Annotated in this window: 122 protein-coding genes, 1 pseudogene and 1 riboswitch (2 of these 124 only partly in view); of the genes and pseudogenes, 38 read left to right on the forward strand and 85 right to left on the reverse strand. The window is 41.7% G+C overall.

What is annotated here, in order from left to right; genetic code table 11:
* A pseudogene (locus M1E09_RS16125) lies at positions 1-984 on the forward strand (MFS transporter) (it extends 162 nt beyond the left edge of the window).
* A 74-nt stretch (positions 985-1,058) separates the two neighbouring features.
* Here the strand turns inward: M1E09_RS16125 and M1E09_RS16130 are convergent.
* Together M1E09_RS16130 and fabG are read right to left on the reverse strand one after the other, a co-directional pair.
* On the reverse strand, positions 1,059-2,234 hold the full coding sequence (locus M1E09_RS16130) for a thiolase family protein (protein WP_456271861.1): 1,176 nt from the start codon (positions 2,232-2,234) through the stop codon (positions 1,059-1,061).
* Between the two features lie 20 nt (positions 2,235-2,254).
* Complete coding sequence (gene fabG / locus M1E09_RS16135) at positions 2,255-2,995, reverse strand: 3-oxoacyl-ACP reductase FabG (protein ID WP_456271862.1); 741 nt, start codon at positions 2,993-2,995, stop codon at positions 2,255-2,257.
* A 273-nt stretch (positions 2,996-3,268) separates the two neighbouring features.
* Between fabG and M1E09_RS16140 the strand changes: the two genes are divergently transcribed.
* Positions 3,269-3,403 carry a hypothetical protein gene (locus M1E09_RS16140; RefSeq protein ID WP_456271863.1) on the forward strand — a complete coding sequence of 45 codons (135 nt, stop codon included), beginning with the start codon at positions 3,269-3,271 and terminating at the stop codon, positions 3,401-3,403.
* A 469-nt stretch (positions 3,404-3,872) separates the two neighbouring features.
* Here the strand turns inward: M1E09_RS16140 and lepB are convergent, their stop codons facing one another.
* The 3 genes from lepB to M1E09_RS16155 all read right to left on the reverse strand — a co-directional run bounded on the left by lepB (position 3,873) and on the right by M1E09_RS16155 (position 7,317).
* Complete coding sequence (gene lepB, locus M1E09_RS16145; protein WP_456271864.1) at positions 3,873-4,433, reverse strand: signal peptidase I; 561 nt, start codon at positions 4,431-4,433, stop codon at positions 3,873-3,875.
* A gap of 20 nt (positions 4,434-4,453) precedes the next feature.
* Entirely contained in the window at positions 4,454-5,071 is a 618-nt protein-coding gene (locus M1E09_RS16150) for a TVP38/TMEM64 family protein (RefSeq protein WP_456271865.1), read from the reverse strand.
* 272 nt (positions 5,072-5,343) lie between these two features.
* A complete protein-coding gene (locus tag M1E09_RS16155) occupies positions 5,344-7,317 on the reverse strand; it encodes a S9 family peptidase (protein WP_456271866.1) in 1,974 nt (657 codons plus the stop codon).
* Positions 7,318-7,583: 266 nt separating this feature from the next.
* On the opposite strand from M1E09_RS16155, the gene M1E09_RS16160 reads away from it, so the two are divergent.
* Positions 7,584-7,973 (forward strand): hypothetical protein, encoded by a 390-nt coding sequence (locus M1E09_RS16160; RefSeq protein ID WP_456271867.1) that lies wholly within the window; start codon positions 7,584-7,586, stop codon positions 7,971-7,973.
* Positions 7,974-8,071: 98 nt separating this feature from the next.
* Here M1E09_RS16160 and M1E09_RS16165 read toward each other — a convergent pair whose 3' ends face one another.
* Complete coding sequence (locus M1E09_RS16165) at positions 8,072-8,656, reverse strand: competence protein ComK (protein WP_456271868.1); 585 nt, start codon at positions 8,654-8,656, stop codon at positions 8,072-8,074.
* 447 nt (positions 8,657-9,103) lie between these two features.
* On the opposite strand from M1E09_RS16165, the gene M1E09_RS16170 reads away from it, so the two are divergent.
* Positions 9,104-9,343, forward strand: coding sequence for an IDEAL domain-containing protein (locus M1E09_RS16170; RefSeq protein ID WP_456271869.1), 240 nt, complete (start codon positions 9,104-9,106; stop codon positions 9,341-9,343).
* A 36-nt stretch (positions 9,344-9,379) separates the two neighbouring features.
* Here the strand turns inward: M1E09_RS16170 and M1E09_RS16175 are convergent, their stop codons facing one another.
* The 9 genes from M1E09_RS16175 to M1E09_RS16215 form a co-directional block, all read right to left on the reverse strand.
* Positions 9,380-10,318, reverse strand: a complete 939-nt coding sequence (locus tag M1E09_RS16175) for a hypothetical protein (RefSeq protein WP_456271870.1) — start codon at positions 10,316-10,318, stop codon at positions 9,380-9,382.
* A 59-nt stretch (positions 10,319-10,377) separates the two neighbouring features.
* Positions 10,378-11,640: a M48 family metallopeptidase gene (locus M1E09_RS16180; protein ID WP_456271871.1), complete on the reverse strand. Its 1,263-nt coding sequence runs from the start codon at positions 11,638-11,640 to the stop codon at positions 10,378-10,380.
* 149 nt (positions 11,641-11,789) lie between these two features.
* The gene (locus M1E09_RS16185; RefSeq protein WP_456275019.1) at positions 11,790-12,080 is read right to left on the reverse strand and encodes an AzlD domain-containing protein; all 291 of its coding nucleotides are present in this window, start codon (positions 12,078-12,080) and stop codon (positions 11,790-11,792) included.
* Positions 12,081-12,097: 17 nt separating this feature from the next.
* Entirely contained in the window at positions 12,098-12,820 is a 723-nt protein-coding gene (locus tag M1E09_RS16190) for an AzlC family ABC transporter permease (protein ID WP_456271872.1), read from the reverse strand.
* 65 nt (positions 12,821-12,885) lie between these two features.
* Complete coding sequence (locus M1E09_RS16195; RefSeq protein WP_456271873.1) at positions 12,886-13,032, reverse strand: hypothetical protein; 147 nt, start codon at positions 13,030-13,032, stop codon at positions 12,886-12,888.
* Complete coding sequence (locus tag M1E09_RS16200; protein ID WP_456271874.1) at positions 13,025-13,789, reverse strand: YdcF family protein; 765 nt, start codon at positions 13,787-13,789, stop codon at positions 13,025-13,027. The genes M1E09_RS16195 and M1E09_RS16200 overlap by 8 nt, the downstream gene beginning before the upstream one ends.
* Positions 13,790-14,263: 474 nt before the next feature.
* Positions 14,264-15,484 (reverse strand): ISL3 family transposase, encoded by a 1,221-nt coding sequence (locus M1E09_RS16205; protein WP_456271875.1) that lies wholly within the window; start codon positions 15,482-15,484, stop codon positions 14,264-14,266.
* Between the two features lie 149 nt (positions 15,485-15,633).
* Positions 15,634-16,410, reverse strand: coding sequence for an enoyl-CoA hydratase-related protein (locus M1E09_RS16210; RefSeq protein WP_456271876.1), 777 nt, complete (start codon positions 16,408-16,410; stop codon positions 15,634-15,636).
* Between the two features lie 259 nt (positions 16,411-16,669).
* A complete protein-coding gene (locus M1E09_RS16215) occupies positions 16,670-18,223 on the reverse strand; it encodes a fatty acid--CoA ligase family protein (RefSeq protein ID WP_456271877.1) in 1,554 nt (517 codons plus the stop codon).
* Between the two features lie 204 nt (positions 18,224-18,427).
* On the opposite strand from M1E09_RS16215, the gene M1E09_RS16220 reads away from it, so the two are divergent.
* Together M1E09_RS16220 and M1E09_RS16225 are read left to right on the forward strand one after the other, a co-directional pair.
* The gene (locus M1E09_RS16220) at positions 18,428-19,261 is read left to right on the forward strand and encodes an ABC transporter permease subunit (RefSeq protein ID WP_456271878.1); all 834 of its coding nucleotides are present in this window, start codon (positions 18,428-18,430) and stop codon (positions 19,259-19,261) included.
* A complete protein-coding gene (locus tag M1E09_RS16225) occupies positions 19,258-20,301 on the forward strand; it encodes an ABC transporter permease (RefSeq protein ID WP_456271879.1) in 1,044 nt (347 codons plus the stop codon). The genes M1E09_RS16220 and M1E09_RS16225 overlap by 4 nt, the downstream gene beginning before the upstream one ends.
* A gap of 88 nt (positions 20,302-20,389) precedes the next feature.
* Here M1E09_RS16225 and M1E09_RS16230 read toward each other — a convergent pair whose 3' ends face one another.
* The 3 genes from M1E09_RS16230 to M1E09_RS16240 all read right to left on the reverse strand — a co-directional run bounded on the left by M1E09_RS16230 (position 20,390) and on the right by M1E09_RS16240 (position 22,380).
* Positions 20,390-20,530, reverse strand: coding sequence for a hypothetical protein (locus M1E09_RS16230; protein ID WP_456271880.1), 141 nt, complete (start codon positions 20,528-20,530; stop codon positions 20,390-20,392).
* Positions 20,531-20,633: 103 nt separating this feature from the next.
* Positions 20,634-21,620 (reverse strand): lipoate--protein ligase, encoded by a 987-nt coding sequence (locus M1E09_RS16235; RefSeq protein WP_456271881.1) that lies wholly within the window; start codon positions 21,618-21,620, stop codon positions 20,634-20,636.
* 25 nt (positions 21,621-21,645) lie between these two features.
* Complete coding sequence (locus tag M1E09_RS16240; protein ID WP_456271882.1) at positions 21,646-22,380, reverse strand: MBL fold metallo-hydrolase; 735 nt, start codon at positions 22,378-22,380, stop codon at positions 21,646-21,648.
* Positions 22,381-22,589: 209 nt separating this feature from the next.
* Between M1E09_RS16240 and yhfH the strand changes: the two genes are divergently transcribed.
* Positions 22,590-22,724 carry a protein YhfH gene (gene yhfH / locus M1E09_RS16245; protein ID WP_456271883.1) on the forward strand — a complete coding sequence of 45 codons (135 nt, stop codon included), beginning with the start codon at positions 22,590-22,592 and terminating at the stop codon, positions 22,722-22,724.
* Positions 22,725-22,761: 37 nt separating this feature from the next.
* Here the strand turns inward: yhfH and M1E09_RS16250 are convergent, their stop codons facing one another.
* Positions 22,762-23,523 (reverse strand): FixH family protein, encoded by a 762-nt coding sequence (locus M1E09_RS16250; RefSeq protein ID WP_456271884.1) that lies wholly within the window; start codon positions 23,521-23,523, stop codon positions 22,762-22,764.
* 744 nt (positions 23,524-24,267) lie between these two features.
* Between M1E09_RS16250 and M1E09_RS16255 the strand changes: the two genes are divergently transcribed.
* The gene (locus tag M1E09_RS16255; RefSeq protein ID WP_456271885.1) at positions 24,268-24,762 is read left to right on the forward strand and encodes a hypothetical protein; all 495 of its coding nucleotides are present in this window, start codon (positions 24,268-24,270) and stop codon (positions 24,760-24,762) included.
* Between the two features lie 212 nt (positions 24,763-24,974).
* On the opposite strand, the gene M1E09_RS16260 is transcribed toward M1E09_RS16255, so the two are convergent.
* From M1E09_RS16260 to M1E09_RS16280, 5 genes are all read right to left on the reverse strand, one after another.
* Positions 24,975-25,835, reverse strand: a complete 861-nt coding sequence (locus tag M1E09_RS16260) for a phosphotransferase (protein ID WP_456271886.1) — start codon at positions 25,833-25,835, stop codon at positions 24,975-24,977.
* Between the two features lie 32 nt (positions 25,836-25,867).
* On the reverse strand, positions 25,868-26,092 hold the full coding sequence (locus M1E09_RS16265) for a hypothetical protein (protein WP_456271887.1): 225 nt from the start codon (positions 26,090-26,092) through the stop codon (positions 25,868-25,870).
* A gap of 329 nt (positions 26,093-26,421) precedes the next feature.
* Entirely contained in the window at positions 26,422-27,432 is a 1,011-nt protein-coding gene (locus M1E09_RS16270; protein WP_456271888.1) for a DUF3231 family protein, read from the reverse strand.
* 127 nt (positions 27,433-27,559) lie between these two features.
* The gene (locus tag M1E09_RS16275) at positions 27,560-29,764 is read right to left on the reverse strand and encodes a YhgE/Pip family protein (RefSeq protein WP_456271889.1); all 2,205 of its coding nucleotides are present in this window, start codon (positions 29,762-29,764) and stop codon (positions 27,560-27,562) included.
* A gap of 67 nt (positions 29,765-29,831) precedes the next feature.
* Positions 29,832-30,407, reverse strand: a complete 576-nt coding sequence (locus M1E09_RS16280) for a TetR/AcrR family transcriptional regulator (RefSeq protein ID WP_456275020.1) — start codon at positions 30,405-30,407, stop codon at positions 29,832-29,834.
* Between the two features lie 465 nt (positions 30,408-30,872).
* On the opposite strand from M1E09_RS16280, the gene qoxA reads away from it, so the two are divergent.
* The 4 genes from qoxA to qoxD are packed head-to-tail and all read left to right on the forward strand — an operon-like array spanning position 30,873 to position 34,758.
* Complete coding sequence (gene qoxA, locus M1E09_RS16285; protein WP_456271890.1) at positions 30,873-31,895, forward strand: cytochrome aa3 quinol oxidase subunit II; 1,023 nt, start codon at positions 30,873-30,875, stop codon at positions 31,893-31,895.
* On the forward strand, positions 31,885-33,861 hold the full coding sequence (gene qoxB, locus M1E09_RS16290) for a cytochrome aa3 quinol oxidase subunit I (RefSeq protein ID WP_456271891.1): 1,977 nt from the start codon (positions 31,885-31,887) through the stop codon (positions 33,859-33,861). The genes qoxA and qoxB overlap by 11 nt, the downstream gene beginning before the upstream one ends.
* The gene (qoxC, locus tag M1E09_RS16295; RefSeq protein WP_456271892.1) at positions 33,851-34,456 is read left to right on the forward strand and encodes a cytochrome aa3 quinol oxidase subunit III; all 606 of its coding nucleotides are present in this window, start codon (positions 33,851-33,853) and stop codon (positions 34,454-34,456) included. The genes qoxB and qoxC overlap by 11 nt, the downstream gene beginning before the upstream one ends.
* Positions 34,456-34,758 carry a cytochrome aa3 quinol oxidase subunit IV gene (gene qoxD, locus M1E09_RS16300; RefSeq protein WP_456271893.1) on the forward strand — a complete coding sequence of 101 codons (303 nt, stop codon included), beginning with the start codon at positions 34,456-34,458 and terminating at the stop codon, positions 34,756-34,758. The genes qoxC and qoxD overlap by 1 nt, the downstream gene beginning before the upstream one ends.
* Before the next feature lie 205 nt (positions 34,759-34,963).
* Here the strand turns inward: qoxD and M1E09_RS16305 are convergent, their stop codons facing one another.
* From M1E09_RS16305 to hemE, 4 genes are all read right to left on the reverse strand, one after another.
* Positions 34,964-35,215, reverse strand: a complete 252-nt coding sequence (locus tag M1E09_RS16305; protein WP_456271894.1) for a hypothetical protein — start codon at positions 35,213-35,215, stop codon at positions 34,964-34,966.
* A 271-nt stretch (positions 35,216-35,486) separates the two neighbouring features.
* On the reverse strand, positions 35,487-36,887 hold the full coding sequence (gene hemY, locus M1E09_RS16310) for a protoporphyrinogen oxidase (RefSeq protein WP_456271895.1): 1,401 nt from the start codon (positions 36,885-36,887) through the stop codon (positions 35,487-35,489).
* A 44-nt stretch (positions 36,888-36,931) separates the two neighbouring features.
* Positions 36,932-37,864 (reverse strand): ferrochelatase, encoded by a 933-nt coding sequence (hemH, locus tag M1E09_RS16315; RefSeq protein ID WP_456271896.1) that lies wholly within the window; start codon positions 37,862-37,864, stop codon positions 36,932-36,934.
* Between the two features lie 36 nt (positions 37,865-37,900).
* The gene (hemE, locus tag M1E09_RS16320; RefSeq protein ID WP_456271897.1) at positions 37,901-38,944 is read right to left on the reverse strand and encodes a uroporphyrinogen decarboxylase; all 1,044 of its coding nucleotides are present in this window, start codon (positions 38,942-38,944) and stop codon (positions 37,901-37,903) included.
* A gap of 365 nt (positions 38,945-39,309) precedes the next feature.
* On the opposite strand from hemE, the gene M1E09_RS16325 reads away from it, so the two are divergent.
* Positions 39,310-39,822, forward strand: coding sequence for an antibiotic biosynthesis monooxygenase family protein (locus M1E09_RS16325; protein ID WP_456271898.1), 513 nt, complete (start codon positions 39,310-39,312; stop codon positions 39,820-39,822).
* Positions 39,823-40,001: 179 nt separating this feature from the next.
* Here the strand turns inward: M1E09_RS16325 and M1E09_RS16330 are convergent, their stop codons facing one another.
* The 3 genes from M1E09_RS16330 to liaF are packed head-to-tail and all read right to left on the reverse strand — an operon-like array spanning position 40,002 to position 42,532.
* Positions 40,002-40,652 carry a response regulator transcription factor gene (locus tag M1E09_RS16330; RefSeq protein WP_456271899.1) on the reverse strand — a complete coding sequence of 217 codons (651 nt, stop codon included), beginning with the start codon at positions 40,650-40,652 and terminating at the stop codon, positions 40,002-40,004.
* Positions 40,645-41,700, reverse strand: a complete 1,056-nt coding sequence (locus M1E09_RS16335; protein ID WP_456271900.1) for a sensor histidine kinase — start codon at positions 41,698-41,700, stop codon at positions 40,645-40,647. Before M1E09_RS16335 ends, M1E09_RS16330 begins: the two co-directional genes overlap by 8 nt.
* Before the next feature lie 13 nt (positions 41,701-41,713).
* Entirely contained in the window at positions 41,714-42,532 is an 819-nt protein-coding gene (gene liaF, locus M1E09_RS16340) for a cell wall-active antibiotics response protein LiaF (RefSeq protein ID WP_456271901.1), read from the reverse strand.
* A 246-nt stretch (positions 42,533-42,778) separates the two neighbouring features.
* Here liaF and M1E09_RS16345 point away from each other — a divergent pair, with 246 nt between their 5' ends.
* A complete protein-coding gene (locus tag M1E09_RS16345) occupies positions 42,779-44,173 on the forward strand; it encodes a hypothetical protein (RefSeq protein WP_456271902.1) in 1,395 nt (464 codons plus the stop codon).
* 54 nt (positions 44,174-44,227) lie between these two features.
* On the opposite strand, the gene M1E09_RS16350 is transcribed toward M1E09_RS16345, so the two are convergent.
* Entirely contained in the window at positions 44,228-44,824 is a 597-nt protein-coding gene (locus M1E09_RS16350) for a phosphatase PAP2 family protein (RefSeq protein WP_456271903.1), read from the reverse strand.
* Between the two features lie 151 nt (positions 44,825-44,975).
* Here M1E09_RS16350 and M1E09_RS16355 point away from each other — a divergent pair, with 151 nt between their 5' ends.
* Positions 44,976-46,151, forward strand: coding sequence for a M20 family metallopeptidase (locus M1E09_RS16355; protein WP_456271904.1), 1,176 nt, complete (start codon positions 44,976-44,978; stop codon positions 46,149-46,151).
* A 113-nt stretch (positions 46,152-46,264) separates the two neighbouring features.
* Here M1E09_RS16355 and M1E09_RS16360 read toward each other — a convergent pair whose 3' ends face one another.
* The 3 genes from M1E09_RS16360 to M1E09_RS16370 all read right to left on the reverse strand — a co-directional run bounded on the left by M1E09_RS16360 (position 46,265) and on the right by M1E09_RS16370 (position 49,016).
* A complete protein-coding gene (locus M1E09_RS16360; protein WP_456271905.1) occupies positions 46,265-46,981 on the reverse strand; it encodes an EcsC family protein in 717 nt (238 codons plus the stop codon).
* Positions 46,982-47,058: 77 nt separating this feature from the next.
* Positions 47,059-48,279, reverse strand: a complete 1,221-nt coding sequence (locus tag M1E09_RS16365) for an ABC transporter permease (protein WP_456271906.1) — start codon at positions 48,277-48,279, stop codon at positions 47,059-47,061.
* Positions 48,276-49,016, reverse strand: coding sequence for an ABC transporter ATP-binding protein (locus tag M1E09_RS16370; protein ID WP_456271907.1), 741 nt, complete (start codon positions 49,014-49,016; stop codon positions 48,276-48,278). The genes M1E09_RS16365 and M1E09_RS16370 overlap by 4 nt, the downstream gene beginning before the upstream one ends.
* Positions 49,017-49,646: 630 nt before the next feature.
* Here M1E09_RS16370 and M1E09_RS16375 point away from each other — a divergent pair.
* Positions 49,647-50,066, forward strand: a complete 420-nt coding sequence (locus M1E09_RS16375) for an HIT family protein (protein ID WP_456271908.1) — start codon at positions 49,647-49,649, stop codon at positions 50,064-50,066.
* Between the two features lie 201 nt (positions 50,067-50,267).
* Entirely contained in the window at positions 50,268-50,801 is a 534-nt protein-coding gene (locus M1E09_RS16380) for a tryptophan transporter (RefSeq protein WP_456271909.1), read from the forward strand.
* A 133-nt stretch (positions 50,802-50,934) separates the two neighbouring features.
* On the opposite strand, the gene M1E09_RS16385 is transcribed toward M1E09_RS16380, so the two are convergent.
* Positions 50,935-51,129 carry a hypothetical protein gene (locus M1E09_RS16385; RefSeq protein ID WP_456271910.1) on the reverse strand — a complete coding sequence of 65 codons (195 nt, stop codon included), beginning with the start codon at positions 51,127-51,129 and terminating at the stop codon, positions 50,935-50,937.
* 341 nt (positions 51,130-51,470) lie between these two features.
* On the opposite strand from M1E09_RS16385, the gene M1E09_RS16390 reads away from it, so the two are divergent.
* Together M1E09_RS16390 and M1E09_RS16395 are read left to right on the forward strand one after the other, a co-directional pair.
* Positions 51,471-51,827, forward strand: a complete 357-nt coding sequence (locus M1E09_RS16390) for a YtxH domain-containing protein (protein WP_456271911.1) — start codon at positions 51,471-51,473, stop codon at positions 51,825-51,827.
* A 236-nt stretch (positions 51,828-52,063) separates the two neighbouring features.
* Entirely contained in the window at positions 52,064-52,636 is a 573-nt protein-coding gene (locus M1E09_RS16395; protein WP_456271912.1) for an HTH-type transcriptional regulator Hpr, read from the forward strand.
* Here M1E09_RS16395 and M1E09_RS16400 read toward each other — a convergent pair.
* On the reverse strand, positions 52,633-52,962 hold the full coding sequence (locus M1E09_RS16400) for a DUF1878 family protein (protein ID WP_456271913.1): 330 nt from the start codon (positions 52,960-52,962) through the stop codon (positions 52,633-52,635). The genes M1E09_RS16395 and M1E09_RS16400 overlap by 4 nt on opposite strands.
* A gap of 285 nt (positions 52,963-53,247) precedes the next feature.
* Between M1E09_RS16400 and M1E09_RS16405 the strand changes: the two genes are divergently transcribed.
* Positions 53,248-53,796 (forward strand): DUF3267 domain-containing protein, encoded by a 549-nt coding sequence (locus M1E09_RS16405; protein WP_456271914.1) that lies wholly within the window; start codon positions 53,248-53,250, stop codon positions 53,794-53,796.
* A gap of 144 nt (positions 53,797-53,940) precedes the next feature.
* The gene (locus M1E09_RS16410) at positions 53,941-54,120 is read left to right on the forward strand and encodes a hypothetical protein (RefSeq protein WP_113928232.1); all 180 of its coding nucleotides are present in this window, start codon (positions 53,941-53,943) and stop codon (positions 54,118-54,120) included.
* 358 nt (positions 54,121-54,478) lie between these two features.
* Here the strand turns inward: M1E09_RS16410 and M1E09_RS16415 are convergent, their stop codons facing one another.
* The 3 genes from M1E09_RS16415 to M1E09_RS16425 all read right to left on the reverse strand — a co-directional run bounded on the left by M1E09_RS16415 (position 54,479) and on the right by M1E09_RS16425 (position 54,903).
* Complete coding sequence (locus tag M1E09_RS16415; protein WP_456271915.1) at positions 54,479-54,568, reverse strand: YjcZ family sporulation protein; 90 nt, start codon at positions 54,566-54,568, stop codon at positions 54,479-54,481.
* 66 nt (positions 54,569-54,634) lie between these two features.
* A complete protein-coding gene (locus M1E09_RS16420; RefSeq protein WP_044022974.1) occupies positions 54,635-54,724 on the reverse strand; it encodes a YjcZ family sporulation protein in 90 nt (29 codons plus the stop codon).
* Positions 54,725-54,816: 92 nt separating this feature from the next.
* Positions 54,817-54,903, reverse strand: coding sequence for a YjcZ family sporulation protein (locus tag M1E09_RS16425; RefSeq protein WP_119548379.1), 87 nt, complete (start codon positions 54,901-54,903; stop codon positions 54,817-54,819).
* Between the two features lie 190 nt (positions 54,904-55,093).
* Between M1E09_RS16425 and M1E09_RS16430 the strand changes: the two genes are divergently transcribed.
* Entirely contained in the window at positions 55,094-56,062 is a 969-nt protein-coding gene (locus tag M1E09_RS16430) for a peptidylprolyl isomerase (RefSeq protein WP_456271916.1), read from the forward strand.
* A 50-nt stretch (positions 56,063-56,112) separates the two neighbouring features.
* On the opposite strand, the gene M1E09_RS16435 is transcribed toward M1E09_RS16430, so the two are convergent.
* The 14 genes from M1E09_RS16435 to M1E09_RS16500 all read right to left on the reverse strand — a co-directional run bounded on the left by M1E09_RS16435 (position 56,113) and on the right by M1E09_RS16500 (position 70,551).
* A complete protein-coding gene (locus M1E09_RS16435; protein WP_456271917.1) occupies positions 56,113-56,292 on the reverse strand; it encodes a sporulation YhaL family protein in 180 nt (59 codons plus the stop codon).
* A gap of 92 nt (positions 56,293-56,384) precedes the next feature.
* Entirely contained in the window at positions 56,385-57,326 is a 942-nt protein-coding gene (yhaM, locus tag M1E09_RS16440) for a 3'-5' exoribonuclease YhaM (protein WP_456271918.1), read from the reverse strand.
* A gap of 218 nt (positions 57,327-57,544) precedes the next feature.
* A complete protein-coding gene (locus M1E09_RS16445) occupies positions 57,545-58,750 on the reverse strand; it encodes an MFS transporter (protein ID WP_456271919.1) in 1,206 nt (401 codons plus the stop codon).
* Between the two features lie 84 nt (positions 58,751-58,834).
* Complete coding sequence (locus M1E09_RS16450) at positions 58,835-61,825, reverse strand: AAA family ATPase (protein ID WP_456271920.1); 2,991 nt, start codon at positions 61,823-61,825, stop codon at positions 58,835-58,837.
* Positions 61,826-61,844: 19 nt separating this feature from the next.
* Positions 61,845-63,080, reverse strand: a complete 1,236-nt coding sequence (locus M1E09_RS16455) for a metallophosphoesterase family protein (protein ID WP_456271921.1) — start codon at positions 63,078-63,080, stop codon at positions 61,845-61,847.
* Between the two features lie 130 nt (positions 63,081-63,210).
* Complete coding sequence (locus M1E09_RS16460; protein ID WP_456271922.1) at positions 63,211-63,678, reverse strand: hypothetical protein; 468 nt, start codon at positions 63,676-63,678, stop codon at positions 63,211-63,213.
* A 13-nt stretch (positions 63,679-63,691) separates the two neighbouring features.
* Positions 63,692-64,459, reverse strand: a complete 768-nt coding sequence (locus M1E09_RS16465; protein ID WP_456271923.1) for a hypothetical protein — start codon at positions 64,457-64,459, stop codon at positions 63,692-63,694.
* 300 nt (positions 64,460-64,759) lie between these two features.
* Positions 64,760-66,121, reverse strand: a complete 1,362-nt coding sequence (locus tag M1E09_RS16470) for an NAD(FAD)-utilizing dehydrogenase (RefSeq protein ID WP_456271924.1) — start codon at positions 66,119-66,121, stop codon at positions 64,760-64,762.
* 38 nt (positions 66,122-66,159) lie between these two features.
* A complete protein-coding gene (locus M1E09_RS16475; RefSeq protein WP_456271925.1) occupies positions 66,160-66,345 on the reverse strand; it encodes a hypothetical protein in 186 nt (61 codons plus the stop codon).
* Between the two features lie 11 nt (positions 66,346-66,356).
* The gene (locus M1E09_RS16480; protein ID WP_456271926.1) at positions 66,357-66,869 is read right to left on the reverse strand and encodes a GNAT family N-acetyltransferase; all 513 of its coding nucleotides are present in this window, start codon (positions 66,867-66,869) and stop codon (positions 66,357-66,359) included.
* Positions 66,853-67,407 carry a topology modulation protein gene (locus M1E09_RS16485; protein ID WP_456271927.1) on the reverse strand — a complete coding sequence of 185 codons (555 nt, stop codon included), beginning with the start codon at positions 67,405-67,407 and terminating at the stop codon, positions 66,853-66,855. The genes M1E09_RS16480 and M1E09_RS16485 overlap by 17 nt, the downstream gene beginning before the upstream one ends.
* A 29-nt stretch (positions 67,408-67,436) precedes the next feature.
* A complete protein-coding gene (locus M1E09_RS16490; protein ID WP_456271928.1) occupies positions 67,437-67,976 on the reverse strand; it encodes a GNAT family N-acetyltransferase in 540 nt (179 codons plus the stop codon).
* Positions 67,977-68,408: 432 nt separating this feature from the next.
* Complete coding sequence (locus tag M1E09_RS16495; RefSeq protein ID WP_456271929.1) at positions 68,409-69,659, reverse strand: ABC transporter permease; 1,251 nt, start codon at positions 69,657-69,659, stop codon at positions 68,409-68,411.
* Complete coding sequence (locus tag M1E09_RS16500; RefSeq protein WP_456271930.1) at positions 69,652-70,551, reverse strand: ABC transporter ATP-binding protein; 900 nt, start codon at positions 70,549-70,551, stop codon at positions 69,652-69,654. Before M1E09_RS16500 ends, M1E09_RS16495 begins: the two co-directional genes overlap by 8 nt.
* A 198-nt stretch (positions 70,552-70,749) precedes the next feature.
* Between M1E09_RS16500 and M1E09_RS16505 the strand changes: the two genes are divergently transcribed.
* Positions 70,750-70,935: a YhzD family protein gene (locus tag M1E09_RS16505; protein ID WP_456271931.1), complete on the forward strand. Its 186-nt coding sequence runs from the start codon at positions 70,750-70,752 to the stop codon at positions 70,933-70,935.
* Positions 70,936-71,032: 97 nt separating this feature from the next.
* On the opposite strand, the gene M1E09_RS16510 is transcribed toward M1E09_RS16505, so the two are convergent.
* The 6 genes from M1E09_RS16510 to M1E09_RS16535 all read right to left on the reverse strand — a co-directional run bounded on the left by M1E09_RS16510 (position 71,033) and on the right by M1E09_RS16535 (position 79,059).
* Positions 71,033-71,827 carry an enoyl-CoA hydratase gene (locus M1E09_RS16510; protein WP_456271932.1) on the reverse strand — a complete coding sequence of 265 codons (795 nt, stop codon included), beginning with the start codon at positions 71,825-71,827 and terminating at the stop codon, positions 71,033-71,035.
* Positions 71,828-71,985: 158 nt separating this feature from the next.
* Positions 71,986-73,599: a long-chain fatty acid--CoA ligase gene (locus tag M1E09_RS16515; protein WP_456271933.1), complete on the reverse strand. Its 1,614-nt coding sequence runs from the start codon at positions 73,597-73,599 to the stop codon at positions 71,986-71,988.
* Between the two features lie 349 nt (positions 73,600-73,948).
* Positions 73,949-75,442: a coproporphyrinogen III oxidase gene (locus M1E09_RS16520; RefSeq protein ID WP_456271934.1), complete on the reverse strand. Its 1,494-nt coding sequence runs from the start codon at positions 75,440-75,442 to the stop codon at positions 73,949-73,951.
* Between the two features lie 798 nt (positions 75,443-76,240).
* Positions 76,241-77,107, reverse strand: coding sequence for an HAD-IIB family hydrolase (locus M1E09_RS16525; RefSeq protein ID WP_456271935.1), 867 nt, complete (start codon positions 77,105-77,107; stop codon positions 76,241-76,243).
* Positions 77,108-77,474: 367 nt separating this feature from the next.
* A complete protein-coding gene (locus M1E09_RS16530; protein WP_456271936.1) occupies positions 77,475-77,828 on the reverse strand; it encodes a YlbF family regulator in 354 nt (117 codons plus the stop codon).
* A gap of 94 nt (positions 77,829-77,922) precedes the next feature.
* Positions 77,923-79,059, reverse strand: coding sequence for a DUF445 domain-containing protein (locus M1E09_RS16535; protein ID WP_456271937.1), 1,137 nt, complete (start codon positions 79,057-79,059; stop codon positions 77,923-77,925).
* Between the two features lie 225 nt (positions 79,060-79,284).
* On the opposite strand from M1E09_RS16535, the gene M1E09_RS16540 reads away from it, so the two are divergent.
* Genes M1E09_RS16540 through M1E09_RS16555 form a run of 4 tightly spaced genes read left to right on the forward strand, consistent with a single transcriptional unit; the run spans position 79,285 to position 84,269 of the window.
* On the forward strand, positions 79,285-80,637 hold the full coding sequence (locus M1E09_RS16540) for a YheC/YheD family endospore coat-associated protein (protein ID WP_456271938.1): 1,353 nt from the start codon (positions 79,285-79,287) through the stop codon (positions 80,635-80,637).
* Complete coding sequence (locus tag M1E09_RS16545) at positions 80,630-81,715, forward strand: YheC/YheD family endospore coat-associated protein (RefSeq protein ID WP_456271939.1); 1,086 nt, start codon at positions 80,630-80,632, stop codon at positions 81,713-81,715. The genes M1E09_RS16540 and M1E09_RS16545 overlap by 8 nt, the downstream gene beginning before the upstream one ends.
* Positions 81,712-83,079: a YheC/YheD family endospore coat-associated protein gene (locus tag M1E09_RS16550; protein WP_456271940.1), complete on the forward strand. Its 1,368-nt coding sequence runs from the start codon at positions 81,712-81,714 to the stop codon at positions 83,077-83,079. The genes M1E09_RS16545 and M1E09_RS16550 overlap by 4 nt, the downstream gene beginning before the upstream one ends.
* Positions 83,076-84,269 carry a YheC/YheD family endospore coat-associated protein gene (locus M1E09_RS16555; protein ID WP_456271941.1) on the forward strand — a complete coding sequence of 398 codons (1,194 nt, stop codon included), beginning with the start codon at positions 83,076-83,078 and terminating at the stop codon, positions 84,267-84,269. Before M1E09_RS16550 ends, M1E09_RS16555 begins: the two co-directional genes overlap by 4 nt.
* On the opposite strand, the gene M1E09_RS16560 is transcribed toward M1E09_RS16555, so the two are convergent.
* Positions 84,262-84,657 (reverse strand): hypothetical protein, encoded by a 396-nt coding sequence (locus tag M1E09_RS16560; RefSeq protein ID WP_456271942.1) that lies wholly within the window; start codon positions 84,655-84,657, stop codon positions 84,262-84,264. The two genes, M1E09_RS16555 and M1E09_RS16560, sit on opposite strands and share 8 nt — an antisense overlap.
* A 194-nt stretch (positions 84,658-84,851) precedes the next feature.
* On the opposite strand from M1E09_RS16560, the gene M1E09_RS16565 reads away from it, so the two are divergent.
* The 4 genes from M1E09_RS16565 to M1E09_RS16580 all read left to right on the forward strand — a co-directional run bounded on the left by M1E09_RS16565 (position 84,852) and on the right by M1E09_RS16580 (position 87,679).
* The gene (locus M1E09_RS16565; RefSeq protein ID WP_456271943.1) at positions 84,852-85,061 is read left to right on the forward strand and encodes a YheE family protein; all 210 of its coding nucleotides are present in this window, start codon (positions 84,852-84,854) and stop codon (positions 85,059-85,061) included.
* 138 nt (positions 85,062-85,199) lie between these two features.
* Complete coding sequence (locus M1E09_RS16570) at positions 85,200-85,394, forward strand: hypothetical protein (RefSeq protein WP_456271944.1); 195 nt, start codon at positions 85,200-85,202, stop codon at positions 85,392-85,394.
* A 157-nt stretch (positions 85,395-85,551) separates the two neighbouring features.
* On the forward strand, positions 85,552-86,472 hold the full coding sequence (locus M1E09_RS16575; RefSeq protein WP_456271945.1) for a PucR family transcriptional regulator: 921 nt from the start codon (positions 85,552-85,554) through the stop codon (positions 86,470-86,472).
* A gap of 109 nt (positions 86,473-86,581) precedes the next feature.
* Complete coding sequence (locus M1E09_RS16580; protein WP_456271946.1) at positions 86,582-87,679, forward strand: ABC transporter ATP-binding protein; 1,098 nt, start codon at positions 86,582-86,584, stop codon at positions 87,677-87,679.
* A gap of 126 nt (positions 87,680-87,805) precedes the next feature.
* On the opposite strand, the gene M1E09_RS16585 is transcribed toward M1E09_RS16580, so the two are convergent.
* Positions 87,806-88,018 (reverse strand): hypothetical protein, encoded by a 213-nt coding sequence (locus tag M1E09_RS16585; protein WP_456271947.1) that lies wholly within the window; start codon positions 88,016-88,018, stop codon positions 87,806-87,808.
* Between the two features lie 310 nt (positions 88,019-88,328).
* Between M1E09_RS16585 and M1E09_RS16590 the strand changes: the two genes are divergently transcribed.
* Positions 88,329-88,550: a small, acid-soluble spore protein, alpha/beta type gene (locus M1E09_RS16590; protein ID WP_456271948.1), complete on the forward strand. Its 222-nt coding sequence runs from the start codon at positions 88,329-88,331 to the stop codon at positions 88,548-88,550.
* Positions 88,551-88,623: 73 nt separating this feature from the next.
* Here M1E09_RS16590 and fumC read toward each other — a convergent pair whose 3' ends face one another.
* From fumC to M1E09_RS16610, 4 genes are all read right to left on the reverse strand, one after another.
* Positions 88,624-90,009, reverse strand: a complete 1,386-nt coding sequence (fumC, locus tag M1E09_RS16595) for a class II fumarate hydratase (protein WP_456271949.1) — start codon at positions 90,007-90,009, stop codon at positions 88,624-88,626.
* 248 nt (positions 90,010-90,257) lie between these two features.
* A complete protein-coding gene (locus M1E09_RS16600) occupies positions 90,258-90,992 on the reverse strand; it encodes an amino acid ABC transporter ATP-binding protein (RefSeq protein ID WP_456271950.1) in 735 nt (244 codons plus the stop codon).
* A 16-nt stretch (positions 90,993-91,008) separates the two neighbouring features.
* Positions 91,009-91,713: an amino acid ABC transporter permease gene (locus M1E09_RS16605; protein ID WP_456275021.1), complete on the reverse strand. Its 705-nt coding sequence runs from the start codon at positions 91,711-91,713 to the stop codon at positions 91,009-91,011.
* Positions 91,697-92,527 carry an amino acid ABC transporter substrate-binding protein gene (locus tag M1E09_RS16610; RefSeq protein WP_456271951.1) on the reverse strand — a complete coding sequence of 277 codons (831 nt, stop codon included), beginning with the start codon at positions 92,525-92,527 and terminating at the stop codon, positions 91,697-91,699. Before M1E09_RS16610 ends, M1E09_RS16605 begins: the two co-directional genes overlap by 17 nt.
* A gap of 170 nt (positions 92,528-92,697) precedes the next feature.
* Between M1E09_RS16610 and M1E09_RS16615 the strand changes: the two genes are divergently transcribed.
* Positions 92,698-93,312 (forward strand): NAD(P)-dependent oxidoreductase, encoded by a 615-nt coding sequence (locus M1E09_RS16615; RefSeq protein WP_456271952.1) that lies wholly within the window; start codon positions 92,698-92,700, stop codon positions 93,310-93,312.
* 70 nt (positions 93,313-93,382) lie between these two features.
* Here the strand turns inward: M1E09_RS16615 and M1E09_RS16620 are convergent, their stop codons facing one another.
* From M1E09_RS16620 to M1E09_RS16650, 7 genes are all read right to left on the reverse strand, one after another.
* Positions 93,383-95,401 (reverse strand): ABC transporter ATP-binding protein, encoded by a 2,019-nt coding sequence (locus M1E09_RS16620; RefSeq protein ID WP_456271953.1) that lies wholly within the window; start codon positions 95,399-95,401, stop codon positions 93,383-93,385.
* Positions 95,398-97,155, reverse strand: coding sequence for an ABC transporter ATP-binding protein (locus M1E09_RS16625; RefSeq protein WP_456271954.1), 1,758 nt, complete (start codon positions 97,153-97,155; stop codon positions 95,398-95,400). The genes M1E09_RS16620 and M1E09_RS16625 overlap by 4 nt, the downstream gene beginning before the upstream one ends.
* Before the next feature lie 511 nt (positions 97,156-97,666).
* Complete coding sequence (locus M1E09_RS16630; RefSeq protein WP_456271955.1) at positions 97,667-97,981, reverse strand: YbjQ family protein; 315 nt, start codon at positions 97,979-97,981, stop codon at positions 97,667-97,669.
* A gap of 208 nt (positions 97,982-98,189) precedes the next feature.
* Positions 98,190-98,522: a YxlC family protein gene (locus tag M1E09_RS16635; protein WP_456271956.1), complete on the reverse strand. Its 333-nt coding sequence runs from the start codon at positions 98,520-98,522 to the stop codon at positions 98,190-98,192.
* The gene (gene sigY / locus M1E09_RS16640) at positions 98,491-99,039 is read right to left on the reverse strand and encodes an RNA polymerase sigma factor SigY (protein ID WP_456271957.1); all 549 of its coding nucleotides are present in this window, start codon (positions 99,037-99,039) and stop codon (positions 98,491-98,493) included. The genes M1E09_RS16635 and sigY overlap by 32 nt, the downstream gene beginning before the upstream one ends.
* Before the next feature lie 208 nt (positions 99,040-99,247).
* Entirely contained in the window at positions 99,248-100,516 is a 1,269-nt protein-coding gene (locus M1E09_RS16645; RefSeq protein WP_456271958.1) for an MFS transporter, read from the reverse strand.
* A 210-nt stretch (positions 100,517-100,726) separates the two neighbouring features.
* Positions 100,727-101,569 carry a hypothetical protein gene (locus M1E09_RS16650; protein WP_456271959.1) on the reverse strand — a complete coding sequence of 281 codons (843 nt, stop codon included), beginning with the start codon at positions 101,567-101,569 and terminating at the stop codon, positions 100,727-100,729.
* A 454-nt stretch (positions 101,570-102,023) separates the two neighbouring features.
* Between M1E09_RS16650 and M1E09_RS16655 the strand changes: the two genes are divergently transcribed.
* A complete protein-coding gene (locus M1E09_RS16655) occupies positions 102,024-102,533 on the forward strand; it encodes a universal stress protein (protein ID WP_456271960.1) in 510 nt (169 codons plus the stop codon).
* A 60-nt stretch (positions 102,534-102,593) separates the two neighbouring features.
* On the opposite strand, the gene M1E09_RS16660 is transcribed toward M1E09_RS16655, so the two are convergent.
* A complete protein-coding gene (locus M1E09_RS16660; RefSeq protein ID WP_456271961.1) occupies positions 102,594-103,052 on the reverse strand; it encodes a helix-turn-helix transcriptional regulator in 459 nt (152 codons plus the stop codon).
* Between the two features lie 518 nt (positions 103,053-103,570).
* Here M1E09_RS16660 and M1E09_RS16665 point away from each other — a divergent pair.
* Together M1E09_RS16665 and M1E09_RS16670 are read left to right on the forward strand one after the other, a co-directional pair.
* Positions 103,571-104,050, forward strand: coding sequence for a histidine kinase N-terminal domain-containing protein (locus tag M1E09_RS16665; RefSeq protein ID WP_456271962.1), 480 nt, complete (start codon positions 103,571-103,573; stop codon positions 104,048-104,050).
* Positions 104,051-104,055: 5 nt separating this feature from the next.
* Positions 104,056-104,685 carry an ATP-binding protein gene (locus tag M1E09_RS16670; protein WP_456271963.1) on the forward strand — a complete coding sequence of 210 codons (630 nt, stop codon included), beginning with the start codon at positions 104,056-104,058 and terminating at the stop codon, positions 104,683-104,685.
* 55 nt (positions 104,686-104,740) lie between these two features.
* On the opposite strand, the gene M1E09_RS16675 is transcribed toward M1E09_RS16670, so the two are convergent.
* Positions 104,741-105,418: a GNAT family N-acetyltransferase gene (locus M1E09_RS16675; protein ID WP_456271964.1), complete on the reverse strand. Its 678-nt coding sequence runs from the start codon at positions 105,416-105,418 to the stop codon at positions 104,741-104,743.
* A 199-nt stretch (positions 105,419-105,617) separates the two neighbouring features.
* On the opposite strand from M1E09_RS16675, the gene M1E09_RS16680 reads away from it, so the two are divergent.
* A complete protein-coding gene (locus tag M1E09_RS16680; RefSeq protein ID WP_456271965.1) occupies positions 105,618-105,998 on the forward strand; it encodes a hypothetical protein in 381 nt (126 codons plus the stop codon).
* Positions 105,999-106,090: 92 nt separating this feature from the next.
* Here the strand turns inward: M1E09_RS16680 and splB are convergent, their stop codons facing one another.
* From splB to M1E09_RS16710, 6 genes are all read right to left on the reverse strand, one after another.
* Positions 106,091-107,119, reverse strand: coding sequence for a spore photoproduct lyase (gene splB, locus M1E09_RS16685; protein WP_456271966.1), 1,029 nt, complete (start codon positions 107,117-107,119; stop codon positions 106,091-106,093).
* Between the two features lie 11 nt (positions 107,120-107,130).
* Positions 107,131-107,376: a transcriptional regulator SplA domain-containing protein gene (locus tag M1E09_RS16690; RefSeq protein WP_456271967.1), complete on the reverse strand. Its 246-nt coding sequence runs from the start codon at positions 107,374-107,376 to the stop codon at positions 107,131-107,133.
* 191 nt (positions 107,377-107,567) lie between these two features.
* A complete protein-coding gene (locus M1E09_RS16695; RefSeq protein WP_456271968.1) occupies positions 107,568-108,311 on the reverse strand; it encodes an ABC transporter ATP-binding protein in 744 nt (247 codons plus the stop codon).
* Positions 108,289-109,077, reverse strand: a complete 789-nt coding sequence (locus tag M1E09_RS16700) for an ABC transporter permease (protein WP_456271969.1) — start codon at positions 109,075-109,077, stop codon at positions 108,289-108,291. The genes M1E09_RS16695 and M1E09_RS16700 overlap by 23 nt, the downstream gene beginning before the upstream one ends.
* Entirely contained in the window at positions 109,074-109,364 is a 291-nt protein-coding gene (locus M1E09_RS16705) for a thiamine-binding protein (RefSeq protein ID WP_456271970.1), read from the reverse strand. The genes M1E09_RS16700 and M1E09_RS16705 overlap by 4 nt, the downstream gene beginning before the upstream one ends.
* A gap of 14 nt (positions 109,365-109,378) precedes the next feature.
* Positions 109,379-110,389 (reverse strand): ABC transporter substrate-binding protein, encoded by a 1,011-nt coding sequence (locus M1E09_RS16710; RefSeq protein WP_456271971.1) that lies wholly within the window; start codon positions 110,387-110,389, stop codon positions 109,379-109,381.
* Between the two features lie 128 nt (positions 110,390-110,517).
* A riboswitch (TPP riboswitch) is annotated at positions 110,518-110,629 on the reverse strand.
* Positions 110,630-110,826: 197 nt separating this feature from the next.
* On the opposite strand from M1E09_RS16710, the gene M1E09_RS16715 reads away from it, so the two are divergent.
* Positions 110,827-111,729, forward strand: a complete 903-nt coding sequence (locus M1E09_RS16715; RefSeq protein ID WP_456271972.1) for an aldo/keto reductase — start codon at positions 110,827-110,829, stop codon at positions 111,727-111,729.
* Between the two features lie 60 nt (positions 111,730-111,789).
* On the opposite strand, the gene M1E09_RS16720 is transcribed toward M1E09_RS16715, so the two are convergent.
* From M1E09_RS16720 to M1E09_RS16735, 4 genes are all read right to left on the reverse strand, one after another.
* On the reverse strand, positions 111,790-111,978 hold the full coding sequence (locus M1E09_RS16720) for a Fur-regulated basic protein FbpA (RefSeq protein WP_456271973.1): 189 nt from the start codon (positions 111,976-111,978) through the stop codon (positions 111,790-111,792).
* A gap of 62 nt (positions 111,979-112,040) precedes the next feature.
* Positions 112,041-113,294: an ATP-binding protein gene (locus tag M1E09_RS16725; RefSeq protein WP_456271974.1), complete on the reverse strand. Its 1,254-nt coding sequence runs from the start codon at positions 113,292-113,294 to the stop codon at positions 112,041-112,043.
* Positions 113,295-113,401: 107 nt separating this feature from the next.
* Positions 113,402-114,592: a hypothetical protein gene (locus tag M1E09_RS16730; RefSeq protein WP_456271975.1), complete on the reverse strand. Its 1,191-nt coding sequence runs from the start codon at positions 114,590-114,592 to the stop codon at positions 113,402-113,404.
* Positions 114,593-114,751: 159 nt separating this feature from the next.
* Positions 114,752-115,343, reverse strand: the end of a protein-coding gene (locus tag M1E09_RS16735) for an HD domain-containing phosphohydrolase (protein ID WP_456271976.1). Its footprint extends 617 nt past the window's final position; only the last 592 of its 1,209 coding nucleotides appear in the window; its start codon lies off the right edge, out of view — the gene reads right to left on this strand; the stop codon is at positions 114,752-114,754.

The following is a 115,343-nucleotide window of genomic DNA, read 5'->3' on the forward strand; positions in this document are numbered from 1 at the left end:
GTTGGAAGGAAATCGATCATTGTATTCGGTATGGGGATTTCAGCACTCGCCACGGCATTCGTTGCGTTTTCGACAAATGAATGGAGCTTATATATCACCAGGGGAGTACAAGGATTTTTCCTTGGAAGCTTTGCGCCAGTTGCTTTTGCCTATAGCTATGAACTGTTTGAAACCAATTAGCGGACACTGCTGCTGGCTCTAATAAACTCTGGATTTCTCGCAGCTGGTATACTGGGACAAATTATCAGCAGCTCTCTTTCAAATTGGTTTGGCTGGCAAACGGTCTTTTATTTCTTTGCAGCTATCTATGGAAGCCTGTTTCTGTTTGGGTTCAGTGAACTCCCCGCGACTAAGCAGCCTAACACTAAAGGCTTGTCCATTTCCGGTTACATTTCCATTTTGAAGCGGCCGCCGCTCTTAATATGTTATGCAGTTGTTTTTCTCCTTCTCTTCACCTTTGTAGGCTATTATGAAAGCTTGTCCCGCTATTACCCTGGAACGTCCGGTGAATTGCTGGCCATCCGTTCTGTTGGGTTATTGGGAGCTTCATTGTCCTTATTTACAGGTTTCTTCATTAAACAGCTCGGGGAGACCAAAACACTTTTCTTGGGTCTCGTGCTGGGAAGCCTGAGTATCCTGGCGCTCCTATTTTTCTCACAGCTCTTCATTTATCTTTTATCCTCAATAACATTTGTGTCTGCAATTTCACTGCTGATCCCCACAATTATTACATTTATCGGCAACTCGGCTGAAGCTGACAGGGGGAAGGCTTTAAGCTTATACTCATTTATCCTCCTGACCGGCGCAAGTTTATCTCCGTTATTGTTGATGCAGCTCTCGTATAAGCAGTCATTGGTCCTTCTGATCAGTGCTTTTGCCATCCAGGGGATTCCCGGTTTTTACATCCGGAAGTTCAGTTTAGCCACAAGACCACATGAAGGAATAAAGGAAAGTAAAATTGCTGAAAGTTCCATCGATAATTGAACCAAAGGAGCCCCTTCTGAATGTAGAGTGAACACCAAGAGCCCGGAATAATCCGGGCTCTCCTTAACGTAAATTTATAACGATTCAATAAAAACGGTGGCTCCCATGCCTCCACCGACACATAAGGATGCAATCCCTTTTTTCAGGTCCCTTCTTTTCAATTCATGAACCAGGGAAACCACAAGCCTTGCACCTGTGCAGCCTACAGGATGACCGATACTAATTCCGCTTCCATTCACATTGGTCTTGTTCCGGTCAAGACCCAGTTCTTTTTCCACAGCAATATATTGTGCAGCAAAAGCCTCATTTATTTCAATGAGGTCAGCTTCTTCGAGAGACCAGCCCGTTTGAGCCAGGCCTTTTTCCACTGCTGGCACAGGGCCCCTGCCCATCAACTTCGGATCAACTCCTGCAACTGAACAGCCTGAAATTCTGGCAAGTGGTTTGAGTCCCCGCTTTTCCGCTTCTTCTTCTGACATTAGAATCAGGGCAGCCCCTCCGTCATTGAGGCTTGAGGAATTCCCGGCAGTAACGGTCCCTCCTTGACGGAAAGCAGGTTTCAAACCTGACAGCTTTTCCATCGTCAATTCTGCACGTGGTCCTTCGTCTTTAGTAATTGTTTTCGTTTCTCTTCTTGACTTAACGCTTATAGGAACAATCTGGCTGTCGAAGCGGCCTTCTTCAGCAGCCTTGACGGCTCTCTCGTGACTGAGCTTTGCCAGTTCATCCTGTTCCTCTCTCGATATATTATGGATCTCAGCAAGGTTTTCGGCCGTTTCCCCCATCATGATTCCGTGAATCGGATCCTCAAGAACTTCCCATACGGAATCGCGGATTTCCCCGTGCTGAAGACGCTGTCCCCAGCGATGCCCTTTCATGACATATGGGCTGGAACTCATCGCCTCCACGCCGCCCGCAAGAACAATGTTCGACATGCCCGTTTGAATCTGCATATAGGCAGAAATGACCGCCTGCATTCCGCTTGCACATTGTCTTTGAATGGTGTAACCGGTAGTCGTGTCAGAAAAGCCTGCCAAAAGGGCTGCCGTCCTGGCTGTATTGGGCTGATCGGTCCTTTGGATACAATGGCCAAGAATGACCTCATCGATATCCCCTGTCCCCAAATTGCTGTCTTCTGCTGCTGCCTTCATTACAGGTACAACCAAATCTGTCGGCAGCAAGTCCTTGAATGCCCCTCCAAACGCTCCTACTGGAGTCCTGAAAGCAGATGTTATCACTACATTTTTCATTTTTTCTTCATCTCCTCAATTTACATCATTATTCCGCCATCAACTTGAATAACCACTCCATTTATATAATCAGACTCATCTGAAGCCAGGAATAAATAGGCATTGGCTGCATCTTCCGGTTTTCCGAACTTCCCTAAGGGAATCAAAGCATTCATCTGTGCTTTCACCTTATCCGGTATCCTGGCAGTCATCTCCGTTTCAATTACTCCAGGTGCCACGGCATTGACATTGATGCCCTTTGGACCAAATTCCTTTGCCCACGTTTTTGTCATCCCGATGACTGCTGCTTTGGAAGCAGCATAATTGGTCTGGCCAACATTACCGAAAAGTCCGCTGGCAGAAGCCGTATTGATGATCTTCCCCTTTCCGCTGTCTATCAGAGCCGGCAGAAATGCTTGAGTACAATGGAAGACTCCTGTGAGATTAACATCGAGAACTTGCTTGAAGTCCTCTTCACTCATTTTTGCCATCATGCCATCCCTTGTGATTCCGGCATTATTAATCAGGATATCAATCCCTCCGAATTCCTGGATAACGCTTTCAGCCAATCTGTTAACACTTTCTCGGCTGGCAACATCTACTTGATAAAAGACTGCATCAGCGCCTTGCTCCCTTAACTTTTGGGCTTCAGCATTTCCCTTTTTGCCGTCGTAATCTGCCATAACCACCTTACAGCCTTCCTGGGCAAACTTCCTGGCTGCAGCCAGACCGATTCCATTGGCACTTCCAGTTATGACGGCAGTTTTATTACTCAATCTCATTATGTATCCTCCTAACAATTAAACACCCTTATGGTTGAATATTTCGACAATAACCCTCATTTTCCCTCCTTTTTTATACTGTCAACCTCTGCCAATGTGCAATTCGGATATTCTCCTTGTTTTGGTGCACTCTATGAGTAGAATTTTATAAAAACACCTTATGGATTGGAGGGATAGCAATGAAGAAAAAACTGCTTTATATGCTGCTAGCTGCTATGCTTGCAACAACCATGACAGCATGTGACGACGCCCCTGGCGAAGATGAAATTGGCGATGGCGAAATCAATGATGAGGAATAACCAAAAACGGAAGCGGTCCGTTAGGCGCTGGCCGCTGGAGCTGGATGATACAAAAGCGGAAGCGGCCGTTCAGCGCCGTACAGATTTGGAGGGCTCTCGCATGAGATAAAGGAATCACGAAGAGCGTTAGCGATTCGATGATGACTTATCGCAAGGAGAGAGACCGAAATCTGCTAGGCGCTGGCCGCCGGAGCTGGATGATACAAAACCGAAAGCGGCCCTCAGCTGATTATAGTGAACAAAAAAACACGGCATTTCTCCTGTTCAGGGGTTAATGACGTGTTTTACTTTTCTGCCGGCTATTTTCAGATGTTTAGTACACGAATCGTACCATAATAAATTCATCCTACTTTTATAATGGTACGTTTTTGCACTAATCATATCATTATAAACTCTCTCGCCTTCTATAATGGTACGTTTCTGCGCTATTCATACTATTACAAACTCTCTCACCTTCTATAATGATACGTTTCTCCACTAACCACCGAAAATCCCCAGACCCATCCCCGCTTTAGCAAAAAACAAACAAAAAAACGCTCAATCCATCTCTGAATCAAGCGTTTTTAATTAATCATTTATCAATCGCCAAACTGGACATCAAATTCATTGAGCGGCCAGTAACGCATATTAACTTTTCCTACAATTTGTTCCTGGTCGACAAAACCGAAGTATCTGCTGTCCATACTGCTGCGTCGGTTGTCACCCAAGACAAAGGCTTTGCCCTCAGGCACGGTTTGTTTTCCGGTGATTTCTTCTAATGTGAAATCTCCCGTCAATTTGGTGCCGACCATTTCTTCTTTAAATTTATCAAGATAAGGCTCTTCTTGGTATTCTCCGTTAATATATAACTTATCATCTTTATATTCAACAGTATCACCAGGCAGTCCGATGATCCGCTTGACATAATCTTCGTCTTCATTCGCATGGAATACAACGACATCCATTCTGTGGAGCTCGCCAACCTGATAGCCGATCTTATTGACAACCAGCTTGTTTCCGTCTTCGAGCGTAGGCATCATCGACTCTCCTTCAACAACATAGTTGGAAAACAGAAAAGTTCTGATGACGACGAATATAATCAATCCTATGCCTAAAGCTTTGATCCATTCTACACTCTCTTTTTTTATGCTGTCTCTCAACCTAATTCCTCCTACCCTTGTTAACCGCGGGAGTGATCTTTTTCTACCTTTTTATTGATTCGGGCCTCCACCCGCTTTCCTCCAAGCCAAAGAACAAAGATACCTGCCAAAACCAAAGCGGTGCGCAATGGCTGTTGAAATAATGATACAATATCGTGTCCGATAAAGCTAATTGTAAAAATCATGACAATCTTTCCGGCCACAACGGCCAGCATATATTGGAAAACATTGATTCCCGACAATCCCGCAACGATATTGACCAGCGCTGAAGGAGTGAAAGGGAAACATAAAAGTAAAAACAGCGGACCAAATCCATGGCGGTCCACCCAGTCTGTCAGACGGTGAACCTGTTTGTTATTTTTCAAGAATTGAAAAAAACGCGTATGTCCATATCTTCTGACAAGAAGAAACACAATCAGGGCCCCTAAAGATGCGCCCATCCAGGAGAATAAAAACCCGAACCATAAGCCAAATGCGTTAACATTCGCCAGAACGAAGACGACCAGCGGAAGAAACGGCAGAAACGCCTCCAGCATCGGAAGCAATATTCCCGGCAATGGACCAAAAGAACGGTATTCATCTATTAAATTCATTATATTTTCTAATGTGAACCATGCTTTTATCATCTCAATATCCATACTATATCTTTCCCCTAAATATCCGCAGAACAAAACCCGTTTTAATTATTTTTTTCTTTCAAACTCTTTCTTCCGGGAAAGAACAGCCTTGTTAATAATCCGTGGCAACGCATGAAATCGAGCTTGACGATTTCATTGGCTCCAAAATCAAAAAAGCTTGTCAAACCTTAACTGAAGTATATCATACAGAATTATCACACTACATATTGTCACGAAAATGAAATATGCTTTACCTTGCGATTATTGCTAAGCTTTCGTTCTATCCGGGTATATCAAAGGTATTTCATAAACCAATCTTTAATATAGTTCAGCCTCGCTGTTCTGAGATTGGGCTTTCCATTTCTGGAAAGGTTGTGGTTGGATTCCGGGAACCTTACCATTTCAGTTTCCTTTCCTTGTCTTTTTACAGTAATAAATAGCTGCTCTGCCTGCTCAATCGGACAGCGGTAATCCTTTTCACTATGAAGGATTAATAAGGGCGTATTAATGTTCGCTGCATAGGCCAGCGGCGAGTGCTTCCAAAGCTTTTCAACATCGTTCATGCCGGCATCAATCTGCCATTCAGAAAAGTAATATCCTATATCACTGACTCCATAAAAACTTACCCAGTTCGAAATCGACCTTTGGGTAACCGCTGCCTTGAATAAGTCCGTGTGTCCGACAATCCAGTTGGTCATGAAACCGCCGTAACTGCCGCCCGTTACCCCCAGCCGTTCCCTATCAACAAAGTCATATTGGCCGATGGCATGATGGACTGCTGCCATTACATCCTCATAATCACCACCGCCGTAATCCCCTCTGACTGCATCGACAAATGTCTGTCCATAGCCGTGGCTTCCACGCGGGTTGATAAACAGGACCGCGTACCCTTCTGCCGTAAGCATCTGAAACTCCTGATAGTACGTATTTCCGTACATCATATGGGGACCTCCGTGAATTTCCACGATTAAGCCGCACTTTTCTCCTTCCTTCAGCCCCGCTGGTTTCATGATCCAGCCATTGATCTCCCAGCCATCTTTGCTTCTAAACTGGACCGATTCAGGTTTAGACAGGCTTACTTTGGATAGAAATTCCTCATTGACTGCAGTGAGCCTATTCAATTCTCCGCTTGGGATATCGAGCATATACAAATCTCCCGGCTCTGTCGGATTGCTTATAGCAAGGATTGCTTTTTGGTTGTGCGGATCCAGGTCGAACCCGTATATATGCTGATCGTCGAGCAATGCAGGGTAAATGGCGCCCTCTCTGCTGCCATAATAAAGTACAGTATTTCCATTATCAGAGGTTAAAAAGTAGAAACTTTCATTATCAGAAGCCCATTGAACCCCCGGATTCGATACACCTTGCTGGAAGTCAATGACCATGAAATCACCGATTGGGCTGTCCAGTTCACTCGTCAGGCAGTTAAAGGATTCTGTCACTAAATCATACAGCCAAACCTTTGTCAGTGTAGCATTCTGATATTCCCTTTCATGCCCAAGAAGAGCTATGGTCCGGCTGTCAGGCGACCAGGCTGCTCCGCCAAAATAACCGCTCCCTTTTGTTATCCTCTTCTCAACGCCCTTCTCAACATCATATAAAAAAACATCTGTCTGGAATGATGTATCAAGGTCCATGCTCTTATCCGCTCCATAAGCTATGTATCTGCCATCCGGAGACCACGTCTGCAATGAATAATCAATATCCCCTTCTGTTATCAAATTCATTTCAAGAGTCTCCAGGTCAACCACCGCAATGTGATTTCTCTTGCCGCTGAAAAATCCGCTGTCATCTGACTTATATTTCATTTTCTTCACTTCAAGCGGTTGGGGAAACTCAGCTTCTTCCTTTCCTTCCGTCAATGTTTCCCCTTCTTTCATGGATGTGGAAAAAGCAATTTTCTTTCCGCAAGGAGACCACACAGGCTGTGAAGCACCATTTGGACAAAAGGTCAGCTGTTTGGCCTCTCCTCCCGTTTTGGAAAGGACATACACTTGGCTCTTTTCAGAGCGGCTTGAAACAAAGGCAATATTTTGTCCGTCGGAAGACCATTTGGGTGATGTGTTACGATCCTTACCGAATGTCCACTTTCTGCTTTTGCCCGTTTCAATATCAAGATGATACAAGTTTGATATGTACTCATTTTCTTCTATGTCCATTTCAGTCATGACATAAACCGCTTCCTTGCCATCAGGGGAAAGGACAGGGGAGGAAACAGACCTTAACTCATACAAATCTTCTGCAGTGATTCCTCTTTTGTTTTCCAAAATGCCAGCTCCTTTTTTAAAAAATCTCTTCGATACTATTTTAAAAATTCGACGGCGTGGACTCAAATCCTTTGTTTTGCCAGAATATGCAGCTGCTGGAATACAGTCGTGATGATTAATGCAAGGGGCTTTCACCCATACTATAGAAAAAAGAATGGCAATTCGACCCGATTCTTCAATATTGGATATTGAAAAATAATGAAAAAGTACGTAAAATTAAAATCGAACATATGTTCTTAAATTTCCTTATACAAAGGAGCATAATTATGACCAGGATATCTGAGGAAGACCGCAACATCTTAGAGCAGGCTATATACCTGCCAATGGTCCTGACTGTGCTGGACAGGGATTTCACTGTGGTGGAAAAAAGCCCATTCAAACTGAAAAGGCCCTACCTCGAACTGATCGAGGAAACGATGAAGGCTATTCAAAGCGAACTTGCAAGTGTTAAAAAGCACATGAAATTGAACGGAATGAAAGTGGAAAGAATCAAAACGGATGATGCCTTCACTATGTACCTGTTTCTTTATAAAGGGTATGAAGAGCATCATAATTACTTTAACCCGCGGCTGCGCAACCGGGTCGAGGAATTGTTGAGGCATTATCTCTATCAGCGTTTTGTGAAATTCGAGACACACGAAAGCAAAAAAGCGTAAGTCAAGCTCACGCTTTTTTGCGCTGACACACGGTTAAATACAGAGAATAATTAAGAACGTTATTCAATGGCAGATTACTGAGATTAATATTCTTACAGTTAAAATTCTTCTCTTGTCCTTTTCTGCTTCCAGCCATAGGCAGGAATCGGTTCGGAAGCACTCCCCTGATACATCATGAAGCTTCGGTTGGCCGATTGTATGTCCGCATTAGCGATACGGTGCTGAAAGTTGATTCTGAGCATAGCTGTTCTCATCATTTGAGATTCAAAACTGGCGTAAGATATCGGCAGGTCAAAGCTGCTTCGATTACGGAACATAACACTTATTTCTTTGCTGTTTTTCTTAGTATGGGAAAGTACATGATCATGGGATACCCAGATGCATTCTGATTTAGCTGGAGAAGTAGTTGGAAACAAGTAAATGGATGAGTGAGGATCTACAATGATGGGGGCTTTATGGGTGATGCCTGTCAAACGCTTCGTGCCATCTTTCCGTCCCTGATAAGAGGAACCAAAGTATTCACAGCTTTTCTTGATAATATCAAAAGGCTTGAACGGTGATAACAATGTTTCATTCACCTCTTGTATTTCTGTATACGTTCTTGTTCCATATTCCACTGGCATGATAAGCATCGTATAAGGATTTATTTCATATTCTTCTATTATACGAGATTTTTCGACCATATCTTCGCCTCCTCTTCATATTCTGATAATATAATAGCATAATATCCCATAAATAGCACATTTTTTCCAAATTTCTGCCTTCTAATAATTTTTCAGAAAATTTAATTATTTTCGTTGTTTTTCCCTGGCTTTTTTCATATAATATAAAAAAGTTCTTCTCACCGGATAACGGGGGGCGCCCAAAGGAGCTTGTTTATAAACACAGCAAGGATTAAGTTCCATTGCTATTTACTACAACCCAAAATTCAAGGGCAAGGAAAACCACTGTCCAGTGCAAATGCCCAGTCCAAAAACCCTTACAATTAATCCCAATCAGCAATCGATCACTTGTTCACGCATAAACCGAAACCCTAATGACCCTAATGCAAATTTGTATGCAGCTGCCATGGTAAAGTAACGGTTTTTATGTAATGTGCTTTATAAAAAAGACTTCAGGGGTGAGCTATAGTGGATAAAAAGAAGACTTATTCAGAGTTAATGAAGGCAAGTGCCATGACAAGAAAGACAGCCACCGAAATGACTTTAACAGAGATTTATGTTGATATGGTATTGAATGAACTGCATCTCTTAAACCAGAAAAGAAAACTGAAAGAAGAAGTCGATACGGCTCTGGACCAGCGTGATCAAAAGAAATTCATGTCACTATCACTTCAGTTAAAAAAACTGTCAGAGGAATATGGAATATAACTGTGGACTGACTTGCTGTCAGTCCATTTATGTTTCTCAGGCATCTTCTAAATGCCTCTTTTTCTTATCTTCCGTTTCATTGATATCCTGAACAAGTCCGATGGATGTTTGATCCAACCTTGAAGACAGGCCGCGGAGTTTGTTCCTCGTTTCAGAAACCTGGTGGATTGTACGATTGATTTTGTCTTGAACCATTAAGTCGGAGAAGATATTATCGAAAAACATATCCGTCACATTAAGGAAGACGGAGACCTGGAGAGTTTGGGCAGATTCAATGTTAAGGTCTGCCAATTCTTTCTCCAGCCTTCTTAAGTATCTCTGTGCTGCATGCAAGGTTCGCTGTGCATCATCCATTTTGGATCGTTTTGCATAAGTGGATAGGAGATCCCCTCCAGCAAGGTCAAGCATTCCCCAATTCTTTGCACTTCCGAGCAGGTCATGAGCTTCCTCCAGCTTTAAAAGGGCCATTTCCGCTGCATCCTTTGCTTCCTTGACTTCCTTAAGCTGAGCTTTATATTCGGAAGACTGTTGGGCTAGATTGAAGAGCAGCTCGCTTAGAGGTGAGGATGAATCGTGAATCATTTGTTCTTTTTCACGAAGAAGCTGCTCATATCTTTGCTCCGGGTTTTTCAATTCCAAAAGTTTTTCCGTTATCTCCCTGTGATCTTGTTCGAGTTCTTCTATATTCAGCTTCCACTCATCAAATTTCAGCTTTGCTTTTACTGCCTCCTCTTTTTCACGCTGAAGACGTTCTTCTTTTTTGCCTGTCATCGAAAGCAGCAGCCCGGTCACCGTCCAGCCCTCCAGTTTTTCAACATCCCGGTTTTCCTTATGAAATTTTGCCTTCAAGTCATTCAGCTTTGTAGTGGCGTCTTCGATTTCAGTACCCAGGCTTTTCTGTTGTTTAGTCCATTTATTATGCAGCCTCAGTTCTTCTTTGATTTGATCAAGACGTTCATTCATTTCATTCAACAAAAAAAACTCCTCCCATTGTCTGTTATTCTACATACGAATGGAAGGAGCCATAGGTTTCATTATTCTGTTTCGTATTCCTGGAGCATAAGCAGTCTTTCAAGCATGGTAGGATGGCCGTAACGGAATACTTTCACGAGCACTGGCGGGTTCACCTGGCTCAACCCCACTCTTGACAGCTCCTGAAATGAGGAGATGGCCGCTTCCTTATCACCAGTTAATTCAATGGCATAGCGATCAGCTCTGGTTTCCTCATAACGAGAGATCATGTTGGAAAAAGGACTAATTGTAAACATCATCATCGACGTAATCAGCAGAAACAGCGGCAGGGAACTCAAGCTGGATACCCTCTTCACTTTTATATCATCTCCATGCTTCTTCACCAAATGATTCATCACCCTGGCGGCAAGCCACAACCCGACAAATGAAAACGCCAAATAAAGGGCAATGCCGATATAAATATGCTTTTCTACATAGTGGGCCATCTCATGCGCCATGACAAACAGTATTTCCTTTTCTGTCAGTGTTTTCAGTGTGGTATCCCAGAGGACAATCCGCGAATTTGAACCTACACCCGTGACATATGCATTCAAGGCATTCGTCTTTGATGACATATCAACCTCATATACATGTTCAGCCGGAATCTCCGCCTGGTCTGCAATCGCCAGAATTTTTTCTTCCAGAGCTTTATCTTGTAACGTTGTGAAATCATTATACAGCGGATCGATCAAGACTGGCTGGATAAACATCATAAAAATCGTAAACGGCACGGACAATGACCACGCAGCCAGCCACCAGCGTTTCGGAAACTTCCTGATGAGCCAATAAAGAACAGAAATAATGATGAACATGGTCAAATAATTCACCCAAAAATCGGTTAATTCATCTTTCATCCATTGTGAAAAATCCTGGGTGGAAATATCGTATGCTTTCGAAATCCTGTAAGAAATATATTGAAAAGGAAAAATAACAATGTTGGACAACAGCGATAACCAGAATAAATAAATCGCTGTCTGAAGAATCCTGAACGTTGATGTCGATTGTGACCAGCGTTCAAATGTTCTTGAAACACCAAGTATTAAAATCAAGAAGTAAAACAGCCATTCATACGGAGTGGACAGAAAAAACAGCAAATTTTTAATCTTGGAATACTCTTCACTCAGCATCAATTCCCGGCCATTCATAAATGTTTCTGGATCGGCACTGCTGCCTTTATAGGCATCAGGCAAAGTTGAATCCGCCATAAAGTAAAGATACATATAAAAGAATATCCCCAGCAGCAAATATAGCAAAACAGCTCTGAGAGCCCATTTCTTCATCTTCATTCTTCCTCCCTTCATTTCCTCTTTACTATATGTAATGACATGTCCCATTAATTAGAACATCCAGTTTTGTCAAAAGGGCAGTCTTCTTCTATATTACCATTCCTCTCAAGGTGAACAAAAAAAAGAGAAGAACCGATGACGGCACTTCTCTACATGAATAGTAATGAATAAACGGATAGAACGGCAATGGCGCCCAAAACAACCACAATAACATTGGCTCCTAAATAAGCAATCAGGAATGCGGAAGCTGCACCGGCAACACCAAACCAGATATCCCCTTCGCTTATCAGTAAAATCTTAGGGAAAATCAACGCTCCCAATACGGCAAACGGCACATTCTTCAATACGCCTTGAAGAAAAGCCGGAAGTTCTTTTCCCTGAAACATAATAAGAGGGACAAGCCGTGGAATGTATGTAACAACCGCCATACCGATAATCATAATTACAATTGTCTCATTCACACCTTGTTCTCCCCTTTCCGTTTCTGCACTGCAACAAATTCAACAAGAACAGCAGAAATAATTGTCGCAGCCATAATCGCCCAGCCTTCTGAAAGGTCAGTGGTAAAAAGGAAGACACTGTTAAAAGCTGCAGCCGTGGCTGCAAGAAAGACCACCTTGATGCTTTTCTTCATAGAGGGGACGAGCAGTCCGACAAACATCGCATATAAGGCGACACCCATGCTCACTTGAAGAAATTGAGGCAATATCTGGCCAATCATATATCCCAAGCCGGAATTCAATACCCAGCTGCCATAAGAAATAAGTATAACCCCGAATGCAAAAGATGTTTTTACTTTTCCATCTTTCACCGAGATGACTGTGAACGTTTCATCTGTAATGCCAAATGAATAGATCGCCTTGATCCATCCCTTTTCTTTTTCAAGCTTCTCGTTCAAAGAAGCAGACATAAGAAAGTGCCGGATATTGACTATGAATGTGGTCAATATGATTTCAAATACACCGGTTCCAATAGCAATCAGGCTTAAGCTGATATACTGAGCGGCACCTGCGAAAACAAGTAAGCTCATCATCACAGTTTCATAGAAAGTCAGACCGGTTGTCCGGGCAAGAAGACCGAACGTTAGCGCGACCGGAAAGTATCCGACTGCGATACTGATTCCCGCCTGGAGACCGACACGGAAGTCGCTCTGCTTCCTTGTATTCATTAAGGCTTCCACAGCTTCACCTCATTTGTATCAGATTTCGAAATAAATAATTTCATTATATTATAGCTGTGATTATTTTAGTATACAAGAATAACTGTAAAAAACTTCAAGCCAATCATTTGAGAGCAAGCTGCCGCGCAGAGGGTACAAAAGAATGCATTCATCAGCAAGACAGTTTTCACTTGATAGAATGGGATATCATCATAATGCGTATGCTTAAGCACCCTCTCTCCCCCCAAACACCATCATTTTCAATACTGCAAAATATTCTCTGATCATGTAGTTCACCTTAATGAAAAAATCTGAATCAGCGGCAACTCCAGTACTTTCAAAACCTAGCTTTTCACCTATCTGCCTGGCCCTGAATAGATGGTAATCGCTCGTAATTATGACTACCCCTTCCAAACCGGTTCCTTTGTTCAAAAGAATCTTTTTTGAGTTATGGAGATTTTCCCAGGTAGTAGTCGATTTGCTTTCTTCTGTAATCCTGTTATTCGATATACCATGGGAGACCAGGTACCTCGACATCGCGGTCGATTCGGGAATATCCTCGCCTTCCCCCTGGCCTCCTGATACTATAACGGGGACATCGGGATTATCCTGCAGGAATTTCAATCCTGCCTCCAATCTTGATTCCAGAGTTCTGGAGATTTCCTCCCCTTTAAGTCCTGCACCTAGAATAATGGCATGACCAGCATTCCCGGATGGATCAGCATTATTGATTTCCGCCAGCAGCATTAGCTGCACTGCTGCAAATGATAAAAGAAAAAGTGCATAAATGGTTAAAGCTGCTCTATGTATAACTTTCATCACTTTGTTACCTTTTTTAAGAGACTGATAGGATAAATACAGAAAAATGCACGCCAGAAAATTTGCCGCTATGAACATGATTCCAAACGTCACTCCGAAAAACAGGACAAAAAAGCAAAGGATGACGGCTAAAAATAGTGCAGAAATTGATAAAGGATTCGTTCTCATCATATACTCCTTGAGTTTTAGTGTTACCTTAATCTTACCATTATCAACTTGGATGGAGCATTCCAACTTCTCTTCATAACCGAAAAAATTATATAACTATAGGAATATCAGTAGATTGTCCAAAGAGGCAGATGATAAAATTGAGCAAGTATATCAACTTTACATAAACTGGATGGTGTTTTATGAAAGAAATTTCAAGTATCTATAATTGTGATAACTGCCGGCGGATCCTTCCCTGGATATACCCTCTTTCTCCTCTTGTGGATTCACCCAGCTTTGCAGTATTCAGTTTAAGCAATGGTCCCCAGATAGTCGATCTGGTCGAAAAGATAGATGACCATACATATACGTTCCGTTTGTTTTGCAATTTATGTGGATTTACAAATATTTTCACATTCAATACTAGTATACAAGAGGACTAGAAGAAGCATAAAAAAGAGGTTCTACGTCAAATGTTGGGGTAGGAGCACATGCTCCTTATCCCACATTAATTCCTTTAGATTTATATTGGTGATGCAGTAATACCCTAAGTCTAAAGCGATCGTATCGTCTAAACCCGAATGCATTCCTTTTGATAACCTTAGTTTGATTGTTTAACCCCTCGACGAAACCGTTATTATAGTTGAAGGCAAAACTATTTAAGATTTCGATTTGCCAATTCTTAAAGGTCTGGATAGCTTGATGAAATTCCTTCAAGCTTGAACTTTCAACCTGTCGGTAAAAGTTGTACAAACCCTCTTTTACCTTATTAGGAGCTGAAGTTCCAATTTCCTTTGCCTCTTGAAACCATAAACTGTATGCTTCCTTAAATGCATAGGCTGTGCGCAGCTCTTCAGATAAACCAAGATACCTTTCTAAATACCAGCGCTGTCTATCGTTTAATTGATTATATGCTTTATGGAAAATGTGCTTCATTCTCTTACATTTTTTGCGATCATACGGATGAAAATCGTTTTGAACACGCCTTCTCACCCGTTCTAAAGCCCAATGAATATAACGAGAAAAGTGAAAACGGTCAGCCACAATAATAGGCGAATCCAATGCTTTTTGTACCGCAGATTTAAAAGCATGGCTCATATCCATGACGACCACTTTAACTTCTGAACCCTTTTCCCGAAGGTATTTCTTAATCGTCGTTACTGCCCGGTTTGGAAGTATATCCAAGGGCTCCCTAGTCTCCCCATTAGCTATGATTAATTGGTACTTACCTGCATTGGTATCTCCTTTATATTCATCGATCGCAATTACAGGCGGGAGTTTATGGACCTCTTTTAACTGGGAGGCAGAAATATGATCAAACCGCCTAATAACGGTAGCTTGAGACGTACGAAACTGGTCGGCTGTATCTTTAAAGTTCTTCCCTTGAATAACTCTAAGCCCTAAAGCTTGGTTCCATTCAATGGTATGTCTTTGATACCGTTGTACAAACTTATTATCTTCGGCGAATCGTTTCCCACAGTCGCACCTGTACCTTCGTCTACGGTAGAACAAGTAGGAAGTCCGTTCAAATAGCTTCAGGTGTTGAATCTTTTGAAGGCGATAATCATGAACCCTGGATGTCCAATTCCCGCAAGCTGGCCACTTGTGTTTCCGCTTTAATACTTCAATATGAAGGTGATACGCCTCTCCCATTTCCTCAGCTTTCAAAACCCTAACCTCTTCTAAACCAGGCAAAACCATGTTAAAATGCATGTACACGCAACTCCTCTTTTTTCTTGTTTCTAGTCAACTCAAGTGTAAAAGATTAAGGAGCTTGCGTGTATTTTTTTGCCTTAAAACCTACCCCAACAAATATAATAGAGCCAAAAAAGAAGCATACCGGTATCGGTATGCTTCTTCTATCATGTTTATTCCCCTTTGAATTGGGGCTTGCGTTTCTCACTGAAAGCAATCAAAGCCTCTACTCTGTCTTCAGTAGGGATGGTGATCTCATAGGCTTTTCTCTCAATTTGCAAACCAGTCTGCAGGTCGGTGTTCATGCCGTTCTTAATGGCAAATTTCGCTTGCTGCAAGGCTACCGGCCCATTCGCCAGCATGCTTTCAGCGAATGCGAAGACTTCCTCCATGAAAGTTTCTACAGGTGCCACTTTTGTCAGCATTCCGATATCCAGCGCTTCCTCCGATTGTAACCTTTTTGCTGTCAGTATCAGTTCCATTGCTTTTGTTTCTCCGATTAAACGCGGCAGGCGCTGAGTCCCGCCTGCTCCTGGAATGATAGCCAGGCTCGTTTCTGTGAGTCCCATTACCGTACCGCTGACAGCAATCCTGAAATCGCAGGCAAGGGCGAGCTCCATTCCGCCGCCGAATGCGTAGCCATTCATTGCTGCAATTGTAGGCTGCGGCAGAGTAGAGACTGAATTGAATACGTCACCGATTTTTATTACATTTCTTCTCACTTGCTGTTCTGTTAACGATTTCCGTTCTTTCAAGTCCGCTCCGACACTAAAGGCTTTCTCCCCTGCCCCAGTGAATACCACCGCACGAATATCAGGATTTATGCGGATCGATTCAACAACCTTCTCAAGCTCGACGAGAGTATCATAGTTGAATGCGTTCATTGCACCAGGCCTGTTAATCGTCACGATCCCAAGATGTTCCCTCTGCTCTAATAAAATTGATTCCATATATGTATCCCCCTTTTGTTCAACTGCATAAGCCGTCTCATTATTCCATTCGACAAGATCTCTTAAAATCCTTTTCGTTCGTAACGCTCTTTTTCACAAAGATTTTGCCTGGGTAAAAGTAATGGATTTCCGCTCCAACCAAATCATAATAAGAAGCATCCAATTAGTGCAAATACTGCAACTTCATAGAAAAAAGACAAAGACTCATTTCCGAAAAGACGGAAATAAGCCTTTAGCCAGCTTTGTTATCGATACTTACTTAAGAACGTACTGCCTGCTGCTTCAATGCCCTTCGCAGGATTTTCCCTGTTGTGTTTTTAGGGAGCTCTTCCAAAAATTCAATCGAACCCGGAAGTTTATATTTTGCGAGATGCTCACTGCAGTATGCAGTCAATTCCTGTTCTGTAAGCTCACTGTTTTTGCTTACGACAAAACACTTTACAGCTTCACCCATTTCAGGATCAGGCACTCCTATGACCGCCACTTCCACTACCTCAGGGTGGCTGTACAGTACTTCCTCGACCTCACGAGGATAGACATTGTATCCCCCGACAATGATCATGTCTTTCTTTCGGTCGACAATAAAGAAGTATCCTTCTTCATCCATTTTGCCTAAATCACCGGTATAAAGCCAGCCGCCACGGATTGCAGCATCCGTTTCTTCAGGCATCTTATAATAGCCTTTCATTACATTAGGGCCTTTTACGATCAATTCCCCTACTTCCCCGACAGGAACATCTTCTCCGAGTTCATTTACAATCCTGTTTTCCACATTAACAATGGACGTACCGATGGAACCTGCTTTTCGAGGGCGGTCCAGAGGGTTGAAACAAGTAACCGGTGATGCCTCAGATAACCCATATCCCTCAGAAATCAGGACATTGAACTTTTGTTCAAAGTTTTTCAAAAGTGCAACCGGAAGTGAGGCGCCTCCTGATATACAAAGCCTTAAGGAAGAAAGGTCTTCAGGATTCCCTTCCTCATACTGATACAGGAAATTGTACATCGTTGGCACTCCTGCAAATACTGTCGGCTTGTAATCCTTTGCAAGCTTGAAAATATCCTGAGGACTGAATTTTGGCGTAATTAACAGTGTTGCTCCTGTCATCAACGGTGCGTTCAATACAACCGTCAGACAGAATACGTGGAACATCGGAAGAGTCGTAATCACTCTGTCATCCTCATTCATTTTGAGGTATTCTCCGGTATCTCTGGCATTGGAATAAAGATTTTTGTGCGACAGCATGGCACCTTTTGGCTTTCCAGTCGTTCCGGAAGTATACAGGATCACAGCAGTATCCTCTTCATCCAGCACCGGGCCTTTAAAATCAAGTGCTCCTGTACCGACGACTTGTGAAAACGATTTCAATTTTGCAGATGCCGAAAGCTGTTCCGGCTGAATCCCCTTAGCCCGCTCATCCCCTGTCTCACAATAGATGAAGTGCTCAACTTCAGGAAGATGATGATGCATTTTTTCTACAAGCGGCAGCAGGATATCTAACGTCACCACTGCCTTCACATCACCATTTTTCATGATGTACCCGATCTCATCAGGCGTATAGATCGGATTGATTGGGATGACAGTAGCTCCAAGCCTCATTGCCCCATATAAGGCGATAATAAAATGAGGTGAGTTCCCCAACACCAGGGCGATATGATCCCCTTTTCCTATACCTAGCTTCCCAAGACCGTCTGCAAACTTATTGACCGCCCCATTCAATTCACCATATGTACTGGATTGCCCCATAAAATAGTATGCAGGCTTCATTGCATGGATTTTTGCCGTCTCTTCTAATCGTGCTGAAAGATTCACGTTCTCCCTCCCCTTTTCAAAAAGATGAATGAATGAATGGTCATTCATCTAAAAATTATAAGTTTTCAAAATATATTTTATATAAAGAAAAGTATTAATTCAAGCTCTCATTCTTCTAGCTAGTAAAATTTTCAATTCTAGAGGGAATTTTAACTATGATTATGTTACTATTTTAAATAATCCAACTATTAAATGAGGTATTTTATGAAAAAGGTTCAATCCTCCGTTCTGCAGGTCGTCATGATCCTGACCGGCATCATTGCTCTTAGTATCCTGCCCTCTATTATCAATGAGGTATGGGAGGTCGTAGCAGGCTTTTTCTCATTGAACAGCCTGGTCTATGTAAACCCCATATCCGGAATTGAAAGAGAGTTATTTCCGTTTTTCTGGAAAGCGTATGAATATACGTTAATCATTTTTTTCTCTGCGCTATTTCTTTCACTTTCAATTTCAATCCTTGTCATGTTTTTTTATTTCCTGCTCGGAAAACCGGTGCAGCTAGTGATAGATTCAATAACATTCTTCATTAGCTCCCTGCCGGATATTTTCATCATTGTAGGAAGCCAGCTGCTTATTGTGTGGTTCTTTAAAGAGACAGGTATATACCTTTTTGATTTTGTGTCACTTGGTGAAGACCGGGCCTACTTGCTTCCAATCCTCTGCTTGTCAGTACTTCCAACGATGTACTTCATTAAAACGTTAACTGTACTGATGAAAGAAGAATACGAAAAGCAGTATGTTGAGCTGGCCAAGAGCAAAGGAATAGGCTACTTTAAGATTCTCTTTGTCCATATGTTCAGAAATACAATCATCAGCCTTTCTTATCACGGGAAAAATGTAATGTGGCTGATGTTGTCTAACCTATTGATATTAGAGTACCTTTTTAACATGCTTGGTGTAACGACTTTCTTATTTTCCTATAACACTCCTGCACTATTTGCCGTTTCATCCATCCTGCTGTTTATGCCCGTCTATCTGTTCTTGAAGTTCATTCAGAAGCTTGCGGGTAACATGACTGGAAATGAGGTGGAATTATGATGCGGGTAATCAGGCAGCCTTTATTCATAATAGGCTTTATCGTCATCGCCTCCCTGCTTGCGGCGAGCATCATCCATTCCATTAGGTTTGATTCATTCATTCCACAGACTGAATGGGTTAAAGACAGCAGCGGAAAATTGATTGCAGGCCCGCCATTGGAGCCTGATTCTGAGTATCTATTTGGAACGGACAGATTCGGCTACCATATGGCTTTTAAACTGCTCCAAGGAGCAAAGTTCACGATAGGAGCTGCTTTTCTCACGTCTCTCCTTGGATTCGGCCTTTCCTTTATCTTTGGAGTGCTGCTGGCATTCTGGAAGAAAAATCAATCAAGAAAAGTCGTTACCGGTCTGGCATCTTCTTTTTATTTCGTTCCACAGTCCATCATTGCCTATAATATTCTGCATCCGATTCTGTGGGAACCGCCCGAAGGCTTTGCATACTCCCTTACCGAACGGATAATATATGAAATTGTAATGCTTGCACTCATTCTCATTCCGACGACCGCTTTACTGATTGCTGAGGAAACGAGAGAAATATTAAAAAAGGAATTTATTGAGAGTTCCATCACACTCGGCGGTTCAGCATTTTTCATTTTCAGGAAACATGTGTTGGTCCATTTACGCCCAAGGCTTTTCATCATTTTTCCGAGGATCGTCGTACAAGTACTGTTAATCATCGCACATCTTGGAATATTCCAGATTTATTTTGGTGGAACTTCTGTCTGCTACGATGTATTCTGCGATCCGCCAATGCCGATTGCCAATGAATGGTCCGGACTCCTTGGCATGTATATTAAACAGATCAATTACCAATGGTGGCTTGCACTGGGACCTCTTCTCTGCTTCACAGCAGCCATCCTTGCAACCAACATGATGGGCGCCGGAATTGAAAAGGGACTGACACCAAAAACAACCTACAAAACCGGCCTGTTCGGAAAAAGAAAGAAACAGCAAATCCAACCAAATCCGGGATCTGCTCATACTGTCAAGACAGAGGATTTTCAGTTAGTTAAACATGGCCGCTCGACTTATCGTTGAGTGGAAGCACCGCAACATTTACAAAAACAGCCAACAAAAAAACGTATGGACCCCCTTAGGTCCATACGTTTTTTGTTGGGGGATTTCTTTAGAAAAAGTTCTTCACAATCTGTTCCTCACGGCCGCAAACGGTACACTTATACTGTATTTCAAGTGCATCCTCAACCGCGTCATGAAGGGTTTCTTTCTTGTCATTTTCACAATACCTTTTCACTTGAGCTTTTTCCATTTGAATTCACCGCTTTCTTCAAATCTGCTCTTATCTTTGTTTTATCCATTAAGAGGCAGATTTAACCTTTTTCAGTGAAAATTCTAATGGGGTGATTTCACCATCAATAAAGTAAATTGACGATGTCTTCCTTCGTCACATTTCCGAAGTAGTGCTGGATTTCCACCCCTTCAAGTGCGTGTTCCACTTCGGCTTTTTCATATTTCAAGCCAGTCAGTTTGTTTTCAATCTCACTTACATCCCCGACCCCAAAGAAGTCGCCGAAAATTTTGCATTGTTCAATGATCCCTTTATTAACATCAAGCCGGATATCGATTTGTCCGACTGGGAAACGGTGAGAGTGCTGAAGATTGAACTTTGGAGATTTTCCATAGTTCCATTTCCAGTTTTGATAACGCTCACGGGATAATTCGTGAATGTTCTTCCAGTCTTCTTCTGTCAGTTCATACTCCTCAACTTCATTTTCATCAAAGATATAACTCAGCAGCATGGAGCGAAACTCAATGATAGAGATTTTCTCTTCCAAAAATTCAGAGATGTTTGCGACCCTGCTGCGGATTGACTTGATGCCTTTTGATTCAATTTTGTCTTTGCGGACTTTCAAAGCAGATACGACATTCTCTATTTCAGAATCAAACAGAAGGGTTCCATGGCTGAACATTCTTCCCTTCGTAGAAAACTGAGCATTACCGGAAATTTTGCGGCCTTCCGCTTCTATATCGTTCCTGCCGCTTAATTCAGCATTGACACCCAGTTTTTTCAACGCCTTGATCACTGGTTCAGTAAACTTCTTGAAGTTGTGAAAGCTTTCACCATCATCCTTTGTGATAAAGCTGAAGTTAAGGTTTCCAAGGTCATGGTAAACAGCTCCGCCTCCAGACAGACGGCGCACTACATGAAGCTTCTGGGACTCTACATAATCAGTATTGATTTCTTCAATCGTGTTTTGGTTTTTCCCGATGATAATAGACGGTTCATTAATATAGAAAAGCAAATAATCCTCATCAATGTCGAGGTTCTTCAAGGCGTACTCCTCGATTGCCAAGTTAATTCGCGGATCTGTAATTCCTTTATTATCAATAAATTTCATTGTGTATGTCCTCCTTATGATTGTCCTATAAATGAATTTGAAGATTCTTTCTTGCCAGCATAATTTCTCCCTTGTAGATGCTTGCCGCTTCCCGGATTAATTTATCCAATTCTCCATAATGGGGAAGGTGGGTCAGTATAAGCTTTTTCACCCCTGCTCCATGAGAGACCTTCCCAGCGTCAAGGCTGTTCATATGGCCTGCTCCAGTTCCATCCATGTCTCCATAAAAATTGCATTCACAAAGAAGAACATCAGCATCTTTGGCAAATGATATGAAGGAATCCTGGTAGGCAGAATCTGCGGTAAAGACGACTGTTTTCCCGCCTGCTTCAATCCTCATTGCATAGCATGGCACAGGGTGTTTTGTCCGCAGGAAAGTAATCGCAAACGGGCCAACCTGTAAAACTTCCATCGGATTAAACGCAATACCTTTCATCAAATCCTTATATGTAAGTGATTGGAAGCCATTCTGATCTTCGGAATGGCCATAGAACGGCAAAGTCTTGCTATGCTTGCCAAGATACTTCTGAATGAGCAGAGCGTGCTGGAGCACACCGATATCTGCCGTATGGTCAGGGTGGTAGTGCGACAGCACAGCTGCATCCAATTCATAGGCTTCGATGTGTTCCTGCAGAGAAGATAGAACCCCGCTGCCGCAATCAATCAGCAGTTTGAACCCTTGAACTTCCAGCAGATAGCCGGAGCTGGCTTCATTTTTCTTCGGGTAGCCCCCCCACTGGCCGATGACCGTCAGTTTCAATAAACTCTCTCCTTTCTATTATCATTCCCGTCACTGTGAGAATAGTTTTCATTCATATATCCACTATACTTCAATACGCCTATTTTTTCATTATTTTAGAATTAGATACAAAATTGATTGACTAAATCTCCGCTGTTATAATACAATATAACAAAGGATAAAATCAGTTATATAACAAAGGGGTATACTAAAACTGGAGGGTGATCAACATGTTAACGAATGTAGTGGAATTTTTCAGGAATTTACCTAAGAAGCAATGTGTTCAATGCGGAGAGCATATCGAGGAGCAGCATGAATGCTACGGAAACCATTGTGATAACTGTCTAACGGATCACGATTTGTAAAAAAAGCTGAAGCGTACTCACGCTTCAGCTTTCCATTTTATTGAACTGTAATCATTTCTTCTATATGTTCATGTACACCTTCATCATTTTCAACATGTACTGTTATATAATACATACCCTTTTCAGTGAACTTGTACATTCCTTTATAAGTTCCTTCTTCAGACTCTTCAGTGTCGACCCACTCATGCCCCTCTTGTCCTTCCAGCCAGATTTCATAGCGCACTTGTGCTTCTGTCAATGGGCTTTCGCTTTGCTCGATACTTGCCGTCAACTCAGTTTGCGCGCCTGCCTGTACATTTTCTCGTTTCATCAAGTGGATAGAGACCTCACCGTGCTCATGATGATGTTTCTCTTCAGAGTCTGATTCCTGGGCAATTTCCGCTTCCCCTACAGCAATCTGTGTTTTTGGCATCGTATGCATGTCATTGGCCGTTACATGCACCTGAACATAGTAAACTCCATCTTCAGTAAACGTCTTTTCTGCAGAGTAATTTCCTTCTTCCCCGTGCTCTGCCTCAATCATTTCACTGTCTTCTTTATTGCCGTCCATCCATACTTCATATTTCACTTCAGTAGCATCTGTTATATTTTCTTCACCTTTTGTAACATGAGTATTGAACACTACTTTTTCACCAGGTTCAGCTGTTTCAGGTACAGAAAGCTCGGCATTGATTGTTGTTAACTCTCCACCTTCATCCATATGCCCGTCTCCATGCTCTTCATGATTTTCCTCCTGGTTCCCGCATGCAGCTAAGATCAGTGAGCCAATTAGTATAAATAAAGCTAATAATTTCTTCAATTTAGGTTCCTCCTGTAACATTTATTCACGTTTATCTTGCTTCAGTATAATAGGAAAATGTGAAATAAGTGTGAGGTGGTTGTTACGATTTTCAAACAACCTGTTCTTTCGCTTTCTTCCACTTCCATTAATGGATGAGATTTTGCTGTTCTTCGGTTATTAATGCATATGCATTCTGGAAATCCGTGAAACCAAGCTTTTTTGTCCAATAACTCCCCGTTGAATTATGGTGCTAATGGTTATACTAGTATTAATGAATTCAGCGTGGGAGAGTTGCAATGATTTTCTCAATCTATTTTATTTTCACTTGGTTACTCCTGTTTTTATTGATTGCATATAATAAGATTTCTTTATTGAAGAACTCTGTCTTCCTATTTATGATCTCCTGCCTGATCCATACTCATGCTTTCACTTTGATACCGGAAAATTTCAAAGGGTTTGAAATCAGCAGCCAGGAGGAGTTGTATATAACCTACCTGCTGAATAGGACACTGTTGGCCTCATCCTTGCTGGTAGCTGTTTTCAGAGTGTTTTATAACAAAATGAATCAGATACAAACCTTTCTCTCCTCTTCTGTTTTTTATGCATTTGTAATGGGAGTCTTTCATTTTACAGGGGAAGTTTTGGGGATTTATAAGTATGAATGGTGGAACTTTTATTGGTCCCTGTTTTATTTTTGGGGATTGTTTTGCTTTTCTTTTCTTCTACTATATTTCTTTTCTGCCAAGGGGGAACGACAGTACAATGATTTATGAGAAAGCCTTTGATTTGAATGACTGGACTGTGCTCATCAGTATCCTGGTTATTTGGGCGGCGGTTTTTCTTCTGCCGAAAAAATTCAGCGTTCAATATACTGTACTTATTATGTTATTCGGATTAACCGCTGCCAGTGTTTTTGATAATTCCCTTGGTGCTGCTGCATTTGACTACTATAATATCATGGACGGTCCCGCTTATACCCTTATGGATGGGGCAGTCTACCTTCTCTATCCTCCTTTTTCCTATTTTTTCGCCTATATCCACCGGAGCTTCCATATAAACATGTTGGGAAATGCTTTGTTCATTTTGGCATGGTCTCTTCTATCCGTTTTTGTTGAAAGCATCTTTACCCTGGCCAATGTGTTTACTTATAAAAATGGTTTTAACCTCTTCTATTCATTTTGTATTTATCTGGTTACACAGTCCGCATTACTCACATTCATGAAACTCCTGGAATTCAATGGACGCCATTCAGACTAGTAAATTAATAATTATCTCTTCAAATTTTTAAAAAATGATTTCTGCTGCACTATGGGCGATTTCGCCGGGTTCGCAGCAGGTCCACCTTGCATTTGCATCAGTGGACGCTCACCTGCCTAACCACTTTCTAAAGAGAAGAGATGCTAACCATAAAAAGGTTTATTCCAAAGGTTGCTTTGCTGAAGGTACGCCTTCGTATCAATGTTTGCGATTCAGCAGCCTATTACTTTTTCCTTCCAATCGGTCCACGCTTTTTCATATTCCCTGAAATCTTCCGGGTGATGCTTCAGACATGTAGACAGCCTGATAAATAGTATAATCAATACTTCACCAAACAGGTCACAAGTGTTGATCTGTTCAGCAGGGTTCAGTAAAGAGGTACAATGCAAAATCGTGTCTGCTGTTAAATCATCAGGAGATGAGCAGAAAGCATAAAGCAGGTCATATATTGGCGGCCCCACGACTGGTGTGGGATCAATAACACCCGAAAGACTGCCTTCATCGATAAGAAAGTTGTGAATTCCACAATCTCCATGAAGCAAGAAGGCATCACCCCTCTTGGCCAATGGCGACTTCCTGATTAATTCAACGACCAGTTCATATTCATTTCTGCCAAGATGAGAAGACATTGTTCTATAGGCTTCCTCTGCCCTCAGTAACAAGAACTCTTCCCAAGAATCTACAGGAACGTCTCTCCAGCCCCAGCCCTTCTTTACCGGCACCTCCTGATATCCATTCAACAGATTCAATACAGCCGATGACAGAACAGCCCGTTTGTTTTCAAGGTTTTTTTGAACACCGCCTTCCCTGAACAAATAGACAATATAGCGATTTGATTGATCTTGATATAGTAGACGGGGTAATAAGTCCATCTGTTTGTAAAACTCCAAAAATGATGCCTCTGATTCTATGACAGCAGGGTCATTAGCTTTGATGACAAACTCCGCTTTTCCTCCATTGCCTAGCGTGTACAATTGACTGACAGTACCGCCCTGCAGTTTCTTCAATACTTCAGTGCCAACAGGCAATATCTCCTTTTCAATCAGGTATTCCTTAATTTGGTTAACGTCCATTTCTTTTCTCCTATACTGAAATGATATCTATTCTAAGAGTGAAAAGCTTTAACTTCTTCTTCGTATTGAAGCAGCTTTTTTTCCAATTTTGCAATCAGTTCATTTATCCATTCCGGCTGTTTGGGTCCTGCATTCTCATCCAATGCCTCTCTAAGCATTTGATAGGTAATAAGATTATGAACCCTCAAAAACTGTGGGGTTCTCTCGATTTCCGAATCTGATAACGGCGCAGACTTTCGGTACCCATCCAGGAACATCCGAACACTCCGGCTGCTAAAATCAACCCCTTCTTCAAACAGATCTCTAAGCGCAAAGGCTATATCAGCCTCATACTCCTGTTACAGAACGAAAGGTGTCAGGATCACCTAAGCCCATAAAAAAAGCTGCCGATTCAACGACAGCCTCCACCTGAACAAACAAGTTTCAATTAAATATATGACGGATGAAAAGGTGGAAAATAAAGGATATCGGTGTTCTTTCGTTTTGAATAACATTGGTTGCGTATCACAATATCAGCCTCCTTCTGGATTATATTTCCTAACAAGCTTATCATACACTTTTTCTTATTTTCTGTTTATTATCATTTTCAATTTCTCTGGTGGCGGAGAGTCTCACGGTCAGGGCTCTGTGGCGGCTTTTCGAACCATCCATTTTTTATCATGATTTTGGCTCCTTCTTCAGCGAACTTTCCAAGGTTCAAAATCAGCCTTTCGTAGAGCAATGTAATATCCTTTCTCATAGTGGCGGCTATTGCCATCCCATAATCTCCAAGGCCAAGGGAGGAAAGCGTTGACACTTGAAACATCATGAGTTTATCCGAAAATGGACTCTCGGTTGATGATGTAATGGTTGAATCCCAAGTGGATGGATAAGAATTATCATCGTCCTTCAAACAAGAGATAAATTGTTCGTTATGCTTCCTTGTGGCATCATACCCCTTCTTGAAGTAGTTACTCACCGTTTTTGAATGGGCCACCTGGCTGAATCCGAGCAGCAGCGTTTTAGCTACATTGGATACTTCAATATTGGTGCCAAGATGAGCAACCTCCATAGCAAGCAATGGACGCTGTTTACCAAAAATCTTCCCGAGAAACTCACTATCATTTACATGCTCAACTTTTTCAGGATAGGCCATATAAGGCGAACGTATAAACACACCTTTTTCCAACATGATTTCACACGCCATATCAAACAGCTTGTCAGACTGCTGCAGCCATTCGCTGTATAGAATACGTAAATCCTTTCTGGCCAATACTCCTTTTGCAAGAGAATAGGCATTCAAACCGCTTCTTCCTACATGGTGAATGTAACGCAAATAGGTAACATCCGAGAAAAGTTTTGGGGCTTCAGAATTGACATCACTTTTGCCGAATCCGTTCGGAACAGGCAGATTTTCTTTCAGAAAAAGGTCTCTGATGACTTCGATATGCTCTTTAGCAATTTCGGAAGCATACTTTATAACCGGGTCTATCTCTTTATCTTCAGTCGTTTTGAGGAAATGATGTAAAATACAATACGCCATCGTATCAGCCATATAAGTATTCCAAAGCATGGCGATTTCAGCGGATGTCATGTCAGGCTGATGATTTGTTTTCATAGTTCACCTCTTGGACACTTTATCGTGTTGTTATTATAAGCCTATTTATACTAAAAAATGTAAATTGATTCATAGAAATTGTTTTCTTCATAAAAAAAGCGCTGAGATCGGCTCCCAGCGCTTTCAGTTATTCAGACATGGCCATTTCGTTGTTATACATTTTTTTGAAATAACCGGAAAAATAAATCGTTGTCAGGGAAGCAAAGGCAATCAAGTACAGCAAAAGAATGCCGATGTTCTGCCACATAAATGCAAAGTCACCGCTCGAAATCACTGCTTTAAAAGCTGCTACCGAGTAAGTCATTGGCAGCAAGGCACTGATAGGCTGCAGCTGGGCAGGAATCAATTCAAGCGGAAACGTTCCCGCGCTTGTGGTTAGTTGCAGAATCAATATGATGATTGCCGCAAACCGCCCAGGATCGCCAAGAATTGTCACCAACGCTTGAACAAGGGCAATAAAGGTTAAACTAGCCGCTATGGTAGTAAGGATAAACAAAGGGACACTCTCTACTTCAATGCCTAATCCCAGCAGCAAGATGCTGTCAGCAATTAACGATTGAATTATAGCTACAAGTGTCAAAACGGCAAATTTCCCTCTGAACCAGGCCATACCTGAAGAAGGTACCTGTGCAGGCTCTTTTAATGGATATACAATTGAAATTAAAAGTGCGCCAACAAATAATCCCAGAGAAAGGAAATAGGGAGCGAATCCTGTTCCATAGTTAGGGACGTGGTTGATTGCCTCTTTTTTAACATTAACCGGACCCGCCATCATATCTGATGTTTCTTCAGTCGGATTGATCTCATTTGCCTGTTCTTTAGCAGCCTTCATTTCTTCTCTGAATTCGGATGTTCCGGAACTAAGCTTAGACGTTCCTTGCTCAAGTTCTTTTGATCCTTGGGCTAGGCCTTGTGAACCTTCTGCCAGTTTAGCTGAACCTTCTTTTAGTTGACCAAGCCCGCTTTGCAAGTCTGCTCCCCCTGCTGCGATCCGTTTCGAACCGTCGGCAGCATTTGCAAGTTCTCCATTGGCTTCAGCGAGTTTAGAAATAAATGCCGATTGCCCATCTGACACACTTTGTGTTCCAGCGGCAAGTTGAGCTGAACCTGTTTCCAGTTCAGTTAAGCCGTTTCTTAAAGACGCATGTGCTTTGTTTAGTGCATCTAGACCGCCTGTTAGTTTAGATGCACCATTTTGTAATTTCTCTGCGCCGCCTGCCAAGCCGGCTGTTCCGCCGGCAAGTTCATCACTTCCTGCTTTCAGGCTTTCTAATAGAGCCAGTATTTGGTCTTTCTTTTCTTCAGGCATCGATTGCAATACAGCTGTAAGTGCACCATTCAGTGCATTAATTCCTCTGTTGAGATCTGAAGCCCCTGTGCTGGCTTTTAAAGCACCCTCTTCAAGGGACTCCGTGCCATCTGCAATAGCATCTGCACCATCAATTAAAGCACCTGCATTGCTAATGATTTGATCCAATCCCGAAGCGGCTTCATCAATACCGCCGGATAGCTGAGAAGCTCCTGCAGCTGTTTCCGAAGCTCCGCCTTGCAGCTTCTCTGCTTTTTGATATAACTGGCCATACCCTTCAGAAAGTTGACCAAGGCCTTTGGATAACTCAGAGGTTTTCGCGGTAAGTTGATCTACACCGCTTTTGGCATCATCCACTCCGTTATTGAATTCGAGATTTTTTTCTGCAAGAACGACCAGTTTATCTTTTAATTGAGTTGCTCCATGTGCAAGCTCCTGGGTTCCTTCATCAAGCTGGTCCGCTGCCTCGCTTGCAACAACGAATCCCTGTCCCATTTTGTCGATACTTTCAAACATCGTTTCGGCATAGGTTTCAGTAACCGATTCAGAAAGACTCGCTTTAATTTCTTTCATGGCTGTATCGCCTATTTGCGCAGAAAGAAAGTTGTATCCTTCGTTGGGTACATATTTTAAAGAAAGCTTTTCTGGATGTTCATCCAAGAGAGTTGTTGCATGTTGAGAGAAAGATTCAGGAATTTCAACAAGCATATAATAATCTTGATTTTTCAGATTGTCATATCCTGCATCTCCATTTACAAATTGAAAATTAAATTGATCACTTTCTTTCAATTTGTCTACAAGTTCATCACCCAGTTGGAGCTCTTCTCCATCCAATTCAGCTCCGTTGTCATTATTGACAACAGCCACCGGCAAATCATTCAACTGTTCATAAGGATCCCAGAATGCCCATAGGAACATTCCGCTGTAAAGTATCGGTATAAATAACACCGCCAGAATTGGAATAAGCAGCTTACGATTGTTTAAGATACTTTTGAATTCTGCTTTAAATAATGATTTCTTCATTTTTATCCCCCATTCGGAATGAATGACCAAATTAACCACTTGGTCATTTTAGTGTAAAAAGAAAGAATTATCTAGGTGATAATCCTTGAAACAAGTAGAGTTCGAATAACCTGGCAATTTCATCTTTTCCAAGAGGTTCATGGCCTTGCTCCCAGTCAAAGATTAAAGAGACATATAACTGAAGCATGACAAAGGCAGTAATCTCAGGATCACACTTTTTGATTTCACCTTTTTCAACGGCTTCTGAAATCTTCACTTTAATAAAGAAGATAATCGCATCTTCAAGTCTTTTTCTAACTTCTATAACAGCAGGTGTACCCATTTCCTGTTCTTCTTGGAATAGCTTGATCGTTAATTGATGTTCTTTCCGAAATTCTAGTATCCTGAATAAGGCGGCATGGACATTTTCATAGAAAGAGTTTGCCGGAACAATCACTTCCTCTGCAGCCTCTTTCATTTCCTTAATCAGAGTTCCAATAATTTCATCAAACAGCTCTTCTTTATTTTTGAAGAAATTATAAATGGTCCCTTTTCCGACATTGGCAAGCTTCGACACTTGATCCATTGTCGTCGCTTTATATCCGAATAAAGAAAAAGATTTAGTTGCTGCCTCTACAATTAATTTCTTGCGATCAACTGACATCATCTCACCCTTTTTGACCGATTGACCAAAAATGAAACACGGTCACTTTTGGTTCATATGTACTTTACCACAACGTTTTGTCATTATCAATACTTCTAGTGGAAGATGACTGAATTTAAGTCAGGCCCTATTGATTTCACAAAGAATTTTTCATCTCAAGTATCCATTTGGATGCTGGCAAAACGGTGGATTGAAACGTTCGAATTCTTGTCACAGATTCAAAAATCCTTATTATATCAAGTCTCGCAAGGTATTTTTCTTCTTGGATGCGTTATGTAAAAATCAACCTTACTTTTTTTGTAACAAATTGGCCTACGTACCTGTGATATTATTCACTTACTAGAAGACGCGACTATGCATCTCTCGTCCCTCTTCTATCAATTAATAAATTTTTTTAGGTAAGTTTGTGAAACACTGAACAAATTTTGAACAATTTGTGACATTCTTTAAAAAGGTGGGAGCAGAATGAAATCACTAAAGCCTTTCATGATATTTCTTTCATTATCACTGATGCTTTTCTTAAGCGGCTGTGAAACAAATATGGTTGTATTTGAGCCGCAGGGGCCGGTGGCAAGATCTATCACAGACCTGATTAACTGGTCATTAATTTGGATGCTGATCGTCGTAGTAGTCGTGTTCGCATTGTTTGCTTATATCATCTGGAAATACAGAGAAACACCTGAAAATAAAGATTATGAGCCTCCTGAAGAACATGGCAGCACATTGCTGGAGGTCATTTGGACAGGAATCCCAATCCTGATCGTTATTGCTCTGACAATACCAACTGTTAAAACACTTTACGCGCTGGAAGAAGTACCGGAAAGCCTTGAAGAAAAAGAACCAATTACAATCCATGTAACTGCTGCTGATTGGAAATGGATCTTCAGTTACCCTGAGGAAGGTATCGAGACAGTCAACTATGTCAACATTCCTGAAGATACTCCAATCTTGTTCAAGCTTACTTCCGCAAGTACGATGCAGTCATTCTGGGTACCTGCATTAGGCGGCCAGAAATACGCAATGGCCAAAATGGAAACCGAACTTTTCCTTGCAGCTGACAATCCTGGTTCTTATATGGGGAAAAACTCAAATTTCAACGGCCGCGGTTATGCTGAAATGGAATTTGAAGTTCTTGCTCAAACTCAATCGGATTATGATGAGTGGGTCGATGAAGTAAAGGATACCGCTCCTAAACTTACAGAAGACGAATATGAAGAATTATTAAAGCCTACTCACTTAGGTCGAATGACATTCAACAATACTCACCTTGCATGGGTGAATCATGCCGATATGGATTCTAAAACCTACACGAACCCTGAATTATACCGCTATCATGGATATCAGGGAAAAACGTTTGAAGAAGAAGACAATTATAAGAACGCTGACAATGTAGATGAATCTGACAAAGACGAAGATGAGGATTCTTCACACAGTGAGCATAAAGAAGATGCAGATGAATCACACGGAGGTGAACACCATGGGCATTAAATGGGATGAATTTTTTGTAACTGGTGACCCGCTCATTCTAGGGGCACAAGTCTCAATTGCTCTGACAATGATTGGTCTGGTTTTTGGTATCACCTATTTAAAGAAGTGGACATGGTTATGGCAGGAATGGATCACGACCGTTGACCATAAACGGATCGGAATCATGTACATCATCTCCGCTGTCCTGATGTTTTTCCGCGGAGGAATTGACGGGCTGCTGATGAAAGCCCAGACTTCCAGGCCGGAGATGGAATTCCTGAGTTCACAGCACTACAATGAAATTTTCACTACTCACGGTGTAATCATGATCCTCTTCATGGCGATGCCTTTCTTGATAGGTTTAATGAACGTTGTCATCCCGCTGCAAATTGGTGCACGTGATGTTGCGTTCCCTCAATTGAACGCATTAAGCTTCTGGTTGTTCTTTGTGGGAGCAATGCTGTTTAACATTTCATTCGTCATCGGAGGATCCCCTGATGCCGGATGGACATCGTACTTCCCGCTTGCTGGTAAAGAATTCAGTCCGGGAATAGCGAATAACTATTATGCAGTTGCCCTTCAGATTGCCGGTATCGGTACATTGATGACAGGTATTAACTTTATCGTAACCATCTTAAAAATGAGAACAAAAGGCATGGGATTAATGAAAATGCCTATGTTCACCTGGACGTCACTGATCACTTCAGTCATTATCGTCGCTGCTTTCCCAATCTTTACAGTAGCTTTGGCGCTGATGACAACTGACCGTATTTTCGGAACACATTTCTTCACTGTATCAGGCGGAGGAATGGATATGCTTTGGGCCAACCTATTCTGGTTATGGGGGCATCCTGAAGTATATATTGTAGCTTTGCCTGCTTTCGGGATTTTCTCTGAGGTCATTGCTACTTTCTCACGTAAGTCATTGTTTGGATATAAATCAATGGTGTATGCGATTGTCGGAATTGCCGTCTTGAGTATGGTCGTATGGGTCCACCACTTCTACACAATGGGCTCAGGCCCTGCGGTTAACTCTTTCTTCTCGATCACGACGATGATGATTGCGGTTCCTACAGGAGTAAAAATATTTAACTGGCTCTTTACAATGAGAAAAGGCCGCATCAAGATGACGACGGCGATGCTTTGGGCACTTGCCTTCATTCCGACATTTACAATCGGCGGAGTGACTGGCGTCATGCTTGCAATGGGGGCAGCCGATTACCAGTATCATAATACATTGTTCCTGGTTGCTCACTTCCACTATGTATTGATTCCTGGTGTTGTATATGCTGTATTCGCGGGCTTGTACTACTGGTGGCCGAAGATGTTTGGCCATATGCTTAATGAAAAACTCGGTAAATGGCACTTCTGGTTGTTCAATATCGGTTTCAACGTAACATTCATGCCACTGTTCTTCCTTGGATTGAAAGGTGCGGTACGCCGTTCCTATACGTTCTCGGTTGAATCAGGGTTCTCTAACTTGTTCTTATTATCTGCACTTGGATCTGTCATTCTTGCAGCAGGTTTTGCTGTATTCTGCTACAACATTTACTGGAGCATCCGCTATGCAGACAGAAATATCTCAAGCGATCCTTGGGATGCAAGAACATTGGAGTGGGCAACTGCTTCACCTGTTCAATATTACAACTTTGCCAAGCAGCCTGAAGTTAAAGCGATTGATGCTTTCTGGCATATGAAAAAGAATGACGAAGGTTTATCACTAAGTGACTCTGAGATCAAGAAGATTCACATGCCAAGCAACTCTGGTTTGCCATTCATCATGTGTGTATTCTTTGGAATCGCAGGATTCTTCCTTGTATTCGAGTGGCAGATTGCAACGATTATTGCATCACTCGGTATTATCGCAGGATTGATTTATCGTTCATTCGAATATAACGATGGATATTACATCCCGGCTGAAGAAATCAAAGAAGTGGAACGTTCATGGAGAAACAAAAAGGGAGAGGTGAACAAACATGTCAGCTAAAGTCGATACTTCACTGCCTTTAGAATATCAGACAGAACAAAACCGTTTGAATATCCTCGGCTTCTGGATATTCCTTGGAGCTGAAATTGCCCTCTTCGCTACATTGTTTGCTGTATATGCTGTGTTAAGCCAACGTTATGCCGGCGGCCCGACACATCAGGATATCTTTATGATGAAAGAAGTCATGATCCAGACTGTATTGCTGCTTACGAGCAGCTTTACATGCGGATTAGCCATCTTTGAGATGAGGCGAGGCAATTTAAAAGGCTTGATTACCTGGTTGATCATTACACTTGGCCTTGGTGCCGGATTCTTATACATGGAAATCAATGAGTTCATTCATTACGTCCATGAAGGTGCGACCATCCAGACCAGTGCTTTCCTTTCCAGCCTGTTTGTTCTGCTGGGGACACACGGAGCCCACGTGACATTCGGTATTTTCTGGGCAGTGATGATCATCATCCAGCTTGTTAAGAGAGGTTTGACACCGGTCACTGCCCGAAAGGTCTTTATTATCGGCCTATACTGGCACTTCCTTGATGTTGTCTGGATCTTTATCTTCACATTCGTTTACTTGAAAGGGATGATGCTATAATGGAAAAGAGTACAACAAGTTACCCAATAAGCCACTTTGTTGGTTTCATCATGTCACTCGTCCTTACCTTTGTAGCAGCATGGGTTGCTTTAAAAACAACTCTGTCATTTACAGTAGTTTTATGGGTGATTGGAACGCTGGCGGTAGTGCAGGCAGGTCTTCAGTTATTCATGTTCATGCACGTAAATGAAGGAGAAGATGGTAAAGTACAGATTATCAATATCATTTATGCCGTATTCTGTGCCGCCGTGATTGTTGTCGGTTCCATCTGGGTATTGACTTCCGGCCACGCTGCCCACTAATAATCGGGCATACAAAAAAGGCTTGGAGAATAAAATTCTCCAAGCCTTTTTTTATTTGTTGTTTTTCAGCCTCTGTCAGTTAGATAAGTTGCCCATTCCCTCTGCAGGCGTTGAACAACTTCTGCTCCGCAAACTCCTCTGGAAACCTCAGCAGGATAAAAATCCTCAAGACTGCACTCTAACCCATCCAGCTATAAGCCTGACTTTAAATTCGATTTTTTACTATCCCATTCATTTCTGGTTTGCTTTTCATTGAAAACTCCTCGATAAGCGGCAAGAAAATCATTGTTCCAAAGATGAACATGAACCCTACCATTACACCGATTCCAATCGAAAGGAAATAGTCCTGGCTGACACCGCTTACAAAAAAGCTGTAGACTGTCAGCATCAATCCGATCGCGCCACCTGCCGCAGAAAACCACTTTACAGCCGCTAATGTTTGTTGTTTATTACTCATCCGATTCTCCCCCTTTATATTCTATTTTATGTTTGTTCACAGATTTGTCAAACAAATTTCTTAAAAAGTTCAAAAATAGTTGTTTGGAAGGGAGAGATGTATGCTTTTTAGCAGGTTGCTTGGTACCTGCTCCAGACATATTCCTCTCAACAAAACCCTTTACCGCATTAACGCACTAAGAGGGACTGTCCCTTTCAGCGCGGTGATGCGGTAAAGGGTCTCTACATAGAAAAAGCATGCAGGCTGTTTGCCAGCATGCATGCTCTATCATTTAAGACAAGTATTCGAGTACATTTTTGACTGCCTTTTCGCCCTGGTCGATACAGTCTGGAAGGCCGAGGCCTTCGAATGAACTTCCGGCGATAAATAACCCTGGAAGTTCTTGCCGCACTTTGTTCTGCATTGTTTCTAAACGGTCTTTATGTCCCACTGTATATTGAGGCATGGCTTCCTTCCATCTTGAGACGATTGTGAATTCCGGATCCATTGTTATATTCATGATTTTATTTAAATCCTGAAGGACGATTTTCTCGATTTGGCTGTCAGAAAGATCGACAACCGCTTCGTCGCCGGCTCTGCCGACATAGCACCTGATGAGGACTTTTCCTTCAGGAGTGGTATGCGGCCACTTTTTATGGGTCCAGGTACACGCTGTTATTGTGTAATCTGCATTCCGTGATACGACAAATCCTGTTCCGTCGATATCCTTTTTGATTGCTTCTTCCGGGAAGGCCATGGCCACGGTAGCAACCGATGTTGCAGGGGTCGTCTTCAAGTGATCAAAAAAGTTATATTGAGGGAACATGGATGGAATGGCCGGGTGCGGAGTTGTTAAAATGACACTGTCTGCATCAAGCCTTTCCCCGTTATTCAATAGAAGTGTATAACGTCCCTCTTCTTTTTCTATTTGCTCCACTCTGACTCCTTTTAAAACTGAGTCATGATCAAGCTTCGATCCAATGGCATCTACCAATGATTGCAAACCCTTTGTCAGTGTCAGGAATATTCCTTTTTTCTTTGCACCAGGTTTAGTCGCAGGAGCTGGAGTCGTTTTTTTCATTCCCAAGATCAAGCTTCTGTGCTTCTGCTCCACTTGGTAAAATTGCGGAAATGTCGACATCAGGCTGAGCTGGTCGATGTCTCCGGCATAAATTCCTGATAATAGAGGCTCAATTAAGTTTTCGACAACCTCATCACCCAATCTTCTTCTAAAGAATTGGCCTAGTGACTGATCGCCCTTCACATTTGATTTAGGAAGGATAAAGTCCGCTGCAGCTCTTGCTTTTCCCTGCATGGAAAACAAACCGGTAGTAACAAAAGGAGCCATTTGTGTCGGAACACCCATTACAGAGCCGCCTGGCATTGCATGAAGTTCCTCATTTACCAGAACATAAGACTTCCCTGTAGAGTTATTGACCAGTTCATTATCTACACCGACTTCTTTCGCTAACCTGGCAGCACTTGTCTTTCTTTCTAAGAATGAATCCGGGCCTCTTTCGATGATAAAGCCGTCCCGGCTCACAGTTTGAATCTTGCCGCCAAGCCGATGGCTCGCTTCCACTAATTTGATCTCGATCGGATGTCCGGTTTTCTCGGCCTCTTTCTGTAAATAGTAAGCTGAAGTTAAGCCAGTTATTCCCCCGCCTATTATTACTACCTTTTGTTTCTCCACGGTTTATCGCCTTCTTTTTATAGTTTTGATTCTTTACTTGCTGGTTACTTGTTCAGATGCTTCATGATTACAGTTGCCATTGCATCGATGAATTCAGGCTGCGCATTTGGCATTTCCGGCCTGTAATAGCTTGCACCGATTTCATCTGTAACCACTTTACATTCATAATCATTGTCATAAAGTACTTCCAGATGGTCTGAAACGAAACCTACAGGAACATAGACAAATGTGTTATAGTTTTTCTCTTTATACAGGTCTCTTGTTAAATCCTGAACATCCGGCCCAAGCCATGGGTCAGGGGTATTCCCCTCACTTTGCCAGCCGACAGCATAATGTTCGACTCCTGCACCTTTGGCAATGAGGTCAGCTGTTTCCTGAAGCTGATTTGGATACGGGTCACCGTCTTTCAATATTCTTTCAGGAAGACTATGGGCTGAGACAATCAAAACAGCTCCATTTCGTTCTTCTTCTGTCATTTCTGCATAGGTATCTTTTACTTTCTTTACCCAGTAATCAATGAATTTCGGCTCATCATACCAGCTCTCAACCGATGTGATTTCAGGTCCGCCGAGCTTAGCTGCTTCTTCCTTGGCACGTCCGTTATAAGACTTGACACTGAATGTAGAGAAGTGCGGGGCAAGAACAATAGATACCGCTTCTTCAATACCGTCATCATGCATTTGTTTCACAGCGTCTTCAACAAAAGGTTCGATATGCTTAAGCCCGAGGTACATTTTGAACTCAATCTCCTCTTGGGCAGCGTTCAACCTTTCTTCCAAAGACTTAGCCTGATCAAGCGTGATTTTAGCAAGGGGGGATATACCGCCTATCGCTTCATAACGTTCTCTTAAGTCCTCCACCAGCTCCGGTGATGGCTTTCTGCCATGGCGGATATGAGTATAGTAACGTTCAAGGTCTTCTTCTTTATAAGGGGTTCCATAAGCCATAACAAGCAGGCCCATTTTTTTCTTTGCCATAATTTCCGTTCACCTCATTAGAAAAATATTTATAGTTTATCCTTTTAGTTGTTGTGAGCTGTATTCATGAATGAAAGCAGTCAGCCTTTTTAATGTTTCAGGCTTGACCTCCGGGAAAACCCCATGTCCGAGGTTAAAGATATAACCAGGCTCCTGGATTCCCTGATCAATGATCGCTTTTGCTTTTTCTTCAATGACTTCCCAAGGAGCAAGCAGGATGGCAGGGTCTAAGTTCCCCATCACTGTTTTGTTGATGCCGTTTCCGCGTGCTTCTTGGATCGGCAGCCTCCAGTCGAGACCCACGACATCAATCGGAAGTTCATGCCATTCCATGGAAAGATGGCTTGCACCTACACCGAACATGATCAATGGCACATTTTCTTTTTTCAATTCTGTGAAAATCTTTTCCATCACCGGTTTGATGAATGTCCGGTAATCCTGGACATTCAATGCACCCACCCAGGAATCAAAAATTTGGAAGGCAGAAGCTCCCGCTTTGATTTGGGCACGTCCGTATGCGATCGTCATGTCTGCAAGCTTGTCCATTAAAGTAAACCAGGCTTTCGGTTCTGCGTACATAAACGCTTTGGTTTTGTTATAGTTTTTCGAAGGGCCGCCTTCTATCATATAGCTGGCAAGTGTAAATGGAGCACCCGCAAAGCCGATCAGCGGCACAGATAACTGTTCCTGCGTTAGAAGCTTGATTGTATCCAGGACGTAAGGCACGTCACTCTCAGGATCGATTTCTCCAAGCTTTTCTACATCAGAAAGCGACCTGATCGGGTTATCAATTACCGGGCCTATCCCTGTCTTGATATCGACATCCACACCGATGGACGGAAGAGGAGACATGATATCTTTGTAAAGGATTGCCGCATCGACATCATATTGTTCCACAGGCAGCCTTGTTACATAAGCACAAATTTCCGGTTGATGAGTAATTTCAAATAAAGAATATTTCTCCTTAAGCTCTCTGTATTCAGGCTGGGAACGCCCCGCCTGCCTCATATACCATACTGGTGTGTAATCGGTCTTTTCACCTCTTGCAGCTTTCAAAAACGTATCATTCATTTTTTTCATGATTTATATGTCCACCTTTCTTAATCGACTATGTAACACCCATTGTATTATATTTTGCCTAAAGAATAAAAAATGAAGTAGCTATATGAGCCTATCCGTTCTTATATCACGTTTTCACTATAGACTTTTCCACTATAAAAGTATAGTTAAGGACTTTAAATGTCATAAATTTGCCGATTTTTCCATGACTGTTTGTTCAAATTTAAAGGCTCTTATTTGCCCACGGGAAATGAAAACGGTATCATAATTACCAAAAGCTGATCCATCACGATTTTTTACATAGCAGGGCAGTAAATTGATTCAGTTTATGCTGCCGTTTAAAGGGAAAGATAATAATAAAAAACTTGTAGCAGGAGTGAAATGAAATGTATGTATTTATGACAAGCGGAACACACGAGTTTTTGAAGACATTGGAAAATAAACATACAGACCAGACAATGGTTCTTATGGATAATGCCGACACATCTGTCCTTGTACATGAAACGGAAGGTAAATCGGTATTCCAGGAGCCTAGAAGATATGAAGTCATCGATTCTGTCGGCGATTTGAAAAAGCACGGCTTTGTGGTGATCAACAATATTCCGGTTTCCGACGAGGGCCGTCCGATTTTTGAATACCGCTTTAAAAACCGCGCGGGCCTTATTGAACAGGTGGACGGCTTTATCGCAATCAGGGTGCTGCGTCCCATTGAAACAGACACATACGCTATCCTGACTCAATGGGAAGATGAGCATTCCTTTAAGCAGTGGCAGGATTCACAGCAATATGCCAAAGCACATGAAAAAAGAGGCACCGAAGATGGAGTGGATGCCCAGCGTAACTTGTTCGCGCGCCCTTCCTATGTCTCCAAATACAGCATAGCTGAAGATGAAGAGTAAAAAGCGCAAGCGTGCCGAGGGGCTGGATTCAGAACCGAATCCCTAAACCCACAAATTTTTCTTGATTTTATAAACACAAAGGCCAAGCCATTCGATTTTGAATGGCTTGGCCTTTGTCCATTTCTCCGAAGTGAATCTTTTTTTATGCCCACCTGTAATGCCATTGTGCGGCACTGCGTTCACTTTTCCGGATTATTCATCAATATGCCATTACGGTTTGCATAAATCGCTGCCTGTGTCCTGTCCGCCACCCCTAATTTGCTGAGGATATTGCTGACATGGGTTTTTGTTGTTTTAACCCCTATAAACAGTTCATCAGAGATTTCCTGGTTCGTCATTCCTTCACCAAGACATTTTAATACATCCAATTCCCTTGCTGTCAACTCTTCATGGAGCTTCTTTTCCTGAGGACGGAACCTGTTCATCATTTTATCGGCAACCTTAGGGGCGATCACACTTTCCCCTTTAACCGCTTTGTATACAGCTGATATGACTTCATCGGCACTGGCCGTTTTCAACAGATAGCTGTGTGCACCTGCCTCAATGGCAGGAAAAACTTTTTCATCGTCATAATAGCTTGTAAGTATGATAATCTTACATTCCGGGAGAAACTTTAGAATTTCCTGTGTCGCTTCAATTCCATTGCCGTCTTCCATTAATAGATCCATCAGAATGATTTGGGGTTGATACAGCTTTGCAAGTTGCACAGCCTCCCTCCCGCTGCTTGCTTCTCCTAGAAACTCAATCTTTTCTTCAGTTAAGAGGTACGTTTTCATGCCAAGTCTGACCATTTCATGATCATCTACGATCATCACTTTGATTTTATCCATTCAAGCTCTCTCCCTCTTCCCTTAAAGGTACTCTTATATTTATATATGTACCTTCATTCTTTTTTGAGCGAATTTGGAAAATACCTCCGATTTCTTCACATCTCTCCCTCATTGTCTGAAGGCCATAGGAGGTCATTTTCTGCTGGTTGACACTAAACCCTTTTCCATTATCACTGATGTAGAGATTGAGGTTTGAATCCAATTTTTTGGCAGAAATTTTAATTTGGCTCGCATCTGCGTGTCTCAGAATATTAGATATCCCTTCTTGTACTATGCGAAACAAGTGTGCTTCTGCTCCCTTGGTCAACCCATCGAGGTCTTCAAATTCGGCGGTAATTTCAATAGGTGTCTTTTCCTTCAACTCCAAAATGAGTTTTTTCAGCCCCTGAACAAGGCTTTCTCCTTTAAGGTCAATCGGTCTTAGGTGGAGAAGCAGCGCCCGCATTTCCCCCTGGGCCTTTGAGGCTATTTCAGCTACCTGATTTAAAATTGGTTCGGCCTCTTTCGGTTTTTTTTGTACCGTGCGGACAGCTGCAGATGACAGCATATTGAGAGCAAACAACTGCTGGCTGACTGAATCATGCAAATCCCTTGCCAGCCGGTGCCTTTCTTCCATTACAGCTGCCTGGTGTGCCTGGTCAGCCAGTTCCGACTTTTCGTCCGCAAGCCTTTGGAGCGACTTTACCTGTTCTTGTATATAGAATGCAAGCTGGTTTAATTCGTCCGAAATGACTCCAATTTCATCCTGCTTGAAACCATCCACTCTCGCTGAAAACCGACCGCTTCTTAAAATGGAGACAAATGTGGAAATGTCATCTAGTCTTCCTTTAAACAAATAGCCTGTACGGAATCCGAAATAAACACTGAGCAGCAGGTAGATGACAAAGATGAGCAAAGTCAAATACAGTGAACCAGCTAACGTAATGTGCTGATCGTCCGTTACCAAAATATAAAACTGGATAATAAGAAAGAAAAACAATGTTCCCATTAATCCCATCATAAAGAAGCTTCTAAAAAACCAAAAACGCATATTGGATGATTTATTCAATGGAAACATCTCCTTATACCCGGTTAATTCTTACCGACCCTATTTTAAACTCTATTACAATACTGATTTTCTTCTCTGCCTCTTCATAATCATCCGACCGGTAATGCAAGCTTGGCTTAATATCTGATGACTTCTGATCAAAAACTTTAATATCGCCGACATTCCCTTCCACTTTTATATCTACTGGGATGTCTTCCGGAATGAGCATTTTCACATCACCTATCCAGCCTTTTAGATGAATCGGTGTTTCTCCCTCTGGAATATAAGCTTTGCTCAGGTCAAAGTAATAGTCTCCTATCACGTTGTATAACCGCATCGATTCAAGCGGCCAATTCGGCTGGTTGAATTTCACATCGCCAATGATTAATCCCCTGTTCACTTTCGTTCTTTGTTTCTCATGTTTGTCTGCCTTATGCTGTTCGTCCGCCTCGCGGTTTCCACTATTCTCCTTTTCAAAGGGATAATCACTGGACACACTGAATTTAATCTTATTCTTCTTCCATATCACCATGAAAGCAATCCCGATCAGGATAACCGGCCACAGTTTCAACCAGTCTCCATAACTGAATGAAATAAAGTCAAAAACATCAAGTATCAATAATATTCCAAAAATAAATAGGAACAATCCCACTGTGAATTTTCCTGTTCTTTTCCACCTGATGCTATTAATGACCCACTTCAACCCTTCAAGAGCAATCAGAAAGGGAATGGAAATGACAAATAACTGTTTTATTTCCAAGGAAATGACACCAATATTGATAAGCAGCAATATTATGCCGGTAAATAATAGAATAGCTGAGAAAAACCACTGTTTTCCGCCAGAATGTCTCAAAATCCCCACCGCCTTTTACCATTCTTTTTTCATTTCGATGATTACCATCAAAATCCTTTTATTATTTTTTATTCTACTTGGATTTCCTTTACTTTAAGAGGAGCACCGGCAGGATTTCGTCTCCGTCCAGGGACGGAATTTTTTTCTTTTACCCGCTCACCTTCCTTGTTCAAGTGAATATTCTGTAATACCAAAAAAGGCAAAAGCCCTTTTTTAGAACCGCACTTCGTATGAGGGGGTATCTTTATGCTAGTGGAATTAACGGCATTACACTGGCTGTATATTGTTTTTATCGGGTTGATCATTCTATTTATGGTATTCAGGAAGGATACAACCATTGTGTGTATCGCCGGAATATTCCTGATTGCTTTGCTTGCAAAAGGATCTTTGACCAGTTCCGTCAGCAGTGTGTTCAACAGCTTCATTTATGCCATCACAGAGCTATTATCCACGATTCTCGTCATCTCCATCATCGTTGGAATGAGTAAAACCCTTACCAGGACCGGCATCAATGATGTGATGATCAGGCCTTTTGCCCGTCTGATCAAAACACCTGCACTCGCTTATTGGACGATCGGGATCGTGATGATGCTGATTTCATGGTTCTTCTGGCCCTCACCTGCCGTAGCCTTATTGGGAGCTGTTCTAGTTCCCGTTGCACTGCGTGTAGGTCTCCCGGCACTTGGCATTGCGATGGCGATGAACTTGTTCGGCCATGGAATTGCCCTTTCCGGAGACTTTGTCATCCAGGCCGCACCAAAGCTTACAGCTGATGCAGCTGGGTTGGATGTTTCCCAAGTTATTGGCGCAAGTATTCCCTTAGTCGCCGTGATGGGGATTGTAACAACCTTAACAGCGTTCCTGCTCTTGAAAAGAGATATGAAAAAAGGCGTTTTGCTGGTGAAAGAATCTGAAATTGAGGAAGTTCAAAAAGAAGCAGGACCCGAATTACTAAGCGATGCTTCTAAAAAGCTGTTTGCATTGATGATTCCTGTTTTATTTGCTTTAAATATATTGGCTATGTACTTGTTTGACCTTCAAGGAGGAGATGCTACAGCTCTGATTGGAGGCACATCAATATTCATTCTTTTAATCATCTCGCTTGCAGGCTATAAATCCAAAGGGCTAGAACAGACGACAAGTTTTTTAATCGAAGGATTTCAGTTTGGGTTTAAAGTATTCGGTCCCGTCATCCCCATCGCTGCCTTCTTTTATCTCGGAGATTCAGGCTTTACGTCTATCATTGGTGAGGGGTTCCTTCCTGATGGGTCTTCCGGAATTGTAAATGACCTTGGAGGTGCGCTGGCGTCAGTCGTCCCTTTGTCCAAAGCAGTTGGGGCTGTCACTCTTACCACGGTAGGCGCAATTACCGGTCTCGACGGATCTGGATTTTCAGGTATTTCGTTGGCAGGATCCGTAGCATCACTCTTCTCTGACAGTATCGGTTCCGGAGCTGCAACCTTAACGGCCCTCGGCCAGATCTCTGCTATCTGGGTAGGAGGAGGTACGCTTGTCCCATGGGCTTTAATACCTGCTGCAGCGATTTGTAATGTTGATCCATTTGAGCTTGCCAGAAGAAATCTGGTCCCGGTTATTACAGGATTGGTTGTGACCACAATCGTGGCTATGTTTTTGATATAACACAAGACTGGACCCTAATGGAGATCATTTCTTCCCCGTAGGTTCCAGCCTTATTTATTTCCGTGTTTTCAATTTCACATAGATAAACTCACATAGGATATAGTACGAGAAGCCAATCAGAAAACCTGCCAGTACATCAGATGGATAATGGGCTGCATCAACTACCCTGCTTATGCCAGTAAGCAGAGCCAGTGCTGCAGCCAATATATAAATAGACAGTTTTCCTTTTGATGAATCAACCATTCTGGCAATAAAGAAAGCCATTACCAGCAAGAAAATCACCCCTACCATTGCATGGCCGCTTGGAAAACTGAAACCTTCCTCCCCATGCAGGGCTGCCGGTCTCTCCCTCTCGACTGTTTCTTTTAAAAATTTATTGATATAATTCCCTCCGCCTATTGCCAAAACAGTAAAAATTATTCCTGTAAAATCCCTTTCCTTCAATGCCAGCCAAAGAATCAACAGTATACTGATTGTACCTATGACCAGTTCTGTCCCGATGATGGAGAAGTGCTTCAAAAAGGAAGCCTGTTCCATTAATTCAAAGACTGGCCGGTCAAATCCTTTTATGTAATCGGTGGCCACCAGCATCAGCACTGCCAGAAACACAGCAAAAGACAACCATGCCGATGTATATCTCTTTTTTAACAACTCTTTCACCTCCCCCTTCTCAGTTTTATCATACTTTCATCCCATACAGCTATAAGAAATACTGAGTCTCATTAAAGGAAACTAATGATATAATATTCTTAATTTTTACTTTTCATTTTCGGAACACACTATTGTTTAGGGGGACATGGAGATGCTTGAAAAATTGTACGCAAGATTGGAAAGCGATTGGGATGAAATGGTTGAAATCAGACGCTGCCTGCACCAGAATCCTGAGGTTTCTTTTAAAGAAGTTAAAACAGCCAGGTACATAGCGGACTACTATCAGCGCTTGGGCATTGAAGTTGAATCCGGTGTAGGGGGCAATGGTTTAGTTGCCAGAGTCCATGGTGGAAAACCCGGCAAGACCATCGCTTTGAGAGCCGATTTTGATGCTTTGCCGATTCATGATGAAAAAGAAGTTCCTTACCGTTCTAAGATTGACGGTGTCATGCATGCATGCGGCCATGATGGCCATACCGCCACCCTTCTAGTCCTGGCAAAAGCATTGAATGACATGAAGGACGAACTGCCTGGAACGCTCGTTTTTATCCATCAGCATGCTGAGGAATATGCACCTGGCGGAGCGAAATCAATGGTGGAGTCCGGGTGTCTTGAAGGGGTGGATGCTATTTTCGGAACACATTTATGGGCGACTGAACCACTTGGAAAAATCCAATATCGGACGGGGCCAATCATGGCAGCCGCTGACCGGTTTGAGATTACAATCCAAGGGGCGGGAGGTCATGGTGCTCAGCCTCACAAAACAAAAGACTCTATTGTAGCTGCCTCCCAGCTTGTTGGCACACTGCAGCAAATTGTCAGCCGCAGAGTCAATCCAATAGATCCTGCGGTGGTAACGATCGGTTCCTTTGTCGCCGATAATGCTTTCAATGTAATCGCCGATTCAGCTAAATTGATCGGAACAGTAAGGACTTTCAATGAGGAAACGAGAGACTTCATCATTTCTGAAATGGAACGTATCATCCAAGGCACCTGTATTTCTGCACAATGTTCTTATACGTTCAATTATGAAAAAGGGTATCCTGCCGTGGTGAACCACCAGAGTGAAACCGATCATTTAGTAGAAGCGGCAGAAGGCATTACCGGGGTTTCAGGAATTGAAGAATGTGAAATGCAAATGGGCGGGGAAGATTTTGCGTACTATCTGCAAAAGGTACCCGGCACATTCTTCTTTACTGGTGCACAGCCTGAGGGTATCGACCAGCCTTATCCTCACCATCACCCGAAATTTGATTTTCACGAAAGAGCGATGCTGACAGCTGCCAAGGTCATGGCAAAAGCAGCTATCACTTATTCCATTAAGTAAGTGAATATTGATTGATCTTAGCTTAAGGGCTATCTTACCGAGCAAGGGGACAAAATTCCCCTGGCCCAAAAAAACAGAAGCCGGCGTCCATCCTTAAATGGCGCCGGCTCCCCTTATGGCTTTGAGCTGAAATATCTTCTCCTGTAAGCATAGATGGCTGCCTCACCCAGTTCATCAAGCAGGCCGTAATTTGCATAAGCTCCCACAACTGCTCCAATACCAGGCACAAGCTGAAGCATTTTTACAAAATCGATATAATCCCGGTACTCCTGCTGAAACGACTTCCAGTCCAGGTCAGCCATTTCCTGTTTAACAGTATCCCAGTCATCAATAATCATGAATACCTTACGGCGATGTTCATCGCTCGAAAATGCCAGCTGAAACACATAGAGCATGAACAGCCTCTCTTCATATGACTTGGCGTCAAATCCATGAACTCTTGCCACCTCATATAAATACTTCATCTTGATGGAAAGCAGAAGCGGGAAATCTGCCATTCCAAGGAATATTCCGCCGGCACCTGTGCCGGCTCCTTCCAGTGCTGCAGCCTTCCTGTAAAAAGCAAGTCTGTCTGCCATGTACTTTTCCTTTTCTTCCAGGGACTCAGGTACTGCTTTGGTTTCATTTGAGGCAAAGCCTGACCCTGCCAATGTGACTTTCACCATGTTTTTGATGCTGTCTGTCACCAGCCTGTGTATCTTTTCAGGAATGACTGAGTTAATCCTCGACTGGGCTCTTTTAGCCGTCCGATTAAGTATTCCCGCTCTTTTAAGCTTCTTTCTCTTCCATATTTCCATATCGGTTTGTGCGTTACGATCAAAGCTGTCCATTTCAAACACCTGTCCTTATGATGGCATGTAATAAACACTTACCGTACTATACGGAATAAACACTAAAGAAGTTTCAGTCAGTATTCGAATTTCTTCAATCTTTGAAGCAGATAAAAGGCAGAGAATCCATAAGAGAATGCCAGGCCGCTCCCCAGAAGCACAAGAGCCGGTATCAATTGGCCGCTTACCAGGAGTGTCAGTGAAAATAAAACAGACTGGAAAATCAGTGACCAAAGCACCACTTGCTGGAAGGATTGTTTTCTGATTGTTGACGCAACAGGATAAAGCGATACCCATATTTTATAATCAAAACGCTTGAACATCGGGATGAGCTGAAAACCTGTTAAATACATGAATAACAAACCGATTGCAAGATTCAGCCAGAGTGAATCATTCAATAAGAGGATAACCATTGCAATCAGGGTCAGCCGGATATACAATCCGAAATATTCACTAGTCCGAATAAGTGAACGCATATATAGAAATTTAAACGTTTCCTTTTGATCGTATTTCACCATGTTCAGCAAAACATCAAGCAATTTGCGTCGATGTACTTTCCCTTTTAGCTTAGGTACATCGGTGAACATATTCGCCAGCCTGTAAAACAGCAGCATTCTCTGTTCTTCCAAACTGATAAGCACATCCCATTTAAGGCTCTTGTCTTTTACAGAGGCCATAAAGTAGAATAAATAGCCCAAAAGGATGACCGCCGCTGCAGCTATTAACCCAATGGCTGCTTCATTAAGCAGGAGATATAAAAATACCGTATTAAGGGCAAAGCGAATAATATAGTCAACGAGATGTGTCTCCCGTTCCTGATTTTTCAAGGTATACCATCTGACATACAGATTCCAGATCTTCAGAAGCAGGAGAACAGCAAGAATAAGAAAAAAGGATTGAAAACCCCTGCCGGTCACCTTTACATACATCGGCATCATTGCTGCCAGCACCAAAAGCAAAACATACGATTGGGAAATAAAACTGACCCAGATTCCTTTTTTGAAAAAGGATTTCATCCGGCCTTCAAGCGGCAGCAAAAAGACAGCATCTGCCTCCCGCAAAAAGGTATATACCGGGCTCCAGGAAAGGATGATCCCCAAAAGCACCGCCATGATGATTGCAGCCGGAAATGAACTGTCTAGTGTATCCACCCACTGATTATAGGTGAAAGCTCCCCCTCCCAAAGCAAAAATCAGGACGAATAATAGATGGTCATTAAACATGTAACGCAGATACTTCCTTAACTCTGCATTATATTCTGTAACCCGTCTTTTCCAAATCTCCTCGATGCTTTTCATTGTTCCCTGTCTTCCTTTGTCAGTTCGATATAGATATCATCCAGGGTGGCACCCGGCATCGCGAATTCCTGTTGAAGCTGCTGAAGTGTGCCTTTCGCCCTGATTTGCCCGTCATGAAGAATGATAAAGGAGTCACAGTATCTTTCTGCTGTTGCCAAAATATGAGTGGACATCAAGATACCTGCACCATTGCTCTTCATTTCTTCCATCCAGTTCAGAAGGGACTGAATGCCCAGCGGATCCAGACCTACAAAGGGTTCATCAATAATGTAGAGACTCGGTTCCACCAGGAATGCACACATGATCATCACTTTTTGTTTCATGCCTTTTGAGAAGTGAGAAGGAAACCAGCCAAGCTTCTTCTCCATTCTGAATTCCTTCAATAGCCCTTCTGCCCTCTTTTTATAATCAGCTTCCGGCACTCCATATGCCATGGCCGTCAGCCTCATATGTTCCTCTAAGGTCAATTCATCATAGAGAATTGGCGTCTCTGGAATATAGGCAAATTGTTTTCTGTATTCATCTGTTTCAGCGTTCAATTTCAGTCCATTTATGGAGATATCCCCCTCCTTGGGCTCCATTAACCCAATGATATGTTTGATGGTTGTGCTTTTTCCAGCTCCATTCAGGCCGATAAGCCCGACAATTTCATTAGAATGGATGGAAAAAGAGATATCTTTCAAAACAGGTTTGCGTGTATATCCACCAACCAAATGTTTAATTTCCAATAGTGACACAAGCAACGTCCTTTCTATATGTACTCTCATCTCATTTTAGCAAAGCACAGCACAGCTATCCATAATGGGAGCTGTATACACTGCCTTTTTTGAATGCATCTTAAAAAAAAATAAAATTCCACGATTTTCCTGATTAATTCTTTGAAAATTGGCCATCATAATGGAGGAAGGGGACAGCAAAACTTAAAACGGGGTGGTTGTTAAAGACCGGTATCCGAATTATACGTTTGCTTCCATCATTAATAAGGGGATGGTCGTCTTGCATAGTTTTGGCCTGAACTCACACCAAAATTTTTAACAAACTTTAAAAATGAGGTGTTTATCAAAGAACACGGACTATCATTGAATTCTTAAAGCATAAAAAGCTATAAGATAAGGGGATGGTCGCTTTGAACCAGAGTCAGACAACAACACTCATGTATAATCACTGATCTTGCAAAAAAATGCAAAATGAGGTGTTTATCGCAGAGAATTTAGACGTTCCAAAAAACCTTTAATGTAATTCCCCCTTCAAATGGGGCTGGCAAAGGGTGATGCTGATATTACCTTTCTGCCGGCCCCTTTTCTTTGTACTTTCCATCATTTCACTTCTTATGATAAAATCAAAAAAACATTGAAAGGCGGTATACTATGAGCGACTGTATTTTTTGTAAAATCATTGACGGCGAAATCCCCTCGTCCAAAGTGTATGAAGATGAACATGTTCTCGCATTTCTGGATATCAGCCAGGTAACTAAAGGACATACCCTCGTGATCCCGAAAGTACATAAAGAAAATGTATACGAACTTACTGACGAGATTGCCTCAAAGGTGTTCTCTGCTGTACCGAAGATTTCCAATGCTATCAAAGCAGAATATAATCCAATCGGATTGAATCTCCTGAACAATAATGGTGAAGATGCCGGGCAGTCTGTTTTCCATTTCCACCTGCATATCATCCCGCGCTATGGCAAGGGCGATGGCTTTGGAGCTGTTTGGAAAACCCATACTGACCAATACACTCCCGAAGATTTAAAGGAAATTGCCAACGGAATCAGCAAACACCTATAATTAACTTACAGTTAATATTACACAATAGAACGAAAACTCCTCCTTGTCTGAGGAGTTTTTGTTATTTTCAAAAATCTTCAAGCGGATGTCTGTTAAAATAATTCTGCCTGTGGTATACTGTTTTTAACTTTTCGCTGCCGGCAATGAGTGCACGGCGGGAGAAGCAAAGCAGAGAAAAGATTAGATGAGGAGAGATGAGAAATGAATACGAAAACTTTGGTGGCACTATCACTGCTTGTAGGGATTGGTGCTGTACTGCATGCTGTCATACCGGGAATTTTCCTTGGGATGAAGCCTGACATGATGCTGACGATGATGTTTCTTGGCATTTTATTATTTCCTGAGAAAAAGAATGTGCTTCTTTTGGGGATTACGACAGGGATTATCTCTGGCCTCACTACAGCATTCCCAGGAGGATTTATACCAAACCTGATTGACAAACCGCTTACAGCTTTTGTTTTTTATCTGATGGTGCTGGGAATTAAGAAATACTCTGGATCTATCGCCGGTACAGTAACACTGACTGCTGTCGGAACAATTATTTCAGGTATCTTCTTCCTGACTTCCGCTTACTTTATAGTCGGCCTTCCAGGAGCTTTCCTTGGGTTGTTTGCTGCAGTCGTACTGCCAGCTGCACTTGTAAATGCCGGAGCCATGTTTGTGGTATACCCAGTAGTCGTGTCTATCCTAAAGCGAACAAGCTTCGCCCAGACGGTCTCGCTAACAAAATCATAATATAAATGCAAAAAGGAACCTTGGAGGTTCCTTTTTATTGTATCCATCCGCTTTACCGCTTTAAAGTGGTATAAGGGACAGTCCCTCTTCGCGCTTTAAAGTGGTAAAGTGCTGACTATTATCCCTTATTCTCCTATTTGACCGCAAGCCATAACAGGATCCCCAGAAGCAGGGCAATAACTCCACCCGTCCCAAGCACTCCCGCTCTCCTCCGCAAAATATTCTTCGGTGGATACATCCCAGATTTTTGTGTCGCCATAAAATAGTGGATCATTCCAAAGAATAAAATCGCACTTAAAGCGAAAAAGCCAAATATTATGCCATCCACAGCCTCCACCCCTTCTTTTCTCAAGGCTCTTTTCCTTCTTATACGTTGTTGCTATTTACTATGAAGTGTGTAAAATATAGCCATAATTCACAGGAAATATCCTGGTAAGCAAGCAATGAGCTACTCTCCCTATTCAAAGAGCCGCCTTGTACCCAGGGGATATCTGAAAGCAACAATCTATACGAAAACAGACTTTCCCAAAACAACCCTTTATTTTATGTTTATGCCTCAAAAAAAGCGTTATGAGAAAAGTTGATTAGTGTTTTGCCAAAAAGGGTAAAAAGGAATTATAAACTAAATGTCGAAATGAAAATGCAGGAATCATTTTTGGGGGAGATAATATGAAGTTTAAGTCAGTAACTTACGGAATCCTTGCCGGAAGCGCAATTGGTGCATTAGCAACGCTTCTATCTGCGCCAAAATCAGGGAAGGACCTGAAGCTGCAAATAAAACAGAATAAAGATGAATGGAAGGCTGTCCTGACTGAAATCAAAATAAATGCAGTTGAAGTGAAAAATTCGGTTTCCAAACTGTCTACTGAAGGAAAACATACCATTTCAACAATCAAAGACGATATGCAACACTCCATTCAAACATGGCAGGGAAGCACGGAACCTAATATCCAGCACATTAAAGATGATATCGTGCAGATTGAACAGCTTACCGAAAAAATGGAACAAAAAATCAGCAAACAATAACATTAAGAGGTCCGGCATTTTTCTTGCCGGGCCTCTTTTCATCACCAAAACAATTATTAAAAGTTGATAAAATCACGTTTTTTTTCAAGAAAATCCTTCATTTCTAAAAATTTTGTAAATTTAAACCTTTATTAATTTTTATTTTATTGGCATAATAAAAGATAGAGAGATAACTTAACTAATAGGATTCTAAAAGACATGGGAAACAATCAACATTTGGAAAGCGGGTGAATCGAATGGAAGAAAGAGAATTTTCTATGAAGGAAGCAATGTTGTTCAGCCAGAGAATGGCCCAACTGAGCAAAGCATTGTGGAAGGCGATTGAAAAAGATTGGCAGCAATGGATTAAACCTTATGATCTTAATATAAATGAACATCATATATTATGGATTTCTTATCACTTAAAAGGTGCCTCCATATCAGATGTCGCCAAGTTCGGTGTCATGCATGTATCGACTGCATTTAATTTTTCAAAGAAGTTAGAAGAAAGAGAACTTCTCCAGTTCTCCAAGAGGGAAAATGACAAACGCAATACGTACATTCAATTAACGGAGAAAGGTGAAAGCGTTTTACTCGAGCTAATGAGCAACTATAAGCCTGAAAAACATTCCATTTTCCAGGGAGTCACTCCATTAAGGGAGCTGTACGGACGCTTCCCGGATATGATAGAAATGATGGCAGTTGTTAAAAATATTTATGGCAATGATTTTATGGAAATCTTCGAAAAATCTTTCCATAATATCGAAAGTGAATTCACTGAAGAAGACGGAAAGCTCCAAAAGGTATCAACTGAAGATGAATCCAACTAGAGGTTTCGCTTTAACTGCTCCATCAAAAATGGATAAAGCCGTTGAGCAAGGCACGCCTCAATAACCTCTTCAGCTGGCAGACGCGGGTCCATATTTCCAACAAACTCCTTAAAAAGCGGAGCAAAAAAGACAAATCCTTCCGCTTTTTGTTCTTGGCATTGCTTGTTCAGCACTTCACACAATTGATAGAAGCCATTTACCTCCTTTTCAGAAAGCCCATACTTCATCACAAGCCTGTAAAATTCATATCCCCTTTCAGGCATCATTTCCATGAGCAGTTTCTGCTGGTATTCAAGTTTTTCAATTCTTTCAAGTAATTCACTCAATTCCTACACCTTCTTATATATTAATGAAACATCCACTAACCGATTTCATGCCGAGAAAAGCATCATTAATCAATGGATGCTTTCATAATAGCAAAGTCCTTAAGAACATGCTATCGGCCTGATCACAAAGCCTTCACCTGGATTGGATAAAATGAGAAAAAGGGTTTAATAATATTTTTACAAATTAATATTTATTTTTCTATTGATTTTTTGCTTTGAAAATCGTAAAGTATGGAAAGCGAAGGATTAAATTAAAAACTTGTCGTCTATGGAGGCGATTTTTTTATGCATTGCTGGAAAACAATCAATCTGGAAAAACAATTTGGCCACAGCCGTGTCATACTGCTTTCATGCCTTGTGATGATGATGGTTTTTACCGTTATCTATGTACCTGTCAATCTCATTTTATCTGAGGATCTGTATGATACTCACTTTTATATTTTCCTGACTGGTATGTTATTGGTGTATCCATTACACAAGCTGCTGCATATTGTGCCGGTGTTGACCTATGTTAATAAACTTAGATTCAAAGTGAAATTTCATTTATTTTTCATTCCTGTCGTTTCGTTTCGAGTGTCTGAGCCTATTTCGAAATATCGATTCATTCTTGCATTGATATTTCCTTTTGTCATTATTAATTCTGTGTTAGTTTCGGGCTGCATCATGCTGCCTCATTACTCACATTATTTTACGATTTTGACAGCTTACCATACAGGAATCTGTACAATTGACTTCCTATATGCAAAATGCTTGCTCTACTCTCCACGGGATGCGATGATTGAAGAAAATGAAGAAGGATATGAAATTTTAAATTTACAAAGAGGCAGTATATAGATCAAACAGCTGAAAAACAGAGAAATTCTTTTACGCTGTGAATACATCTATTGCGCCTCTTCTTTATTTTCAAGACTTCGTTCTACCATTTTCAAGGATAATTTGGTATCGTATAGCATATAGGAGATATAGGGAGGGGATAAAATGATCTCCATTTTTATCATTTTTTCAGTATTTATCCTTTATTTTATAAACCAAATGACAAACTCACTTTGTCTGCAAAAAGAAATACCGGAAGAAAGACAGCCAAAAGTATTCCGAACAATCAACATACTCATAACCATACTCTTAATCTCATCATACATAGAAATATTGTATGCTTAAAAGAAAAGCGGAAGCGCCTTGCTCAGGGGCGACAAGCGCTGGAGCAAAAAAGAGAGGAAGCCTGCACTTGGGATTCCTCTCTTTTTTGTGAAGCGACTCGAGCCCCTAGGCGCTGGAGCTGGACAATGAAATGTGGAAGGCGCCTTATCAGACCGACATGCGCTGGCACGGAAGATGGAGGAAGCCTGCTTTTGGGCTTCCTCCATTTTTTTCCTGGTCCCCTCTCCCAATATCCATTTTATGTAATTACGTGCGTATACCTCTATTTCCTGTGCACATTTACCTTCCAAAATTAAAACAGACCGCCCGATTGAGCAGTCCGTCCTTTTGCATTTATGCTTTTATAGCGCAAGGGCTCTTATACCCAAGCAGCACCGATGATAATCAATAAGATGAACAATACTACGATTAACGCAAATCCACCTGCATATCCGTATCCACCTGACATTAAACGCTTCCTCCTTTCTTAATGAAGCATAAGGCAAAACATTGCCTTATGCTTATCGAGGTTCAATTATAGCCAAGCCGCACCTACGATGATTAACAAGATGAACAATACTACGATCAAAGCGAATCCTCCGCCGTATCCGTATGAGCCACCCATAACTTTCCACCTCCTTTTAGAAGCGTTACTTTATCCTATTCAAACAATCAATTTTTGTTTAGGCGTTTAACATGTTTCTTGAAAAAACTTCCTTAGCAAATGTAAGCTGCACCTACGATAATTAGTAAAATGAACAGCACTACAATCAACGCAAATCCTGAATTATAACCGTAGCCCATTTTTATTACCTCCTTTTTTCTAGTCAAGATATCTTATGTAGGAAGTGACATTTTGGGTGTTATATACGCCCATTTTTTAGAAATCCACCCATTAAAATGTTTATTTTCTAATCAAATGTATGGTATAGTATGGTTTGTAGTTTTTAGACAAACCTTTCTGACAATACAAACTTTAGGAGATGTTATACCTATGAAGAAATGGATTTTGACAGTGTCTTTAGCCGTGGGCGTTATCGGGCTTTCTGCTTGTAATAATGCTGACGAAAACGGTGGGAACAGCGAAGTAGTCGCTGAGACAAAAGCAGGAGATGTAACGAAGGAAGAACTATATACATCAATGAAAGAAAAATTCACTCCTCAAATGGAACAAGCTCTGCAGGAATTGGTACTTACAAAAGTTCTTAGCGATAAATATGAAGTCACTGAAGAAGAAGTAGATGAGAAACTGAATGAAGCCAAAGATCAGCTTGGGCCTCAATTCGAGATGTTCTTATCTCAATATAACCTTAATGAAGAATCTTTCAGGGAATATCTGAAGCTGCAGCTGCTTCAAGAAAAAGCTGCTACTTCAGACATTGAAATTTCTGAAGATGAATTGAAAGAGTACTACGAAAACTGGAAGCCGGAAATTGAAGTCCGCCACATCCTTGTAGATGATGAAAAAACAGCTGAAGAAGTTCAACAAAAACTTGCTGACGGCGGCGATTTTGCTGAACTTGCCACAGAATATTCAAATGATCCAGGTTCTGCTGAAAATGGCGGAAGCTTAGGATGGGTCGACTATGAAGGCCGACAGAATTTCGTTCCTGAATTCTCCGCTGCTCTTGATGACCTCGAAAAAGGAAAAGTAAGTGAACCGATCAAAACACAATACGGTTACCATATTATTGAAGTGACAGACAAAAAAGAGAAGACATCGTTTGATGAAATGAAAGATGACCTTGAAAAATCTCTTAAGATGTCCAAGGTCACTCCTGAAAAAATCCAGCAGGCAATGAAACAAGTAATTGAAGATGCCAACCTGGAAATCAAAGATGAAGACCTTGAAAAAAGCTTCGAACAAATCTTGAATCCTCCGGAAACACCAGCTATGCCTGAAGGGGAAACTCCGGCTCCAGCAGAAGAAGCGCCTGCTGAAGGGGAAACAACTGAAGAGTAACACTTAAAGGGGAAGCACATTGAGTGCTTCCCCTTTTGTATTCTGATTATCTATGCAGATGTCTGGCGGCGTTTTTCTTTCTCATCTTCCATCCGCTTTATATAAACTTCTCCCTCTTGTTCAATCCATTCATTCTCGACATCCCGATCTTCTTTTGCCGACCTCATGGCCATGTAAGCACTGACAAAAATTCCTGCTACAATGAAATACATCCAAATTGGCAAAGTCATTTTCTTGATCCCCTCCAATGTTTGTCCAGCTATTACAATATATGTTGCTCTATAAAAAAAATGACTTTCATTTTGAAAGTCATTTCCGGTTGTTACTTATGAAAAGCCGGTTTATAGAAAGAACGGTTATCCAGAGCAAATACTCTTTCTGTGTACTCACCCGGTTTCGTTTTTTCCAAAACTTTATCGAGCATATTCATTTTGGCATCAATGTTATCGATATAGTGTAACATTTCTGCTTCCTTAATCATTGGAGGTTTCGGGCTTCCCCATTCTGCTTTACCATGATGGGAGAGAACCAGGTGCTGAAGGATCATGACTTCTTCTCCTTTTATCCCAAGCTCTTCCGATGCTTTGCCGATTTCATTGACCATGATGGAAATATGGCCGAGAAGGTTGCCCTCAACCGTATAGGCTGTTGAGGTAGGGCCTGACAGTTCGAATACCTTTCCAAGGTCATGAAGGATGACTCCGGCATAAAGCAGGTCAGAATCAAGAGTTGGATACAGAGCGGCTATCGCTTTTGATAAATCCAACATTGAAACAACATGATAAGCCAATCCTGACACAAATTCATGGTGATTCTTTGTAGCTGCAGGATATTCAAGAAAAGGCTTTTGGTATTTTTTCAGGAGATGGCGCGTAATACGCTGGATGTTCGGATTTTTCATTTCAAAGATATATTGGGTAATCTTGCTTGTCATTTCATCGATGCTTAATGGTGCAGTCTGGAGAAAGTCGCTCAATTCAAAACCATCACCTGAGGAACTTGGCTGGATCTGCCTGATTCTAAGCTGGTTCTTCCCTCTGTAACTTTGAACATCCCCGGAAACCTTCACAATTGTTTCAGGTTGAAAGTTCACTTCATCCTGTTCATTGGCATCCCAGAGCTTGGCTTCTATATCTCCGCTTTTATCCTGAAGAATCAGGGTCAAAAACGGTTTTCCTGTATTCGTCGTTCCTTTTGTCATCTGCTTGATCAGCATGAATAAGTCTACTGATGAGCCGACATCATATTGAGCAATTCCTTGCATTCCTTAACTCCTCCCTATTATTCGTTTCTGCTAGTATATCATATTACTGATGCCAGATTAGCAGGAAAGGACTTGAAATAGGTTGCTGGAATATACAGATATTTTTTGTATAATCTGTCTACAATCCCTGTTTCTGCTTGCTGAAAAATCCCAATCGCTCCAATTCCATCCCACGAAAAAAGACAAGCAGGGAATCCCATGCTTGTCTTTTGGATAAATCAGCTCACTGCTTCAGCTTTCCCCTTCCTTGCAATCCAAATCTTCGTGGAGATCAAACCGACGATCATGACGAAAGCTCCGAACAGGTAGGGAATGTGAATGTTCCATTCAAATAATGTTCCCGCAAGTAGAGGGCCTGCCACATTACCCAGGCTCAGGAACGAGTTATTCAGCCCCATCACCATTCCCTGTCTCTTTCCTGCGAGCTTCGAAATCAATGAATTCAAAGATGGGCGCAGCATGGAATTCCCAATAAAGAAAACAGCAGTCGTGATTAGTACCCATGCCATGTTTACAGCCAGTGTCATGATGACAAAACCGAATGCGCTGATCAGGAGCGATATGGTAACTACCTTCTGGTCTCCAAACCACTGTGTCATCTTTCCGACACCGACACCTTGTACCACAGTGCCGATCAAGCCGATGATCAAGATAATGAAGCCCACTTCCTGAGGCCCATATCCATACCTTTCAAGTGCGTAATAGCTGAAAATCGACTGAAAGTTCGCCAGCCCGAAACTCATAATAAAAACCAGGACGAGCAAAAAGCCGACCGGACTTGAAAGTGCTTTTTTCATTAAAATAAATTGATTCTCTTTTTCTTCAAGTTCCTGCTCTTCTCTCATCTCTTTTGTGTAGGATTCCGGCAATATCAGAATGGAAACAACCGCAGCAATGGACGCCGCTACCCCTGCAAACAGGAAGGGATAAGAAAGATCATATTCGGCAAGCCAGCCGCCTATTCCCGGACCAATGACAATTCCCATTCCCATGGCAGCTCCAAGTATACCCATTCCTTGTCCCCGCTTCTCTGGTTCCGTAACGTCAGAAACGTATGCCATGGCAGTCGGCATCAATGCAGACCCGAAAATCCCAGCCAGAATACGGGATAAAAACAGCATCCACAGACCTGAAGCAAAAGCAAAAATAAACTCCGCTATTGCGAAACCGATAAGGCCTATCGTAATAAGCGGTTTCCGCCCAATTCTATCGGAAAGCCGTCCCCAGACGGGGGCAAACAGAAACTGCATAAAAGCAAAGACTGCCACTAGCGCTCCAAGAACTTGGGCATTCGCATTGAATTTTTCTACATAAAATGGAAGGATTGGGATCACCAGACCGATTCCAACCATAATGATAAACAGATTAAAACTTAACAAGGCTAAAGGACCTTTGTTTTTAGTGATTCCTTCTTTTCTATCCATACTAGTTAGTCCTCTCTATGCCAGTAATTCTCATTCTAAACTGTATTGTACCGGAAAGGAGCATGATTTACTATTCTTAACCGGTTACCCAGGGATATTGCCAGCGGCAGCCAAGTTGTCTCTAAGCTGTCCGTTTTGAAGATGTATGAGATTTTCACTTTCTATATGTTGAAGAATATGAGAATGGCACGTAAAGAACAACACCTGCGTTTCGTCCTTAAGCTGGCCGATAAGTTTTATCACTGCCTCTGTTCTTTTTTTATCGAAATTGACAAATCCATCGTCAATGATAACAGGAAGAGAATAGACCCCTCTGAGCATTCTAACCAGGGCAAACCTTAAGGCAATATAGACCTGCTCCTTTGTCCCTTGACTCAATTCATCAGGAGTGAATATGACTCCGTCTTTTCTTTTGATGATAAAATTCTGATCTTCCCTGGACATCAGCTTCGTATATTCCCCGTTTGTCAATATTTTCAAATACTCCTCTGCGGTCTCGATGACTCGTGGCAGTTTCTCTTTTTTATATTCTTCTATAGTTTTCTTAAGTGCTGAGCGGGCCAGGGAGTATTTCATCCATTCTCGTGAAAGTTCATTCAGGACAGCTTTCTCTTCCTGGTAACGGTAAAGCAGCCTGCTGTATGAGTCACCTTCTTCAAGTACCGACAGCTCATAGAGAATCTCTGCAAGTTTTTCATTTTCTTTATAGGTTTTTCTTTTTAAAGCTGCAATGGTTTCTTGCAGCTGTTTACTGACCAGGCCAATATCCACTTGTTTTCCCTTTGTTTCTTTATAAGCAGTCATCAACTTTTGTCCAAGCCTGCTTTTCAACATGGCTTCCTGCTGTTCCAGACTTTCCTTTTCCTTGATCGCAGAAGCTTTTTTGCGAAACTCTTCTTCATGGGCTGAGGAGGCCGCTGCGAGCAATTCGGAGATTTCTGTTTCGCTTTTCTTTAGCTGCGCCTTGATTAAATCATGTTCCCTGGATAAATCCTCCTTCTGGTTTCCTAATTGTCCATAGGAAAGCATTTTGCGCTCATTGTCCTCAAATGCAGCTTTAATTTTCAACAAGGTTTCTTCAATAGTTGTAAAGTGTACAGGAAGGCCATCGACTGCCTCATTAATCTCTTTCTCATACAGAGAAATCTTTTCACGGCAATAGTGCTGAACCTCTGCTGCATTTTTTTCTTCCTCAACTAATTTCGTTAATTCTTTAAGCTTTTCAAAAGCCTCCCCAAGCAGTTTCCAGTGGAGGTCTGAAGGCAGGGCAAGTTCCTTTGCAAGCTTGTCAAATTCCTCAAGTGCTTTCTGCTCTTGCTTTTTGATGTTTTGTTCGTTTTCTTGCAATTTCACCATAGTATGTTCACTATCTTCCAACTTTAGAATCCATTGTTTCCACGTTTCTCTTAATTCAGTTTGCTCTTTTAATAAAGCTTTTTGCCTTTCATCCGTTTTGTTATCCTGCTGCTGAATTCTTTCTTGAATTGCATCTGCCTGGTTCTGCAATTGATCCCAATAACCGCTGTCCTTTTTTGAATTAACGTTCAGCACAATAAAGGTTATAACAGCAAGTACTACTATTGAGGCTGACACAGAAGGTAAAAGGGAATCAGTCAAAGACCAGGCAAGAAACCCTGCCGCCGCCCCGCAAATGATCGAGAGCAGCAAAAAGGACCCATTAGTTTTGAATTTACTGCCGCTATCCCTTTTTTCACTCAACTGCTTCCGTACAAGATCGTACTGAATTTTCAGTGTATCGGTATCATTGGCTTGCCTGATATTTTTCTGCAATTCCTGGTACTGGGATTCTTCCAATAGTTTTTCTTCCAGTTCTTCACACCGCTTTTCCAAAAAGTTGAACTGCTTCTTTTCTTCCTGGATAGCCTCCAGTAAAGATTCCTTTTTCATTTGGATTCTGTTCAAGTTTTCTTCAACGCTTTTGACTCTGTCTTTTGTCACAATATCCAGATTGATGCCTTCGATTTCATCGGTATCACCGATACTCAGTTCCCTCATAAGATGGGACATTTTCGCCTTCAATTGCCGCCTTAATTGTGCATGATCAGCTGACTTATCCTTCCATCTGGCAAAAAGCTCCCGTTTCTCCATCACTTTGGTAAGTAAAGCGTTTCGCTCTATGAAAGCCTGGCTTGGTTTTGCTTCTTCCATTTTTTCAGCCAATTCCGCCAACCGGGAACTTGTAACCTCCAAGGCAGTCGATTGCTGGGCATAGTTGCTTTGCCATCTCTCCAGACGGTCAATCCCGTCTATTGGAAATGAACCAATCCCTTTCATCGCTTCCAATTTTTCTTGAATATTCTCATATTCATTTAGAAGCTCCCATGAATTCAGTAAAGCCTCTGTCTGTTTCAAATCTTCTTCTTTTTGGGTTATTTCGCTTTGAAGGCCTGCAAGTACGTCTTCCGTTCTATCTTTACTTTGAAGAAGGAGACTATACGTTTCATTTTTTTCTTTGGCTTTTTTCAATTGAGCTTCGAGCTGCCTGAGTTCGGTTAATTTCTGATTGATATCCGGCTTTTTCCCGGTTTTTTTAAATAATCTGTCCAGCTCTTTCTGCAACTGTCCCTCTAATTTAAACAAGGCGTCCGTACCTGTCGTCCCTGAACTGAAAAGGTAGCGGTTAATGTCTTCCTCTTTCAATTTGGAGATTTCTTGCAGGCCATGTATATTGAAAGAGTAAATCCCCTGATAAGCGTTTTTGTCGATGCCCCTTAGTTCTCTCTTCAGGTCCTCTTCACCACCAGTAGAACCGTCGGCATAAATAACCGTTACATCTCCTGATGCTTTTCCCTTCACCCGTTCAATTGTGAAAGAAGTACCGTTGTCCGCAGCAAGTGTCAGTCGGCCGCCATATTTGGCATGTGTCTTCGGTTCATACCTTTGTTCTGAATGCTGTTTGGTAGGAAAACCGAATAGTACCCCATGAATGAATGCCATGATAGTTGATTTCCCGGCTTCATTTTCTCCGTAAAATACTGAAAAATTTCTAAGATCCTTCACGTATAGATTCTCTAACTTCCCGAATCCGTAAATATGTATATCAATGATTTTCAATCGAACCACCTCCAATTCGCTATCCTTCTTTGCTTAAGAACGCCCCTTCAAGCATTAATAGGACATTTTGTTTAATTTCTTCTTTTTCCTCCTTGTTCAGCGAGTCGATATAACGATGCGCCTGCGGATGAAGAAACAACTCGGATGAAGCCCTGCCCCAGTCCTGCTCATCCCACTTTTGAACAGTGTGAATCAATTCTGTGAAAAACGTTTCTTGTCCTCCAGGCAATTCAAATTGGCTATCATTAACCATTTTAATCGAATGGGTCCATACAAATTTTCCCTGGTGTTCTTCCCCATCCTGGAATGCCTCCAGAAGTTCTCCGTTTTGTATTTTATATTGAATATCCTCATTTAATTTCTCTGTATCAGTGAATTGGATCTCAAGAAAGACTCCCTTATCTCTTCTCTGATTCTCAACTACAGTTCTGCACACCTCAAAAACTTCACTTAACTCGGAAATGTTATCAAGAGAGATGGATGCTGTTTCCCACACGATTTCCTGAGTTTCCACAAATTCCATTGTTGTCTCTTCTTCCATTATCGTAACGGCATAACAGCCCTTGGCGCCAGTTTCTTTACGGTGCCGGCCTTGAATGTTTCCAGGATAGATAACAGGCGGCTCCTCTGACAATGCCTGTCTGACATGGATATGGCCCAAGGCCCAGTAATGATAGTTTTTTTCCTTCAATTCAGTTAAAGTAAAAGGGGAATAAGGCTCATGAGCAGAAGCTTCGCCTGCCAAACTTCCATGCAAAATACCAATATGAAAACAATCATCGTTGGTTGCGGCGGGAGGGTACTCTCCTATTTTCCGTTGATGAACATGGCGGGTATCATAGCTGAAGCCATGCAGGCGGACTTCTGCTCCCGACTTTGTAAGGCAGACTGCTTCCTCTACATCGCTCCGGAAAACCTTAACATTCTCAGGCATCTTCAGATGAGACCATTGGTTACCGAGATAATCGTGATTTCCATGGATGACAAAAACGGCAATCCCTTCCTGCTGAAGCCGTTCAAACTGTTTTTTCAATCTTGCTTGTGCCCGTATACTCCGGTCCTCTTCATCATAAAGGTCTCCGGAAATGATAACGAAATCCACACGTAATTCGAGAGCCTTATCTACTATTCTTTCGAAAGATAAAAAAGTGCTGTTCCTCACCCTTTGAAACAGTTCTTCCGGCAGGTGTTTCAGCCCTTTAAAAGGACTGTCCAAGTGTAAATCAGCAGTATGTATGAATGTGATTTTTTTCATAATGTAATCATTCTCCCCGTTATACGAATGCACGTTCTCTTATTCTTCCATTATAGACTAAATCAACCACTTTAAACAAAGACTAATAAAAAGAAGCCTCTTGTAAGAGCAGGCTCCTGAATATTAATCTTCACTTAGGCTCCAGCCTGCCGATCCCTAAGGCTTTCGCGCTTTGAAGTATAGAGTGTATCTTTTCAGACTGAGCTTCCGTTTCACATTCAATGATGACTACGACTTCTGTACTTCTCTCAATCGTTTTTCTGGCAGTCATCTGCTTTCTTTTTTTGCGGAACAGTTGAATGGCAAAACCGAGGAAAAACCCGATACCCACACCAATAATTCCCCAGATAATCGGTCCCCAGTAAAGGACAAAACCATAACTTGCCCCTAAAACGGCAAATACCGTCGCAAAAACAGAGCCTGTGCTAATGATTGATATACCATCAGAACCATGGACAGTATCCAGCAAATCAGCGTGTGGAAATTGATTTTCCAGCGGAATCGTCCAGATGTCATCAGTCGAGATCCCGATTTCCTCAATTTCAGTAAGAGCATATTCCAATGATAAGTTGTGTTCGAAAGTGGAAACAATATGCATACGATTCACCTGACTATGGCATTTTCAATGGTTTTTTTTGATACGTTTGCGATAAATAGTACCTCTGTTCATCTTTAAAAAGCTTGTTAATTTCGACCGCCGTAATGTAGGAGTGATAGGCTGCTCCCATGTAGACAGAAGGCATAAACATAAACCATTGCGGGTTTAACACAGTACTTGCTTTTAAAAAATCTCCTAAGAATAGGAGCTGTATACTTGTATAGGCATTTGATAGATAGGCATAGATCATCCACCAAATCAGGGCGAAAAAACCTAAAAGATATCTTTGTGTGTAGATCTGTCCGGCTCCTGGAATAAGAAGCGACCATACTAAAGCGGTCCAGGGACTGAGTTTATTTAAGACATAGGTCTCTAAGGTATTCATTGAAAATACTCTAAGCTGATAGTGCTCTCTCTTCGCAAGTTTCGAGGTCAGTACCATAAATGAGGCAACCTGATAGCTATTATATATCGTAAACAGATACAGACATACATAAACCAGTCCCCATTGGATATTCAGTACAGACTTTGCCATTTCAAATTTACCAGTAAATGAATAGACCATTGCCAGGTTCAGGTTAATTTGAAAGTTAAGTGTCACTTCAAACAAACTTAAGATTGTTCCCCGTATATGCTGCTGAAGCAGAATATGGCCGAAACCGGGAAAGGCTGCCGACCACCAGGCAATTACATGCGGATTTTGAGAGTGCAAAATATTCGCCCCGTAAGGACTTACAAAAGATCGGTATCTTCGTGGATAACTGGGTTCCTGCGGTTTCATAATATCCTTGTCCACCTTGCTTAGCTGTAATTTACTGCTATGGTCCGATTAAGCTTATTAAGATTGTGTATTGGATAGCCGTTACTCCCCATTCTCAATTCTCTCTATCTTTTGGACAATCCATTTGATTTTTGCCAGCCCTTCCATTTCCAGCTTGTGTCAATATTGTGCCTCTACTCGTTTCCAAGAATTCATGATAATAAAAAAGACAAAAAAAAAGCCCTAATGAACTAGTCATTTAGACTTCCTTTTCCGCCATGAACGTTTTCAGTACACAACCTTGCTTTTGTTTTTTAAACACTAATACTGCAATGTACCCGAAAGTTTCTTTACCAGGTGACCCGCCAGAAATATACCGCTGGCTGCAGCCTGGGATAAGGAATGAGTTTCACCTGAACAGTCTCCGGCCAAATACAGATGGGGGACTTCTGTTTCAAAGAATTGATTGGTAAGAAGTTTGGGTTCGTAAAATTTTGCATTGATTCCATAAATCAAAGTATCCTCATGTACCGGCTCGCCAATCAGCCCCTCTAATGCATCAAGCATTTCCAATAAAGCCTTCGTGTACAGTTCAGGGACCTCCTCCCTTAGATTTCCTCCCTGCGCATCCAGTGAAGGAGAGACTACATTTGTTGTGAATTCAACTGTCTTTCTATTAAGTTTTAAATCCTCAAGCCTTTGGACGGCAATCCGGCCGGCCCCTCTGTTGATTGTGCCAATAACAGATTGGGCGTACTGCTGGGCTTGGTTATAGGATTGAAAGTATCGGGGAACAAACAAAGTGAAATTAAGGTTTGGACTTGGCATTTCTTTCTCCCTGGCATTCTGGCCGTCCGGCATGACAAGTCCATGCTGATGCTTACGGATAATTCTTCCCTCTGGATTCATGCAATAGGTAGTCGCAGTGTATGAATCTCCAAGATACGTCAGCTTTGTTTCGAAAGTCTCCTTCAAAATGGAGTCCAGCTGGCATCCTTTCATTTCTACCCTGAGACCCAGGTCCAGTCTTGTCTCTGCATGGACGATCCCTAAAGATTCGGTCTGCCTTTTCAGCCATTTGCTCCCGCTCATTCCGGTAGCAATAACCAGCTCTTTTGTTGAGAATGTCCTTTCTGATGTGTACAGCATAAATCCATCCTTCTCTTTACAGACAGACTCTATCTCCGTTTCAAACGAAAAGGTAACCCTGTCTTTCAGAAAGTCATACATCCCTTGGAAAACCTTATTCGCCAGCCTGGTTCCCAAGTGGCGCACTTCAGTGGACAGCACCCGGAAAGAATGTTCCTCCGCCTTTGTTGACAGAGTTTCATTTTTGGTAGAGTATGTTTCAACAGCATCACCGCCAAAGGAACATAGGATGGAGTCGACCTCCTTCATTAATTCCATGGCATTGGCTTCACCGACTTTACGGCCAAGCTCCCCTCCAAAATCATTTGTATAATTAAATTTGCCCTCTGACTTCCCAAGCCCCGCAAAGCCTATATATTTACTGCAAATCCCCTCACATGTGCAGGCACCGCCGCTGTCAAGGTCGCAAACACGTTGTGAGAGCTCTTTACCAAGGTCGATTATATGTACTTTTAACTCTTCACTTTCCTGCATAAGCTTGTAAGCCGTGAAAACACCGCTCACTCCCGCACCGATTATTGTAATGTCAAACATGTCTACCGACCTCCTCTGGATCGAACGCAGTGAATTTTTCAGATCTTTGTATTAACCCGATAACTGCTTTCTTTCTTGATCTGATTGTTCAGTTCTCTTAGTTCGGTTTTCAGCTTCTTCATTTCACTTGATGAATTGATTGCGTCAGTAACTGCCGCTTTAATTACAAAATAAAATCCAATCAATATAAATAGAAACATTGTTAAAAAGATAATGAACTCCATATGATACCACCTTATTTCTTTAAAGATCCGCTACGCACATAGTGCAAGAACCTTTCATTTATTCCTGAGGATTCTTCATCTTTTTTCACTAAGCTAAACCCATTTTTTATCAGTATCTTCTGCGAAGGAAGGTTATCTTCTGTCGTTTTAGCATGTATCTCATTTACTTGAAGCTTTTCTATGTCATAAAAAAGGAGTTTTAAAGCTGCCGAAGCTATTCCCTGCCCTGTAAAAGCTTTTCCTACGCGGTAGCCGATATGGCCGATTTTAGTACTTGGATCAATATCAACCAAATTCATTCTACCGAGGATTTCACCTGCTTTATTCTTAATCAGGAAAAAAAACGAGATTTCCTCTTCCTGCTCCTTCAGCAAGAGCTTATGCTTCGATAGAAATGTTTCATAGTTGTAATAGTCAGCCCCGCGGCTTGGCACCATCGTTTCGAAGAATCCCCTGTTTTCAAGCTCAAAGGCAAATAATTGTTCTGCATCTTCCATTTTCAGCCTATCAAGATATATGTCCATCCACTTTCCCTCTTTCTATTTCCAGAGATTCTAAAAAGCCGGCAATTTCCTTCTTGTTCTTAAGCTTGAATACCTTCTTCTCGTGCCCTTTAGCTTGGAACCGTTTTATTCGTTCATCCATTTTCCGTTTACGGGAATGGTAAGTCGTGATAATAAACTTCAGGAATGACCACTCCATCTTTTCCGGGCACCCCTCCCCCATATCCGGCCTATTATTGCCAAGGTTGGTAATCCACCTTTTCAAGACCCTGTATAAGCATACATATAAAGGGAGCTCAAGATAGATGATCGTATCCGCATTCTCCATCCTTATGTCAAACGTGCTGCTATAATTTCCTTCGATAATCCAGTGCTGTTGTTTTTTTACAATCTTTCTTTGCGGCTCGGAAAATTCCTCTAATGTCGCTTCAACCCAGCCTGGTTTCCAAAACAAAGCATCTAAATGGGTGACTTCAATATCCAGCAGTTCACCGAGTTTTCTGGCAAACGTCGATTTTCCAACCCCGGCCGATATCCCTATCACCATAATTCGTTTCATTTCTTCCCCCCTCTGCCATTATTGATTTTTCAGTACAAATAACCCAGCAAGTCCAGCGATCCTTCATTCCATTTTATTGAACCGGTCTCCTTGACCATCAGTTCACCAATGACTTCCTCCCCTATTGCAAACGACATCAGGTTTTCATCATTTATTTTTAACCACCTGCATTCATTGGCTGCCGATACATAACCGTTTCTTCTGTATACTGAAGGATCATCTGCAAATAACAGACTGAAATCAATGTTTTTATTCACAGAAAATTCATCAAGGTACTTTAATAACTGTGATGCAATCCCTTGCGAACGATATTCTTTTTTTACACAGAGATCTATGATACCTAAAACCCTGACAAGCTTTCCATCCAGGTTCATCACACGATAATCCAGTCCGGCTTGCCCGACCAGCACGTCCTTTTCATCATGAACCAACAGCCTGAAATGAGGAGCCTGCTTGAAGAAAATTCTGTTTTCAGGATAGATGCCTGGAAAACATTCTGTAAGCAGTCTCTGAATTTCCGCAGATTTTTGTAAATCTATCTCATACTCATTTATCTTGATAATATCCATTTTGATTCAGCAACCTTTACCTTCATAATTTACTCAGCCTTTTTAAATGTTCGCCTTTTCAACGGCAAATACCTTTTTTAACATAGGCTTCGTTAGTTACTGATGTTGTTTTTAAAAATTATAGGATAGGACATTTTTAGCATTGATATAAGCAATAACCCAGGACTTGTTAATGTCAAGCATCTGGCTACTACGGGACTTAAGGTGGATTGTAGCGGAAGGTGTGCGACCTCCTGCGGGATTAGCGTGACAGGTGAGACCCCACAGGCGAAGCCGAGGAGGCTCACCGCACGCCCCGCGGAGTCGCACACCTGGAGCGGAAATCAAGCAACACTAATTTTGAAAGGGTCCTATAATAAACAACACTCTTTAACAGCCATTAACATAACAAAGCAGTCCCCTATTAGAGAACCGCCTTGTATGAATTCAAATTTAATTTTTCTTCGTTAACTCTATGGCCTTTTTAATATCTTTAAAGGAATTCGACTTGCCATACATTAATACACCGCCACGATATACCCTTGCTCCAAACCAGCCCAAAAGCAGAATGGAGAGAAGCAGGACGGCGATTCCCAAAATCGGTTCCCAGGCAGCGATATTCAACATTCCCACCCTCAGGAACATAACCATCGGTGTGAAGAATGGAATGTATGATGCCACCGATACGAACGTCGCATCAGGACTTGCCAATCCATAAAAAGCGATGAAGAAACCGATCATGACAAGGAAAGTCATCGGCATAACCATCTGCTGGACATCTTCTATCCTGCTGACAAGTGAACCCAGAAGAGCTGCAAGTGTCGCATATAGAAAATAACCTAAAAGGAAAAACACGACTGCATACACAATGATTCCGACGGGAACATCAGTGAATCCGAAGAATTCCATCATTCCCCCGATTTCTGAGTTTCCTTTGCTTGTCAGTGCAAAATAGCCTATCGCCAGTAAGAATGACAACTGTGTTAAACCAACGAGGCCGATTCCCAATATCTTTGCAAACATCTGCTTGACTGGCGATACACTTGATATCAGGATTTCCATCACCCTGGAAGACTTTTCAGTTGCAACCTCCATGGCAATCATGTTTGAGTAGACAATCACGGATATATAAATGAAAAATAACAGGACATATACAATGCCGCGCGCCTGATTCAATTCTTCTTCCGATTTGGCTCCTTCTACCAGAGCCTCCCTCTCAAAGGAAACCGGTGAACTTAAGAAAGCCAATTCTTCTGAAGAGAGTTCGAGATTCTTTGCTGCCTTTGCAGACTTGATTCCCTGAAGAGCATTCTGCAGGTCATTTGCAATCGAGGACTCGGAGATTGACTGAGACTTATAAACACCCTGCGGCAGTCCGCTTTCATCTTCCGAAAGAATCAAATAGCCTTTGTAAGTCCCTTCTTCCGTACTTTCTTTCAAACTTTCTTCACTTTCACTCGACATTTCCAATTCCAGATCTTTATTCAATGTCTCCAACTGGGCGGCAAATGGGGAAAACAGTTTCCCGCTTTGGTCAACCACTGCTACTGTTTCCTGCTCATCACCTTGAAAGCTTTCAATAATATCCTGTAGATTCGTCAATAACAAAATCCCGGCAGCCACAATCAAAGTGGTAATGATGAATGACTTTGCTTTAAGCTTGCTCAAATACGAATGTGACAGCATTAGTAAAAAATTATTCATATGAAGTACCTACCTTTTCAATGAATATATCATTTAATGAAGGTTCTTCTAGTTCAAACTTCCGGACAAACCCCTTTTTCACAACTTCATTAAATACATCTTGTGCAATATCCTCTGATTCTACCTGCAGCTGTACTCCTTCTGTCACTTTTTTCGATTTCGTTACTCCGTGGATTGATTCAAGGAAACGTAAATCGAAATCAGCATGGATGGTGACGTTTTTCTTGCCGAAGGAACGCTTGATTTCTTTTAACCCGCCGTGAACAACCGGAGAACCTCTATGCATAATACACAGGTTTTCACACAGCTCTTCCACATGCTCCATCCTGTGACTCGAAAACACAATCGTCGTTCCTTTTTCCTTAATTTCCTCTACAGCGTCTTTTAAGAGTTCAACATTGACCGGATCAAGACCGCTGAATGGTTCATCGAGAATCAGCAGTTTCGGTTTGTGGATGATGGAAGCAATGAATTGAATTTTTTGCTGATTCCCTTTAGATAGTTCCTCCACTTTTTTATTCACATATTCTGGAACTTTAAACCTCTCAAGCCAGTATTCCAGTTCCTTTGCAGCCTCTCTTTTATCCATCCCTCTCAAGCGGGCCAGATAGATAATCTGGTCGCTCACCTTCATTTTCGGATACAGCCCTCTCTCTTCGGGAAGATATCCAATTTCAGGACTTGTAGAATAATCGATACTTTTTCCATTCCAAGTGATCGCGCCCCCACTCGGGTCAAGCAGTCCGAGAATCATCCTGAATGTCGTTGTTTTTCCCGCCCCGTTTCCACCCAGGAAACCGAACATTTCTTTCTCCGGAATGCTGATCGACAGATTATCAACAGCAGTAAAGCTTCCGAATCGTTTCGTGACATCTTTTAGCACTAGTGTCATGCTATCCTCCCTTTCTCCCTCTGCATGCGTCTGTTTGTACAATACGCAGAATTTCTCTTCTTTTATTTCCAACTACTTCTACGATTATATAGGGAAAAAGGTTCCCTCTTTCTATAAAAATTTAAAACTTTATTATTTTATGAAATTATGCAAGAATAATAGTAACTATCAGAATTTTTTCATAAAGGGGATAGAGACATGAGAGTTTACAAATTGACTGTATTTGAACAAACAGGGGAAAATGTTTTTGAGGATTCCTTTGAAGCCAAATCCGATGATGAAGCAAAAGAAATCGGAAAACGCATACTTGAGGAAAAAGGATACGAAGATCATACACACCGCTGTGCTTCCCCGCTTGGAAAGTTGATCCTTTTCCATCCATGATCATATAAAAAGCGCAGGCCGCCAAACTTCCAAACCAATAGTTTTAAAGCTTTAATGTACATAAAAAACGGGACGAACCATTGTTCATCCCGTTTTTTTAATTCCCCGTAAATTTCGGTGAACGTTTTTCCACAAACGCCCTGATTCCTTCTTGATGATCAAGTGTCTGGCGCATCTTCCACTGTCCTTCTTTTTCAAGCTGCAGTGCCTTTTCCAGTCTTTCCCGATTCAGCTCGGCAAATATCGATTTGGACTCAATTATTGACCTTAAAGGCTTTTGCAGATAGTCTGTGATATATTTATCAATCGCTTTATCCAGCTTGCCTGATGGAATTGCTTCATCCACAAGCTTCTTCATCAATGCTTCCTGTCCTTCCATCACTTTTCCCGTCCACATCAGCTTTTTGGCTCTTCCAGTCCCCAGACGTTCCTCAAGGAAAAAGTGGCCTCCGCCATCCGGGATCAGGCCAATGCCGATGAAGTTCATCGCAAGCTTGCTGTCTTCTTCACAAATGATATAATCAGTCGCCAATGCCAGACTTAATCCAAGGCCCGCTGCCGCTCCATGAATACCTGTAATCGTTAGTTTCTTCATTGTATAAAGAGTCATCGCCAAATCGCTGATAACGTCCATTACCGAAGAGAACTCTTCTTTTCCGCCTAAGTTAAGCATTTCTTTAATATCCCCGCCTGAGGAAAACCCCCTTCCTTCTCCCTTCAGGATGAGCACCAAAATTTCTTCGTCCTTCTCAACTTCCTTTAAGCAGTTCAATAACTCTCTCATCATTTGCGTGTTCAACGCATTTAGAGATTCAGGACGATTAAGGGTAATGGTGGCCGTCTTTCCGTCCTTATCAAGTTTGATGGTTTGGTAAAGTGCATTTGTATTCATTAAAACACCCCTTATGTACTAAAGTTCATAATTTTTAAAATATTGTTAATACAAATTATATAACATTTCCTTGTAAAAAAATATTGTTATATCAACCTTTGCAGGAAAATGGAAGAAAGCCGATTCACACCGGCTTTCTTCTGAGTAAATTCAACAGCCTATTGCTGAACCCTTTCCTTCACTTGTTCCCGCAAAGCTCTTTTTAGAAACTTGCCGACTGATGTTTTTGGAATTTCATCCAAAAATAATATTTCATCAGGAAGCCACCATTTGGCAAACTGAGGTTTCAGGAATTCATAGATTTCTTCCTTAGTGGTATTTTGATGGTCTCCTTCTTTCAATACCACGCAGGCAACAGGCCGTTCCTGCCACTCCGGATGAGGAACAGCAACGACCGCTGCTTCAAATACACTTTCATGCGCCATCAGCGCATTCTCCAGATCGACGGAAGAAATCCACTCTCCTCCTGATTTAACTAAGTCCTTGGTTCTGTCGACAATTTTGATGAAGCCTTCCTCATCAACTGTAACGACATCCCCTGTATAAAGCCAGCCATCCCTGAATGCATCATCTGTTCTTTCATCTTTATAATATTCCGAAGCAATCCATGGCCCCCTTAGGGTCAGCTCTCCCATTTCCTTTCCGTCCCATGAAATTTCTCCATCCTTGCCGATGATTTTCATTTCCAATCCTGGAACCAGTATGCCCTGCTTGGCTTTTACGTTGTATTTCTCTTCCTTGCTCCATTCTTCCATATAACTTTTTTCACCAGTCACCACAGCCAATGGACTGGTTTCTGTCATACCGTAAGCATGCATGAAAGGAATTCCGTGTTTTTCTTCAAAAGCTTTGATCATGCCAAGCGGTGCAGCAGATCCTCCGCAGAGAATGGATCTCACACTTGATAGATCATACTCATTTTCCTCAAGCTCTTTCAATAATCCAAGCCAAATGGTTGGAACGCCTGCCGTAATCGTGACTTTCTCTTCCTGCATCAATTCTGCAAGCAGTTTCGGTGTGAAATACGGCCCGGGAAGGACTTGCGACGTTCCAAACCAGGTTGCTGCGAAAGGCAGACCCCATGCATTCACATGGAACATCGGCACAACAGGCAGAGCAATATCTTTTTCAGAGACTCCGGTAGTATCCGCAAGACCCAGTGCCATACTGTGCAGAACGATGCCTCTGTGGGAATAAACCACACCTTTAGGGTTTCCAGTCGTCGCACTGGTATAGCACATTCCTGCAGGGGCATTCTCATCAAGGTCATCGCGGAACTTGTAGTCTGGTTTTCCTTCAGACAGCATGTCTTCATAATGGTAGACAGGCGACAAGGTTGTCTCAGGGAGTTCCTTGCTGTCCGTCATGATGACAAAGGCTTCAACTGTTTTCAGTTGATCCTTCACTTTTTCAATAAGCGGGACAATATCAGAATCTATCAGCAGCACTTTATCTTCAGCATGATTAATTATGTAAATGATATGCTGTGGTGCCAGCCTGATATTGATGGTATGCAGTACAGCCCCGCTGCAGGGAACAGCGAAATAGGCTTCGAGGTGTCTGTGGTGGTTCCAGGCCAGTGTACCGACTTTGTCCCCTTCTGTAACGCCAATTTTCTCTAGGGCACTTGCGAGCCTGCGCGTTCTCGATGCCATTTCCTTATACGTGAACCTGTTGATGCCGCTTTCTGTCCTTGAAATAATTTCTTTTTTCGGGTAAAACTTTTCAGCACGCTCAATCATTTGTGTAAGCAGCAAAGGAGTATTCATCATTTGACATCTCTCCCAACTTTATTGAAATCGCTTTCAAATCACTTCACTAGAATATATGCTTGCCTCTACTATTCTCATTCGCTATTTATCTTGTATTCCCTTTATAATTAATTTAATTTTCAGAAAAAATGTATTCTAACATGCTCTTTTAGAAAGGCTCTTTTCGCAATGATTGTGGCTGTTAAATAGTAATGGCTTTCCGCTCCAGCCGTGCGACTCCGCGGGGCGGGCGGTGAGCCTCTTACGTAATAGGATAGAGGCTAAAATAGCTTTAAAAACAACAACCTTTTAGAAAAGAGCCTTTAGAAAATGGTCTAAAAAAAATCCTCCCAAGAAGGAGGATTTTTTATTATTTATTGAGCAGCTCATCAAGAATCTGCAATTTCTTTTCAGTATAATTTTTAAAGCCTTCATTATATGCCTTAGGTTCTTTAGGATTTGCAAAGTGTGTGATTTTCCCTGTATCCGGATCAATGAACTTACTGGCTGCACCGCATCCGATCCCGATGATGGTCTGCATTTCTTCCATGATCATTATGTTGTAGATGCTGTCTTGTTCAGGGAGCGCATAACCGACATTTTCCAGGTTTCCTAAAATATTCTTCTGGCGGTATAAATAATATGGCGCATAATTATGCTCTTGGGTCCATTTATCAGCAAGGGCCATCATTCTCTCTATTTCTTCCCTGCCTGCCACTTTATACTTCTCTTTATTCCGGGTCATTTCTGACGCTCTTTTAAACGATAAAGTGTGGACTGTCAGAGATTCAGGCATAAGCTTTTCTGTCTCATTGAGTGAATGAGTGAATTCCTCCACACCTTCTCCCGGCAGGCCGATAATAAGATCCATATTGATGTTCTTCATTCCCATTTCCCTTGCCAGATGAAACTTCTCAATCGTTTCTTCCACAGAATGATGCCTGCCGATTGCCTTCAGGGTTTCATTTTTGTAAGACTGCGGATTGATGGAAATGCGGTCGATGTTCCATTTGTTCAAAACATCCAATTTTTCAGGTGAAATGGTATCGGGACGCCCTGCTTCCACCGTAACTTCCCTAACTATTTCCACATCAGGGAAAGAGCGGTACATCTCTTCGTATAATAAATCCATCTGCTCTGCTGAAATGGATGTAGGTGTTCCCCCGCCGTAATAAACGGTCGTGATTTTGACTCCATTCTCTTTCAGCCAGCGGCCGGTTTCCTGGATTTCATAGTGCAGGCCGGTAAGGAAGGAATCCACCCGCCCCTGTTTTCCGAGGATCGCATAGGCAGGAAATGTACAATAGGCACATTTGGTCGGGCAGAAAGGTATGCCTATATAGATACTCACTTCTTTTTGAAGAGAATACAGATCAGGGACAACAGACAGCTGCCGGTCGACAATGCGTTCCATTAAATCGATTTTCTCATCAGTGATCAGGTAATCCTCTTTTAGTTTCCTGCGGATGTCTTCTCTCTTCATCCCTTCTCTGACACTTTTATGAAAGAGCTTGGTTGGACGGATGCCTGTCAGGATCCCCCAAGGCTGAATGATGCCGGTATAATCCTGCAGGACATTCAGATAGACATGTGAGAGAGCGTTTTTAAAGCTGCGGAAAAGCTCTTTTTCCGTTTGCTCTTCTGGCACCTCTTTCTGATAGCTGGAAGTGCAGGTTTGGTTATCTGATTCCAACACAGCTTGTGCAGATACCATTCCTGCTTTCTTTAATTGGAACTCTATATGGAGGTCGCCCTTTTCATCATAAAAGGGTGCAACGGACGGCTCTTCAAAAAATAAATTGGCGATAAGCTGAAGCGGACGGTTAAACCGCTCATCACTCAAACCACTGAATGTAATCTTCAATTAAATCACCTTTCAAAAACGAATTTCAACTTGTTTAAGTGTACAGAAGGAATGGATTGTGGTCAATATCTAAAGCGGAGGTGCCCCGTTCAGCGGCGTACAAACTCTACCGCCTTCGCATGAGATAAAGGAATCACGAAGAGCGATAGCGATTCGATGATGACTTATCGGAAGGAGAAGGTGGGGAGTTTGCTAGCCGTTGGGGCACTGGAGCTGGATGGATCAAAAGCGGAAGCGGCCGTTCAGCGACGTACGGATTTTACCGCTGCCGCATTGAGATAAAGGAAACTCGGCGAGCACTAGCGAGTCGATGTTGACTTATCGCAAAGGAGGCAGAGGGAAATCCGCTAGTCGCTGGCCGCTGGAGCTGGATGAATCTAAAGCGGAGGTGCCCCGTTCAGCGGCGTTCGGATTTAAGTGCTGCTGTCCGCGCCAATCTCACCGATTATAAGGAGTGGGGTTGGTTTTTCAATTCGAATCAGATACCGATTCGGACTCAAGTCGGCTTCCAGGGTTCGTTTCTGTCCGAATCTACACTGAATTCGGACTCAAGTTACTCCTTTTGCCGGTTTTCTGTCCGAATAAGGCATCAATTCGGACTCAAACCAGCTTTCGACGTTCGTTTCTGTCCGAATAGGGAGTCAATTCGGACTCAAACCGACTTCCAAAGGCAGGTTCTGTCCGAATCAACACTGCATTCGCACTCAAGGTACTCCTTTTGCCGGTTTGCTGGTCGACCTCATATTTTATTACCAAATAAAAAACCGACCTCATGAACAAGGTCAGTTTCAGAAAAGCCTAAGACTTAATCACATTCATTTTTTTCAAAAATTCAATAGGCTGCTGTTTACGGAATACTTCTTTGACTGCATATGCAACACCATTTTGTTTGTCTGTTCGAGTGATCCAGTCAGCTTCACCTTTGACATCCTGACTTGCATTCCCCATCGCGATCCCTAATCCGCAGCAATTGAGAATATCTTTATCATCCTGATTGGCTCCGACCATCACGACCTGTTCACGGGTGATGCCTGCACGCTCACAGACGTAAAGCAATCCTCTTAGCTTGGAGACGCCCCTTTTAACGATATCGATTCTGTTGTCGGCTGTCAAAATGCAATCGACTTCATGATACATCCCTTTAATCGCCTTAATTGCGTCGTTCCGCTCATTTTCAGAACCGAATTTTGCTTCTATTTTAAGTGAGGGTGAAGGATCTTCGAACAAGTACTCACTTAATGAGTCCGTATAGTGTGTACTGTACATAAAACTGGATTCCCGATTAAACAGCACTTTCTCACGTAATGAACCAGACAATTTCACTCTGTTCATGATGGCCGTCTTATCTTGGACTACCCTCATCTGGCAATCAAACTCTTCCAGAAACTTCACAAGTTCAAAAGAAATTTCTTCCTGTATTTTATTTACGAATTGCGGCTTATCCGCCTGTGTACCGATATAGGCTCCTTGATGGGTGATCAGCGGATTGTCGACCTTCAATGCTTTTGCGACCCTTTTAGCAGAAGGAAATGTTCTTCCGGTAACGAGCGTCACAAATATCCCCTTGCTTTGGACATATTCAACAGCCTCTTTTGTTTCTTTGCTTATTCGGCCATTGTTCAGTAAGGTGCCGTCAATATTCATAGCTAACATACGATAAATCATGGATGCGCCCTCCTCGATTGTTGTCTATTTTAAACCTGCGTGGATTTATTGATATGGGAATGGTCATAAATCATGTCCACTCTAGTCCTTTGTATACTGATATGAAACGGCAGGAATAAATATGACAAGTTTGAGGGGTGAATCTTAAAGTCAAGGTTCTCTCTCTTTTGTTACATTATTTAACTATCTTTTCTTACTTTGATGTCCTGCACCACGCCCTTTGGCTGCATCATTTTCGTTCTTCCCTTCTTTTGATGCCCTTAGCAAGCCTTCCCAAATAGCACTGGAGCTACTCCAGCTATTCAGGCACTCATATAAAAACAAAAAAACACCCTGAAGCTTTCCCGCTTCAGGGCAGTCACTGTCATTATTTCTGCATGGAGCCGTATAGGTCTTCCAATGGTTTCATGATCACTTTGTTTAGTTCATTGATCAACATGCTCATTCTTTGTTCAGCTTCCATTAACTTGGAGATTTTTTCATCCTGCTGAACAAGTGCAGCTGTCTTTTGAGCATGCTCAACCTCTTCTTGAGTCAACTCTTGTCCGCTCATTTGTTTTTGCTGCAGGTTCATTTGAATGTTGCGGAAGTTCTCAAACATTTTTTGAGCCTGCTCATCATTGTTTACTTCGTCATACATTTTTTTCAGGTTATTGTACTCATCACTTTTTCTTAAAGCACTTTCCAATTCATTTGCGTAATCATATAAGTTTACTGACAAAATCCATACCTCCTAATAATCTTTAGCTCAATCCTCTACCACTATAACAAACCTGTAAGAGGAATGCGAGGATACCGGGTTCTCCGTACTATTTCTATGCAATCAGCAGAACAATAACACCTTGAACCAATCCGATGATTCCTCCTAATAAGGCCCCCAGATAGGTAATCATCTTCAGTTCCCTTGAGGTAATTCCGAGAACCATTTCTTCCAGACGCTGTACAGAGAAGGTTTCCACCTGCTCACGGACCACTTCCTGAAGGTGAAGTTTTTCCATGATGACCTCAATTCTCTTAGAAATTGCCGTTACGCTCATGTCAAATATGTGAGGCACGATAATGTTCACGATTCTTGATTTGAATGGTGCCGCGAAATCTTTTAAACTCGCTGACATCAGCTTATCCACTGAAATAACCTCAAGCAGCGTTTTTTTCAAGGAAGGAAGAACATCCTCGTCTTTTACACTCTGTAAGAGGTCCTCCCAGGTAGACTCTTTTATTTTCTCCCATTCTTTTCTGAGAAGGTTCCGCAGGATTTCCTTTGTCCCCTCATGTTTGATGAACTTGATGATTTCAGGCTGGATTTTTTCAGACACCGAGGAATTCCCCAGAAACATTCCGAGCATATTTCCCAGCATGCCTCGTCCCTCCAAAAAATCATCGATCATCACTTTGACTTTTCGCTTTCCTTCCGGGCTTGAAAAGTATGCTTCGCCTTTTTCTGCTATAAAATCTGCCGCCTTTGGTATTGAGTCTTCAATTTTCTCCTGCCATTGCAGAGGTACTGTTGCCTCAACCGTCTGAGATCGGAACTGTTCTTTAAAACTGTAATATTTTTGGTCGATCCACTTCTCAATCCCAGCCTCGATACTCTCTGTATTCATCGGGATTCGCAGTTTCTCGAACCATACCTCTATCGCTTCGTCAGACTCCAGCAGCGGTTCAGCACTTTCGCCTATCCATGAAATTGCATCTTTTTTGAACTGGCTGTTCATTAATTTTTTCTGAAGGCTCTCCGGGGTGATAAGATGATGAACGACCATATCGCCCAGCTGAGTTGCCATTTCACTTCTTCTTTTCGGGATCAGTCCTGGTGTGAAGGGGACCCGCCACTTTCCAATATACACAGGTTTATATGGCCTGAAGAGCATCTTGATTGCGAGGGAGTTGGTCATCCCCCCGATTAGGGCACCGATAGCAATCATCAATATAAAAGTAATAATAATTTCCATTATTTCATCCTTCCTGAAGGCTTTCTAATAAGGGCTCAAATATGCATTCAGCTTAGCGGCCTTGGTGCAAGCTGCCAGTTTTTATAAAAACCCTGAGATGCTTTAAGGTTTAATTTGGTATGTCCCTGAACATTTTAAAGGTTCTCACATAATATGCTATATCAACATTCGCCCATTTTAATATTATAAATTTAGTCTGCGGGCAGCGCAAACAGGGAGTTTTTTATGATGATGATCAAATGCAGCATCACGAAGGAAATCACCGAACGGCCGGTCTTATCGATTCCATCCTCTTATTCTGGAGAATTACGGGGTTTTGCCGGAAAAAATATAATATTGCAGCTTGGGCTATCTAAATATGAGGTCCAAATTTCTACTGTCATACTTAGTGAAGACACAACGGAGCTTGTATTTCCTGAAAATCATTCCAGCCGGCTTTCCGGAAAGTTTAACCTGTCTTCTTACTTCTCTCCATCAGAAGAAACTCTTTACCTTGGACCGGTCATTGCCATAATTACCGATATGTCCGCATCAGGGAAACCTGTAATTGGCAGACTTGAAAAGTACTATGATGAGCTCTGTTACCTGACAAAAGATCAAGGCGGCTTATTCTATTTAACTGGATGCTCTTTGCTTAATGATCAGAAAGGGTTGTTTTTTGATGAAAAAACAGAAAGATGGGTCGAACAAATTGTTCCGCTGCCTGACCTTCTGTACAACCGGATCCATTCAAGGAAAACAGACCGAAGCGAGGCTGCAAAGCAACTTCAACAAAAACTGGAAGAAAAGTCGGTTTTCACGTTCAATACTTCCTATTTAACAAAGGAATATGTGCATCAGTTTTTGTCACAGGAACATCATCTAATAGAATACCTGCCGAATACAGAAACGTTTTCTTACTCCGGCCTTCGCAGCATGTTGAGCAAGCACAGCGATGTCTTTATTAAGCATATAGCCGGAAGCCAGGGAAAAAAACTATTAAGGCTTTCTTACTTAGAAAACACCTATCTCCTAAAACAAAACCTTGGCAGCGATTCCAAGGAGATTTCCTTTGCTACTTATGAAGAAACAGTCGATGAGCTTAACAGGCTTAAAGTTTCTTCTCATTTCATCATTCAGGAAACGATTCCTTTAATAGAAGCTGAAGGAAGGTCTTTGGACTTTCGATTTCTTTGCCACTTGACCGATCCGCAGCAATGGCAGCTGATTTCAGCAACAGCAAGAGTCTCAGGTGAAGGGCAGTTTGTATCAAATGTCGCCCAGGGAGGAGAGCTGGTAAAACCAAAGGCCATATTAAGTGAATTCTTCGGCAAGAGGGATGCTCTCAGGATATTCAGGGTGATGGAAGAACTCGCATTGTCAGCCTGTACGTGTCTGGCGGAACGCTGCCCTCTTAATTTAGGAGAATTGGGCGTTGATATCGGTATAGATGAAACGGGAAAACCCTGGTTGATTGAGATCAATTCCAAACCATCCAAACAGACCTACTTTGAAAATAACAAAATCAGGCCGTCTGTAAAAACACTTTATCACTTATCAAAAAGCATTTGGGAAGAAAGGAGACATCACCATGACTAAACTGGGTATTATGATGCTTGAACCTGACACTGAGCATTCCTTCTATTCTGGCATGGCCCAATGGAGCAAAGATCAAAATGTTGAAGTATTCATGTTTTCCCCCCTCCAAATCCATCCTCATACTGAATGGATCCAAGGATTCCGTTATTGTACAGATTCCTTCTGCTGGGTCAAAGATATCTTTACGATTCCAGAATATATATATGACAGAACCTTTTATCAGGACGATTTCACTTCCAAGCAGGCGAAAGCCATTGTGCAATGGCTTAAAAACAGAGATGATTTATGTTTTTTAGGGTACGGCCTTCCAAACAAGTGGACTATTTATCAAGCATTAAAAGATTATGCGAAAGTGTCTCCTTATCTCCCGAAAACATATCTGATAGAATCCATTCCTGACACGCTCTCGAAGATGCTGAGGTACAAAAATGTCATCATCAAGCCTTTTGACGGGGCACATGGCATTGCCGTATATGAAATTACAGCTGAGAACGGCACCATGGCGGTACGTACGACTAAAAAAGGGGAGATCATTGAGAAACAGATGGATAAAGACACCTTCTGCAACTGGCTGGAAGGGGTTACCACAAAGAAGAAATTCATTATGCAGAAAAGGCTTGATAATCTCGATGAACTTAATCGGCCATTTGATCTTCGCTTGCTTCTCCAGAAAGACGAGAAAGATCGCTGGACGGTTTCCTGTAAGGGTTTCAGGGCAGGTAATACCGGCAGTCTCCTGACCAATTTAAGTGCAGGGGCCGAGGCTGTTCCCTATAATGAGTGGAAAAAAAATAAAAAACAATACAATTGGGACTATATCGAATCTGAGTTGAAGGAAATCATTCATAATCTGCCTTCCCTTTTAGAAATTGAATTTGCACCCCTTTTCGAAATAGGTCTTGATATCATTATCGGCAGAGACAGCTCTGTTTGGGTTCTCGATATGAATTCCAAGCCTGGCCATAAAATGCTCAAACTGCTGTCACCTGAGGAAGTTCAGCATTTATACTCCATGCCATTGCGCTATTGCAAGGCTCTTCAACGAAAAATGCCCGCGACAGGAGGCGACTCATCTTGATTAAGCCTTTTAAACTGGAAAGATTCACAAGCAGCGAAAAAATCTTATACTATCCAGTCAGTATGCAGCGCCAAGCTGAAACCCGTACCATTTCACTCGGTTCAACCCAGGTACCCGCCTTGTGCCAAAAGCACCCTAATGGCCGAAATGTGGCAGCTGTCAGCTCGGCACTTGCTGATGAACTGCACTTGCCAGGTTCAATCAAGAATATTTATATGTTTTTTCATGAACAGACCATTATACTAGGGCCCCTTATCGGTATTTTCACATCTGGTTTTACGTCTTTTCTAATGAAACCTATTGGAGAACGTTCTTCCTTTTTTGCCAAGCTGCTGTCCCTTCAGTCATCGATGGGGGTTATTCCTTTTGTTTTTGGTGAAAAACATATTGATTGGGAAAACGGACTTGTTAAAGGACATTTTTATTATCGTAATCAATGGGAAACACAGATCGTTCCTCTTCCGAATGTGATATATGACCGCCTCCCAAACAGGAAAAGCGAAAAGAAATCAAGCTATAAGGAAATGAAAGCAAGGCTCCAAAAAGAATATGGAATTCCCTGGTATAACCCCGGCTTCTTCAATAAACTGGACGTCTTTGAAAGGCTGGAAAGTGATGAAGAGGCCCTTCGTTACCTTCCCGAAACCCATTCCTTTCAGTCTTTTTCGCAAATTGAACGAATGCTTTCCAAGTACGGCCAGGTATTCATCAAGCCGCAAAACGGCAGCCTCGGAATCGGTGTCCATCAATTCAAATACGATCGGAAAGAAGAGGCATATACCTGTGTTTTTCAAGATAAGACAGGAACTAACCGAAGGGTCAAATCTGCTTCTTTTGAAAAGCTGCTGCAAAGAATCATCTCTCCTAAAGTCCTGAACAGAATGATCATCCAGCAGGGTATTCACCTCCTTCGTTTCGAAGACCGCCCTTTGGACTTCCGGGTCCACACCAATAAGGATGAAAACGGGGAATGGCAGGTCAGTGCCGCTGCAGCAAAGGTGGCTGGTGAAGGAAGTGTAACGACACATCTTCATAATGGCGGGAAAATTAAAAGCCTTCCTGAGATTTTTGATGATGAGGATACACTCAATAAAATGGAAGAAAAGTTAAGGTCTGCGGCGATCATTCTTTCTTCTGCATTAGAGCAGAACATGGAGGGGTATATAGGGGAAATTGGATTTGATTTTGGAATTGACAGACTGGGAAGAGTATGGCTGTTTGAAGCGAATTCAAAGCCGGGACGGTCGATTTTTTCCCACCCGGATCTTAAATCATTCGAACTCCTGACCAGAAAATTGTCTTTATCTTTCGGTCTTTATTTGACACAGAGATCTCTCCGCGAACCTCAGGAGACCTTTCGATGAAAATCTATTATCAGCCGCAAAAGAAAATATTCTTTCATAGCGACCCCTCCTTATCATCACTGCTTTTCGGCAAAAATTCTTATATACTCTACAGAGATAATGAACCTTACAAGTATTGCTTTGATATATTTGTCGATGGAAATGTATGCGGCCCGATCATCGGCATAATTGCAGGGAAAGAAAAGGGTAGTTATCAAGGAAATTTCCCTTTATTTCAGAAGCTTCAGCAGGTCATCCAGTCCAAAGGAGGTATCTCTTTTGTCTTTTCGATTGAGGATATTGGCAGAGAAAAAGTGGAAGGCATTTGTTTTCATGAGGAAAAAAACATGTGGGTCCCTTGCATCTTTCCAATCCCGAATGTCATCTACAATCGAATCCCTTCCCACTCCATAGAAAAAACAGATGAGTTTTCTGCGTGCCTGGACTGGATTGAAGAGATGCGGATTCACTTTTTCAACCCCCACTTTTTCAATAAGTGGGAGGTCTATCAATCGCTCTCTGAAAATTCATCCTTGACTCCTTTTCTCCCTGAAACAAGATTGGTCGAAACTGAAAAGGAACTGATGGATTTTCTTACGATAAAACAAAAAATCTATATCAAGCCTGTCCTCTCTTCCAAAGGAAAAGGGATAAGGCTTGTCGAGCTTTGTGGGGATGGTCAAATTCTTTGCAAAAGCACGAAAAAAATTGAAAAGTTCAGGAGGCTTGATCGATTGGCCTTAAAGTATCCTGAGTGGTTCACCTCTGGTGATTATATTTTGCAGGAAGCTGTCCAGTGCAAAAAAATGAACAACCACCGATATGACCTTCGGGTGCTCGTCCATTTCTCAGGCAGTGACTTTATCATCAGCGGCATTGGAATCCGTATGTCTGAACGCCAGGAAGTAACCACCCATGTACCTCAGGGAGGGAAAATCCTGCCGTTCAAACACATTCAATCGAAAGCATTGGTTGAAAAAGTTGGATCCATCGCAGAAGAATGCGGAAAACAGCTTCAATCCACCTTTGGACTGATTGGAGAATTTTCGCTGGATCTTGGAATCCAGGAAGACAATAATGAGCTCATCATTTTTGAGATAAACGCGAAACCTATGAGGTTTGATGAAACGGATATCGAAGACAAACGGTTGGAAACCCTCTCTGATACTTTCTTTTATTTTTCACAGAAACCCCGGAGAATGTCTACTTAAGGGCATTATAAATACTACTGAATCTCACTGCGTTAACAGGAGCATCTGCCATGGCAATGAAGATTGGTTTGTGTGCTTGCCAATCAGGGATATCCATTAACAGATCCCGAAAGAATTCAGCTTCCCTCAACTCTGATTTCAGGGCGATCAAAACTCCTTCCCTGAAATTAGAGAAGTTCTTTTTTTCTTTTTTAGCATGAAAGTAAGCCCCTGTCGAAAGGTAATGAACATACTGAAGCAGTTCATAGTGTTTTTTCTTGTCGCTTTCTGCCTTTTCTATGAACTCCTGATATATCGGATTATTGGTTTTGCTTTTCAACTCTTTATAAAAATGGCCCGAAGCCAATGAGTTAGTGATGGCTGTTTGCAGGTTCAAAATAAACGGCATATAACTCGTCCCCTTCATATGAATTACTAAAACATATGACAGAACATACAAGCATATGTCATATCAAAGAGATTTTCCGCACAGATTGTTATATTGCGTCCCCCTGTAAAAAATCCGCCTGAACGTTTAGAATAGAAGAAAAGAGATATGCTGCCCATCAACCACCATCGGCAGCAGACAAGGGGGACTTGCAGTTGATACAGCACTTCCAATTCAAGAGTATGTATGAAAACAAAAAATTACCCGGCTGGACTTTTTCTTTCTATCACGATCGAAAAAGGTATGAAGGCAGCTATCATAAAAATGGCACCATTGAATGGAAAGATATAGCACCACCTGCTTCAGACGAAGAAATAATAAAGAAACAAATTCATGAACTGATGCTTTTTCACGTGTATGAATAAGGCTCTTTTCTTATACTTGGTTGCTATTTGATATGAATTCCGAAAAATATAGCACTATTCGAAAATAGCCTGAATAACAAGAGTACACAGTATAAACTTCCCCACAGGTAGCACACTATCTCTAAAGGAGGAGTAGCTGTGAAAAAGAAGAAAAAAGATATCGAATTCCTGCCGGACACCCAGTATGAAGGGAAAGACAAAGCTTACTTGGATGTGGACCGGATCATTAACGAAGGCATGAGCGGAGGATCAGTCCATATGCGTGAGGAAAATGCCAATATTGAACAGGCGATGGATTTAGAAGAAGAAGAACCGCCAGTTGAATTAGATTAGTGGGGATTGGCCGATGGCTGGTCCTTTTTTCTGTTCCCATTTCGGCATCCTGTACAGCAAACTCAAAAAAAAACTGACAATTAATGTCCAAACACTTTGAATCTATCCCTCGATTTCGTAAAATGAGACATAATCGTTAATAATCAAAAGAGGTTAAATGATGCTGATAAAACTAAAACAAAGATACCCTGAATCCATTCTTACAAATGTACCGCCGCAAAAAGAAGACCCTCTTCACCTTTGGCTGACGACTGCTTCCAGGGAGAATTTTCTTGCGATACCCAAAGCAAGCCTCACCCAATCAGAAAGTGATTTACTCTGCTCCCTTTTTATTGAAGCGTCTCCTTCTAAAGAATGGTACAACGATTCGGAAGAAAGCAGATGCTGGCATGGCTTTTTGTATAATGGACAGCCTCTCCATATACCTGTTTCCCAAAAAGACGACTATCGGATTATCCAATTCTCTATCAAGGAACAGGTCGAAGCTGATTTATTAAAAGAAGCTCTTCGAAACATATTTGCTGAACAGGCTGTCATTGTGTTCACTTCCCCTTCATCAGGCGCAATTGTTGAGAGAAGGACGCAATGGTCTCTTCCTGAAGAAGAACTCTTCTCAGCAGCAGTTGTAATTGAAAGTGATTTTTACTCAACTCCTAAATTTTTCATTGGAAGGTTCCATTCTGTGGACGAAGGCTTTCTCCCTCTTTTTAAAGAGGAAAGGAAACTGTTTTCTTTTGCTGAAAAAAATATCACCAAGGGTAAGATCTACACATTTCCATCTACTTTTCCATCCTTTGCACTGCATTACGTCCCAAAACAGACCAAGGAGCGAATGTTTTCAGATGTGCTTGAGATCTTTTCAGAAGATGAAGAATTGAAGAAAACCATTAAGACCTATTTAGAGAATCAATCAAATACCAGCCAGACGGCAAAAGTGCTTTTCATGCACCGGAATAGTGTTCAATACAGAATCGACAAATTCATCGAGAAAGTCGGAATCGATATAAAAACATTTCAAGGAGCAGTAACAGTTTACCTTGCATGCCTTGAAATGGAACAGGACCACATGGAGGGGTGAGCAACATGCCCAAACCCTCCATGTTTTTTTATGCAACCTGACCATTACATTCATTGCTTCCCATCCATTACAATGGTTTTAACAAAACAAAATCGGGGAGGCAGTTAATATGGCAGAATTACAAATGAAAAATATCTATAAAATTTATGATAAAAACGTAACAGCTGTAAAAGATTTCAATCTTGATATCAAAGATAAAGAATTTATCGTTTTCGTTGGTCCTTCCGGCTGCGGTAAGTCTACAACGCTGAGAATGGTTGCAGGATTAGAGGAAATCTCCAAAGGGGATTTCTACATCGATGGTAAACGTGTGAATGATGTGGCACCAAAAGACCGTGACATTGCAATGGTTTTCCAAAACTATGCACTATACCCTCATATGAGCGTATACGATAATATGGCTTTCGGCTTGAAACTGCGTAAGTTTGACAAACAGGAAATTGACCGCCGTGTGCAGGAAGCTGCTAAAATCCTTGGCCTTGAAACATTATTGGATCGTAAGCCTAAAGCATTGTCAGGCGGACAGCGCCAGCGTGTAGCATTAGGCCGTGCGATTGTCCGTGATGCAAAAGTATTCTTGATGGATGAGCCTCTTTCCAACTTGGATGCGAAACTTCGTGTTCAAATGAGAGCAGAGATCGCCAAGCTGCACCAGCGCCTGCAAACAACAACGATTTACGTGACCCATGACCAGACAGAAGCGATGACAATGGCTTCCCGTATCGTCGTCATGAAAGACGGTGTCATCCAGCAAGTCGGTTCACCTAAAGAAGTTTATGACAAGCCGGAGAACGTCTTCGTAGGCGGATTCATCGGATCTCCTGCTATGAACTTCTTCAGCGGAAAGCTTCAAGATGGCAAGTTCACGTTCGGCGACACTTCTGTTGAAGTTCCTGAGGGAAAAATGAAAGTGCTTCGTGAACAAGGTTATGTAGGGAAAGATATCATTCTAGGTGTGCGACCGGAAGACATCCATGATGAACCTTTATTCATCGACTCTTCTCAAGGATCTAAAATCAATGCCAAAATTGAAGTATCCGAGCTGACTGGTGCTGAGACTATGCTATATTCCCGCCTTAGCAACCAGGACTTCGTGGCCCGTGTCGATTCACGTTCTGATGTAAAAGCAGGCGAAACGATCGAACTTGCTTTCGATATGAACAAGACCCACTTCTTCGATGCAGAAACAGAAGAGCGTATCCGGTAATTAAACAAAAAGACTGCCACTAAATCTTAGTTTGGCAGTCTTTTTCTGTACATTGCTTCATCATGGTAAAGCATTAACGCGTTGAGAGGGACAGTCCCTCTCAACGCGTTAATGTGTTAAAGTATTTTACAGCTCGGTAAACTTTATAATGCGCGTTTCTTCATGTCCGCATTGGCCGGAGAATAAATGGATGCATTCTTCAGCTTGCGAACTGTCCGGAATGCCGTCCGCAAGCTTAATCTCATCGATGTCCATATAAGCGCTGTAATCATCATAATAATCGTAGATCCTGCCTTGATCAGTAAGTTTGGACCCGCACTTGGAGCAATCGATTTCCATTCGGATGACACCGTTACATAAAGAACATACCTTCATCTTTATCACCGTTTTTTCTGCAGAATCAATTCATTACTATCCTCTCTATTTCAACCTGTTTTATGTGTAGAACGTCTCCATCTTGTCAGGAATAAATTGCCTATTGCAATCTTGTATATATTTTTTAAAAAGTTCCATAATACAGAGTAACAGCAACACAAAAACATTCACCAAACAGCATTGGGTTAACCAAATTAGATGGCCGCAGAAAGTGTGCGGGACTGGTGCAAGTCCAGTTGACCCAACCATAAAAACAACAAGGAGATGACAAAACATGCAAAACCAACAACAATCTCGTGGAAACTCTTCAAATCAACTAGTAGCTCCTGGAGCTCAACAAGCAATCGATCAAATGAAGTACGAAATCGCGTCTGAGTTTGGCGTACAACTTGGAGCAGACACAACTGCACGTGCTAATGGTTCTGTAGGTGGAGAAATCACTAAGCGTCTTGTACAAATGGCTGAACAACAAATCGGCGGTTACCAACAACAATAATTTCAACTAAATAATAATATGGCTTGAGCCTCTGACATTGTCAGGGGCTCTTATTGTTTTCAGCTGATGCAATTTATTTATTTTCTAAGTTAACCATCTTCATCGGATCGATCCATTCATCATACTGTTGTTCTGAAAGGTATCCTGACCGGACAGCAGCTTCTTTTAATGTCAAACCTTCTTTGTGTGCTGTTTTGGCGATTTCGGCAGCTTTTTCATAACCAATATGAGGATTCAATGCAGTTACCAACATCAGTGATTTATTAACAAACTCTTCAATGACTTCTTTATTAGGTTCAATTCCTTGGGCACATTTTTCATCGAACGAGACAATTCCATCAGCCAGCAGCCTGATCGACTGAAGTAAATTATGGATGATGACAGGTTTAAAGACATTCAATTCAAAATTCCCCTGACTGGCCGCAAACCCGATGACTGCGTCATTTCCAAAGACTTGGGCTGATACCATCGTCAGAGCCTCACTTTGAGTGGGATTCACTTTCCCTGGCATGATTGAACTGCCAGGCTCATTGGCCGGAATGGTTATTTCCCCAATTCCGCTTCGAGGGCCGCTTGCCAGCCAGCGTACATCATTGGAAATCTTCATGACATCTCCTGCCAGCGCTTTCAACGAGCCATGGACGTGAACAATTTCGTCATGGGCGGTGAGTGCATGAAATTTATTATCTGAAGAAACAAATGGGTATCCAGTCTGTTTTTTCAATTGCTGTGCTACCATATCTCCAAATTTCGGGTCGGCATTGATTCCTGTTCCCACAGCTGTTCCCCCGATAGCCAGATTCAACAGATATTTACTGCTTTCATCAATCATCTGCTGCGATCTTTCCACCATCGTTCTCCAGCCGCTGATTTCCTGTCCTAAAGTTAATGGGGTGGCATCCTGAAGATGTGTACGCCCAATCTTAATAATGTCCATGAACGCCTTTTCTTTTTCTTTTAGAGTCGTATGAAATTGTTTTAATGCAGGCTTCAGTTTTTCTTCAATTTCTTTATAGGCTGCTATGTGCATGGCTGTCGGGAATGTATCATTGGAACTCTGTGACATATTAACATCGTCATTCGGGTGGACCTTGTTCCCGCTATCCTCAATCATTTGGTTGGCTCTGTAAGCAGTGACTTCATTCACGTTCATATTTGACTGAGTCCCGCTCCCTGTTTGCCAGACAACGAGTGGAAAATGCTCATCCAGCTTTCCTGCTATGATTTCATCACAGGCCTTTACAATGGCATCCTTCTTAGTTTCAGACAGCTTCCCTAATTCATTATTAACGATGGCAGCCGCCTTTTTCAGCTGTGCAAAACCGTATGTAACTTCAAGGGGCATCCTTTCACGGCTGATTTTGAAATTTTCCTTGCTTCGCTGTGTCTGTGCTCCCCAGAATTTATCAGCAGGGACCTGGATTTCTCCTATGGTATCTCGTTCTGTTCTGTAACCCATTCCATCTCCTCCTTAAATAATAGTACATACTTCTATTTTTCCACTTAAGCATGAGAAATAACATATTTGCCAAAATAATGTAGATTTTTTTCAATCTACTGTAGCCTATGTAAATCGCGAAGGAACAATACCCTTTCCATGAGGAATGCTCGGCTGGTGCCTTGGTACAATTAAGGCTTTTTGTACCTGTACATTTCCTAAAAACCACATAAAAAAAGCCCAGCCCTCAGGCCAAGCTTTAATAAGTCTTATTGAATCAAATTAAGAAACTGGCGGGTACGCTCTTCCTTCGGGGTTTCAAAAATTTCGGCAGGCGTTCCCCTTTCCACGATATAACCGCCATCCATGAAGATGACTTCGTCGGCTACTTCCTTGGCGAATTTCATTTCATGAGTCACTACAACCATCGTCATTCCCTCTTCGGCAAGGTCTTTCATGACTTTTAATACCTCACCGATCAATTCAGGATCAAGGGCAGAGGTCGGTTCATCAAACAACATGACTTCAGGTTCGATTGCCAGGGCTCTCGCAATACCCACTCTTTGCTGCTGGCCGCCTGAAAGCTGGTAAGGGTAATAATCGATTTTATCTCCGAGTCCGACTTTTTCTAAGAGAGATACAGCTTTTTGCTTTACCTCTTCCTTCGATTTTCGCTGGACAATAACCGGCCCTTCCATTACATTTTCAAGAGCTGTTCTGTGAGGGAAGAGGTTGTAATTTTGGAACACCATTCCGGTTTTCCTCCTCATTTCGAGAAGGGCTGCTTTTGAATACTTAACATTGAAATCTATTGTTGTTCCGCTTATATCCACTTTCCCTTCGTCAGGGATTTCAAGTGAATTCAGGCAGCGGAGGAAGGTGGTCTTCCCTGAACCCGAAGGGCCGATCAGCACAATGACCTGCCCCTTTTCAACTTCAATATCAAACCCTTTTAAGACTTCCAGGTCCCCAAAACGCTTTTTTAATCCTCTTATACTTATCATCGTTCCCCTTCCTTTCTTATTTTGCAACATAACGGTCCAATCTCGATTCTAATCTATCCTGGATAAGAGTAAGTGCGAAACACATGATCCAGTATAAGACAGCCGCCTCCATATAAAGGAGAAGGAATTCATACGTAGTCGCCGCAATTTCCTGTGCTCTTCTGAACATCTCTGTAACAAAGATCAAGGAAGCAAGCGATGTATCCTTCACGAGACTGATGAAAGAATTTGAAAGCGGGGGAACAGATACTCTGGCCGCCTGGGGCAAAACTACCCTTTTAAGATTCTGGGTGTAAGTCATTCCGATGGAATAGCCTGCCTCCCATTGCCCTTTTGGTATCGACTGAATCGACGCACGCACAATTTCTGATGCATATGCCCCGACATTTAATGAGAAGGCAATCACGGCTGATGGAAATGGATCGAATTTCAATGCTTCCACCCCTAGATTCCCAAGGCCAAAAAATACAATATACAATTGTACCAGCAAAGGTGTTCCCCTTATAGCTGATACATATACCCGGGCAATTCCCCTTAATATTTTACTCCCGGATAACCTTGAAAGAGCTGTGACGATTGCAAGTACCATCCCGAAAAAGAAGGATATCAATGTTAGAGGAATGGAATAATACAAAGCTCCCTTCACCATTGGAAGCAGGGAGCTTTGCAGGATATCCATCATCCGGTCAGGATCTTGGAAAATACTATTGAGGAGAAACATCTTCGCCAAACCATTTCTCGGAAATTTCGGCGTATGTTCCGTCTTCCATCATTTCCTCTAACGCTTTGTTCACTTCTTCTACCAATTGCTCGTTTCCTTTTCTGAACATCAATCCACTTTCTGAAGCATCCTCTTCAGTTGCAACAATTTCAATTCCGGCATTTGGTTTGGTATTGATGTAATCAAGGATGGACAGTTTATCATTGACAGTTACGTCTACACGTCCTTGTTCCAGTAATTGAATCGCTTGAGCAAGGCCATCCACACCTTGAATTTCCGCTCCGTAACTTTCGGCAATATCTTTGTAATTGCTGGTCAGTGACTGAGCTGAAGTCATTCCTTCAATATCTTCAAAAGTGTTGACATCTTCATTGCCTTTTTTAGCTACAAGTACAGCTGAAGATTCAATATAGGGGATGGAGAAATCATATTTTTCCTGGCGGTCTTCCCTGATTCCAACCTGGTTGGCAATCATATCAAAACGGTTCGAGTTCAACCCTTCAAACATTGCATCCCATTGAGTTTCTTTGAAAACAGGCTCAACGTCCAGACGGTTTGCGACTTCACGGGCAATCTCCACATCAAATCCAGTAAGTTCTCCAGATTCGTCGTGGAAAGTGAATGGTGGATAGGTCCCTTCCGTCCCAATCAGCAGCTCGCCATTTTCCTGGATCTGCTCATATAAAGATTGATCTTCTTGCGCTTGCTCGTCTCCTGCACCTGCAGACTCATTATTTTCTGTATTGTTACCGCATGCGGCAAGGAAAAAGACGGCACCTATCAATAAAAAGATACTTAAAGTCAACTTTTTCATTTTACAAAACCTCACTATTCTTATCGGAATTAAATATCACGATTGCTATCATAAATTGTTATACCCTTTCTGTCAATTAAAATGTGTTTATGTCTTAGTTTTCTCAAAAAGTGATAAAACCATGAAAGCTCGTTATAATTAATTTAGAAAATCACACGGGAGGGCGAATTATGAAAATCGCTTTATTGGGAGCGACGGGCAGAGTTGGCTCCATTATTCTTGAAAATTTGTTGGAAGAAGGACATGCAGTGAATGCACTGGTGCGCAGTGATGTGAAGAAGGATCATGCGGGACTTTCCGTGTTTAAAGGGAATGTTCTGAATGAAATTAATTTACAAAGCTGTTTTTCAGGATGTAACGCTGTAATCAGCGCGCTAGGAACAGACAAAAATGATGTCCTCTCAAAGAGCATGCCCCTTATCCTGAAAGCGATGAGGCATAATCATATAAAAAGAATCATCACGATCGGAACAGCAGGAATTCTGCAAGCGAGAGAAACACAATCACTCTTCAGATTTCAGACAAATGAATCAAAAAGAAAAAGCACAACGGCTGCCGAGGATCATCTGAGGACCTACTTGATGCTGAAAGAGTCGGGGATGAACTGGACAATCGTCTGTCCAACCTACCTTCCAGAAGGAGAAAGAAAAGGAAATTACCGTACGGATCAAAATATGCTGCCCGAGGGAGGAAAAAAGATTTCCATTTATGATACAGCAGATTTTGCATCCAGCTTGGTTGAAGATACACGCAGTTTTAACATGAGGGTTGGAATCAGCTACTGACGTTGTTTCTGGATACTGCTTAAAACCTAAAAAACCAACACTTTAAAATTAAGTGTTGGTTTTTTATTCACTAACCTGCCTGACCCATCTGTTTCCCCTGCTGCAACTCATACATCTGATAATATCTTCCTTTAAGTTCCATGAGTTCATCATGGGACCCTTTTTCAGCTATGGTTCCTTTATCAAGGACGATGATCTGGTCGGCATTTTTTATAGTCGACAAACGGTGTGCAATGATAAATGTGGTTCTTCCTTGTTTCAGCACTTCCATTGCTTCCTGGATCGTGGCTTCAGTTTCAGTGTCGATGCTTGAAGTTGCTTCATCAAGAATCAGGATAGCCGGATCGTATGCAAGAGCTCTTGCAAAGGAAATCAACTGTCTCTGCCCGGAAGATAATGTGCTTCCCTTCTCGATCACCGGTTCATCATATCCGTTTTCCAGGTTGTGAAATACCTTTTGTGCTCCGACAGCATTCAGGGCCGCCTCCACTTTTCCTCTTGAAATCCTTGGGTTATCAAGACTTACATTGGAAGCAATGGTGCCTGTGAACAGGTATGGATCCTGAAGCACGATGCCCATATGCTCTCTTATTGTCTGGTAAGGAATGTCCTTTATATCTTTTTCATCAATTAGAATTTCTCCTTCATTGCAATCGTAAAAGCGGAAAAGGAGATTCATGATTGAACTTTTGCCTGAACCTGTATGACCAACTAGAGCGACTGTTTCGCCTTGTCTGGCTGAAAAAGAGATATCCTTCAAAACAAACTCATTTTCTTTATAGCCGAAGAAAACATTGTTGAATGTTACATCACCCTTATAGCGTTCCATTCTTTCATCCTCGACTGCAATACCCTTCTCATCCAGCAGTTCAAAGACTCTCTCTCCGGCTACAAGTGCCTGTTCAAGGTTTGCCAGCTGATTGACAATTCCGGTTATCGGCTGGAACAAGCGATTGATATAATCAACGAAAGCATAAAGCACGCCCAGAGAAACGACAGCTCCCCCTCCGACAGCACTTCCTCCAAAGTACCAGATGAAAGCGACAAACGTTATATTTCTAAGTACTCCTACGAGATTGTGGGAAGTTATCGAATTCAAGCTGAGCATTTTATTCTGATAGTTGAAATGTGTTTCATTCAGTTCTTCGAATTCCTCTTGTGACTTTTTTTCACGGCCGAATGCCTGGATGATATTCATCCCTTGAATGGATTCATTGATCATTGCATTGATGTCACTGACTTTTGAACGGATCACATGGTTATACTTTGATGCATACTTTCTGTAAAGCACCGTCCAGATTGCAATAATCGGCACCAACAGGAGACAGATGGCTGCCAGTTTTGCATCAAGAATGAACAAGGCAATATAGATACCTGTAATGTAAATGATACTTGTAAAAAAAGTGGACAGCACAGTCACATATAGTTCTCTGATTGCTTCTGTATCGTTGGTTATTCTGGCAACCACTTTCCCTGCCGGCAGATTATCAAAGTAACGGATTGGAAGCCGTTGAATATGTTCAAAGATATCCGATCTCATTTTTTGAATCACCCGATTGGCCGCTTTCTTCAAATAGAAACCTTGGCCGTATTGGAAAAAGGAAGCCGCAACAAGCAAGCCGAAGTAAAGGGCAAGCAGTGTAATGATCCGGGGAATCTCCGGATTATAAAAATCAATCAGCCGGCCTGCCGTAATTCTTTCCGCTTGATAAGAGGAGGACGTACCTCCCTTTGTAACAACCAGCATTCCGTCCTGTACTTTCCGTTCACCATCTGCCGGGACTGGTTCATCAATAAAATAAAATTCCCTGCCGACTGCAAGAATCCTTACCTCGTCACCTTTCATTTCATCTTCCGAGAAATACTTCTCCCTTTTGTACCAATTACCTTCATAATTTACTGCATCTTTACTTTCTTCAGCTTCAAACCAGGCCGTTTCTATGCCAAGTATATGTTCATCGATCATCTTCTTAGCGATAAAGGGTCCTGCCAGGTCGGCTGCCACCGATACTGTCAGCATAAGGAGAGCTGCGATAATGACTTTTTTATATAATAATGCGTAATTTACTAAACGTTTTCCTGTACTCATAATTTAACCTCCTCGAGCGAGGACTCTTCGATTTGCTGGCGGTCATGTTGTTCCTTATACCAGCCGTTCTTCTTAATCAGCGACTCATGGACGCCTTCCTCTGCAATCATTCCGTCATCCAGAACAATAATCCAGTCAGCATGTTCCACTGCAGATAATCTGTGAGTGGTGATGATCGTTGTTTTCCCGGATCTTTCCTCTCGGATATTTTCAATGATTTTCGCTTCTGTCTTCGCATCCACCGCTGACAAGGAGTCATCCAATATCAGGATTTCCGGATTTTTGATTAAGGCACGGGCAATGGAAATCCGCTGTTTCTGCCCTCCTGAAAGCGCAACTCCTTTTTCTCCAACGAGTGTTTTTAAGCCCTCCGGCAGCATTTCAAGATCTTTTTTGAAATCAGCGAGTTCAATTGCTTTCTCCAGCTCAGTATCTGTAGCATCCGGCTGCCCGAACAGAATGTTTTCTTTGACACTTCGTGAAAATAACACATGATCCTGCGGGACATACCCGATCCAATCCCGGACATCTTTCAGGCTTTGCTCTTCTATCGGCACTTCATTGATCGCAAGTGTTCCTTTTCCATGCGGATATTCCCGCAGCAGCTGTTTAATGAACGTTGTCTTTCCGCTGCCCGTTTTGCCTGCGATACCTAGAGTTTCTCCCTTTTTCAGCTTCAGGTTGATTGCCGAAAGGTTGTTTACCTTAGAGGACGGATATTTAAAGTAGACTTCTTTGAATGTGATATCCTCAGGGGCAGATACAATTTGGGGCTTAACAGGGTCTTTCACGTCTTCTTCATAGTTCAGCGTTTCCATTACCCTGTCGAGCGACGCATTCCCTCTTTGCATGACGTTAATCAACTCACCAACTGCAAACATCGGCCAAATCAACATCCCTAGATAAACATTAAAAGAGACGAGTTGACCAAGAGTGATGGCCTGATGGAAAACCAGGTATGCCCCGTACCCCAATCCAATTAAATAACTAAGACCAACAAGGACCTTGATTGTTGGTTCAAATAAGGAGTCAATGACAGCCACCTTAATATTCTTGTTGTACACATCTTCTGTCATATCCGCGAACTTTCCTTCGTCGGCTCTCTCCTGAACATAAGCTCTTATGACCCTGACACCGGCAATGGACTCAAGTACCTTATCATTAAGTTCGCCAAACGCATCCTGAGCTTCTGTGAAGCGTTTGTGAATCCTTGCCCCATATACCTTCATCAGCCAGGCCATAAAGGGTAAAGGAAGCACTGCCGCCAGTGTCAGCTTCCAGCTGACGAAATAGGCCATTGTGAATAAAATCGTCAACATAAAAACGGTGGAATCGATCAAGGTTAATATACCGAAACCGGCTGTAACGGAAATGGCTTTCAAATCATTTGTGGCTCTTGCCATCAAATCCCCTGTCCGGTTTTTCTCGAAAAACGCCGGGGTCATTTTCAACAGGTGGCCCATAAAATTAGTACGGAGCTTCCTTTCTACCAGGAATGCCCCGCCAAATAGCTGGTACAACCAGATATAAGTGAGTCCGTATGATATTACTAAAATAATGCCCAGCCAAATAAGATACCTGCTTAAGCTGGACATTGTCAGTCCGCCTATATGAATCTCATCAATTGCCATTCCTACCAGCTTCGGAGGCAGGACATCAAGAATGCCAACAATAATTAACAGGCTGATTGCCAAGGTGTACCTTTTCCAATTTTCTTTAAAAAACCAGCTTAATTTCCCTAACACACTAAACATAAACCCTCATTCCTCTCTCTTCCATAGTCGATCTTAACTATCCGCCTTCTGTCTCCACAATCGGCATCATCATTTCAAATTTAACTCTTAACATTTTGCATTCCTCCTGATCATTTTTTTATATGTGAACAGTCTCCTGCCACTAACTAGGAAAAGTTTTCCAATTAAAAACATCAAAAATAGACATACCGCACCAATGCAGTATGTCTATGGACATAAAAAGGCACAGATTACAAACGTAACCTGCACCGTTATAGTTGAATGAATATAATCGGAAAAGACGATTAAAAGGCTGGATCGATCTCCAGACAGGTTACGTGATTATTTAATTGTAAAAAACGAAATGTATTATTATCCATAATTACAATCATCACGTTACCCTCCTTTTACAATAATTTTCTAATTCATGATAACCTTACCATGAAGGTTTACGAGTGTCAATTGCTATTTTTCTGACTATTCATAGTATTCTCGAATTAATTATTTGATTGGGCAATCTTCATTTTCCGCCTTATGCCACTACAACGGCTGTACCATACGCAATAATTTCAGATGCATTCTGCATGACGGCTGAGGTTTCAAAGCGAACGGTCACTATGGCGTTTGCGCCCTTTTCTTCCGCTTGTTTAATCATTCGGTCAAGTGCCTGCTGGCGGGCCTGCTCCATCAATTCACTGTACTCGCTGATTTCTCCCCCGACTATCGTCTTCAGGCTGGCGATAATGTCTTTTCCGATATGCTTAGCTTGGACTGTGCTTCCTCTGACAAACCCCTTTAACTCGACAATTTCCTTTCCCGGCACTGCTTCAGTTGTAACAATAATCATCTTTTTTCCTCCTGGACACTCTTATTTTTTGTGAATATCTTCCTTGCAAATATAAAGTAAAAGATTAACGGAAGTGGACATTGTATCAATCCCCAGATTCCCCAAAACCAATATTTATGACCCCTTTTTCTTGCGTCTGTAAATAAAAACAGACTTTGCAGCAGCATGATCGGCGCTACAATAAGGAGTATGAGCACCTCTTCTTCCGTCATGTTCTTTTCACCTGCTTATAATTAGAAAGGCTGCCATAGCTGATTGCGGCAATGAAGGCTGTCCCCTGGATCACAGCAAACAATATCGGACTTTCATAAAGTGCAAAAAGAATGCTGCTGATGGTCAACATTGCGATGGCAAGGAACGCGGCCATTTCTTTCCTGTACTTATGTTTCAATGCATCCTGCTGGTTCAATGTGAATTGCTCGAACCACTGCTCGGGCGGTGTGCTTTCTTCTATTTCCTGGTCCATTGTTTTGAAACTGCCATCTAAAAGATCCTGCAGTTCATCCCATTCATTTTCCCGTTCCTGTTTTTCTTCGTTCATCGACTTTTAACTCCTTTCTCAGGGAATTAATGCCATGGTGAATACGTGACTTCACTGTTCCTTCCGGCAGCTTTACCATCCCTGATATTTCTTCATAAGAGAAACCGTAGTAATGCTTTAACACGATTGGAAGCCTTACATCTTCGGAAAGCTTTGATAGAGCTTCCAGCAAATCGTTCCACTCTTCATTGCGGCTCTCCATGTCCCATTTCATTTTTCTGATATTTACCTCTTCCTGCTGCCATTCACGCTCTCTCTTCCGTCTTCTTTGCAGATCGATAAAACGGTTTGTGGCAATGGTCATGAGCCAGGATGAGAACTTTGACTTGCCATTATAGAGATGAATTTTTTCTACACACTTTGCCATTGTGTCCTGGGCAAGTTCTTCAGCCATATCGCGGTTCATCGTTACTTTGACCAAATATTTCACAAGGAAAGGGTAGTTTTCTCTGAAAAGCACAGCAAAAGCCTTGTGATCACCTTTTTTAGCTTTTTTTATCAATTCTTTCTCTTCCATCCCTTAAATTCCTCACTTTATTAATCGGCATTCAGCCCATTCAAGTATAAGACGGCTAACTCAGCATTTCGTTCAAATTTTATGTAGAAATTTTTTTGTGAATAGTTTCTGTTCATATAAATTATTCTTCTTATTATATCTGGATTAATTTAAGAGTATGACAAGAGTAAAAGGACTTCCGCAGAAGACCTTTTACTGTAAACATATATCAAGAAACGACTGCTGGCTGAATCTCTTCGGTTTCTTTCATGTATTTAGGCAGAATGATGGTGTAGAATACGCCAACAAGCAGCAAGCAGCCGCCGACTATCCAGTACAGCATTTCTATTGATAATATTGCAGGGAAACTGATGGCAATGAAACCGAGCGTGATGGACTGGGACAACATCATTAAGGGACTGATCCAGCCTTGTACCCGGCCCATCATTTTTGGTTCGATGATACTCGGCATCCAGCCTCCGATTGCTATGTTCACTAGAGGGAGGCCCAGCGCAGCTATGAAGATGACTGACAGAAACATCCAGGTCGTTGCCGCAAAGGAAGATAAGATAATGAAACTTCCGGAAATTGTCAGACCGGCAACGATAAGATGATGAAACTTGAACTTCTGGGAAAGCATCGACGCAACGACACTCCCAATCAGAACTCCCGCACCGAATGCTACGCCAAGCAGGATTGAATATTCTTCATATGTTTGAGGCGCCAATTTGTATTTTAAGATAAAAATAGGCATGACTGAAAAACCGCCATTCACAATTCCAAATACAAAGAATCCGCCGATAAGGCTCATCAACAATTTATGTTTGAAGATATAAAGCATTCCCAACTTGAAATCCTTCATAATGAAAGAGATACTCAGGTCCTTCAATTTGTGCGGCCCGTTAGGCAGTCTTGCATCCTCTGAAACTTCACATTTCTTAATTAAGATGGCACTGATCAGGAAAGTGATGGTGTCTGCGATAACTGCCCCGTAAATTCCCGCGAGCCAGTAAATCAGGATGGCAATACCATTCCCAAACAGCATGAATAAGCTCATGACCATCTGATTAAGCCCGGCAGCAGTTGAGTAATCGTCTTTTGTCAACACTCCTTGCAGGATTCCCTGTTCGGCCGGGAAAAAGAACTTTTGCACAGCGCTTCTTAAGAAAAGTATGAAGAAAATGAACGGCATCCAGCCAATGAAAATCGCTCCAAGCAGAATGACTGACAACAAGGCGCTGATGGTATCACAGTAGTAGGCAATTTTCTTGCGGTCCATCCTGTCGGCAAGAACTCCCACCAGGAAAAACACAGCGAGAGTCGGCAGTGAATACATCATTTCGGTTATCGAAGCGTAGACAGGCTGTTCTGAAAAGCGATCCAGCAAGTAAAACATAAAAGCCGTCAGCCCGATGACACTTCCCATATGTGATGTGAAATTGGCGAAAAACAATTTAGTGAACGTTGGGTTTCGGAAAATCTTTTTAAAGTTTTTCATTATATATTTCTCCCATCCAGTTATTTAGTATATATACATTGTAAAAAAATGGCGGGATACTTATCAGAGGCTGATGATGGTTTCTATATCCGTCTGAAGGCGGATTGCGCTTGAGACTTATTGTTTTGCTCATTGTGGAGATATGCTGCTACCGCTGCCTACCGCTTCAATCGAAAAACTGCACCAAGATTAAATTTCATGAGGCCAGCTTTATTTTAAGAGCTTTCCAGCTATCATTTCATTCAGCCTGCCGTTTACATTGCTTCTGTCCTGAGCTGAGACTGGAATAATTTCAGTTTCTATAGATAGAGAGGATATAATTCCTTTTTCCAGTTCCACACGCTCTTCCAAAAGAGACGTCACTCCTTCGATTCCCTTTGGCAGGCAGTGGGCTTTTCCATATTCCTGTCCTGTATAATAGTTTGAAACATGCTGAAACCATTGAGGAGACCTGACCTTTTTGACATCCTCTATCACTTCTTTGACTGACAATGGATCAAAATAGATTAACACCGGGTTCAATTCCTTAATAATCTTTTCAATTTCCAGTACAAATGCCGTGATGGACTTTGGTGATTCATTATATTTAGCCATCAACATGGTCATGGGATTCTGCAGAAAACAGCAATCTGTCACTGCCGATATACCTGCCCTGCGAAAATCATCAGCAAATCCCTTCCATTTGAACAGGATTAATTCTTTATAAATCTCAGGAGGCATTTCATAAACATCGTGCCGAGCCAATTGTTCTGCACATTCTTGTGTGATCCTTCCTGCTGCTTTTAACTTTTCATAAGGTATGAAGAAGCCCTCCATTCTGCTAAAATGATGAAACTGGAATGTTTCCTCCTTTAAGTCAGGAAAGTTGTTTATTAATTCTTCAAACTCATTCAATCCTGCAAATGCGGTGCTTTCATAATCAACAGGATGATCGAGGTCCCCCTCCGAGTAAATTTCACAATGGCTTTCACCGTTCCTTAACCGCTTTCCTATGTAATCGCAGGCAGATGTTTTCCCTGTTCCCGGAATGCCTTCCACTAAGATTAGATTCATAACACTTCTCCTTTCAATATCCACTCATACATATTCTGCCAAAGCGCATTTAATCCTCCACCCACAAAAAATTTCCTGCCTTAAAGCAATGAGGGCCTGTCCCCTGTTCCTTAAAAGCATTAAAGTGTTTTTTACAGGTTTTTACAAGGTTTAAATGGATTTTATGCGGGGTACTACTCTATTAAATGAGATAGAATGAATACATTTTGACTGATTCTATATAATTCAAAGCAGAGGTGAGTATGAATGATTCGTACAATATTGATGATCATCGGAGCTATTGTGGTTATCGGAGTAATTCTTGCATTAATCTAATTTAAAGTAAGGAATGATGTACGCTTCAGGCTGTCATCATTCCTTTTTAAATTTCAAGATCAAGATCATACAAGCATTTAATTCAGAATAACGGGTATATACACAGTAGATATAAATCCTATAGCAGAGGTGATTGTAAATGTTTAAGAATATTTTACTTGCTTATGATGAGAGTGACGGAAGCCGGAACGCTCTTGAGAAGGCGATTGAATTGATGGCTCATAATAGAGAGGCCCACTTGACAGTCGCTCATGTAGCGGATGGAAGTGATTATAGAGAAGAAGAAGGCGCTGAGCAATTTACACGCTCACTTGATGTCGTCAATACTGGATTAAGTTCTCTTGAAGCACAGAACCTGCCTCACAGTTACGATAATAAAATTGAGGATCGCCATCCCATCAAAAAGAACAAAACGGCTGATCAGTTCAAGACACTCAGAGAGGATTTGGAATCCCGTGGTATCCATGCAAACTACGAATTGCTGACAGGCTCTGAAGCTGAGAGCATTTGCAACTATGCCAATGACAATAATATTGACATCATCGTAGTTGGCAGCAGTAACAAAACCGGAATTAAAAAGTGGTTCCTAGGAAGTGTCAGCGAGAAGATTTCACATAACTGTTCCAGCAGTATTTTAATCGTAAAATAACTGAATAAAAAATGCGTCTTCTTTTAGATAGAAGACGCATTTTTTAGATACTATCACTTTTTATTCATGCAGCGCCAACAGTTCATTCATGCGCTTTTTTGCCTGTTGTTCATCGAAAGTACTGTAAATGCGATAGTAGTCCTCATCCAGAATCCGGTAATGGTGGCTGATTATATTCTGCTGAAGAATATAACCACCATCTTTGTTCACTTCCTTCCACCATACCTTTCCACCCATCGTCTTTTCTTTTCGGTAATCAACATCTTCCCTGGCTATAACCTCTACCACTTCAAGAGGTTCACCGCCCAAAGAGTTCACCAATGTCTCGCTATGGGGAAACAGGGCACAAACAGCAATCACTGTCGTCCAACTTGCCAGCATCCGCCCTTTCTCAATTTGCACCAGCGTCTTCTTTGAAATACCTATCACAGAAGCCATTCTATCCTGGGTATAACCAGCTTCAGTCCTTACAATCTTAAGCTTTTCAGAAACCAGTAATATTAGCTCTTCCTTTGTCATTGTTAACACCTTCCAGCTCATTCATAGTGTAATTTTACACCACCATTGACTATTTTTCCAATTTACTTTTATCATATAATATCTTTCTGAACCTATATTTCCTGCTTATGGCAATAATGGGCGATATAAAAGGCTTTATCCTTCTTTACTAATATCCAATTGAGGGAGGACTTAACCTCAAAGAGTTTACATTCAACATACGGCCATTAGAAAAGATATTGGTTGATTTACATTGCAGGACGCATTGCTCCAATCAACCAACCCTTTGTTAGTTGCGCAAAACTCTTATTCTCTAAAAAACTTTTTTCAGAATACAGCCTAGTCTAAAAGAAACCTTCCACATAATAGGATTTCACAACATTTTTTATAATAATGTGTTGTTTTTTCCAATTTACCCTATAAAAAGTCTTCCATTAAAGATATATTAGAAGTATACGATTTAATTTGAAACCATTATATAAAGATAGAAAGTCTATCCCTATCATTCTAAAAATAAATAAATCGTGATGAGAGGTGAAATGATGTCTCCTGTTAAACAAGAAGTAATCGACTTTTTTAACGATCATAAAGAGGAAATCATTGAAGGCTGGGTAAGTCAGCTTTCTCCTTCTGATATGAAATTCACCCAAAACCAAATTATTGAAAACGGCTTACAAGTATTTGATAAGTTCATTAAATGTTTTCTTATGACTCAATCAGAAATGGATCCCTATATCCAGTCTGAAGCTTATAAAGTTGCAAAACAGCGATTCGAGTCTGAAACAAACATCGGAGAATTTGTCTATAATTTGAACCTGGGCCGCTCGGAAGCCTTAAAATACTTGGATGGCTTAAGCAGCGATTGGGTAAATCTGCAAAAAACCATAAACAAAATCAACTACTTCTTCGATAAATTTACATACTATACTGTTTCTCACTATACCCATATGAAGGATGAGATCATAAAGGAAAAAAAGAATATATTGATTCTCACCATGAAGACAGACTATCATTACTAGGAAAAATGACGTCCAGTTTCGTACATGAATTCAGGAATCCCCTCACATCCATCAACGGATTCATTCAACTGTTAAGAGCTGAAAATCCTGATTTATCTTATCTGGATATCATTGCATCTGAATTAGATCAGCTTAATTTCAGAATTTCCCAATTTTTGCTGTTATCAAAGAAATCTACAGTCGGCAGGGAAAAAACAGCCTTTTTCCTAAATGAATTAATGGAAGAAGCTTTGGCCTTCCTCTATCCAAGAATTCTTGAAGTTAATGTATCCATACAAAAGAATCTTGAAGGGGACATGGAAATCAGGGGATGGAAGGAAGAATTCAGACAAGTCATCATAAATATTATCTTTAATGCCATTGATGTCTTGAGCTCCAGTTCCCGTCAGCCGACAATCTGGATAGAATCTAAGCAAGATGGGGATAAGTTCACTCTATGCATAAGCAATAATGGGGATAAAATTCCCGAAGAAATCCTGAGCAGCATCTTTGAGCCCTTCGTAACATCGAAAAAAGATGGTACAGGACTGGGACTGTTTATCTGCAAAGAAATAGTGGAAAAACATGATGGAAAATTAACTTGTAATTCTACTGAACAACGCACTTCTTTTACGATAATATTGCCAGCCGAATAAAAAAGGACTATCTTTGCGAGAATCCACTAGAAAGATAGCCTTTTTTTCATTTTTCTTAACGGGAATAAATTCGGATGGTATGAATTTGCGAGCAGCCGTTCTGAAGAAATATCTTCTTCATTGCCTGATTTCCCCCATCCGTCACCCCTATGTATGATTTGGCGTTTAAATCCAGTTTGAGAGTAGCTAAAGCGAATCTGTGCATGGATGCGGCCAGCCCCCTCCCTTGAAATTCAGGAACCACGCCAAAGAAAAACAAGCGCCCTTCCGCTCTTGTAAACGGCTCGATATGTGATAAAAAAACTCCTGCGTCTTCCCCTTCTATCACTGCGTTGTACATACAGAATTTTCCCAGTTCTATCTCCTCATGAAGAGCATTCAGCATTGTGCGGGCTTCCTTTTGGCTTCCGAGTATACTGCTCAGACTACTCAATGCCCTGCTCTCATTTTCAGGAATATAAGTAACTGGAGTATCAGGAAACTCAGTGATATCCCTTAAACTCCTTGCAAAAACATTCCTTTCCTTAACCATATGAAACCCCGTCTTCAGAAGATTTTCTACTAATCCTTCTCCCCCTTCCTGAATGGGCACTACTACACTCACTTTATTCTCATCTGGTAACCTTTCGAGGATGTCGAGCAATTCATGTACATCCCCAATGCGGATGCCAGTATCCAAATTCGCCCATTCAACTGTGGAATATCCTGATCCTTCGAGTAATTTCCAATTCATTTTACAACCGCCTGCCCTGCTAGTGGTTTTTGTGATTATATCGTAAAGCATAAGGAAGTAAATTCCAATAAATTTCTTTCAATTTGTGAGTATAACGAATTTGTAACGGGTATTGAATAATAACTTTATAAGAAAGGACTCCATAAGAATGACACAAAACGAAATATACTTTTTGTCTCCTAGTCACCAGAGAAGTCTTATGGCTGAGGGTTGGGCACAAAAGATGGATATTTTCGGGTGGGAATTCGACAGCGGAGGATGGTCTGACACCAAAAACAGTATTTTGAGTGTGGAAGCCATGAAAGAGCTTTGTATCGATATATCAGGAAAAGAAAAAAAGAAAGCTGATTCTCTTGAGTTAGACGAAGCTTCTGTCATTATTGCCATTCACGATTTTGAGGAAGATGAGGATATCAATATCCCTCACCACTGTGAGAAGAAAGTCGTCCATTGGAACCTTCCAAATCCAGAAAAGAGAGCAGATTCCCTTATAGAAGAGTGGGTCATTTATCAGGAAATCTGTGATTCCATTGCCATGAAGGTAAAAAATCTTAAAGACGTACTAACTACGATGACATAAAACACCACCTAGTCAGAAAGCTGGCCAGGTGGTTTTCTTTTTAACAAATCACTTTATCCCTTTAAAGCACTAAGAGGGCCAGGCCCCTTTAATCAAGTAAAGTATTCAAGTTTGGCGTCAGGGAAGAATTTCTCCATATATTCATATAGATTATCTTTGATATCCTGCTCTTCGTCTTTCTGGTAAATGTATTTGCCGATTCCATATTTCCCCCATTTATATCTCCTTTGATTCTCATCAAGTTCAAGCTTCGTCATTGGGTAATTCTTCTCGATCACCCGTTTGGCAGGTTTGGTAAAACGGTGCTGGATGAATTCAAAGGTAAGATCCTTTTTCGCATAATCCGGCAACTCATCATTCAATCGCTCAAACATGTGGTAGTATCCTTCCTCCCACCCTTCATGCAGATAAATGGGAGCGACGATAAATCCAAGCGGATATCCTGCCCTCGCCACCTTGCCAGCCGCTTCGATTCTTTTGGCGAGCGGAGAAGTCCCCGGCTCAAAATTCTTTATCACATAATCAGCATTGATACTGAAACGGAATCGTGTCTTTCCGTTATGCTTGGCATCCAGCAGGTGGTCGACATGATGAAACTTTGTGACGAATCGAAGTTTCCCGTGTTCAGATTCGCCAAAATGTTCAATTGCCCGTTTAAGAGTATGGGTAAGATGGTCAATCCCAACAATGTCAGAAGTACATGCTGCTTCAAATCTTGTAATTTCAGGTGCCCTTTCTTTCATATAGTTATCTGCCGCATCAAGAATTTCATCAACATTGACATATGTCCTTATGTACGGCTTGCTCCCCATCGTTGTTTGCAGATAGCAGTAATGGCAGTGCCCCATACAGCCCGTGGCAAACGGGATTGCATATTCTGCAGAGGGTTTTGATGTATCAAACTTTAACGTTTTCCGAACCCCTACTACCAAGGTGGATTTGGCGACCCGGTATTTTTGAAAGTGATTGTCCCCCGGCAGGTTGCGGACCTGATTATGAGAAGTCGTCTCGCGGATTTCAATATCCATCTTCTCGAATTTCTCTTTCAACTGCTTGCCAAGGGGGTATTCCAGTGCCCCTGGTTCAATATATACAAGTTGCGGTACAAACGGCTTTATCATCCTGCCACCGCCTATAATCCGCCAAAATAACTCGAATAAGCCTGCTCTGCCTGGTCAGCCGTCGAGTATACAGCAATTTCATCATTTAATGGGTAATAGGTCTCGTACAAAAATAAAGCAAGCTGTGAAGGGTCCTCCGGATCATGAACAACTGCAGCTTCCTGTACATTTGCTACACTCTGCGTATGGGGATTCCGATAAATCACATATACGATATCCCCCGCCCGATAAGGAGTCAACTCATTATTCAGCTCCATACATAACACCCTTTCCTTAAAACAGTATAAACTCATTTTCCCTCAGGGCCAGGTTTTTATATCTGGTTTTATTTGGGTGAAAGGCACGCCTGGAATTTTCAAACACCACAGTGACTGGTACAAATGAAGCAAAAAAAGCCTTCCCGTTTTGGAAAGGCTTTTAGGTTATATGGGAATCAATGATGCCATAGTCAGCTTTCATCATTGATTACCAGCTCGTTATAGATGGTTTTTTTACATTGAAGGAATTCTTCCGACAGCACAAGCTTCTCATCTCTCGGTCTGGAAAAAGGAACCTTGAACTCTTTCTTCACTGTGGCCGGTCTCTGAGACAGAACGATCAGTCGGTCAGATAAGAATAAAGCTTCTTCAATATTATGGGTGACAAATATGACGCTTCTCTTATTTTCCTCCCACATGGACAAAAGCCACTTTTGCATGTCCAGCCGGGTGAATTCATCCAGGGCTGAGAAAGGTTCGTCAAGGCAGATGATTGGCTGCGGACTGAGCAATGCCCGAATAAAGGCTACCCTCTGCTTCATTCCTCCCGATAACTCATGAGGATAGGACTTCTCGTAGCCTTCAAGACCGGCCCTCTGAATCATTTTACGGGCTCCCTCTTTATCTTTCTCTCCAGATAATTCCTGGCCAAGCAGTACATTATCTTCCACAGTCCTCCACGGTAAGAGGGAAGGCGCCTGAGGCATATAGCTGATATATCCTCTTTGGCCATTTATATTCTGCCCGTCTAATCTAATGCTTCCTTTTTCAGGAGAATACAGACCGCCAATGAGATGAAATAAAGTACTCTTTCCGCTTCCTGAAGGACCAAGAATGGATAGAAACTCTCCATCCCCGACTGAAAGGGAAAGATCATCCAATATCTGCTGGTGATCAAACGACTTATGCAAATTATCGATTTTGAGCTTTTCCATCCTTCTCTTCTCCTTTCGGCCTCCACTTAATCAGCCACTTTTCCAAACCGATAATGAGGGCAAAAAATAATAAACTCAACAGCATGATCGCAAAAATAGCGACAAAAACGCGGTCTGTCCTGAAGGAAGAAGAAGCAAGGGTCATGAATACACCAATTCCCTGCTTCGCCCCAAGCCATTCAGATATGACAGCCCCCATGACACTATAGGTCGCGGAAATTTTCAATCCAGAAAAAATGGATGGAAGAGAGTGCGGCCACTCAAGTTTCCGGAAGATCTGCATCTTGCTCGCACCAGCCATTTGCATATAGTGTTTCAGTTCACTGCCCGTCTGCCTGAATCCATCCAATGCTGCTACGGCAACCGGGAAAAAACATACAAGTGTAATGACGATCATTTTAGGAAGAAGACCGAATCCAAACCATACCACCAACAAGGGTGCCAGTACAATGATGGGAATGTTTTGGGACAAGATCAACAGTGGATAAACGGACTCCCTCAAAACCGGCACCAAGTGAAGTCCTACTGCTACTATAAGACCGATGCCGCACCCGATCAAAAAGCCCAAAACGGTTAAAAAGACAGTGGAAGTCAAGTGTTCCTGAAATGACGGCCAGACAGCAATTGCTTCTGTTCCGATACCTGTTGGAGAAGGGAGCAGCCATTTTGGTATGTCAGCGATCCTTGTACTTGCCTCCCATATAATGAACAAAAGGATGATGACCACGGTTGGCCGCCATCCTCTCTGAAGGAATCTGTTTATCATCGATATTTCTCCGTTAATTCTCCCATGGAAATCCCGCTTGGCTGATAAAGAATCTTCACTTGGGAGATCACATTCCTGCTTCCCATTTCAATCATTTTCTCATTCATTTTTTCAATGATTTTCATTAAGTCGCTTAAATTTCCTTCCATTGTTGTTTCAAGCGGGTGCACTTCATATTTAACCCCTGAATCCTCAATAATTGAAATCGCCGCATCAACATATGGAATGACATCTTCACCCTCTTTTGTTTTAGGTAATATTTGAATACTTACTAAACTGTTCTCCATCTTAAACCCACCTTTTACTCTGGCAAGAATTCGTTCGTGAATGCTTTTTCAGCGTCCAATTCTGATTCCAGAAGTTCATTTTCATACATCCAATTTGCGTAGTTTTCCCATACTGCCAGCTTCTGTTCTCCCCATCTTGGAGCATCATCTGTATATTTTGAGGCAAGCCATTCCTGGCTTTTCTTCACGAGGTCCGCATCCAGGTCAGGTGCCGCATCAATCAGAATCTGAGCAGCTTCCTCCGGATTTTCGATGGCAAAGTTATATCCTTTAGATGCAGCAGCAACAAACGCTTCAACCGTTTCAGGATTTTCAGCGATCATTTCTTCATTCGTCGTCAGTACAGGAGTATAATAATCCAGTTTCTCTGAGTAGTCTGTTAAATATATCATATTGATATCTTCATTTCTAAGCTCTGCTTCGATTCCTGTCCATCCATAATAGATCCAAGCAAAATCAATGTCCCTTTGAACGGCAGTAAAGAAATCACTGTCACCCATATTTACGAAATCAACTTTTTCGACATCGGCATTTTCCTGCTTCATGATGGAAGCCATGACAGCTTCTTCAACTGGTGATCCCCAGCCCCCGTAAGTCTTTCCTTCAAAGTCCTCAGGTGTTTCAATGTTCTTTTCGGCAGGAGAAGCAAATCCTGACGTGTTATGCTGGATAACAGCGGCAATCGATACAAGCGGGACATCCTGGACCCGAGCCTGTGTCACACCTTCCTGGTAACCAACCCCGAATTCAGCTTGTCCGGAAGCAACAATAGAGTCTGCTCCCGCTTCACCTGGCATAATGATTTCCACATCAAGACCTTGTTCTTCAAAGTAACCTTTTTCCTTCGCAACATACAGCCCCGTATGATTGGTGTTAGGTGTCCAGTCCAACACAACGGATACCTCTTCTAAAGTTTCCGTTTCCCCTCCGCCATCGTTTGCGTTGTCATTCTGTCCTGAATTATTTGTCTGTCCGCAGCCAGTAATCAGAACCGCTGAGAATAATGCTAATAAAGCTTTTTTCATTTTATTTTCCACCTTTATAAAGTAAAGATTTACGAGAGAATAGGGACGTTCCCTAATTTGATTGCAAGCTTTCTGACAATAAAAAAGCGCCTCGGGAAAGAACCCGGGACGCATATTGAAAACAGATGAACCGTTTAGAATATGTTCCCTACGCTGGCTTCAACCAGATCAGGTTCCAAGGGTCAGTATCTATCAAGGATACTATCTCAACCAGCTTCACTGGTCCCCCCACTATTCTCGCATATTTATTATTTTCCATTCTTTACTTTGACATAAACATCCCGGTATTTCAAGTATTTTAATGCTTTAAAGCATTAAGAGGGACTGTCCCTCTTTGCGCTTTAACGCGGTGAAGCGAGGTTGCAGGCCCTCTTGTTTTGATGTTGGGTATATACAGGTTATAATGAACCGAAGAATGTTGACGAGGAGGATCACAAATGGAAAGAATACATCTGGCAGAAGACCTTACATTCTCAAGGTTTGTCCACGGGCTCTGGCGCCTATCGGATTGGCAGCAATCCAAAGAAGAAACGTTAAGGTTGATCGAAGAAGTAATGGAAACCGGAATCACTACATTTGATCATGCAGACATTTATGGAAGCTATACATGTGAAGAATTATTCGGGAATGCCCTTTCCTTAAAACCTTCTTTACGCAAGAAAATGGAAATCGTCACTAAATGCGGCATTGTACTGCCTTCTAAGAACCGTCCCCAGCACAAAACACATCACTATAATACAAGTAAAGAACACATAATGAAGTCTGTGGAAAACTCACTCAAGAACTTAGGAACAGATTACATAGACGTCCTGTTGATTCACCGGCCGGACCCTTTCATGGACCCTGAGCAGACGGCAGAAGCTTTCAACCAGCTTCACAAAGAGGGGAAAATAAGATATTTTGGTGTATCAAACTTTAAGGATCACCAGTTCAGCATGCTTCAATCTTATCTGGATTTCCCACTGGTGACCAACCAAATTGAATTGTCACCATATGAACTTGAAAATTTTGAAGACGGCACGTTGAATCACGCTTTGCAAAATAGAATCCCGCCTATGGCATGGTCCCCATTAGCGGGAGGTAAAATTTTTGCAAGCGAGGATGAAAAATCAGTCCGCCTGCTGAACACCCTTGAAAAAATCAAAGAAGAAACAAATGCAGGGGGAATCGACCAGATTATTTTTGCATGGCTGCTTAACCATCCTGCACGAATTCTTCCTATCATCGGGTCCGGAAGAATTGAGAGAATCCAGACAGCTGTTGCTTCTCTTGATATCAAGCTGGATCATGACCAGTGGTTTGAGATCCTGCAAAGCTCTATGGGACATGACGTACCATAACCCAAAGGTGTCATCAACTCAAAAAGAATCCTGCCGAAATCGGCAGGATTCTTCCTTGTTTCAAGCTTCACTTAGATGATTTCCCATAACCTTGTTCAAAGAACCCTCTACATAATGTTCCAGATACTCTCTCTGCAGTTCATTCTTGCTCAGTTCATATAGTTGTTTGTCAGATATTTTATAAATTCCTATTCTTAATAATTGTTTAATATAGAAATCTTCTGTTGTTTTTGTATTTCTCTGATGCACGGTTTATCCCTCCGAGAAGAGTATACCCGCTTTTCTGCTTTTCTAACCTCTGACCATAAACTCTATGAAAAAGACTGAGTGACAGGTAAGACGATAGAAACGGTTGTACCTGTACCTTCCTTGCTTTCATAATGGATGGTGCCATTGTGTTCCTCGATGATCTTGAAGCTCACCATAAGCCCAAGACCGGTTCCATCTGACTTGGTTGTGTGGAATGGAGTTCCCAGCTGTTTAAGATTCTCCTCAGAAATTCCATCTCCTTCATCTCGAATCATAAGCTTAACGAGACTCGCTTCTTCAAGGCTTTCCGTTTTGATTGTTAGATTTCCGCCTGTTGGCATTGCTTCAATTCCATTTTTGATCAAATTGATCAACACCTGCTTGATATGCTTGGCATCACATTCAATTTGCGGAAGCCCTTCCTCGAGATCGCTTTCGAAATGAATCTCCTGATGGTTTGCGTCGTTCTCCATAACCTTTAGAGTATATTCAATAATATTGTTAAAGTCATGAGGCTCAACATCCATCCCTTTTGGCTTCCCGATAACCAAAAGATCATCCAGTAAGGAAGTGATTCTATCTATTTCTTTCGTCATTATATTGTAATACTCACTATCCTCCGGGTGCTTTTCATTCTGCAGCTGCGTAAACCCTTTAAGAGAGGCCAATGGATTTCTAACTTCATGGCTGATAGACGTCGCAAACTTTCCTACGGTTGCCAGCTTTTCAGTGTTGCGCAGTTCGTTACTTATTTCTATAGTAGCCTTTACGTACGAACTGAAACGCCTCAACAGTAAGAAAGCCAGTAAAGCAAATATAAACACTAACACGTAACCCAGAATAACCTGGACATTATTATAAACCCAAATATAAAGAAAAACATATTTAATAGTTGTTATTCCAAAGACAATATAAAAATATTTTTTATTAATGAAAATAGGGGCAAATAAAATAAAAAATATCTCGGCTATGTTTCCATTCCTTAATTCTAATGCACTCCCAAAGTGAAAGAGAAAGTTATTAAAAACTTCTGCAGAAGTATATGCTGCAAACAACAAATATTTACCATAATATGCCATACCCTTTTTAACCAATAGGATGACAACTGGAAGATAGGCCAGTATATAGATATAAAGAGCTATCCCTTCAGAAATGCCTTCCCATAAGGCAGGCCTCTCTCCACTTATGTAAGGAAGTAAATAGTAGTAAGCAAAATCATAAAAAATATATATTATAAAGAATAATGGGATAAACATTTTAAGAGCTTTAATTTCTTCTGTTTCCAGCATCTTAATATTCTTGGAGATAAACTCCATCAAACCAGCCTCCTGGACAACAACAAAATAACTTTTCATTACCGTTCAACTAAATTATAGTATACACGTTTTGGGTTGAATTTGTAGAAATTTGTAGAAATTTAGTTTTAACTCTTTTGTTGAAAGTTACTTTTTATACTTTTCATCCATGAGTATACAAGTACAATCGCTATAAAAATAATTTGTAGAATAACGGCTAAACCATCCCAGAATTTTAGAGTGCCAAATGGATACTGCAAAGAATGATAAGCTCTGTTAACTGTATAAATCAGCTGAGGTATAAGATAGCCGGCAAATATTATGAGTGAAATTATTGTTCCAGAAATAAATAGGAGGCTGTACCATTTGATAATCTTTTTTTCTTCATCAAGTTGCCCAGCTTTTTCTTTATTTACTAAAGCGAACTTCCTGCTTAAATAAGTGATAGAGTCTTCCATTAGGTTATAGCAACCTGTCATGTTTTGCAGCAAGTAATAGAAGTCCGTTTTCATATATAAACCACATTGAAATAAGAGCCTTAAGAATATATTAAGATTAATTAACGCTAATATATCTAAAAGTAAGGAATTATTTAGAGGCTGAATTAACAATGTTACAGTGAAACTGAAAAACAGGACTGTAATATCAAAGCAGACGCCAGCCAGGAATAGAGTATTCCTCTCACTTGAATTAAGCTTCCACCCTGCACTCATGTCAGTTTCCAATACAATGAAGAAAAGGCGGTGCCCAACTTCTATTCTGGTAGGAAGATCGAACGACCTTATAGCAAGGACATGCCCGGTTTCATGAACCAGAATTAATAAAAGGGAAATCACCATAAAAACAAAAATATTATAGAGCATTGTCTCAAAAATAAATATATCTTCATAACTAGGAAACAAAGATGGTTTAAAAGCTACAAAAATCATACTTACTAAAAAAATGAATATATAGAACCTCATACTAAACTTATTAAAAAAGAATTTTCCTAAATAGGGTGATACCCAAAAGAACATAAAAGGTTTAGATGCTTCGCTTTTCACTGTTATTTCTTCTTCATCAATCCGTCTAAGTAAATTTAACTCTTTCAAATCAATTATAAATTGAATTACATCTATACTTTCATCCGGATATTTTTGCTTCAGTATTTTTTCTGTTTCGTCTAAACTCTGCCCCCTCTCCAACAACTCTATTGCATCTATACAAACTACAGGCATCTCAAAAAATTCATTAGTCTGCTTGTTTTCCAATATGTAACTACTTTTATCTTTTCTAATAACAAATGGCTGCAGAAATACTTTACTCTCTCTAGTAAGCAATAGTGTCGCCCGCCTTTAAAGATTGTTTTATCATAACAAAAAGAACTCTATTAAATAAGGGATGCTGCACAAAAGCAAGCACCCCCATAACTCATATATTTTATCTAATAAATAAGCACCACCAGCAAGTTGTTTTCAAAGACTTTAGCTTTTTGATTTTCATAAATTCACCCCTTTTCTCAAAGAATTTAATTCTTGAGGTTCCTGAGCGCTAAATTCTGACTTGAACTTCTTGGCATGTTCAACCCATTCTGGATATACCTTCTTAAAAATATCTAATAGATCCGGATCAAATTGCGTCCCCCGGCCTTCAAGAATTCGATAGTGAGCTGATTCAACAGGCAGAGCTTCTCTATATGAACGGGTAGAGGTCATTGCATCGAAGGCATCGGCAATGGAGGTGATCCTGGCTGCTATTGGTATTTCTTCACCTTTCAACCCCTCGGGGTACCCTTTCCCATCCCACCGCTCATGATGGGATAAAATAATACTTAAGCTGTCATTAAACTTTTCTATTTTCTTAATTGCTTCAGCCCCAACCTTTGGGTGAGTCTTGATAATTTCGAATTCCTCCTTTGTGAGTCTGTCTGGCTTCATGAGGATTCGATCAGGAATATGTATCTTCCCTATATCGTGTAGTAAGCAAGCGTAATAAAAAGAATTAAGTTCTTCTTCAGAATAAATATTCAATCGCTTTGCAAGTGAAATCGAATAGAATGCGACTCTTTCGCTGTGGCCCTTTGTATATGGG

This window comes from Bacillus sp. AK031, assembly GCF_053903065.1.

Coding starts and splice junctions, on each gene's coding strand:
- qoxA (WP_456271890.1), top strand. CDS start 30,873: ATGAAATCACTAAAGCCTTTCATGATATTTCTTTCATTATCACTGATG.
- M1E09_RS16420 (WP_044022974.1), bottom strand. CDS start 54,724: ATGGGTGGCTCATACGGATACGGCGGAGGATTCGCTTTGATCGTAGTA.
- M1E09_RS16545 (WP_456271939.1), top strand. CDS start 80,630: ATGACTAAACTGGGTATTATGATGCTTGAACCTGACACTGAGCATTCC.
- M1E09_RS16635 (WP_456271956.1), bottom strand. CDS start 98,522: ATGAACGAAGAAAAACAGGAACGGGAAAATGAATGGGATGAACTGCAG.
- M1E09_RS16480 (WP_456271926.1), bottom strand. CDS start 66,869: ATGGACATATATCTTGATAGGCTGAAAATGGAAGATGCAGAACAATTA.
- M1E09_RS16475 (WP_456271925.1), bottom strand. CDS start 66,345: ATGGAGTTCATTATCTTTTTAACAATGTTTCTATTTATATTGATTGGA.
- M1E09_RS16355 (WP_456271904.1), top strand. CDS start 44,976: ATGCTTGAAAAATTGTACGCAAGATTGGAAAGCGATTGGGATGAAATG.
- M1E09_RS16525 (WP_456271935.1), bottom strand. CDS start 77,107: ATGATTTATCGTATGTTAGCTATGAATATTGACGGCACCTTACTGAAC.
- hemE (WP_456271897.1), bottom strand. CDS start 38,944: ATGAAAAAAATGAATGATACGTTTTTGAAAGCTGCAAGAGGTGAAAAG.
- M1E09_RS16375 (WP_456271908.1), top strand. CDS start 49,647: ATGAGCGACTGTATTTTTTGTAAAATCATTGACGGCGAAATCCCCTCG.
- M1E09_RS16510 (WP_456271932.1), bottom strand. CDS start 71,827: ATGAATACAAATGCACTTTACCAAACCATCAAACTTGATAAGGACGGA.
- M1E09_RS16605 (WP_456275021.1), bottom strand. CDS start 91,713: ATGTTTCTCCTCAATAGTATTTTCCAAGATCCTGACCGGATGATGGAT.
- M1E09_RS16490 (WP_456271928.1), bottom strand. CDS start 67,976: ATGGATATTATCAAGATAAATGAGTATGAGATAGATTTACAAAAATCT.
- M1E09_RS16495 (WP_456271929.1), bottom strand. CDS start 69,659: ATGAATAATTTTTTACTAATGCTGTCACATTCGTATTTGAGCAAGCTT.
- M1E09_RS16345 (WP_456271902.1), top strand. CDS start 42,779: ATGCTAGTGGAATTAACGGCATTACACTGGCTGTATATTGTTTTTATC.
- M1E09_RS16580 (WP_456271946.1), top strand. CDS start 86,582: ATGGCAGAATTACAAATGAAAAATATCTATAAAATTTATGATAAAAAC.
- M1E09_RS16325 (WP_456271898.1), top strand. CDS start 39,310: ATGTATGTATTTATGACAAGCGGAACACACGAGTTTTTGAAGACATTG.
- M1E09_RS16710 (WP_456271971.1), bottom strand. CDS start 110,389: ATGAAAAAAGCTTTATTAGCATTATTCTCAGCGGTTCTGATTACTGGC.
- M1E09_RS16140 (WP_456271863.1), top strand. CDS start 3,269: ATGGCGAAATCAATGATGAGGAATAACCAAAAACGGAAGCGGTCCGTT.
- M1E09_RS16230 (WP_456271880.1), bottom strand. CDS start 20,530: ATGGAAAAAGCTCAAGTGAAAAGGTATTGTGAAAATGACAAGAAAGAA.
- M1E09_RS16725 (WP_456271974.1), bottom strand. CDS start 113,294: ATGGAGTTTATCTCCAAGAATATTAAGATGCTGGAAACAGAAGAAATT.
- M1E09_RS16610 (WP_456271951.1), bottom strand. CDS start 92,527: ATGAAAAAGTTGACTTTAAGTATCTTTTTATTGATAGGTGCCGTCTTT.
- M1E09_RS16620 (WP_456271953.1), bottom strand. CDS start 95,401: ATGAGTACAGGAAAACGTTTAGTAAATTACGCATTATTATATAAAAAA.
- M1E09_RS16700 (WP_456271969.1), bottom strand. CDS start 109,077: ATGATAAACAGATTCCTTCAGAGAGGATGGCGGCCAACCGTGGTCATC.
- M1E09_RS16680 (WP_456271965.1), top strand. CDS start 105,618: ATGGCTGAGGGTTGGGCACAAAAGATGGATATTTTCGGGTGGGAATTC.
- M1E09_RS16380 (WP_456271909.1), top strand. CDS start 50,268: ATGAATACGAAAACTTTGGTGGCACTATCACTGCTTGTAGGGATTGGT.
- M1E09_RS16650 (WP_456271959.1), bottom strand. CDS start 101,569: ATGAATCTAATCTTAGTGGAAGGCATTCCGGGAACAGGGAAAACATCT.
- M1E09_RS16500 (WP_456271930.1), bottom strand. CDS start 70,551: ATGACACTAGTGCTAAAAGATGTCACGAAACGATTCGGAAGCTTTACT.
- M1E09_RS16210 (WP_456271876.1), bottom strand. CDS start 16,410: ATGGAATCAATTTTATTAGAGCAGAGGGAACATCTTGGGATCGTGACG.
- M1E09_RS16575 (WP_456271945.1), top strand. CDS start 85,552: ATGATGCTGATAAAACTAAAACAAAGATACCCTGAATCCATTCTTACA.
- M1E09_RS16180 (WP_456271871.1), bottom strand. CDS start 11,640: ATGAAGATGAAGAAATGGGCTCTCAGAGCTGTTTTGCTATATTTGCTG.
- M1E09_RS16305 (WP_456271894.1), bottom strand. CDS start 35,215: ATGAGTAATAAACAACAAACATTAGCGGCTGTAAAGTGGTTTTCTGCG.
- M1E09_RS16460 (WP_456271922.1), bottom strand. CDS start 63,678: ATGCATATTGTTTCCACTTTCGAACACAACTTATCATTGGAATATGCT.
- M1E09_RS16260 (WP_456271886.1), bottom strand. CDS start 25,835: ATGGACGTTAACCAAATTAAGGAATACCTGATTGAAAAGGAGATATTG.
- M1E09_RS16665 (WP_456271962.1), top strand. CDS start 103,571: ATGATGTCTCCTGTTAAACAAGAAGTAATCGACTTTTTTAACGATCAT.
- M1E09_RS16265 (WP_456271887.1), bottom strand. CDS start 26,092: ATGTTCCTGGATGGGTACCGAAAGTCTGCGCCGTTATCAGATTCGGAA.
- M1E09_RS16150 (WP_456271865.1), bottom strand. CDS start 5,071: ATGGATATTGAGATGATAAAAGCATGGTTCACATTAGAAAATATAATG.
- M1E09_RS16505 (WP_456271931.1), top strand. CDS start 70,750: ATGAGAGTTTACAAATTGACTGTATTTGAACAAACAGGGGAAAATGTT.
- M1E09_RS16160 (WP_456271867.1), top strand. CDS start 7,584: ATGACCAGGATATCTGAGGAAGACCGCAACATCTTAGAGCAGGCTATA.
- M1E09_RS16390 (WP_456271911.1), top strand. CDS start 51,471: ATGAAGTTTAAGTCAGTAACTTACGGAATCCTTGCCGGAAGCGCAATT.
- M1E09_RS16185 (WP_456275019.1), bottom strand. CDS start 12,080: ATGATTATCGGTATGGCGGTTGTTACATACATTCCACGGCTTGTCCCT.
- qoxB (WP_456271891.1), top strand. CDS start 31,885: ATGGGCATTAAATGGGATGAATTTTTTGTAACTGGTGACCCGCTCATT.
- fumC (WP_456271949.1), bottom strand. CDS start 90,009: ATGGGTTACAGAACAGAACGAGATACCATAGGAGAAATCCAGGTCCCT.
- M1E09_RS16200 (WP_456271874.1), bottom strand. CDS start 13,789: ATGATGAGAACGAATCCTTTATCAATTTCTGCACTATTTTTAGCCGTC.
- M1E09_RS16435 (WP_456271917.1), bottom strand. CDS start 56,292: ATGACTTTGCCAATTTGGATGTATTTCATTGTAGCAGGAATTTTTGTC.
- M1E09_RS16485 (WP_456271927.1), bottom strand. CDS start 67,407: ATGAAACGAATTATGGTGATAGGGATATCGGCCGGGGTTGGAAAATCG.
- M1E09_RS16675 (WP_456271964.1), bottom strand. CDS start 105,418: ATGAATTGGAAATTACTCGAAGGATCAGGATATTCCACAGTTGAATGG.
- M1E09_RS16280 (WP_456275020.1), bottom strand. CDS start 30,407: ATGTCAGTTGATCGCAAGAAATTAATTGTAGAGGCAGCAACTAAATCT.
- M1E09_RS16515 (WP_456271933.1), bottom strand. CDS start 73,599: ATGATGAATACTCCTTTGCTGCTTACACAAATGATTGAGCGTGCTGAA.
- M1E09_RS16455 (WP_456271921.1), bottom strand. CDS start 63,080: ATGAAAAAAATCACATTCATACATACTGCTGATTTACACTTGGACAGT.
- M1E09_RS16630 (WP_456271955.1), bottom strand. CDS start 97,981: ATGATTATTGTTACAACTGAAGCAGTGCCGGGAAAGGAAATTGTCGAG.
- M1E09_RS16645 (WP_456271958.1), bottom strand. CDS start 100,516: ATGAAAAACTTTAAAAAGATTTTCCGAAACCCAACGTTCACTAAATTG.
- splB (WP_456271966.1), bottom strand. CDS start 107,119: ATGATAAAGCCGTTTGTACCGCAACTTGTATATATTGAACCAGGGGCA.
- M1E09_RS16615 (WP_456271952.1), top strand. CDS start 92,698: ATGAAAATCGCTTTATTGGGAGCGACGGGCAGAGTTGGCTCCATTATT.
- M1E09_RS16235 (WP_456271881.1), bottom strand. CDS start 21,620: ATGAAATTTATTGATAATAAAGGAATTACAGATCCGCGAATTAACTTG.
- M1E09_RS16470 (WP_456271924.1), bottom strand. CDS start 66,121: ATGTTTGACATTACAATAATCGGTGCGGGAGTGAGCGGTGTTTTCACG.
- M1E09_RS16445 (WP_456271919.1), bottom strand. CDS start 58,750: ATGGATAGAAAAGAAGGAATCACTAAAAACAAAGGTCCTTTAGCCTTG.
- M1E09_RS16560 (WP_456271942.1), bottom strand. CDS start 84,657: ATGCCGTTTATTTTGAACCTGCAAACAGCCATCACTAACTCATTGGCT.
- hemH (WP_456271896.1), bottom strand. CDS start 37,864: ATGGCAAAGAAAAAAATGGGCCTGCTTGTTATGGCTTATGGAACCCCT.
- qoxC (WP_456271892.1), top strand. CDS start 33,851: ATGTCAGCTAAAGTCGATACTTCACTGCCTTTAGAATATCAGACAGAA.
- M1E09_RS16585 (WP_456271947.1), bottom strand. CDS start 88,018: ATGGAAATCGATTGCTCCAAGTGCGGGTCCAAACTTACTGATCAAGGC.
- yhaM (WP_456271918.1), bottom strand. CDS start 57,326: ATGCAAGGAATTGCTCAATATGATGTCGGCTCATCAGTAGACTTATTC.
- qoxD (WP_456271893.1), top strand. CDS start 34,456: ATGGAAAAGAGTACAACAAGTTACCCAATAAGCCACTTTGTTGGTTTC.
- M1E09_RS16430 (WP_456271916.1), top strand. CDS start 55,094: ATGAAGAAATGGATTTTGACAGTGTCTTTAGCCGTGGGCGTTATCGGG.
- M1E09_RS16360 (WP_456271905.1), bottom strand. CDS start 46,981: ATGGACAGCTTTGATCGTAACGCACAAACCGATATGGAAATATGGAAG.
- M1E09_RS16590 (WP_456271948.1), top strand. CDS start 88,329: ATGCAAAACCAACAACAATCTCGTGGAAACTCTTCAAATCAACTAGTA.
- M1E09_RS16410 (WP_113928232.1), top strand. CDS start 53,941: ATGATCTCCATTTTTATCATTTTTTCAGTATTTATCCTTTATTTTATA.
- M1E09_RS16705 (WP_456271970.1), bottom strand. CDS start 109,364: ATGGAGAACAGTTTAGTAAGTATTCAAATATTACCTAAAACAAAAGAG.
- M1E09_RS16660 (WP_456271961.1), bottom strand. CDS start 103,052: ATGACAAAGGAAGAGCTAATATTACTGGTTTCTGAAAAGCTTAAGATT.
- M1E09_RS16255 (WP_456271885.1), top strand. CDS start 24,268: ATGATTTATGAGAAAGCCTTTGATTTGAATGACTGGACTGTGCTCATC.
- M1E09_RS16715 (WP_456271972.1), top strand. CDS start 110,827: ATGGAAAGAATACATCTGGCAGAAGACCTTACATTCTCAAGGTTTGTC.
- M1E09_RS16695 (WP_456271968.1), bottom strand. CDS start 108,311: ATGGAAAAGCTCAAAATCGATAATTTGCATAAGTCGTTTGATCACCAG.
- M1E09_RS16425 (WP_119548379.1), bottom strand. CDS start 54,903: ATGGGCTACGGTTATAATTCAGGATTTGCGTTGATTGTAGTGCTGTTC.
- M1E09_RS16535 (WP_456271937.1), bottom strand. CDS start 79,059: ATGGAAATTATTATTACTTTTATATTGATGATTGCTATCGGTGCCCTA.
- M1E09_RS16405 (WP_456271914.1), top strand. CDS start 53,248: ATGCATTGCTGGAAAACAATCAATCTGGAAAAACAATTTGGCCACAGC.
- M1E09_RS16330 (WP_456271899.1), bottom strand. CDS start 40,652: ATGGATAAAATCAAAGTGATGATCGTAGATGATCATGAAATGGTCAGA.
- yhfH (WP_456271883.1), top strand. CDS start 22,590: ATGTTAACGAATGTAGTGGAATTTTTCAGGAATTTACCTAAGAAGCAA.
- M1E09_RS16625 (WP_456271954.1), bottom strand. CDS start 97,155: ATGTTTAGTGTGTTAGGGAAATTAAGCTGGTTTTTTAAAGAAAATTGG.
- M1E09_RS16670 (WP_456271963.1), top strand. CDS start 104,056: ATGACGTCCAGTTTCGTACATGAATTCAGGAATCCCCTCACATCCATC.
- M1E09_RS16225 (WP_456271879.1), top strand. CDS start 19,258: ATGATGCGGGTAATCAGGCAGCCTTTATTCATAATAGGCTTTATCGTC.
- sigY (WP_456271957.1), bottom strand. CDS start 99,039: ATGGAAGAGAAAGAATTGATAAAAAAAGCTAAAAAAGGTGATCACAAG.
- M1E09_RS16655 (WP_456271960.1), top strand. CDS start 102,024: ATGTTTAAGAATATTTTACTTGCTTATGATGAGAGTGACGGAAGCCGG.
- M1E09_RS16395 (WP_456271912.1), top strand. CDS start 52,064: ATGGAAGAAAGAGAATTTTCTATGAAGGAAGCAATGTTGTTCAGCCAG.
- M1E09_RS16600 (WP_456271950.1), bottom strand. CDS start 90,992: ATGATAAGTATAAGAGGATTAAAAAAGCGTTTTGGGGACCTGGAAGTC.
- M1E09_RS16415 (WP_456271915.1), bottom strand. CDS start 54,568: ATGTCAGGTGGATACGGATATGCAGGTGGATTTGCGTTAATCGTAGTA.
- M1E09_RS16220 (WP_456271878.1), top strand. CDS start 18,428: ATGAAAAAGGTTCAATCCTCCGTTCTGCAGGTCGTCATGATCCTGACC.
- fabG (WP_456271862.1), bottom strand. CDS start 2,995: ATGAGATTGAGTAATAAAACTGCCGTCATAACTGGAAGTGCCAATGGA.
- M1E09_RS16130 (WP_456271861.1), bottom strand. CDS start 2,234: ATGAAAAATGTAGTGATAACATCTGCTTTCAGGACTCCAGTAGGAGCG.
- M1E09_RS16365 (WP_456271906.1), bottom strand. CDS start 48,279: ATGAAAAGCATCGAGGAGATTTGGAAAAGACGGGTTACAGAATATAAT.
- M1E09_RS16270 (WP_456271888.1), bottom strand. CDS start 27,432: ATGAAAACAAATCATCAGCCTGACATGACATCCGCTGAAATCGCCATG.
- M1E09_RS16540 (WP_456271938.1), top strand. CDS start 79,285: ATGATGATGATCAAATGCAGCATCACGAAGGAAATCACCGAACGGCCG.
- M1E09_RS16275 (WP_456271889.1), bottom strand. CDS start 29,764: ATGAAGAAATCATTATTTAAAGCAGAATTCAAAAGTATCTTAAACAAT.
- M1E09_RS16690 (WP_456271967.1), bottom strand. CDS start 107,376: ATGGAGCTGAATAATGAGTTGACTCCTTATCGGGCGGGGGATATCGTA.
- M1E09_RS16165 (WP_456271868.1), bottom strand. CDS start 8,656: ATGGTCGAAAAATCTCGTATAATAGAAGAATATGAAATAAATCCTTAT.
- M1E09_RS16555 (WP_456271941.1), top strand. CDS start 83,076: ATGAAAATCTATTATCAGCCGCAAAAGAAAATATTCTTTCATAGCGAC.
- M1E09_RS16465 (WP_456271923.1), bottom strand. CDS start 64,459: ATGAAACCGCAGGAACCCAGTTATCCACGAAGATACCGATCTTTTGTA.